We start from the raw sequence: 115,343 nt of genomic DNA on the forward strand, positions 1-115,343 counted from the left end.
TCACCGTTACTGTCGGTAATAACAATGTTTATAACCGTGCCTGCAGGCTCTGTTGAGGTACCACTAATCACTGGAGTGCTGTCGTTACCTAAGCCCAGTGCATCAACGGTGACAACCGGTGTAATGGTGTCTACGTTACCACTGCTGCTCGCGGTGGTGTCGTTGCCTGCAGCATCAGTAATGCTGGCAACAACGCTAAACTCACCTTGTGCAAGGGCTGTCGAGACTTCGATTGCCCAGTGACCATCGCTGCCTACAACGGTGCTAAGGGTTTGATTGATGCCTTCACTGTCGGTGATAGTTAATGTAACGGTGCCACCAATTTCATTACTGGTGCCTTGCAGCTCTGGTGTTAAATCACTTATATCGCCCACGTTTTGAATGGTGAGTGTTGGCGCTTGCGTGTCGATGGTGGTGGTGTCACTCCCGGTGGTTTCGTTGCCGACACTGTCGCGCACACTTACTTCAATGGTCGTTTCACCTTCGCTTAGCGGTGTGGTTGGTGTGGCGCTCCAATCACCATTTGCATCCACAAGGGCGGTGATAGTTTGTGGGTTGCCTGCGCTATCAGTAACCACTATAGTCACTTGTGCCCCCTCGCCCGCATCACTTGTGCCGCTTATGATTGGCGTGTTGCTGTCGCTTTGTGCTGCAACATCAACAGTGAGTGTCGGCGGTGTATTATCAAAGTCATCTGAGCTAATTGTACGGGTATTACCTGCGGCATCGGTCGCTGTTGCGATCACTGAGCCTAAGTTCAGTAATGAGATATCAATACCAGTCAGTGACCAGTTACCATTGGCGTCAGTGGTTGTGGTGTAACTTACGCCCACACCGCCGCCAACAAGTTGCTCAGTAATAGTAATTTCACTGCCAGCCGGTAAATCAGATGTACCGTTTAATAACACCAATGAACCTAATAAGAAGGTAGGTGTAAATGCTAAGTCTGGCGGTGTTATATCGACTTCGCCACTGTCCGTGCCGGTGCCTGTGTTGCCTGCAGCATCGGTGATGCTGGCGCTGACGCTGTAATTACCTTCCGCTAAATCGCCGCTTGGCGTTGCACTCCAGTCACCACTTGCATCGGTTTGTACATCAATGCTTTGAGTGGCATTCGCTGCATCTGTAAACGTAACTGTGATAGTGCTATTAGGTGCATCACTGGTGCCAGTCACTGTGGGTGTGGTGTCATTGGTGAGTACTGGCGCATTTACACTCACACTCGGTGCGGTCGTATCAATGGTGCCGTTGCCTATAATATCGGTGCTGTTACCTGCCACATCGCTGATGTTAGCTTCAATACTATATGGTCCTTCTGCTATCGCTGTTGGCACTTCGACTGAGAAGTTGCCATCTTCATCAACCGTGGTGGTGAACGTTTGTGTATTGCCTAAATCGTCCACCACGGTGAAGTTAATAACGGTGCCTTCAACGGCATCGCTTGTGCCGCTAAGTGTCGGGGTGATGTCGCTACTTGAGCCTGGACTGGTAAGTACAAGTGTCGGTGCAATGGTGTCTATTTCACCAGCGCCAGTAGCGGTGGTGTCATTGCCTGCTGCATCGCTCACGCTTGCGCTGATGGTGTATCCACCTTCTGCAATGGCTGCCGGTACAGGAATTGACCACGTACCATTAGCAAGTACGGTGGCGCTCATTGTTTGTGGTGTGCCACTGCTATCTGTCACTATAACCGTTACCGTACTGCCTTGCGGTGCATCACTACTGCCTGCAATCGTTGGCGTGGTGTCGTTGCCTGCACCGTTGTTGGTAATAACAAGGCTCGGACCTGTTAGATCTATCTGACCTGTCTCTGTGGCGCTGCCAATATTACCCAGTCCATCATCTACCTGTGCGGTAACAATGTATTCGCCTTCGGCTAAATCAGTTGGTGCATCGACACTCCATACACCACCCGTTACGGTCGTATCAACAGTCGTAATATTCCCTGCACTGTCTTCAAACGTTAAGCTAATGGTTGTGCCATCAGCTGCATCACTTGTCCCGCGAATTTCTGGCGTGGTGTCATTGGTGTCAACCAGTGCATTAATACTGATGCTTGGCGCAGTGGTATTGAGTGTCGCGGTTTCACTTAACGTGGTGGTGTTGCCTGCGCTATCACTAACGCTAGCTTCAATGGTGAGCTCACCATCGCTCAGTGCATTCGGTACATCTGCTGACCAACTGCCATCGGCTTGTACTGTCGCGGTGAACGTTTCTGTGTTATCTGCATCCCTGACGTTAATCGTTATAACCGTGCCTGCTGGCGCGTTTGATGTCCCGCTAATTGTTGGTGTGCTGTTATTCGTGGCGCCCACGGTATCCAGTGTTAATGTCGGTGCTAAGGTATCAAGAGTGCCTGATTGAACTGCGCCACCGGTGTTGCCTGCATCATCGGTGATACTGGCTTGTACGGTGTAGCTGCCATCTGGTAATTCAGGGCTGGTTGCTTGCCAATTACCGCTGGCATCAACTGTGGCAGTGATTGGGTGCTCATCACCGTTACTGTCGGTAATAATAATGTTGATAACCGTGCCTTCAGGCTCTGTTGAGGTACCACTAACAACTGGGGTGCTGTCGTTACCTAGACCCAATGCGTCAACAGTGACGATTGGTGTAACCGTATCAACATTGCCACTGCTATTCGCTGTGCTCTCATTGCCTGCGGCATCGGTAATGCTCGCAACAACTGTGAAGTCACCTTGGGCAAGCGCGTTTGATACTTCAATAACCCAGTGGCCATCGCTGTCAACTATTGTATCAATGGTTTGCACAGCACCTGCGCTATCCGTGATAGTGAGTGTGACAGTGCCACCAATTTCATTACTGGTGCCCTGCAGCTCAGGTGTTAAATCGCTAACATCGCCTACGTTTTGAATGGTGAGCGTTGGCGCTTGCGTGTCGATAGTCGTGGTGTCACTCACGGTGGTTTCATTGCCAACACTGTCGCGTACACTTACTTCAATGGTGCTTTGACCTTCACTTAATGGTGTCGCTGGTGTGGCGCTCCAATCACCGTTTGCATCCACAAGCGCGGTGATGGTTTGTGGGTTGCCGTTGCTGTCGGTAACCACAATCGTCACTTGTGCACCCTCACCTGCATCGCTTGTGCCGCTTATGATTGGCGTGTTGCTGTCGCTTTGTGCTGCAACATCAACAGTGAGTGTCGGTGGCGTATTATCAAAGTCGTCTGAGCTAATTGTACGGGTATTACCTGCTGCATCGGTCGCTGTTGCGATCACTGAGCCTAAGTTCAGTAATGAGATATCAATACCAGTCAGTGACCAGTTACCATTGGCGTCAGTGGTTGTGGTGTAACTTACGCCCACACCGCCGCCAACAAGTTGCTCAGTAATGGTAATTTCACTGCCAGCCGGTAAATCAGAGGTGCCGTTTAATAACACCAATGAGCCTAATAAGAAGGTAGGTGTAAATGCTAAGTCTGGCGGTGTTATATCGACTTCGCCACTGTCTGTACCTGTGCCTGTGTTGCCTGCAGCATCGGTGATGCTGGCGCTGACGCTGTAATTACCTTCCGCTAAATCGCCGCTTGGCGTTGCACTCCAGTTACCACTTGCATCGGTTTGTACATCAATGCTTTGAGTGGCATTCGCTGCATCTGTAAACGTAACTGTGATAGTGCTATTAGGTGCATCACTGGTACCAGTCACTGTGGGTGTGGTGTCATTGGTGAGTACTGGCGCATCCACGGTAATGCTTGGCGCGGTCGTGTCTATTGTGCCGTTACCTGTAATACCGGTGCTGTTACCTGCTGCATCGCTGATGCTGGCGGTGATCGTGTACGGCCCTTCTGCCAAGGCAGTCGGTACTTCTATAAAGAAGTTGCCATCGGCATCCACAGTGGTCGTAAAGGTTTGTGTATTGCCTTGATCGTCCACCACGGTGAAGTTAATAACGGTGCCTTCAACGGCATCGCTTGTGCCGCTAAGTGTCGGGGTGATGTCGCTACTTGAGCCTGGACTGGTAAGTACAAGTGTCGGTGCAATGGTATCTATTTCACCAGTGCCTGTGGCAGTGGCTTCGTTGCCTGCGGCATCGCTCACACTGGCGCTCACTGTAAAGGTGCCTTCAGCCAGTACTTGCGTGGCTGCTACGCTCCATGTGCCATTAACCCCTAATGTGGTCGTTACGGTATGAGTAATATTATTACTGTCGGTGATTTCAACGCTCACGGTGCTGCCTTGTGGCGCATTCGCTGTGCCAGTGATCGTAGGTGTTGTGTCATCAGTCACGGTTACATCATTTACGGCAATATTAGGAATGGTCGTATCCACTACACCATTTTCTGTTGCTGTACTTGTATTGCCGCTTCCATCTGTAACACTCGCTTCAACTTCATAACTGCCTTCAGCTAAGTCAAAAGGGGCTTCAACACTCCAGATACCGTCTGTAACGGTTGTTTGTACCGTGTTTGTTATGTCATTACTGTCCGTGATACTGACGGTGATAATAGTGCCATTTGCTGCACTGCTGGTACCGCTCACATTCGGCGTTGTATCATTTGTATCCATTAATGCATCAATATTAATACTTGGTGCATTGGTACCCAATGTTGCGCCTTCACTTAATGTGGTGGTGTTGCCTGCACTGTCACTGACGCTTGCTTCTATGGTGAGTGGACCATCAGTCAGTGCGTTCGGTACATCCGCTGACCAACTGCCATCGGTTTGTACTGTCGCGATGAACGTTTCTGTATTATCTGCATCCGTGACGTTAATCGTTATAACCGTGCCTACTGGCGCGTTCGATGTCCCGCTAATTGTTGGTGTGCTGTTATTCGTGGCACCTACTGTGTCTAACGTCAGTGTCGGCGCTAAAGTATCTAAGCTGCCTGTTTGTGTGGCGCCGCCGGTGTTGCCTGCATCATCGGTGATACTGGCTTGTACGTTGTAGCTTCCATCTGGTAATTCAGGGCTGGTTGCTTGCCAATTACCGTTTGCATCCACAGTAGCGGTGATTGGGTGCTCATCACCGTTACTGTCGGTAATAACAATGTTTATAACCGTGCCTGCAGGCTCTGTTGAGGTACCACTAATCACTGGAGTGCTGTCGTTACCCAAACCCAGTGCATCAACGGTGACAACCGGTGTGATGGTGTCTACGTTACCACTGCTGCTCGCGGTGGTGTCGTTGCCTGCAGCATCAGTAATGCTGGCAACAACGCTAAACTCACCTTGTGCAAGGGCTGTCGAGACTTCGATTGCCCAGTGACCATCGCTGCCTACAACGGTGCTAAGGGTTTGATTGATGCCTTCACTGTCGGTGATAGTTAATGTAACGGTGCCACCAATTTCATTACTGGTGCCCTGAAGCTCTGGTGTTAAGTCGCTGACATCGCCTACGTTTTGAATGGTGAGTAGTGGCGCTTGCGTGTCGATAGTGGTGGTGTCACTCACGGTGGTTTCATTGCCAACACTGTCGCGTACACTTACTTCAATGGTGCTTTGACCTTCACTTAATGGTGTCGCTGGTGTGGCGCTCCAATCACCGTTTGCATCCACAAGGGCGGTGATAGTTTGCGGGTTGCCTGCGCTGTCGGTCACTACAATAGTGACTTGCGCGCCTTCACCCGCATCGCTTGTGCCGCTAATAACCGGTGTATTGCTGTCGCTTTGTGCTGCAACATCAACAGTGAGTGTCGGCGGTGTATTATCAAAGTCATCTGAACTAATTGTACGGGTATTACCTGCGGCATCGGTCGCTGTTGCGATCACTGAGCCAACATCAAGTAAAGATACATCCAACCCGACTAATGACCAGTTGCCATCCGCATCCGTTGTAGTGGTATATGTTGCACCAATACCACCGTTAACAAGTTGCTCGGTAATAGTAATTTCACTGCCAATGGGCAAGTCAGACGTACCGCTTAGGGTAATTAATAAACCAAGTTCAAACGTTGGTGTAAAGGCAAGTGCTGGCGGGGTTACGTCTACTTCGCCACTGTCCGTGCCGGTGCCTGTGTTGCCTGCAGCATCAGTGATGCTGGCGCTGACGCTGTAGTCACCTTCAGCTAATGTACCTGTTGGTGTCGCACTCCAGTTACCATTAGCATCGGTTTGTACATCAATGCTTTGAGTGGTATTCGCTGCATCTGTAAACGTAACTGTGATAGTGCTATTAGGTGCATCACTGGTACCAGTCACTGTGGGTGTGGTGTCGTTGGTGAGTACTGGCGCATCCACACTCACACTTGGTGCTGTGGTATCAATGGTGCCATCGCTCGCAATATCGGTGCTGTTGCCTGCCGCATCGCTAATACTTGCTTCGATGCTGTATGGCCCTTCTGCCAGTGCAGTCGGTACTTCCACTGAGAAGTTGCCATCAGCATCCACAGTGGTGGTGAACGTTTGTGAGCTACCAAAATCATCCACTACGGTGAAGTTAATAACCGTGCCTTCAACCGCATCGCTTGTGCCGCTAAATGTCGGGGTGATGTCATTACTTGAACCAGGGCTGGTAAGTACAAGGGTCGGTGCAATTGTATCCACCTCTCCTGCGCCTGTGCCGTTGGCTTCGTTGCCAGCGGCATCGCTCACGCTTGCGCTTACGGTGAAGTTACCTTCTGCAAGGGCTGTCGTAACAGGGGCTGACCACGCGCCACTTCCGCCAACTGTCGCGGTAATGGTTTGCTGTGCACCGGCACTGTCTGTCACAATAATAGTGACTTCACTGCCTTGTGGCGCATCGCTTGTACCCGAGATGGTCGGTGTCGTGTCATTGCTAACACCATTGTCTACAATAACAAGGCTTGGTGCGGTTAAGTCAATCTCGCCTGTTTCGGTGGCGCTGCCGATATTACCTAGGCCATCGTCTACCTGTGCGGTAACAGTATATTCGCCTTCGGCTAAATCAGTTGGTGCATCGATGCTCCATACACCACCCGTTACCGTCGTATCAACAGTCGTAATATTCCCTGCACTGTCTTCAAACGTTAAACTAATCGTGGTGCCATCTGCCGCATCGCTTGTACCATTAATGGTTGGGGTGGTGTCGTTGGTATCAACCAATGCATTAATACTAATGCTTGGGGCCGTGGTGTTGAGTGTTGCGGTTTCACTTAATGTAGTGGTATTACCGGCGTTATCACTAACGCTAGCTTCAATGGTGAGCTCACCATCGCTCAGTGCATTCGGTACATCCGCTGACCAGCTGCCATCAGCTTGTACTGTTGCGGTGAACGTTTCTGTATTATTTGCATCCGTGACGTTAATCGTTATAACCGTGCCTGCTGGCGCGTTCGATGTCCCGCTAATTGTTGGTGTGCTATTATTCGTGGCACCGACTGTGTCTAACGTCAATGTCGGCGCTAAGGTATCTAGGTTGCCTGTTTGTGTGGCGCCGCCGGTGTTGCCTGCATCATCGGTGATACTGGCTTGCACACTGTAGCTGCCCTCTGGTAATTCAGGGCTGATTGCTTGCCAGTTGCCGTTCGCATCGACTGTGGCTGTAATTGGTGTTTCATCGCCGTTACTGTCTGTGATAACAATATTCACAACGGTGCCTTCAGGCTCTGTTGAGGTACCACTAACAACAGGGGTGCTGTCGTTGCCTAAACCCAGTGCATCAACGGTGATAACCGGTGTAATGGTATCTACATTACCACTACTGTTGGCCGTGGTGTCGTTGCCTGCGGCATCGGTAATGCTGGCAACAACGCTAAAGTCACCTTGTGCAAGGGCACCTGGAATTTCAATATTCCAGTGGCCATCACTTTCAACGGTGGTGGTGAAGGTTTGCTCAGCGCCTTGGCTGTCGGTGATGGTCAGTGTTACGGTGCCGCCAATTTCATTACTAGTGCCCTGCAGCTCAGGTGTTAAATCGCTGACATCGCCTACGTTTTGAATGGTGAGTATTGGCGCTTGTGTGTCTAACGTAATTGTATCTGTAACTGTTGTCGTATTTCCTGCTTCGTCAGATACACTCACTTCGATGGTGTTATCACCTTCATTTAAATCTGTTTGTGGAGTTACTTCCCAGTTACCATTTGCATCTACTGTGGTGCTAAGTGTTTGTTCAACTCCATTTTCATCTGTAATAACAACCGTGATACTGGTACCAACGTCTGCATCACTAGTGCCTGAAATAGTAGGCGTTGAGTCGTTGGTTACAGCTTCAAAGTCAACGGTTAAGCTAGGTCCTGATGTGTCTATATTACCGGTAGCCGTAGTTGAAGCGCTATTTCCTGCAGCATCAGATACTTCAGCTTCTACAGAATAATCGCCCGAGGCCAACTCTTGAGAAAGTTCAACACTCCAATTACCATCGGCATCCGTTGTTGTGCTAAATGTACGAACAACCCCTTGAGAATCAGTAACCGTTAAATTTATAACTGTGCCTGAAGCTACGTCTGTTGTGCTACCTGAAATAATTGGAGTAGTGTCATTACTAGTTTCTAGTTCATTAACTTGTATTGTTGGAGGCGTAATATCAATTACAGCATCAAGCTCTGCATTAGCCGTTCCACCACCTATGTCTGTTACTGTTGCAATAATTAAAATGGTGCCCTCAGCTAAATTTGCAGGCGGAGTAACACTCCAAAGACCGTTTTCATCAACAACTGTGGTTAAAGTAATTACTGCACCCGCTGAGTCAGTGATCTGAACTTCCACTTGAGAGCCAACTTGTGCATTAAAAGTATCACCATTTATTTGAGGTGTTTGATCGTTAGTTTCGCCAATAATATCAATGGTAATGGTCAATGCGCTTGTATCAATTGTGCCTGAAGCACTTGCTGTGCCTTCATTACCAGCGCTATCACTAATACTTGCATCTACAGAGTAGCTTCCTTCAGCTAAAGCCGCGGATACTTCTGCAGTCCAACTTCCATCAGCAATTACTTGTGCTGTAATTGTTTGTAATTCACCGTTAGCATCGGTCACGGTTAAAGTTACGGTTGAACCAGCTGGCTCACCGCTAGCTGTGCCTGAAATAGTTGGTGTTGTATCACTCGTATCGCCTAGCGCATTAATAGTAACTATTGGCGCTGTGGTATCAACTTCTCCCGTTGTTGTGGCTGTGGTTTCATTACCCGCGGTATCAGTAACCGATACTTCAACAGTAAATTCGCCTTCACTTAATTCGTTCGGCACATCTACACTGAAGGTGCCATCGGCTTGTACTTCAGTAGTAATTATTTGTGGATTACCTGCTTCATCAGTCACGGTAATAGTAACAACCGTGCCTTCTGGCTCACCCGTCGCGGTGCCTGAAATAGTTGGTGTGGTGTCGTTAGTATCACCTACAGGGTCTATTATTACTGATGGTGCAGCCGTATCAACTTCTCCAGTCGTAGTTGCTGTGGTTTCATTACCTGAAGTGTCAGTAACGGATACCTCAACTGTAAATTCGCCTTCACTTAATTCGTTTGGTACATCAACACTGAAGGTGCCATCGGCTTGTACTTCAGTGGTAATGATTTGTGGGTTACCTGCTTCATCAGTAACTGTAATAGTAACAACCGTGCCCTCTGGCTCCCCCGTTGCGGTGCCTGAAATAGTTGGGGTGGTGTCGTTACTATCAGCCAGTGCATCTATCGTGATCACCGGTGCTAAAGTATCAACCTCGCCAGTCGTAGTTGCTGTGGTTTCATTGCCCGCAGTATCTGTAGCCGATACCTCAACAGTAAATTCACCTTCACTTAATTCGTTCGGCACATCAACACTAAAGGTGCCATCAGCGAGTACTTCTGTAGTGATAGTTTGTGGGTTACCGGCTTCATCAGTCACGGTAATAGTAACAACCGTGCCTTCTGGCTCACCTGTTGCGGTGCCTGAAATAGTTGGGGTGGTGTCGTTACTATCAGCCAGTGCATCTATCGTAATCACCGGTGCTGAGGTATCAATAGTACCCGTTGTTACTTCTGTACTTTCGTTACCCGCAGTATCAGTGATTGATACGTCTACACTGTATTCGCCTTCGCTTAATTCATCTGATACATCAACAGTGAAAGTGCCGTCAGCGAGTACTTCTGTGGTGATGGTTTGTGGGTTACCTGCTTCATCAGTCACGGTAATAGTAACAACGGTGCCTTCTGGCTCGCCCGTTACAGTGCCAGAAATTGTCGGTGTTGTATCGTTACTATCAGCGAGTGCATCAATCGTAATAGTTGGTGCGGTATTATCGATAGTTCCTTGTGCTGAAGTTTCACTTTGGTTACCTGCTTCATCGCTAACGATGGCATTAACGCTAAAGTCACCTTCAACTAACTCATTAATAGCATCAGCTGTCCAGCTACCATCAGCTAGCGTTTGTGTTGTAATTGTTTGTGTATTACCACCAGCGTCCGTCAATGTTAACGTAACCGTTGTTCCAGCTGGCACATTTTGTACGGAACCTGAAATTGTTGGAGTAGTATCGGCGCTATCTGGGATTGCATTAATTGCTATAATTGGAGCTGATAAATCAATTGTTCCAGTACCGGTATCGCTTGCTTCATTACCTGCAGCGTCTGTTACTGTTGCCGTAATTGTAAAGTCGCCTTCAGCAACAGCTTGAGTTGCACCTACTTGCCAAGTTCCATCTTCTGACACAACCGCCGTCAATGTTTGAGACTCACCATTTGCATCAGTAACTAAAACACTAACAAGGCTACCCGGAGCTACATCACTCGTTGTTCCGCTAAATGTAGGTGTTGTATCGTTTGAATCAGCAAAGTCATTTATTGCAACTAAAGGAGGGGTGGTATCAACTGAGCCTAATTGTGAATCTTGAGCTGCGTTACCCGCATTATCAGATACATTAGCAGTTACGGTAAAATCCCCCTCGCTTAAAGCAGTTGGAACCTCAATACTCCAAGTACCATCCGCACTTATAGTAGTAACTAACTGTTGCTCAGCCCCTAGACTATCGGTAACAATTAAAGTTACTTCACTGCCCGATGCTAATCCTTGGGTAGAGCCTGTAAGAGTAGGTGTTGTATCGTTTGTATCTGCAATATTGTTAATAGTGACACTTGGTGCGGTTAAATCAACCGTACCTGTAACAGTTGCAGTACTGCTATTGCCTGCAGTGTCGCTAACACTTGCTGTTACTGTGAAATCACCTTCACTGAGATCTGCAATAATATCCGCTGTATATGTACCATCGGCATTTGTAAGTGTTGTGAGTGTTTGTTCATTGCCTTCACTGTCAGTTATTACTAATGTAACTTCGGTCCCTGCAGGTACATCAATTACGTTACCACTTACTGATGGGGTTACATCATTCGTATCCTCAATAGGATTAATCGTGATTGCAGGATCGGTTAAATCAATCTCTCCAGTTTCACTTGCAGAAGCTGTATTACCTGCAGCATCAGTCACTGTTGCAATTACACTAAACTGACCTTCAACCAATTCATTACTTGCCTCAACAGACCAACTTCCGTCAGCACCAGTAACTACTTGCACGGTTTCTGTTACGCCATCGCTTCCTGTAAATGTAACGGTTACTAATGCACCAGGCTCTACGTCTTGGGTAGAGCCGCTAACTGTTGGTGTTGTATCGTTAGTATCAATAATAAAATTAATGCTTACCGTTAAATCAACATTACCTACTGCACTTGCTTGCGCCTCATTACCCGAGTCATCTATAACAGCAGCAACTACGGTAAAGTCGCCCTCAGGTAGAGGGGTTGTTACTTGTGCAGTCCACGAACCATCTGCTTGCGTCACTGCAAGTAATGTAAACGTACTCCCATCGCTTGCCGTAATAGTTAAAGTAATGGTAGTACCTGCAGGCACATTACCGGTGTTACCACTTAAAAATGGAGTGGTATCGTTAGTATTAGCAATTGCATCGATTTGAATTGAAATAGGAGCAAACGTTATTTCGCCGTTTGTTTGCGCAGTAGCCTCATTACCTGCTGGATCGGTTACTGACGCAGTTGCTGTAAACTCACCACCTGGCAAGATTTCATTAGCATCAACACTCCATGTACCATCTTCATTTAATAAAGTAGTTAAAGTTTGTACGCTACCGTTTATATCGGTTACTAATACTGTAATTACAGAGCCTGCTGGAGCGTCTTCTACCCTACCTACAAATGTTGGTGTAGTATCGTTAGTATCAGCAATTGCAGTAACGGTAATATCTGGATTTGTTAAATCAACAACACCTTGGTTATTTGCTTGGGCTTGATTACCTGCAGCATCGCTTACACTTGCATCAACCTCAAACTGCCCTTCAGCCAATGGCGTAGTTACGTCAATAGACCAATCACCATCAGCGTTAGTTTGGGTTAATAATGTTTGAGTTTGACCATTAAAATCGGTAATAACCACACTAATAATAGAGCCAGCAGGTACATCTTGCGCATTACCTGTAATAGTTGGCGTGGTGTCTTGAGTATCGTTAATATTATTAATTTGTACCGTAGGCGCCGTTAAATCAACTACTCCTGAATCACTTGCTAATGCTAAGTTTCCTACACTGTCGCTTACTTGTGCATCAACAGTAAAATCACCTTCGGGTAAAGGAGTCCCAACTTCTACACTCCAGCTTCCATCGGCTTGAGTAACCGCAGTTAATGTTTGTATTTGTCCTGCACTATCTGTAACAGTAATTGTTACTTGCGTGCCTTCAGGAACCCCATTTGTTGTTCCAAAAAGTGGTGGTGTTGCGTTATTTGTTTCATCAGTTACATTTACTGTGATTACCGGAGCAGTTAAATCTACATTAGCTAAAGCTTGGTCTACAGCTTGATTTCCAGCTGCATCAATCGCAACAGCGCTTACGTTAAACTCCCCTTCAGATAAAGGTGAGGTGGTAGTAATTACCCAATTTCCTTGAGCATCAACCTGAGTAACTATTGTTTGTACCGTACCTGCACTATCCGTTAACGTGACCGACACATTATCACCAGTGTTCAACCCAGATACAGTCCCTGTTACTGTCACTGTTTGCGAAGCAGAATCGGCAACAGGATCAATAGCAATAAGCGGAGGTGTTGTATCAATTTCTATAGAAATAGTGTCGTTTATAGGGTTGCCAACAGGATCTGTTGCTTCAACAACAACGGTCACAGGGCCATCCGCAACTGGAGTTGGTAGGGTTATTTCAAAGGTACCATCAGGGCCAATCACAACACTAACTACTTGAGAATTTCCATCAACATCAGTTACCGTCACATTAACCGTTTCGCCAATTAAGTTTTCACTCGTACCGGTAATTGTTGGTTGTGATGAATTAGTAACGCCCAGCTCATTAAGTGAAATAGAAGCCGAAGTTACGTCAGGCACAATACCATCAGAGGTATCTCTTAAATTAAAAGCTTCAGTAGCGCTTTGATCAAAAGAAGAATCAAAAGTAACACTACTAGGATCAACACTTTCAGAAATTCGGGTTAACTGTACAAACGAACTACCTCCATCTGCACCAGCTGCATTACCGCCACCAGCGGCTGTTGCCTCTAAATTATCTAAAATGTCCCCATCACCCTCTAATGCATCTAAAAAATCTGTTACATCTGAATTAGCCGCCGTTGATGAGTCTTGCTCTGTACCTAAGTCTAAGCTTGCGATTGCTTCATCTAAACTTTCATCAAAAACAGTTGTTTCGCTAGAGTCTCTTGCTTCTTTCGCTAATAGGCCTGGTGTTATTTTTACCTTTTGATTTGCGGGTATAGATAAGGTTTCACCTTGCACATCTATTTGTAACGACGACTTAATAGCAGTAACAACTAAATCACCTACGGTAATAATGTCACCAACGTTTAACGCTCTTATTGATCCATCATCCAACACAACACCCGCCGAACCCTGAATATCAATAACTACAAGTTGATTTGCTTCCATTTAGGTACCCTCAAACTTTTTAAAATAACAATCTAATAAATTAAAGGTAGAACAAAAAAAGCACATAGATACTGGACTCAAGTACAGGTTTAGAAGAAAAATTCAAAAATAAAAAATCAACAAAAAAGTGGTAGAAATTTTTTTTCATGCTACCCGAAAAGATTACTTGCAAAATTAGCACTCCTTTACTAAATATTTAAAAGAGTATTTTCGGTCTTAACAGGATCTAAGAGGAAGAAATGATTATAAAAAACACTTTTAAAAAGCATCAAGGGACTATGTTAATCGGATTAGCGATTACAGCCGTAACTTTATCAAACTACGTGCATGCAAACGAACAATCAGCAATGCCACTTACATACGTCTCAAGTAAAGCGATTGAAAACAATCCTGAAGTACAAGAAGCATGGCATGCTTTTAAATCTTCTATTTATGGAGTGGATGCTGCCCGTTCAGGTTATTTACCAAGTGTTGATGTATCAGCAAGTGCAGGATATGAAAGAAGAAATTACGGTATTGAAGAAGAATATAACCGTAATACAGCCGAATTAAGCGTTACTCAAATGCTTTATGACGGTTTTAGAACATCTAATACAGTTGACCGTTTTAAACGTATTCAACTTATTAGGTACTTTGAGCTTATTTCTCAAACAGAACAAACAGCACTTGAAGCCTCGATTGCACTACTTGACGTACAAAAATTCAAAGAGTTAGTACAACTTGCAGAAGCTAATTTACAAGAGCACGAGTCTGTATACCAACAAATAGAGCAAAGCGTAGGCGCCGGTGTAGCGCGCGCAGCAGACCTAGAACAAATTAGTGGTCGTTTATCTCTAGCGCAATCTAATGTATTAACGGAGTACTCAAATTTACATGATGTAAGCGCTCGCTACCTAAGAGTTGTAGGTGAGCTACCTATGAACGATATAAAGCAAGCTGACCTTGATGAAAACAATATACCAATTTCGGTTAACCAAGCGCTAGACGTCGCCTACAAAAACAGCCCTTCATTTTATGCCTCTTTGTATAATATTGAAGCGCAAAAGGCGAACGCCAAAGCACAAAAAGCGGCCTTTCATCCTAACGTAGATTTATCTGCCCGCTACGGTAGCCAAGATAGAGATGAGCTTGGTCAAAATGAAACCAGAACAGAAGCGCGAGTCGGCATAGATATTAGTTATAACTTGTATAACGGTGGTCTTGATAGCGCTAATTTAGAACAAGCTTATCAAGATATAAACATTGCAAAATATCAACGAGATCAAGCCTGTATTGATATTCGTCAAAGTCTGCAAATTGCCTACTACAACGTCACTATACTAGAGCAAAAGTTGCCAGCGCTTAATCAACACCGCGAATCATCAACTAAAGTTAAAATTGCATATAAAGATCAATTTGATATAGGCCAACGAACTCTACTAGACGTACTTGATGCCGAAAACGAATCGTTCCAATCAACACGTTCATACATAGTTGCGCTTTACGACCGCCAATCGGCTATTTTAACTATGCTAAAAGAAATGGGGAAATTATTGCCAGCACTTGACGTAATGTCAGGTAAATACCCTACATTAAAAGAGCTAACTGACGATCCTATTGTGCATAACGCACAAAATATTTGTCCGAGTTACGATGTAGCAACCACCTTTAGCCGAAAGGCATTTCTACAAAAAAAAGCGAAGCAAGATAATGCCTACATGAGTGTAACCGCTATGCCAAGGTACTTAGATATACCGTTGGAAACCGACACTACACAAAGTAGCTTTTTAGATGATGATGGTGACGGCGTACCAAACGAGCAAGACACTTGTCCGAGTACGCCGCTGTCAACTAATGTTGATTTATCTGGCTGTACAATTTATAGCGCATCAACCTCGAATATAGAGATTGGTATCCCTTTTTCTGCTGACTCAAGCGATGTAAGGTCTCAATATATTCAAGAAATTAGTCGGCTTGCAGATTTTTTAAAAGAAAATCCAAATAAGCAGGTTGAAATACAAGGTCATGCTTCTCTAGATGGAGATCGAACATATAACCGCAAACTATCTGAAAAACGTGCGTTTGCTGTTGCTGAAATTCTAATTAAACAATTCGATATAAAACCAAAACGTGTTAAATCGTTCGGGTACGGTATTGATCAACCTCGAGTAAACGAAATATCAGTAAGAGCAAATGCTGCGAATCGACGTATCGAAGCTGTAATTACTGATAGCTAAGTCAATTAACGTTATGTAAATAACTAGGGTCTGTTGATCTTTGCGGATTAAAATTTGTTCAAACTAGGGGCTGTTTAATCGCGGCGCGAGATTTGTAACCTAGTGGGCTAAGTAAAAACCGAGCAACAAAGAGTAAATAGCCCCTAGGAAGAACCCTTTGGGCAGCGCCTGTTTGGCATTAATGCTACGTTATCGCCCATTTATGGGGAATAACCACATTGCATAGGCTCTGCCTTGCCTAAATACCAAACAGACTGCTGAAAATTTAACCTTGAAAGATCAACAGACCCTAAACTCGGCTTGAAATATTTAAGCTAAATTTATTTCTCGAGTTTAGGTTTAGTAGTAACAACCGCATGCAGTTCTACATAACATTGGATGGTTTATGGAATTAAACGATGTACTTGATCATGGTGGCATACTCGTTGACTGCCTAGCAGTTTTATGTCGCCATCATGATAAAGAGTTTTCAAGAGAAGCACTATTAAATGGACTTCCTCTAACTGATGGAAATCTTACTCCATCAGGTTTTTCGCGCGCAGCTAAGCGCATTGGCTTTAAATCGAAAGTAGTTAATAAGCCACTACAAAAAATTAATACAGCACTGCTACCTGCCATCTTAATTTTAAAAGACAATCAAGCCTGTGTTATTAATTCTATTGATTACGATAAGCAGTTGGTGAGTGTAATTTACCCAGAGCTTACCGAATCAGTTATCGAACAAAGCATTGATGAATTAGCAGGCAACAGTGTTGGTTTAATTATTTATGCACAACCAGAATTTGCATTTGATGAGCGAACACCCGTACTTGAAAAACTATCAAAAGACGGATGGTTTTGGGGAGTAATTAAAGAGTGCCGCTCACTTTATAAAGACGTAATCATTTCAGCTATTGCGTTGGGCTTTTTGTCGGTTGCTATGCCTTTATTTGTAATGAACGTATACGACCGCGTAGTGCCCAATCATGCAACAGAAACCCTATGGGTACTTGCCATTGGCATTTTAATAGCACTCACTGCTGACTTTGTTTTGCGCTTAGTAAGAGGCTACTTTGTAGAGCTTGCTGCCAGTAGAATAGATGTAAAAGTATCTGCTGTAATTATGGAGCGAGTACTGGGGATGAAACTAAAAAACCGCCCATCATCCGCAGGCTCCTTTGCTAGCAACATTCAATCATTTGAAGCTGTGCGTAACTTTTTTAGCTCCATAACGCTTGTCGCATTAGTCGACTTACCATTCGTTGTTTTATATTTAATTGTTATTGCCATTATTGGCGTACCTCTAAGTTTACCTATTATAGCGGGCGCACTTATATTATTAGCTTACGCTATTGCTGCACATCGCAAACTCGAAGCCCTTTCAGAACAAACAATGAAAGCAAGCTCAATGCGAAACGCAGTACTTGTTGAAAGCTTAACCAATATTGAAGATGTAAAAAGCTTTCACTCAGAGTGTAAAACACAATCTGTATGGGAAAAGTCGACCATTTACATTGCGCAAGTAAACGCACAAAGTCGATTCGTTTCTAGCTCTATATCAAATACAGCATCGTGGATACAGCAATGTGTAGGCGTGATAATAATGATAATAGGCGTACACCTCGTTATTGAAGGTGAGCTAACTCAAGGCGGATTAATTGCAGCCTACTTATTATCATCTCGTGCTATGGGCCCTATTGGGCAGTCAGCCGCTGTTTTAGCGCAATATCATCATGCGGCAATAGCAATGCAATCACTAAACGAAATTATGGAAAAAGAGGTCGAGCGCCCACCGGGTAAACATTGGTTAAGCCACCCTATTTTAAAGGGCGATATAGAATTTAAAGATGTATGTTTTAAATACTCTGACGAATCTCATAATGCACTTAACGGTGTTAGCTTTAAAATTAAAGCGGGTGAAAAAGTTGCAATTTTAGGGCGCAATGGCTCAGGTAAAAGTACATTAGAAAAGCTTATTTTAGGGCTATATGAACCCTGTTCAGGATCAATTTTGATGGACAATAACGATATACATCAAATTGACCCTGCAGAGCTTCGTCATAATATTGGCTACGTTCCGCAAAACGTCGCCCTGTTTTATGGATCCTTAAAAGACAACCTTACGATAAGCGCTTGGCATGCCAAAGACGAGCAAATTATTGAAGCTTGTGAGCGAAGCCAATTATTTGATTTAATTAATTCGCACCCCGACGGATTTGATTTACAAGTGGGCGAACAAGGTCGTCAATTATCAGGTGGGCAACGCCAAGCAGTTGGGATGGCTAGAGCATTAATAAACGATCCTCCTATTTTATTATTAGATGAACCAACCTCATCGCTAGATCACAACAGTGAAAGTAAAATTATTAGTAACTTAAAAAAATGCTCTATCGATAAAACTCTCATTGTGGTGACTCACCGCTCATCATTACTTGAGCTTGTTGATCGAATTATAGTTTTAGATAACGGAAAAGTAGTTGCTGATGGACCAAAACAAAAAGTAATTGCGGCGTTAAATAATAAAACCGTGGAGCAAGCCTCATGAGTGATAACAAAAAACCACTTGAACAACGCTCTTTTGAATCTGTTAGTAAAGCTATAGAGGCCAGAAAACAAGGTAAGCCATCTGTATTTAATACACTTTTTAAAGGATGGCTTTCTCCACCAAACACTCAAGACTGGGTAGTAGATGCACAGTGGGAAAAAATGCAGCAGGAGCCAGCAAGCGCGAGATTACTACTTTATTTAATTTGTTTAACGTTTATATGCCTTATTGTGTGGTCTGGCTTTGCTAATTTGGATGAAGTTGCTCGTGGCGAGGGCCGTGTTATTCCTTCTAATAAATTACAGCTTATTCAATCTTATGATGGCGGTATGGTCGAAACAATCAATGTAAAAGAAGGACAAATAGTAAACGAGGGTGATGTGCTTATTAAAATAGACCCTACCCGCTTTATTTCTAGCTTTAGAGAAAATCAGTCAAAGGTTGAATCGTTAAGCGCAAAAGTAGCAAGACTCAGAGCGCTTACTCAAAAAAAGGAGCTGGTATTTAGCGACGATATTATAAAAAACGCACCTCAAGTAATACAACATGAGCGCTCACTTTATTTAAGTAACAGTCAAGAATTAGAGCAGCAGGTAAGCATTCATAAACGCCAACTAGAGCAACGACACCAAGATTATATTGAAGCTAAAGCAGCACTTCAGCAACATACAAGCGCGCTGCGCTTAACAAACCGAGAACTCTCTGTTACTCGCCCATTATTACGCACCGGTGCTATTTCAGATATAGATATTATTCGTTTAGAGCGTCAAATAGTGGATCTAACCGGCGAGATAAACCGCACTAAGGCAGTTATAAACAGAAGTCTTTCGGCTATTAACGAAGCTAAAAACAAAGTAACCGAAGTTGAGCTCGTTATGATCAACCGCTGGAACAACGAACTCTCCGAAGCGCTACTTCGACTCGACTCAATTAAAGAAACCGAATCTGGCTTAGCCGATAAAGTAACTCAAACTGAAATACGCTCTCCTGTTAAAGGCACTGTACAGCGATTATTAGTTAATACTGTTGGCGGTATTTTGCAGCCTGGTAGTGATGTTATGGAAATTGTCCCGCTTGACGATCAACTTGTAGTAGAGGCAAAAATTCCGCCTAAAGACATTGCGTTTTTACGTCCTGGGCAATCTGCAATGATAAAGTTTAGTGCCTACGACTTTGCCGTATATGGTGGCCTTGAAGCAGAGGTATTACATATAAGCGCCGATACAATTACAGATGACCGCGAAAACACCTTTTATTTGGTACAACTAAAAACCACCAAAAATAATTTTTCAAAAGAGCTGACTATTATTCCAGGGATGACCACTCAAGTGGATATTATTACCGGTAAAAAAACCGTACTTGAGTATCTTTTAAAACCAGTTCTTAGAGCTACATCGCAAGCAATGACAGAGCGTTAAGCATTTTATAAATGGAGAAGTAATGCGCCAAAGTATTTTTATCACACAGCCTGAATTTGAATCGAAACACTGGCATACGGCGTTTCCTGATTGTTTGATATGCACAAAAGAACCAAACAGGGTCACGTCATCAAATATTATTTGGGTTTTGGCCGGCACACCTAACTGGCTTGAGCTCGTTAAAAAGTATTCGCAACAACGTTTACTCGTTATTGTTATGACCAACGAACTAGAAATAAACCAACTAAGAGCTGCGCTTGAAGCAGGAGCTAGGGGGTACGTAGAAGCACTCGCTACTAAAGTAATTATTGAACAAGTACTTGAAACAATTTGTGCTGGCGGAATATGGTTACCAGGGCAATTACTATCTAACTTAGTAGGAGCTTTATCAAATACACAGTTTAAATATGCGAGCACATGCGAGCTTGATGTACTCACAAAGCGAGAACGTCAAGTAGTTGATATTGTTGTAACAGGCGCGACTAACAAGCAAGCCGCAGAATCTTTAAATATTACAGAGCGCACGATTAAAGAGCATATGAGCTCTATATTTAATAAGCTAAAAGTTCGCGACCGCATTCAATTAATGTTAGTTGTAAAAGGGCATTAACCGCACAGTTAATGCTTATTACTTACTCTTTAATAACCCCATCAAAGCCTAAGTTAATAAGTGTATCGAGGTCATCTTGACTTGTTACACCTTGGGCAACAACCTTAATACCAATAGAGTGCGCCAACGTACATACACCTCGCAGGAATGTTTGGTTGTCTTGGCTGTAGCTAATATTGTGCCCATACACGCTATCAACCTTAATCATTTCAAGCCCAAACTCCTGAATTTTTTCAATTTTAGTAAATTCAGGGCCCACACGTTTTAATGCTACTTTAGCGCCCATACATCGAGCCTGCTCACAAAAATCTTTAAATATCTCAATTTCGCTAACGGCAATACTTTCACGAATATCAAAACAAATTTTAGAGGCTAAATCAGGAAACGCCGAAAGGTACGTAAGAATCGAAGCAAGTGCAGCATCATCAAGTAACGTTTGAGCAGATAATTCAACCGAAATCAGTTCACTTGGTGGCTCAATACTATAATGAGCCACCAACGCCTTAATTAAACCCCAATCTAAACGCGCTAATAACTTTAATCGGTTAGCCCACTGGTAGTAGTAACTAGCACGGTATACTTGCCCACCAAGCTTTAGGCTCAACCCTAATTGATTTTGCATTACCTGCCCTGTAAAGCTCGTTACTGGGTAAGTATTTATTTCTAAATTATTATTGTTGAGTGCCTCTTCTATGGCATTTTTCCAGCTAGTTGCATTATCAAACAGCTCACTTTCTTGCTTGATTTGAGCTACTTTTGCTTGTACATCAGATCGTTTACCCGATGATTTTAAAAGTTCATCCGCACGCTTTAATACATCAAATCGCGTGTCGTCTTTTTGAATATAAGTACAGCTGTGAGGTATCGCTAGCTTAACGTTTTTATACTCTTCAACAAACGATTGATGCATCAATAAAATACGTTCACTGATTGCTTGAATATCATCAATATCACTAAATAAAACGGTAAAATCGCTGTGAGAAATACGTGCAATGTAATTTTCAGAAAAGTGTTCTTGGTTGCTCTCTAAGAAGCTAACCAACATCTGTGAAAATCGACGTAGAAAGTTAACCATTTCTACTCGTCCCACTTCCTCACTTACGCGATCGAGGTTTACAACCCTAAATAAAAACAAAGCACCATGGGCATGATCTTTCGATTTTTGTAAGTGAGCCTCAAGCGTTGCACCAAAGTACTCTCTATTTGCTAAACCAGTTAGCTCATCGTGTTGCGATTTAAATCTAAGCTCTTCTAAACGTTTATTATCTTCTTTAATAATACGGCTAAAACGGGTAGATAACTGGTTCATTGATTGCACTAAACGTGCAAACTCAAAAGTGCGCGGAACGCTCGATTTAATAAAACGTTTTTCACCAAATGCATTAGCCTGATACACAACATCATCTAGTGGTTTTAATATCCTACTTAAAAAGTAAGCACTAACTATACAAGCAAAAAAAGCGACAATTAAAAAACTAAAAAATAGTTTAAGCGCACTTTCCCATAAGGCTTGCTCAGCATATTGACTATGGCTTTCTATAAACAAAGTACCAAACTGCTGCCAACCATTATTTACTTGCCCAACCCCTGGCTGTACATTTAATCCATACATTGATCTAAACCACTGCGGAGCCGCCGCTTTAAGTTCATCGGTAAACGTGCGTTTAACAATCACCTCACCATTAGGGTTTTGTAGTTCTATTCGCTTATAGTGACCGGTATCAAATGTGGCCGATACTAATAACTCAAGCTCAACGGGGTCTTTGTCTAATTGGCTGATCATTAACGCGAGTGAACTGGCGTTATCTACATTTTTTAAGTACAGCTGGGTCGAAAAATAACTTTTAGCCGAATTAGTGCTAATTAAAACACTACTTATAAAGCCTACAAAAATAACAATTAATAATGCAATCCACAGCTCTTGCCTGAGTGTTATTTTTCGTTTTTTAAGATACTTAGATAAGGAAAATGATGCCATTACCACATAACTCCTTCTTTGGTTGTCTGCTCCAAAATTTTACGCCAGCGTGAAAGTCTTGCTGTTGGGCTGGCTACACTTTTGGTTGAATTATTAGCCCATAAACCTTGGCTGTTAAAGCTAAAAACAGGGCTTAAATCTACACGTTTTGCAGCAGGTAAAACCTTTGTTATTAAACTGTCTAAAATAAGTGGCTGAGCGTTTGGTGTAGCAAAATAACCTAACACCATATGTGCTTGCGTTTTGTTAGTGCCCGCAATTTTTGCTTTTACATAAATAAGGCGTAACTTGTCGTCGCTCACCCCTAGGGCTCTCAAGCTTATATACTTTGCTATTGCGTAATCTTCACAATCACCTAAGCCTCTGCCTAACGTTTCTAAAGGGGTTGCCCAATAATCGTTTTGTTTCCATAGCAAAATATCAGTTTGGTAGCGTAAATTACGCGCAAAAAAATCATTAACAATAAGAATTTGTTGTTGCTCTGGTTTGTTTTGAGTTTGTACCAACATACTTTGCCAGTTACGTGCAACAGCCGCTCGCGCAGGTCCATATTTTTGACCCATCAGCTCAATAAAGGTATTAAATTGAATAGTTAGTCGGCTTGCAAGCACACCACTAGAGAGTACAAAAAACAGTAATAGGTAGCGCAAATTGGCTTTGCACCATATAAATAATTTAGGATTTAAATAAGTTGGCTTAAACGCCATTTACAGAGCCACTGTTAATATAAGTGGCAATAAAATACATCTGTTGAGCACTACGCAATCTGCTTAAAAATTAATCCTAACAACAGCATAGCACTCAATATAAGAGGATGAGATATTTTGAATAACTTTTTTAATGATTAGTAATAAGTTACTTTTTTAACTTCGCGTGGTTTTACTTCACCTATGTATAAATCGTGCACACGCTTCATATTAAGCTCAAGCTCGGTCACGTAAGTGTCATCTACTGCGTAAGTTTTAATTATTTGTGCACCTTTAATAAGCCCCTGCACTTTACTTTCTAGGTAATCGTCTTGAGCAATTGAACCTTCCACCGTTGTTCCTGCGGTAATTTTTTGCCCATATACTTGCTCAGTAAGCTCGCGATAAGCCTCAAGCTTAGAAGCCTTAATTGCCATAAGTTGCTTTTGCGACAGGTTAGCGCCTTTTTGCAAGCTAATAGGTGCATACCCTATCGCTTTTAAAACAGGGTAATTATTTGGCTCTACATATTTATATTCAACATGCTTATCAAAAACGCTGCTACAACCACCTAAGGTTAAACACCCAAGTGTAATAAGTAATGAAATTGCTCGCATAGCATTTAGCCCTTGTATAGTAATTAGCAGTACATATGCACGTTTAATGCCATTTATAGCATTACTAATAATTACCAAATAACATTGGTACAGTCCTTGCTCTACCTAGTTAATAGCTAACGTTTAATTGGAGTAAAAGTATGAAGTCGTTTTTATTATTGGCATTTGCAGGGTTAAGTGCAACGGCATTATTAACGTTCTCCCCTTTTACTAAAGCGCAGTGGTATGAATCAACAGGCCATGCGAACGTTCAAAATGGTGATACGAGCGCAGCTAAATCTGCCGCTATAAAAGATGCGATTACACAAGCGTTAGTGTTCTCTGGCGCACGGGTTAGCTCTGTACAAACCCTGGTAGATGGCGTGTTAATGCAAGATCAGCTAAAAATTAGCAGCCACGGCGAAATTCAAAAAATTGAACTAGTCAGCGAAAATAAATACGACAATAAATTTGCCGTTACATTACGACTCGATATTTTTTCTCAAACAGAGCAATGCCCACAAAATAGTTTTAATAAGTTTGTGGCCGTTACACAAAGCCAACTAGTGCATCGTGAACACGCCAAAATGGGTCAAATATTTGACGTAAGCAAAGCGATTAGCAAAAATATTTTTACTTCCCTGCAAAAATCAAAAATGAGCGCAGTACCTATTGCTTACTATAATAATGCAATAAGCGTTGATAAATACTTTTCGCAGCAGCACGACTATTCAAATGCCCAATTAGAAGAAATATCTTCGCGTAGTAATGCTCAATATGTCCTACTTAGCCAAATAACGAGCCTTTCAACGAGCGACAAACTCAATAACGATTATGCATTTTGGCAAGACGAGGCTTATGAGCGCAGTTACAACATTGAGTTTGCACTGTTTGATGGCACTACCTATGAGCAACTTTGGCAAAATAGTTACCATACTCAAGCAATTTGGCCATTTGAAAAAACAACCATAGTTGATGTTAATAGTGATAGGTTTTGGCAATCACCTTATGGGCAAAGCATAACCGATATCAACCAATCAGTAAGTTATGACATTCAAGCAGCCATGGCGTGTTTACCTACTCAAGGTAAAATAATGCATATGGAAAATAGCAAAATCGTTATTAACTTAGGTAAAGCTCATGGGTTAAAAAAAGGCCAAATGCTAAGCATTGCGCACCATAACTATTTAACCGACGCGGCAGGTAATGTTATGCCGCACACCATCACCACGCTTAATAAAATTCGCGTAGAGCAGCTTTATCAGCAAACTGCAGTAGCTGTCAGTATTGATGACAAACCACTACCTGGCGTGCAAATTAACGATGTTGTAGAAATAATCAGCCAAGATCTTTAATTAATCTTTTTAGTTAATTTAGCTTTTAAATTAGGGTGAGCCGATAACCACTCGCCCAATTGTTCTACACCAGATAAATGCGGATAATGCTTTCTGCATGCAAACACCACATTACGCTGCTGATTAGGGAATATAGGCAAGTAATCAATCCCTACACGGTCGGTACATGCCAACTTTGGTACAAATGTAATACCGTCATCCATAGCCACTAACGCTAATAATGTTTCTAAACTATTACCTTTATACTGGTTAGATACATCAACTCCCGCAGAAAAACAAAACTTTTGGGCTTGATCTTTAAAGCAATGGCCATCACTTAACATTAATAGGCTGCATCCTTGAAGATCGCTCAGCGCTACTTTTTTATGCTTAGACAGCGCGTTATCGTGTGATACCGCCACTAAAAAATCTTCTTTGTATAAAGCAACCGTATGGTAATTAATAAGCTCTGGCACATCGGCTAAAATAGCAAAGTCGAGTTCACCCTTGTTTAAAGCTTCTAAAATTGTTGCTGTTTGCATCTCAATAAACGAAAACTGGCTGTCAATAAATGCCGCTTTCATCGATGTTAGTAACGCAGGCAACAAGTAAGGTGCAATGGTAGGAATAATACCAATAGTTAATTTACCTTGTAGAGGCTCGTTAGAAGTAGCAGCAAGTTCTTTGAGTATTTGCGTTTGCTCTAAAATAATCTCTATTTGCGTCAACAAACGTTCACCTTTTGCTGTTAAGGTAACTTGCTTGGTTGAGCGATCAAACAAAGTAACGCCAAGCTCATTTTCGAGTTTTTTTACTTGACCACTTAATGTAGGCTGGCTTACAAAACATGCATCGGCAGCTTTGCGAAAATGTTTATATTGCGCTATTGCTTTTACATATTCAAAATCTTTTAAGTTCATATTCAGCTCTACGTGATAGTTTATAACTATCAGTTTAATACAAACAAACGATTGGAACTATATTTAATTATTCACCATAATGGCTATCAACAAATCAAGAGGAACAAAAATTATGTTAAACAATATCGAAGGTCAAACAATCCCAAGTGTTACATTTGCAACTCGTCAAAATAACGATTGGAAATCAGTAACAACAGATGACATTTTTAAAGGTAAAACTGTTGTAGTGTTTTCACTACCAGGTGCATTCACACCAACATGTTCATCAACTCACTTACCACGTTACAACGAATTAGCAGGCGTACTTAAGCAAAACGGCGTTGACGAAATTGTATGTTTATCAGTAAACGATACCTTTGTAATGAACGCATGGGCTGAGCATCAAGAAGCGCAAAACATTACTTTATTACCAGACGGCAACGGCGAATTTACTGACGGCATGGGCATGTTAGTAGACAAGAACGACCTAGGCTTTGGTAAGCGCAGCTGGAGATACTCTATGCTTGTTAAAGATGGCGTGATTGACAAAATGTTTATCGAACCAGATTTACCAGGTGACCCGTTTGAAGTATCAGACGCAGACACAATGCTTGATTACATCAACCCTAAGCAAGCTAAACCAGAACCAGTAAGCATCTTTACTAAACCTGGCTGTCCTTTCTGTAAAAAAGCAAAAGAGCTTCTTGCAGAAAAAGGCTTCGCATATGAAGAGATTGTTATGGGTGCAGGCGCATCACTAACAAGTCTAAAAGCTGTATCTGGTCGTGACACTGTTCCACAAATATTCATTGGTGGTAAACACATCGGTGGTTCAGACGACTTAGAAAAATACTTTGCTTAATTAATAAGTAAATTAAATACCTAACGTTAGTAGGTAAAAAATAGGGGCTTTTATGCCCCTATTTATTAGAGGAAAAAATACTATGAAAGAATTGCAAACCGATGTTGTTGTTATAGGCGCAGGCACTGCTGGTTTAAGTGCTTATCGTAATGCTAAACAGTTCACACAAAATGTATTAATGATCGAATCAGGCCCATACGGCACCACATGTGCACGTGTTGGTTGTATGCCAAGCAAGTTATTGATTGCAGCCGCAGAAGCTGCACACGCAATTGAAATGGCTCCTGCATTTGGTGTTCATAGCTCAAAGCCAGTCATTGATGGCAAAGCAGTTATGGCACGCGTTAAAAGTGAACGAGATCGTTTTGCAGGATTCGTAGTAGAAGCCGTAGATGAATTACCAGATGGTGATAAAATTCGTGGTTACGCTAAATTTTTAGACACAAACCGCATACAAATAGACGACCACACAATTATTACAGCAAAACGCTTTGTAATTGCCACCGGTTCACGCCCTTCGTACCCTGGCGTATTTAATAACTTTGGCGACAAACTTATTATAAACGACGACGTATTTGATTGGGATGACCTACCAGAATCAGTCGCTGTATTTGGCCCTGGTGTAATAGGTCTTGAAATTGGCCAAGCACTTAGCCGACTAGGCGTAAATGTAAAACTATTTGGTGTAGGCGGCGCAATTGGCCCACTTACAGATCCAGTCGTAAAAGACTATGCAAATACTGTTTTTGCTGAAGAATTTTTTGTAGATACCGACTCAAACGTATCTGACATGATGCAAGTTGGCGACAAAGCACAGCTAACTTACACCGACAAACAAGGTGAAAAACACACCGAACAGTTTGACTACGTACTTGCAGCCACAGGCCGAGTACCTAACGTAGATAAACTAGGCCTTGAAAACACAGGCATTGAACTTGATGAACGCGGCGTACCGCACGCAGACACACATACAATGCAGTGTGGTGAGTCAAACATATTTATAGCAGGCGATGCGAGTAACATGCTCCCATTGTTACACGAAGCATCAGACCAAGGTGCTATTGCAGGTCAAAATGCAGGGCGCTTCCCAGATGTACGTATAGGTCTGCGCAGAGCTAAAATTGCAGCTGTATTTAGCGACCCACAAATAGCAATGGTAGGCGAAAGCTACAAGCAAATTACTGACCGATTAGGCCCATGCGGTTGTTTTGAAGTAGGCGAAGTCAGCTTTGAAAACCAAGGTCGTAGCCGAGTAATGCTTAAAAACAAAGGTCATATGCGAGTATACGCAGAGCAAGGTACAGGTTTATTTTTAGGTGCAGAATTTATTGGCCCACAAGCCGAACACATCGCTCACTTACTAGCATGGGCTGTACAAAACAAAATGACCGTACCAGAAATGCTTGATATGCCATTTTACCACCCAGTAATTGAAGAAGGGTTACGTACCGCCCTTCGCGACTTAAATGCCAAACTTAAATTTGGCCCAGACATTGTAAATTCATGTATGGAATGTGGCCCAGGCGCATAACCTATTTACTACACATACAAACTTGCTAAGTAAAAGCCAAAACTAACGTTTTGGCTTTTTTTTATAATTTTTTTAAGCTGATCTCTCAAAAAAAAATTTAACTGTTACACTTAATTGATAATTCAATTAAAAAGATGGAATAGCTATGCCCAATAATAAATTTAGACTAGTCACTCGCAGCGATTTTGATGGCTTAGTGTGTGCCGTATTGCTTAAAGACTTAGACCTAATTGACGATATTTTATTTGTTCATCCAAAAGACATGCAAGACGGCAAAATAGGCATTACCGAAAATGACATTACGACCAACCTCCCCTACGTTGCAGGCTGTCATATAGCATTTGATCATCACCTTAGCGAAACCGTTCGTAACTCAAGCGACATAAAAAATCATATTATTGACCCAGAAGCCCCATCAGCTGCTCGCGTAGTTTATGACTATTATGGCGGCGCTGAAAAACTTCCAAATATTTCTGTTGAAATGATGGACGCGGTAGATAAAGGCGATGCTGCTCAGTTTTCAAAAGACGAAATATTAAACCCAACCGATTGGGTATTAATGAACTTTATTATGGATGCGCGTACAGGACTTGGCCGTTTTCGCGAGTTTAAAATTTCAAATTACCAATTAATGATGAAACTGATTGATGCGTGTAAAGATCAGAGCATACAAGACATTCTAAAAATGGAAGATGTAGCCGAGCGTGTTGCTTTATATAACGAGCATAACGAAAAAGCAAAAGAGCAAATTTCTCAATGCGCTACCGTGCATAAAAACTTAGTGATCCTTGATTTAACCCAAGAAGAAACTATTTACGCCACAAATCGATTTGTTATTTATGCAATGTACCCCGACTGCAATATCTCGATTCATAAAATGTGGGGCCTTAAAAAGCAAAACGTAGTGTATGCCGTTGGTAAATCTATCACTAACCGCAGTTCGAACACCAATGTTGGCGAGCTGTGCTTAAAATATAATGGTGGTGGCCACTTAAATGCCGGTACTTGCCAAGTAGAAACAAGTAAGGCCGAAGCGGTACTGAGTGAGTTAATCGATACGATTACAAGTGATGGCTAATATTAACTTACAATAACCAGAGTAGTAGCTCTGGTTATTTTATTTTTTGCAGGGTGAGTTTTAATCACTCTCTTTTTCATATAAATTTCTGTAATCATAAAAGAAATAATGACCTCATGTTAGATACTAAAAACTTCGAAAAAACACTTTATCAAGATACCAAAAAAGCATTTAAAGACATCATTCAAAAATATGGTAACGATCTTTATGTAATGGGTTATTACCACACAGGTAGCTACTCATTACTGCCAATGTTTAATACTTTATCAGATTTAAAAGAAGTATTTGAAACAGAGTACAACAACGATGTAAGTAGCTTTTACATGGCTAAATGGAACCCTGAGGACTACCCGACGCTTGAATATTATTCAGAATACTTTGATGAAACAACGCTAGAATGCCAAAAACTAGAAAACAGCATTGATTTGTTTCAATCAGATATAGAGGCGATGGATAATTGGCACCAATGGCTTACAGCAATGGAAAAAGTACTTATGCAATTAGATGCAGAAGGATTATTTTCAAATGGTATTGAACGCGAAAAAATCACTTTAGCCATACTCGCCTATGATGAAGAAGAAAGCATTCAATTTAAAAGAATCAAACGACTTAATCCACCAGCCGTTCTAACGCAAATTCAAGCTGACTTTGAAGCAATGATTACAGAGCGTGAAAAATGTGAGCAAGAAGTGTTAAACGCCTTCAATTAAAAAGTGCAACACTACTACATATACGCTATACACAAAGTATAAGGGAGGGAGGTTAAAATATAACTCATTGATTTAATTGGTAGCCCCTGCAAGAATCGAACTTGCAACTGCCCCTTAGGAGTGCATTTTATTAATGTATCCCTACAAACAACAATGAACAACAAGAAACAAAACATACAAGTAACCCATTGTTTTAAAATAACTAAAAATCAATATAAAAATACACCATTGTTCTCCTTTGTTCTTTGCGGCACAATACACCTGCTACATATGTGCTACACAGGAAAAGCCGCATGCCAATCAAAGCAAAAATAACATTGTCGAGTATTAAAGGCTTAACGCCAGCAGATAAACGATTAAATGATACAGAAGTCACAGGTTTCCATGCGCGCATTTCTAGTATTGGAGCAATCTCCTACTTCTTGTTTTATAGGCACAAGGGTAAACAAGTAAATTATCACTTAGGTTATGATGGGCAAATTACTCCCGCACAAGCTAGAGACCTAGCCAAAAATAAAATCGCCGAAGTAACCCAAGGGATTAATGTTCACGAAGTAAAAAAGCAAGACCGCATTAAAACTAAAGAATCAAAGCTATCTACCTTGCAACACTTTTTAGATGAAAAGTACTTTCCTTGGCTGCAATCTCGTAACCCCAAAACAGCAGATAAAACAAAAAAAGCATTCCTGTCAGCATTTAGCAAATTTATGGATTTTCAGTTATCGGCTATTACAGCATGGGAAGTTGAAAAGTGGCGTAATAAACGTTTGGCCGATGGAATAAAACCAGCAACTACAAACCGCCAAATAAATTTAATTAAAGGCTGCTTGAGTCGCGCGGTCGAATGGGAAGTTATCGATAGCCACGATTTACAAAAGGTTAAAGCTCAGACCGTAGATAACGCAAAAGTGCGCTATTTATCAAAAGATGAAGAATACCGCTTGCGTGAAAGCCTTGCTAAGTTCGATATTAAGCATCTAACGACTATCGTTATTCTTGCTATCAATACAGGTATGCGTAAAGGCGAAATTTTATCGCTTAATTGGAATGACGTTAACCTAGAAAATAAAGTGCTGACTGTAGATTTCCAAAATGCTAAATCGGGTAATACTCGTCACATACCTTTAAATACTCAAGCATTTAATGTTTTGAGTGATTGGCAAAAGCTATCGGGGAATATTGGCTATGTGTTTAAAGATAATAATCAGCAACGAATACTAGATTTTAGATACGATTGGGCGGCTTTGTTGGAAGATGCAAACATTACCGATTTTAGGTTTCATGATTTACGCCACCACTTTGCAAGTAAGTTAGTAATGGCAAGTGTGGATTTGAATACAGTTCGTGAGCTTTTAGGTCACAGTGATTTAAAAATGACGCTAAGGTACGCACATTTAGCGCCAGAACATAAAGCAGCGGCGGTTAATTTGATAGGTTAAGATTAATTTGCCAAAAGCAATAGCTTCCACTAGATTGTGTTTTTTCTTACATGTATATTTAAGGTACAGGAAAAATAAATTAAAGGACTAGTATGTTGAAAGTAATAAAAGAAAAAAGAATTTGGCTTATATATGTTGGTGGCAACAAGGCAATTTTACCGAATTATACATTAGGTATGGAAAGTGGGATTTGGGGTTTTGATTCGATACCAAAAAATGACAAACGATTTAATGAAATACAGCTAGGAGACACCGTTTTATTTGCCCATAAAATGTCTTGGCCGAAAGATGAGGGTGAGAGACCGGGTTGGTTCCCAAAATTCTGCTCCGATGTTAACCAATTTAAATGTAACTTGGATGAGTTAGTTGTTACAGAAGTAACGAAAGAACCATATGAAGCAACTACCTATCACTGGCAAGATAAGCTATATCCCCACAGATTCAATTTTAAAATAATAGATAAACAAGAGAACATTAAAATCCGACCTGACACATATGATGTTGGCTATTCTAATGCAATTATCCTTTCTATAGGTGCAAGTGGCAAAGTGGTACCTCTTGATACTAAATTAAAAGAGCCTAAAGATAAGGTAAAAATTAAAACAGAAAAAAACACCTTAAAAGAACAAGAAGAGCCTTATAGCAATGAAGGAAAAGTTTATTACAGTTTACACAAAAAAAGAGAGCGAGATTCGTTAGCCCCTCAAGAAAAGAAACGATTAACTTTTGAAAAAACAGGCGATTTATGCTGTGAAGTATGTGACTTTTCCTTTTCTGAAGCTTATGGTGAAAGAGGTTTTATGTATGCTGAATGTCATCATAAAAACCCTTTAGCTGATTTATCCAAGGACAGTGTAGTAAACACAAGCTTAGATGACCTTGCGATTGTATGTGCAAACTGCCACAGAATGATTCATAGAAACAGACCTTGGTTAACACTTGATGCTGTTAGAGAACTATATGAAAAGCAACGAAATAGAAAAGTTAATAAACAGGCTTAGAAATTTTTCACGAGAAAGAGATTGGGAGCAATTTCACTCTCCGAAAAATTTAGTTATGGCACTTTCTAGTGAAGCTGGGGAGTTAATTGAGCATTTCCAATGGCTATCTGAAAGTGAGTCATACCTAGAGAATAATGAAGAAACTTTAACATCTGTGAAAGAAGAGCTAGCTGATGTATTCCTTTACTTAATACAAATTAGTGACAAGTTGGGGATTGATATTCTTGAATGTGCAACTAAAAAAATTGACTTAAACGCTCAAAAATACCCTGTTTCCTTGAGTAAAGGTAAAGCTACAAAATACAATAAGCTATAGTTGTTTTAACTTGCCTTATATTTGAGTCAACGCAAAAGATTAAACGGAATTCATTAATGATTGAAAAAGAATATTACCGATTAGATGAACTAGAAAAACGGTTCGATTTATCTTTTAGTGATGTGCTTTATTTAGTTGAAAACTCAAAACTCGATTTAGCTTTTAGACTCACCGATAATAAATTCATTATCGGTGGCTGGGTGAAGGGTAATGGCTTTATTGGATATGCCTCTGTCAAATATAGTGGTTTTGCAAGTATCACTCAGAAGGATCAGCTAACACTCCTCTCAAAGCATAAAACTAACTGTAAATACTTTTGGTTACTGAACAAAGATAAGATAGTTAGCGCAAATTATGACTATCCTTTTGAATCAAAAACACCTAATGCCTTTTTGCATACATGGCAACCAAAACAGCCAAGCGATATTAGCTGGGACAAAATTCCTGCAAAGCTGTTTCCAAAAGAGCAAGAACACACACTTCATTCGTTTAAAAATGCGATGACTAATACTTTTAAAGCATTAGGTGCAGAACAATCTAAACCAAACGAATATGAAAAAGAATTTGATGCCAGAATACCAAAGGTACAATTTTACTCAGAGGGGATTAATTTTGGGTTAACTGATATTTGTATTTTACATACCGATTTAGTTAAAGCAGGTATTACTAACAAACTAGAAGTCGTAATCCCACCAATTCCAACTAGCTCTCAACTTAATCAAACACCTAAAACACGCACTGATGATTTTCACGACTTATTAATCAGGCTTGTTGACGCAGAGCCAGAATTAACAGCTAAAGAATACTGGCGATTACTTGAAAATGAAGCCGAGGATATAGAAGGTTTCAGAGTGTTTGATAAGTATAACTTATTGATTGAAGTTTCTGGCAACCACATAAAATGGCAAGATAGAAACAAGAAAATAAGAAAATCAATTAGCTTTAGCTCATTCTCAAATAGACTAACTAAAGTCAGAAAAAGCTCTTAACACTAATTTCAGAGCTAACATTTCAACAAGGTTAGCTCTGCATTAAAAATTATTTAAACCTTATTGCAAGTAAATATAATTCCATCAGATTCAGTTCGAGCTTTAAAAAATGTGTTTGTTATTTGAAGAACTTCTGATGATTCGCTACTATTTTGAGGAAACATGCTTTGAAGATCTAGCAAATTATCATACTCAGGGTTTTTTATGTTTTTAATTATAACTTCATTAGTTGTTTCAATTAAATAGCCATTTTTATATTCCCAGCTACCACTTGTGCTTACCCAATATTCCAGCTTTGGTACGTCCAATATATCTATAATTAGCTTTCCAGCACTACTGTATTTTCCGTTGCGAACATAAGATACATCCATATCTAAGATGATATCTGCCCCCTCTACTCCCATTGAATTAATACAATTCCAGCCACCATAAAATCTAGCCTCTGGTTTAAATTGCGTAGTGTAATCATCTGAAGAACTGCAACCAGCAATAAAATTTAAACCTATAAATAATGGTAATACTTTTAAAATTTTCATATACATCCTTATATTTGGAGGGAGTTTTAGAGGGCTGCTGACTGCAACCTTATTCAGAAATATAATTTAAACAAAATTAATAGAATTACGCCACTCATATATTTTATGAATCTAAAATTCCCGTATAAGCTCATTCAATTCCTGAATTAGCTCATTTAAAAAAATCCGCATTGTAAAACACCTCCTGAAACGTTAATAACTCAGGAGGCACTTATGCCAACCACCACAAACAAACGCGCACTATCAGAAATAGAAACAGCCGAATATATCGGTATGAGTCGCTCTTTCTTACGTCAATCACGTATGGAAGGCAATCGCACTAATAGAACCCCTGCCCCACCATTTATTAAAATTGGTCGTACTGTACGTTATTTAAAAGATGATTTAGATAACTGGTTAAATAACTTTTGTCGCTTAGAGCATTTAGGTCAAAACCCTAACGGGGGTGATCATGCCTAAGTTAACTAAAGAGCAAACTCGCCTGTTAATTTGGTTATCGTTAGAAAGTACGTATTTCGAAATTTGCCGTGAAATTGGTTATTCATATCGACAAATGAACGGACTACATACCTATGTTAGTAAGCATGGGCAACCATTTAAATTTGATACGCGAACACTTGGTAAACTAGTTAACGAAGCACTCGTAACAAGTGAAATAATTTATCATTTTGGCGTTAAATATGAACATTACTTTTTGACCAAAAAAGGTCGTGGTTTTGTGTTTGCTTACGCTAACCCTAAATAGCCAATGAGTACTTTTAGAGAAACATTAATTGCAAAAGCGATTAATGAACAAGACGATATTTTAACGCCGTATTTAGCATTAGTTGATGGGTACGATGCGGCGTTTTTAACTAAAAGATTAGCGCCATTTTCCAATAAAATTAAAAGTACAATTTTAGCTGATGCTTTTAATAAATCTAATAACTTTGAGCGCAACCGTCATGTTTTAGATACCACGAATAAGCTTTATAAACTCTTACCTAAAAAACTCGCTCACCTATTTTTTTGCTTTGATGATGATATTAATAACATAGCGAAAGAGTGTGCAAAATATTGCCGCCAAATTGCTATAAACCCCGAAAAAGTTAACTTTCTTTACTATCAAGCTAAAAACAAACAGCGAAATGATAGCGAACTAGAGCGAACCGTTTCGCATGAGTTTCGTAGTAATGAAATGATTGATAGCGAAACTAATAGCGTAAATTCCGCTGTGTTTCGCTCTACCAATACCGAGATTAATAGCGAATTCGCTGATGCCAAGCAAAAAGCCCTTTTTGATTTTTTATCAAACTACGCAGTTAAGTTTGGTGTTTCGCCTATAGAGCCTAAAAACAACATAAAAATATCAGGCTGTATAAAACGCTATATCGATAACCGTTGGTGGCTTCGAAAATTTCGTAAACTCATTACTCAAGCAAACGAAAAAGCAGCCCTGCATTTAAATTTTGTGAACAGAAAAAGAGAAATCTATGCGAGCAATATAACAACTCAAAATCGCATTACTCAGCGCCAGCGAAATGACGAGCTGCTTAATTCAACTTACATACTTAATGAGCAAGGCCAGCGCTACTCGTTAAAAGAAATATCAGACCTTAATGTATCAAACCCTAAGATACGAAAAGATGAATTGCTATGTAGAGCAAGAGGCTTTGAAGATCTAGCGAAAGAGCTAGGCCATGAAGCACTTTTTATTACTATTACATGCCCTTCTAAATACCATCGTGCTTTTTCAAAATCGGGAGCTGCTAACCCCAAGTGGGAAGGTTTTATGCCTGATGAAGCCAATAGCTATTTAAACCACCAATGGCAAAAAGCCCGCGCAGAGTTTAAACGTCAAAATATTGCGCCTTATGGTTTTCGTGTAGCAGAGCCACAACATGATGGTACACCGCATTGGCATATGCTGTTTTTTATTGAGAGCGAAAAGCTAGACGCATTAAAAGCAATTATTCGCCATTATGCGTTAGAAGTTGATGGTGACGAAAAAGGCGCAGCGGAAAACCGTTGTGACTTTAAACAAATTGACCCGAATAAAGGTTCTGCAACTGGTTATATTTTAAAATACATAGCAAAAAATATAGATGGTGAAGGTGTCGGCGAAGATAAATTCGGTAACGATTCGCTCCTTGTAGCCCAGCGTATTGATGCGTGGGCATCGTGTTGGTGCATTCGTCAGTTTCAACAAATTGGCGGCGCTAGCGTTTCTGTATGGCGTGAATTAAGACGTTTACGCTCTATGTTCAATGACAAAAAAGACAGTCTATTAGAACAAGCCCGCTTTGCTGCTGATAACAGCGATTGGAAAGGCTACATACTTGCTATGGGCGGTTTACACAAAAAGCTAAATGATAGACCTATCAGATTACATTACGATTTAAACATCGTTGAGGAAACTGGCGAGTGCTTACAAAGCTATTACGATGGTGAACTCATACTCAAAGTAAAAGGGTTATGGTTCGCTGGTAAAGCTATTATCACTAGACATTACTCATGGAAGGTAGAAAAGGCATAACCTAAAGCTAGAACGAGTTAGCTAAAGCTCCCTATTATCTAAAAAAGCTAAAGCTATTATTCTCAAATAAAATTGCAGTTAAATTTAGCATTTCAAATAGCTAAAGCTCTTAACTAAGCTTTAGCTCATATCACACAGCAGTACAAACCCAAAAATTATCTTTAGCTTACCATTTGCCAGAATGGCAAAAAGGCTCTTACTTGGAGTTCTGTAAATAACTGTACTGAATAATCCCAAGTCCAAACTTATCCAAACAATTCTTTCAATTGACTAAATTTTTGGATACTTAAAGATGGTTGGCTTTGATCAAAAGCTTTTTTCAACGATTCTTCTCTTTCGATATCGTCTACTGTCCAATGAGTTATACTTACAAGAGTAGACCAATACAGAGGATTATATTGCTTTCCATATTCAGCCCAGACAGATGTAATTCCTGCATCATTAGCCATTGAAATATCTTTGACAATTGAATCTCCAATATATACTGCATCTTCAATTCGTACACCTTCTCGATTACAAATATCTAAAAGAAGCTTGGGGTTTGGCTTTAATTCTTCTTTAGAAAGTAATTTCAAGAAATTTTTATGCTCTGCGAGCCAATCAAGTGATCTTTTATCTAAATCATCATGATATTTATCTTTAGGCGCATACAAATTGTTAAAGTACTTTTTTATCCCTAACTTTTCCAATCGATAAAGTGAGTTCCTCACAGGAGCTTCTGTATGAGCAACAATAAGAACATTTTTATTTTGTAAGTATTCTAGTGTATCTAAAACTCCTTCATAACAGCTCAACGATTTTTTCCTCATCGAATTGAAAGAATGTAAAGCTTCATCGAGGTGTACTTTTAACAAGGCATTATCTTTTGTTTTAAAATGCTTATGTAAACATTCAAGTTCTAATACTGAAAAAGGATGCTCTGTATTACCATGGTACTGATGCACTTTTTTAAAATCAGAAATTAATATTTCTTTTGATATACCAGTAATCTCATTTGTTTTTTCAAGCATTGCTAAAAAAGACTGAGAGAAATATGCAACCCAATCATAAAGTGTATTATCTAAATCTGTTATGAGTAATTTTTTCATATGTTAATCCAAAATCAAGGGGTCGCCATCCACCTCAATTGTATTATGTAAAATTTTAAAAAACTGTATAGAAATATATTCTTTTGAAAAGTCTAGTTCAGCAAGCTGGTTCAAATGAGAGTGAACCAAGTGGGACTGGTGCACTCCTGTACTACCTAACCCAACTAGCCATATTCCTTTTGAATCTTTAACAAGCTTATCTTGGATCTTAATAGCTGACCTCTGGTGAGTATGACCGTGTAAAATAACATCTACTTGGTGCTCATAGCACCATTTAAGTGTTGCTTGAGAATCATATACAACGCTACCCATCTGCGCTCCCAAATAAGGTACTTTGCTATATTCAACAGGTAACAGATTATGGTGAAGTACAACCACTCTGAGTGCACCATATGCTTTAGGCTGTTTCCAACCCATTTTCGACAATGCATCAGTTCTTTGGTTTTCACCAATAAAACCTGTACCTTGGAACAAACTTTTGTATTGTTCTAATGTATTTGAATTCAGAAAACATATATCTAAAGCTCGCTGTCCATTTACTAATAGCTTTTTCCCCATTGATAAAAAGCTATTAGGTTTTACTGAAGTTACCTGTTCAAAATGTATTTTATAATTTTCATTATTAATCGAAGAAGTCTCAATAGCTTTTAAACTCGACTTCTCTTCATATGATAAGATAACAGGCTCTGTAGAACCTCTTTGTATCTTATGAAATTTGTCTAAAGCGCCTGTTTGCAAATCATCCAATTGTCCATCAAAAGCAATATCATGATTGCCTGGGCAGAAACCAATTTTATCAAAGCTCAACCCTGTGTTTGAACACAAATAACCATAAAATTCTTTTGTTTTATCAAATTCAGTGTTTGTAGCGCTCCAAGTCATATCTCCGGAAACAATTAATGAATGCAATTCGTCTTTGAATTTATCTTCAATTAAATATGTTAGTGGCTTTGCCTCAAGCTCATCATCGAAAGCATGCCTGTTGGGACTATCAGAGAAATGTAAATCAGATACCCAGTGAACTTTAGAAGAGTATAGCTTTGAATAATTTTTTGGAAAAACAGATGGGTCAACATTGCTGCTATTATACAAAACTATCTCGTGAGTTTCGTGCTTATCAGCATCAAATGACTTTAAAAACCAAATAGTTCTATCTTGGTGTCTTAACTCTTCGAGACTACTAACTTGTTTATCGAAAAAATCCTGAAATGGTTCACTTTCTTTGAATAGACCAAAGTTATCACTTTCATAACTAAAAGAATTAAGTTGAGAATTAATGCTATCTTGAGTAATTTCTATAATTTGAGTGAATTTAAACCATGCTTTGAAAGTTCTTGCCCTATAGTAATCAGGAGTAGCATCTATAGAAGGACAATTCATACCATATTTACTGTTATTATAAGCTACATCTACAATCGTCGCTTTATAGAGCTTACTTTGGCCACTATCAAATAAGAAGACATCTTGATCTCCATCACTCAATTGCTCTTGCAACTCATTAAATTTCGATGGACATTTCTCACCAGCTTTAGCCCACCACCCCCAATATACATAGCCTATTTTATTTATAATTTCTTGGTGCAGCTCAATAGTACCATCAGGTGGTGTAACAAGATCTCGAAACCTCAACGCAAGAGAAACCATTATTTACTTCCTTATAAAACTAAATTATTAATATATCTAAACACCAATACTACTCTGACATCTGCATTTAGTGAATTAGCAGAGTAAATTAATTATTTTACTCAGTCTTTAAAGTTAAAAAACAAAGTGCTACACATGTGCTACATGGAACTAAAATAAAAACGGGGGTTTAGTATAAGTCTTTGATTTTATTGGTAGCCCCTGCAAGAATCGAACTTGCAACTGCCCCTTAGGAGGGGGCCGTTATATCCATTTAACTAAGAGGCCACAAACAAGCTGTGTGCTTAGAGGTGTGAATTATAACGGCATCTGGTTTTTTATATCAAGTGACAACTGAACTTAATTGCTTGATAAGTATATATCTTCTTTATTTAGTACATAAATTGGGATTAGTTTTCGACTACTCGCGACGATTTTTTTTGTATGCGCGTTAATTACACGTGTATTTACAACAACAGCATCACTGCGATAAATTAATGTACCCGCTAATACATGGCTCGCCATTTGATCTTCACTAAGCTTTTCAATATCGCGCGAAAAAGCAAAATCACCACGACTATTTACATCTATTGTTTGAGTGGTTTTAAAATCAACCACGCCATAACCAAACTTTTGTAACTGATGAATTAACGTTTCAGAAATTTGATTACCTAATTGATTACTTTTAGTAAGCGATGAATCAAGATCGACCAAGGTAGTAACGGCAATATTAATATTGGCGTCGGTATCACTTTCAAACTCAAGCGTATCAACCAAATCAAGTGCCATTTGCTCTACATAGTTAGCAAGTGTTTTATGGTGCTGAAGTGGTGTAAATTGATTGCCGTTAGCATCATCTTGAGTTGATTTTTGCTCGGCTGTTTTAAGCATGCTTGCTAAGTCATAATTTACTTGTGTGGTTGAAGATGCATTCATTTCAGCACTTTCATTATTTTGAGTAAAGGCACAACCAGTTAAATTAGCTAAAGCAAAAAAAACGATAAAGCGGTTAAATAATTTACTATACATAATTATCTCACTTGCTTGCTTGTTTTAACATTATGCCATCAGTGCGATAGCTACTATTAAGCGCATCAACAACTGACTGTGGAATAAACCCTTGTGCAGAACCGACTACGGCCTTACTTTCTAGCCCAACAATACGTGCATTAACAAGTACACCACCTTGATGGTTTACAAGCGTACCGGCTAGTACATACTTAAAGTTTTGATCTTGATTTAGCTCTAAATAGTCGCGACTAAATACAAAGTCGCCTGTTGAGGTAACACGCATATAATCAGTTGTTTTAAAATCAATAACGGGTACACCAAAGCTGTGTAATTCATGCATGAAGCTTTCTGCAATTTGGTTTCCTAGTAAGCTACCATCGTTGTAGTCTTCATCTAAAAAAATAAAACTCGAAACAGCTAACGGTGTTTGTTCACTTACGTACTGTAAGTTTTCAACCATGTCTTGCATTATGCCGCGCACATAATGGTTAATATTTTTGCGCATTGGCGGTGTTGCTTTTGTGTAGTTATCTTGTGGAGCCATTCCTGACTGAAATAAGTTATCGTCAGAAACAGGTGCTGCAACGTCGCGTTGGTTACTCACCAGTTGGTTGCTTTGCTCACTTTGTGGTGTTGCGGTGTCTGTATTCATTGTGCCTAGTATTTGAGAGCAACCAAAGCCCAGTGGTAAGCATAATGTAATTAATAGGTTTTTCATTTTGTGCTCCAAATTAGTATTCGCTTCGGTATAAAAGTCCGTCACGCTGCTGAATTTTCTCATTGCCCCACATTACATTAATTGGGATCTCGGTACTTCCCGCAGAGAGCACCTGTTTATTTTCTATATTCACAAGCCGTGCATTAACTATGTATGCATGCTGCTGGCGAGTCACTGTTCCTGTGATAACTAAGTCAATATTTTGGCGATTACGTAATTTACTTAAATCGCGACTTAAAATACTGTCTGAGTTTTCTGATAAAGAGAGGTTATTCCCAAGTCTGTACTCAACGATGTGATAACCCAGTTGAGTAAATTGTGTAAGCAGACTTTCTTGGATCTGCTGACTTAAGCCTGAGGCTTGCCCTGTCACTAATTTTGTATCTAGTGCATCTGCATAAAAGAAGCTACTAACGCCAACACGTGCATTAGCATTTAATGCTCCGTTTAGGTGGTTAAGTTGCGACGTTAAATTAACTACATAGTCATTAACCGTAAAAGGAGCCATGGCTGCTTTAGGTGCATCTGTAGGCACACTTGGTTCTGGCGGCGGCACCAAGTTACAAGCAGCTAAATTTAAAAATAATAAAGGCAGTAAAAGGCGCATAATTGCCATCCTCTTCAAAACATACTGAGGATGAAGCAATTTGTATGCCGACTTAGCTATTGTGCGGTAAAGGGCTGATCTACGTAATAACTAACTAAACAATTTATATTTTGGCTCTTTAATTTTTGACAGTCACCCATAGCGTTTTTTTTGTCTATGTATGCGCCTAGCTTTAAGCGGTTATACATAACTCCTTTTACATTTATTGTTTCAACATTCATCACAAAATTATCGCCTAGTAAGCTAGGAAGCTTTTTTTGAAGTTGCCTAAAAGCTAAAGAGAGTTGTTCTTTTTGCGTTATTGAAAGCACTTGTAAAGCAAATTTAGGATCAACTGGTTTTGTTACTTGTAAATTGGATCGATTAATTGTGTTGCTATTAACTATTTCTGCTTTTATTACTGGTGCGTTTTTCTGCTCATTTTCTTTTGCAATTGTATTGAGTTGCAATATTAGTAAGCTTAAGTCTTCTTCAATAAGTAATAAACGCGCAAGTTCTGGCTTCATATTTTGCCACTGCTGGGAGCTTATTTTTAAAGTTTCAAGTTCTTGCTTTGTTATTTTTACGTAGCTTTTTTCGTCAGTTACGTTGGTCTGAGTAGCACTACCATCAATTGCTTTATTATTCGCACAACCATAACTTAGCAACATTGCACTGATTATAAATATACATTGAACTCTTTTCATCCTAATTCCTTTAATGGAGTATTTTATGTGTTTCAACAACACACTTTAATCCTTGCGCTTTTACTGAGTCGCATACAGAAATAAGCTCTGGCGAACTGTTTTTTGCGTACGCTAAGGCTAAAATAAATTTATTTTTAGCTTTATCATGCATATAAAAAGCTTCTTGCTGCTCTATTCGTGGTGCTATTAAACGGTAATAAATTTTTAAGATATTTAACGAATTAAAACTTCCTGCATTGGCAATGCTTCCAGTTGTTGCACTGAGCGCCTTTAACGTTAAATCAACGCCCATTACTACATCTCCTTGAGGCGATAAATTAACTGTTATATTTTGAGTGTTTTTTAGCTGCTTGCGTTGTTTATATTCATCATCAATTACTGCTTTATACTGCCCCGGTTTAAGGTCTGTAAATAAATAATAGCCATCATATGCTGCTTGAGTTTGTGCAACTTGATCCCCTTTCTCATTCAACAGCGCTATATTTGCAAAGGGTTGGATCTGTGTTGTATCACCTTTTTGTTGATAAACAACTCCCTCTACTTCACTGGCATTATTTAATGCGAAGTCCATATACTCTACAAAACCAGCCCTTGGTGTAATAGAAAAACCCTCATTAGCTGGTATTAAAAACGGATCTTCAAAACTATTTCTATCAAGTATTATATCTGTTGTACGATTTGCTGGCATTGAAGTTAATAGCGCAACGCCGTGTTCGTCTGTAATTGCTTGACGATAATTGTGAACGCCTTTTACTTTTACGCCGGCAACGCCGTGCTCATCATCATCCATAATACCGTTATTATTTTGATCTAAAAATACGCGTAACATTAAGCTACCTGTGTTAGTTAAGCTGCGCTTAGAGACAAAATATGTATTGTGTTCAACATCAAACCCTAAGCTAAAACGGCTATAAATGCCGAGCCGCCAATCATCGTTACTGTTGTAGTTTAAGTTACTCGTTAAACTAAACTTGTCGCTTTGCCAATTGAGCCCTAATTCGGCCGATTGAATATTATTACGAAGTGAATCAGTTAAAGTAAGTTCCGCTTGTAAATCTCGGCCCAAGTTGCGGCTAAACTCAGCCTCGTAACTAACAAGCTCACTTACTGGCGATATACTATAATCTATACCAAACCTTGTGTAGGTTCTCCCAAAGCGCTTTTGAAAACGTGTTGTTCCAAAAGTACTCTTAGAGCTATCGTCTTGTTGCCACAGCAATTGGTTACTTAGTGCAAATCCTGAGTATGAGTAGTTGAACTGGTTGCGTACTTGTTTAAAGCGCCCTCTAGTATCACTATCGTCATATAGGATGTTATTTTGATAAGAAAGGCGTCCATAGGTATTATTCATTAGCCCACCAGCTAAATTTATTTGGTAGCTGTTAAAATATTGCTGCTGTTCGTCGGTACGATTTGTAGCGCTAAAAAGTAGTGATTGTTCGGCAATTTGAGTTCGGGCTGTAAATTCAAATTCTTGTTCATTGTTATTATTTCTTTCAACATTCGCATTTAATAATAATCGGTCAAATAAGCTTATGTTGGTACCAAATGCATACTTAAGTAAATCGTCATCTGTGTTTTTTTGACCTGATGTAGCAGTGTATACAGATATATTATCTGTAAGCCCTTGCTCATATCTACCCGCAATTTGCCAACCCTGCCCCTGCGAGCTTGAAACATTGTTATTTAGTAATTGCTTGCCTTGTTCAGTAACCGACAATTCATAGTTACCTTGTCCCTGCTTAAGTTGATTTCCGTCCACAAAGTAATAATCACTTTTACGCTCAACTTGACCTTGAGGCCCATAAAAAATAAGCTCAAAATTATTAGCTCCGAATAATAGGTTTATATTATCAAAAATATAACGCCCATCTGCGAGGCTAAGCTGCTGGTCTATTAATATTTCATTACGATACAGCTCTACATCCCAACCTGGCTGTATAGCACCGCTTAAGTTAATTTGATTATTGACTATTTTTCTATTGGTTACATTATTAGAAACTTTAACACCTCGGGCATACTGACTACTGTAGCTATTACCAACTTGCGTGGCGATAACATCACCAAAAGATATTTCAGTAGGCATAAAGCTGTTTTTTATTTCTTTGTCTAAGTTTTGCTTTGTAAACGTTAACCTAGAGTTGGTAAGTAAGTCAGTACTTCGTCCCGACAAAAAATACTCTGCAGATAAATACGCAAAGTCTTGAGTGCCTAAAAGTGAATAGTTCGTAGAATGTCTATCATCGCTCGCGGTAAAATTTAGTTGTAAGTCGGCAACCGGAGAAGATAGCGCTTTATATGGGCTAGCTTTCCATGGCAGCGTAGGTGGCGATCTTTTGTTAGGTGATTTAAGGTTGCGCGACTGTCTGTATCTTTGTTGTTCAACCGGTAAGGGGCTCTCTGAGCTTATAAGTAATTCTAAATCTGGGTAATCAATATTAAACTCTAGATTTAAAGCATTATGTAAACTTTGAATATCTACATAAATATCATCTTCAATGGTAATTTGATTTTTTGCTAATAAGTAGCTCTGTGTAGGACTAGTAAATACAGCGGGTGTAACCGCTGCATTTAGAGAAAGAGGTTGTTGATTTGCTCCAACACCTTGAGCAATTCGATTGCTAGCATCAACATTCATTGCAAATTGTAGAATATCAAATAAGTCGCTTAAACTAACTTGTACACTTTGCTCGCTTTTAATTGCTGCAACTTCACCTAAGTAGTATGAGTTTAAATAAAGCGAAAGTATTAATAACTCGCCTGTGGCGATTCGCTGTTGCTGATTTTCTTTGTTTTTATAATCAATTACTTCAACGGGCTTAGTTAGCTTTAGTTCAATTGCGCGTAGTGTTGTTAAAGCATCCCCTACGGAAGAATTAGGATTAGCGATTACACTATTACTAAGCAAACTACTTATGCTTAGTAATAGTGCATACAATAAATTATTTAGCGTCATTCACTGTTAAAACATTAAGTGATTGTGAAGTTAAAGGCAGAGTGTATTGTGCAAATGTAAGGTCTTTATATTCTTGACTGCCTTCATATTTAAAAATGACTTTTCCTGCTTTATCTAAATTTTTGTCACTAAATAAACTAAGGGTTACAAACGCATTATCCACTTCTGGATAAATACTTAAATTACCAATTTCTGCAATTTTAACTTGCTCGTTATTACTATCAACAAAGTAAGCACTTAATTTACCGTAGCTACTAAACTTACCTTCTCGTTTTATATTCAATAAAAACTGAGGACGTTGATTGCTTTCATTTAGCACTAGCTTAGCTTGTTCTATGGCAACTACTGGCTGTTTAATGTCTTTACGTAACAAAATAGGTATACTGTAGCTCATAATCATATTAACTTTTATTGAGCTTGTTTTATTAGTATTTTCACCAGGCAATGCTTGAAATAGAAGATGAGAGCGGTACTCACCAGAAGCTAGGCCTTTAGGTTTACGTATTGCTATTTTTACTGTTTGTTTTTCACCTGGTGCTAAACGCATTTGTTTTGGTGACAAACGTGCCATTGAACTTAAACTTTCGCTTGTAGCCTCTGCCAACTGTATGTAGCCACCGCTAGGTTGCGCTTGCTTCTCACTCCATAAAACACGATATGTTTGATATTCATCCCCCGTATTAATTACGGTAACTTTAGCGGTTCGTTGACGTTCATCAAAACTAATACGGGTTGGAGAGATAAGTAAATTTGCGTATGCATTTTTTCCTAAAATACATACACTCAGTGCGAGCAGCATTACAACTTTATAAAGCATGTTTTTCCTTTAGTAATCAATCGTAATTTCTAATTGGGTGTCAGTAATAAAACGACCATCTAAGTAACTTTGGCTAGTCCCTGTCGTTATTAAACGGCCACCTACTTTGAGTAAAAGCTCTCCAAATTCATCGCTAGTTTGCGTTCTTGGTAAATCCACTAATACAACCGAAAACTTGGCACTATTAGCTCCTAGCGCTTCACTTTGCAATGTAGAGTCACTCGTTTTGTTAAACGATATTTGAGTAAGGGGAGGTAAATCAGTAAATAAAAGTTCTGCGGGATTACCCTCAGTTAATACGTAAATACTACCAAATGTGATTATTTCACCTTCATGGCTAATGGTTATAGAGCTTAAAGTATTATTTTGAGGGATAACTAAAGTGCCAAAATTAAGCGCTTCTTGTTGTATGCTTGCGCTATAGGCTTGCTCGCTAAACATTAACGAAAGCCAAGCAGAAACATACAAAAAGCGCATTGTTTGTTTAAACACTAATTAATATGACACTTCAATATTAAAGCTACCAGAATACTCACCATCAGGGTAATCCACACTTGATGCGTTTGATGAAGTAGAAAGAGTCGCGCCTATATTAAATGATACAGCGCCATCAACGCCAGCTTGTAGGTTGGGCGTAGCACTTGTATATAATCCACCAGCATTAGTGCCGCTCGTTATAAAGTAAGTCCAAGCACCTACAGTAAAATCAGGTTCATTCAACCCTTGACCAGCTAAAGGTTGTACTAAAGTATTTAATGGGTCGCTAATGGTTAAAATAGAATTTGGTACTACATCTGACACACTAAAAGCGCCCGCTTCACCACCTTCAATTATTGAGATACTCGCAGCGTTACCAGTTGGATTATCTTGTGAAGTAACATTGCTAGCAGCTGGATCAGGATTAACTGTCAGCGTTGCTTGTTCGGCGCCTAATGGATCTGAAATAGCACGAATAGTACCAAAATTTAAATCGTTATCTTTTGTGAGTACTACAGCATTTTGTACTGTTACTTTCGCTTCAAATGACTCTGTAGCAGCATAAGTGCTAAACGAGCTGACCACGGTGGCTACAGCTAATGCAGATAAATAAAACTTCATGCTAAATCCTTATAAGAAAATGGGCTTTATCAAATATTTGCCCAACTATAGTTAGTATCGACTATTAGTACAAATACTTTAATACTATATAAGTTTAAAAGGCCTAATTTATTAATTATATTGGTTTTCCGACAAAAGCAGCAATATTACATACTTGATCAAGCTGATTAGCTAAATAACAAAACGCACTTACTTGAGCATCGTTTTTAAATGGACCTACACGTAATCCATACAAAGTCATATTATTATTTTTACGTTCAAACATAGTAAAATTAAATTGAGTAAATGCACTGGGGTATAATTGCTTAAGCCTTTCGACTCTTGCTTTAACAAGCTCTGGCTTTAAATACCAACCAAGCTGTGCTCCAATTTTAGTTTCATCTGTTAAGGTGAGTTCTGAATTTTGTAAGTTTGGTGTTTTTACTTCGGGAGTGTTATTTAGTGCCGTCGGTTCCAAATTCTGTGAAGGCTGATTACCATAGGTGATATCGGTTTTACTTTGCATGAGTAAAGGAGGGTTTTCAGTTAATTCACTTCGAGACGATAACGCCATAATTAACAGCTGTAAATCATCTTCCATAGCAGTTAAACGACCAATGCTTTCTTGCTGTAAGTGCCACTGCGAAACATACTCTTTTACTTGTTTATCAGTAATTAAAGAATGCTGCACGCTCTCGTTATTTACAGTTGCGCTGCTACATCCATATAAATAAAAAGATAAGAATAAAACTGATATTAAATGACAAGACTTAAAATACCGCATTGCAAAATGCACTCTACTAACCAAGATAATAAATCAAAGCAAATTTTGCGCCACTTTATAGCAACTTTTTAATTAAGTAGTTTATTTTGAGGTAAGAAAAGCCATATCGATAACAAGGCAAAATTTCATCATTTAGTTGGTATCACTAATTGTTGCTGCATTGCTCTAACTCCGGCATACATGCCGTCGTATATCAAAAATTATTAGCGAAGTTAGCGTCAGGTCTAATCCTTCAAATTGATTAGGTATTATTGTAGATTGATATTACATGCTGTGCGCTAAAGCTTTACTGGCTTATCAGTGTAGTTACTTACTATGCAATCGAGTTTATATAACTTGAATACGTCACAGTCTGCTTTTGCATTTTTAAAGTTTTGGTAAGAGCCAAGTTTCAGCCTGTAAAACATTTTGTCGTTTATTTTGGCGGTTTCTACGTTAGTCAATATTTTGTCTCTAAACAACGGTGCTGCTTTAGTATTTAGCTCTTGCCATGCTTTAGCCACACCTTGCTCTGAGTCAACCGAAGCTACCTGTAAAGCAAATACATGTTTAGGTTTATTTAATTTTACAGTTTGTTTTTTATTACTGTAATTTTGTTTAACTTGTTGGCGTGATTTAACATTACGTGTGTTTCGTGGTGAGCGTACAGACTTGCTGCTATACCCTTGATTAGACTGCGCAATAGCTTTGCTGTTTATAATATCGATATGATTTACGAGGTAAGTTATTTCTTTTTCTAATCTTAAAATTCGCTCTATGCCTTCACGAGCTTGTTGCCACTGCATTGCGGCATCTTTTAGCTGTGCAAGTTCAAGGGCTGTAATTGATACGTAGTCAGGCGAGTTACTTTGAGGTTGTTCATCAATGGTTTTTATTTCAGGCGAGACGCTGCATGCTGTACCAAATAAAAGCATTAGCAAGCTAAGTAAAAGCCCAATATTATTTTTTTTATATATAAACATGTATTAGTTGTCCTGAAAGCAGTGTTTTTACACTACATTTCAGTTAAACATTCTCACAAGAAAGCGTTTAACTTTATTTAAGCTGTGAGCTATAAAACTTAGCTCTTCGCATGCTTGTCAGTATTTCGTAAAACACAACGCTGCATACTCCACCCCTTCCTTGAGAGCATTATTTAATACAAATTCAATGCCAATTAACACAAACTTTACAACATAAATAACAATATGTCTGTAATGACTTAAAAACTTTTATTTTAGAGCTATTCCTTTTCTTATTTTATTCTAGGGCCTGTTGACCTTTCAGGATTAAAATTTGTTCAATCTAGGGGCCATTTAATCGCGGCGCGAGGTTTGTAACCTAGTGGGCTCGATAACTGCTCCTGCGTTATTCTACTGGCTTACATCCATGTAAGAATAAGTAAAAACCGAGTAAAGCTTCCGCGTCCTGCTCACGCCCCTTACCTACATCCATGTAGGCAACAAAGAGTAAATTGCCCCGAGGCAGAACCCTTCGGGCAGCGCATGTTTGGCATTTATGCTACGTTATCGCCTATTTATGGGGAATAACCACACTACATAGGCTCTGCCTTGCTTAAATACCAAACAGCCTGCTGCAAATTTAACCTCGAAAGATAAACAGGCCCTGATAAAACTCATAAAAAAAGGCGCCGATATAGGCGCCTTTCATGTTTTACGTTAACTGTTAAATCAGTTTTTTGATAAATGATTTTAATTCATCGGCAAATTCGTCGCGACGAAGTGCAAATTCAATCGTTGCTTTTAAGTAACCAATTTTACTTCCACAATCGTGGCTACGGCCTTTTATAGCGTATGCATCTACTTTTTCGTGTTCCATTAACATCGCAATTGCGTCAGTTAATTGAATTTCGTCGCCTGCACCTTGCGGAGTTTTTGCAAGTAACGGCCAGATATTTTCGCTTAATACGTATCGACCCACTACAGCTAAGTTTGATGGAGCTTCATCTACTGGCGGCTTTTCTACCATATTAAGAATTGGCGAGCTTTCACCTTGCTTTAAGTCAACATCACCTAAATCAACCACACCAAACTGGTTCACTTGTGCCATTGGTACTGGTTCTACCATAATTTGGCTGTGCTTGGTTTTCTCAAAATTAGCGATCATTTCTGCTAAGTTATCTTTTTTAAGATCGCTCTCTACATCATCAATAATTACATCTGGTAAAATAACTACAAACGGTTCGTTACCAATAATAGGCGCTGCACAACTAATAGCATGGCCTAAGCCTTTTGCTTCACCTTGGCGTACGTGAATAATGGTTACGTCTTTAGGGCAGATTGCTTGCACTTCGGCAAGTAGTTGCCGCTTAACACGCTTTTCTAAAGTAGCTTCTAGTTCAAAACTTGTATCGAAGTGATTTTCGATTGAATTTTTACTTGAGTGCGTTACTAACACTATTTCTTTAATTCCTGCAGCAACGGCTTCGTTTACTACATATTGAATTAAAGGACGGTCTACCACTGGAAGCATTTCTTTAGGAATTGCTTTAGTGGCTGGTAACATACGAGTACCAAGGCCCGCTACTGGGATCACTGCTTTCATTTTATGTTTTCCTTAATCTTTTATTATACTGAAAATGGATATTGAATCGCTTCATGGCATTGATAGCCTATTACTTCAAAGTCGTCTCGTGTTACCCACGTTTCTATGTCTTCTAATGATTTAATTTTTGGATTAATTTTTAACTGAGGTGATTCAAATGGCTCACGCGTTAACTGCACGTCTCGCATCAGTTCAAGTTGGTTTTCGTAAATGTGTGCATTAGCAATTTTATGATACGCCTTACCCGCTTTGTGGCCGGTAATTTGAGCCACTAACGCAAGCAACACAAAACACTGAATTTGATTGAAATTAAGGCCGAGCGGTACATCACAGCTTCGCTGGTATGACGTTAAATATAGCGTATCGCCAAGTAGCGAAAAAGTGTGCGTATGCATACACGGCCGCAAACAACCAAGCTCAAACTCACCTGGATTATAAAACGTGATTATTTCACCACGGTCATCAATGCCATTTTTTAAGTTATTAATAACTTTGGAAAGCTGATCAAGCGTTGAGCCATCTGGACGTTGCCAACCACGGCCTTGTACGCCATAAACACGGCCCATATCGTCCTCGCCTTTACGGTGAGGATTATTAAGCCATGCGTTGTTATCGTTTGCGTTAGCATCCCACGTTTTACAGCCAATCTCACGAAACTGCTCAGCGCTGTCGTACCCGCGTAAATATCCTAGTAACTCAGCAATCGCTGCTTTGTAGTAACTTTTGCGCGTCGTGATCATTGGAAACTTATTATTAGCCACATCGTATTCTAAATCGGCATTAATAACGGTTAAACAACGCGTACCGGTACGTTTGTTTTCGACCCACTGACCTTCGTCAACAATACGCTGACATAATTTTAAATATTGTTTCATGCTTTTCTAATTATGCCTTAGCTGTTTTAACGCGTTGTGGTTGCTTGTATGCCCAAATTAATAAACCTAAACCACCCACTATCATAGGAAGTGACAATATTTGTCCCATTGAAATAAAGTCGGCAAATAAACCTAGTTGTGCATCGGGTTGGCGGAAATATTCAATACAGAATCTAAACACGCCGTAACCTAATAAAAACACACCGGCTACACTCCCTGCTGGACGTGGTTTTTTAATAAACCATTGCAGGATTAAAAACAGCACTAAGCCTTCAAAAAATGCTTCGTATAACTGCGATGGGTGACGCGCAAGCGGACCGCCCGTTGGAAATACCATTGCCCATGGCACGTCAGTAACTCGGCCCCATAACTCACCGTTTATAAAGTTACCAATACGCCCTGCTAAAAGCCCTACAGGAACAAGTGGTGCAACAAAGTCGCCTACTTGAAGCAGTGACTTTTTACGCGTCCACGAAAAAATTGCGACGGCGGTTATAACGCCAAGTGTTCCACCATGGAACGACATACCGCCCTGATCTATCCTAAATAAATACAGTGGGTTTTCTATAAAATAACTAAACTGGTAAAACAATACGTAGCCAATACGCCCACCTAGTATTACCCCTAACATGCCGTAAAACAGTAAATCGCTTACTTGGTCTTTAGTCCAACCCGAATTTGGCTTTGACGCTTGACGATTAGCAAACCACATCGCAAATGCAAAACCTATTAAGTACATTAAGCCATACCAACGTACGCTTAGCGGTCCAACAGAAAAAATAATTGGATCAATTTGAGGAAACTCAAGTGCCATAAAAAATAAACCTTTAGCTAAAAACCATTTTAATTGCGATAACTACAAGCAGTACCGCGAAAACTTTCTTAATTGTATTAACAGGTAAATAGTGAGTTGCTTTGGCGCCAATGGGCGCAACAAACCACGAGGTAATAACAATCCCAAATAATGCAGGTAAATAAACAAACCCGGCAAAACCATGCTCTAAATCGGTAACATGCCAGCCTGCGCTGATGTAACCAATAGAGCCAAATAATGCAATAACAATTCCGCACGCTGCCGCGCAGCCAATTGCTTTTTTTATATCAACCGAAAAATAATTAAGCATCGGTACTATTAAAGCTCCGCCGCCAATCCCTATTAAACCTGATAACCCGCCCATTATTGCAGAAACGCCCCCTAAAATAGGACCAGCCGGCAACGGTTTTTCTGACATCGGTTTATTACGCGCGGAGAGCACCATTCTTGCTGCAATAAATACAACACTTATAGCAAACACTGTACGTAATATTTGTTCAGGGATTAAACTTGCTGCAAAGCCACTAATAAGTGCACCTAAAGCAACACCCGACATAACCCACGGGGCGATTGCCCAAGGCACATTATCATTTTTATGATGAGCCAGCGCTGAAGACGTTGAAGTAAATAAAATAGAAGCGAGTGAGGTTGCAATAGCAATTACTAATACATGATCAGCCGACGTTACATTAAATGAGAGTAGCAGAGTGCTTAGTACTGGAACGATAATTAAACCGCCGCCAATGCCTAGTAACCCAGCTAAAAACCCAACAATACAGCCTAGTAGTGCGCAGCTTGCGACTAACAAACCTAAGTCATACATAGTAATCTCAAATACCCTTTTAAGGTTTATATATTAAAGGATTATAAAACTAATAGCATCTGTGTATTGCAATTAATTAGGTGTACAAGCTTATTTTGGGGTGTAAAACAAATCACCTAATTTATGCTCTAGCATAAAGCTTCGCGTTAAACGTAGTACTTGTTTGGCTGTGGATTGCGCTAAACATTCACTTAGTAGTTGTTCCATGTCACTGACATTTAAACGCCTAAGTACCCACTTCACTTTATTAAGCGATGATAAATTCATACTCAGGCGTCTGTACCCCATGGCAATAAGTAAAATAGCTCCTTCAGGATCGCCGCCTAGTTCACCACACAAACTAAATGGCAGTTCATATTGCTCACATTCGTGCGCCACTTTATTTAGTACTCTTAGTACACCTGGGTGATAAGGGTTAAAAAGTTCGGCTACACGTGCGTTAGCCCTGTCTACTGCTAATAAATACTGTGTTAAATCGTTACTGCCTACTGAGCAAAAATCAACTTTTTTTGACCACTCTGGAAGCATAAATACACTTGAAGGTACTTCCAGCATTATTCCTATGTCGGGTCTTTCTATGGTTTGCTCTGGGTATTTTTCACTTAACTCAAAATAAGCCTGTTCAAATAACGCAAGTGACTCATCAACTTCTTCAGTGCCACTGATCATAGGGAGCATTATTTTTAAATTACCCAAACCAATATTTGCTTTAAGCATCGCTTTTAGTTGATCTAAAAATAACTCTGGATGATCAAGGCTTATACGAATACCACGCCAACCTAAAAATGGGTTTTCTTCGGTAATATTAAAGTAATCAAGTACCTTATCGCCCCCAATATCCAATGTACGCATAACCACAGGATTAGGATGATAGCTAGTTAGTACTTCTCGGTACCAATTTTCTTGCTCTGATTGCGAAGGAAACTGACCCTTTTGCATAAACCACGCTTCGGTTCGATAAAGCCCCACACCGTCACAAATATGAGCGCTACTTTGCTCAGTATTAAGCTCAAGGCCTGCGTTTAATAATAAGCTAACATGTTCACCGTCAAGCGTAATTGATTCTGAGTCTTGCTCAGCTAAAAAGCGGTTATTAAGTAGGTTATCTTGATGCTGTAACTCTGTGTATTCGTCCATCAGCATTTGTGAAGGCGATATATATAAACGCCCAGCAAATGCATCTAAAATCATCGGTTTGCCATTAAACTGCAGTAGAGGTAAATCCTCTATACCCCAAATGGCAGGAATGCCCATCGCACGCGTTAATATAGAAGCATGGCTATTTGCAGAGCCATTTACGCTTACAACGCCTATTAAATGACCTTTTGGCACTTCAGCAAGCATGGCGGGTGTTAAGGTATTAGCAATTAAAATAGTGTTGGCCGGATAATTTTTAACAGCGTGCTCGGTATTTACAAGGTGGTGTAATACGCGAAGACCAATGTCTTTAACGTCAATAGCACGCTCTTTTATATAAGGGTCTTGCATGGCATTAAATTGAGATATTAAACGCTCTATTACAATTTTTAGGGCGCTTTTAGCACACCACCCTTCTTGTAATTGCATTTCAACATTATGCCCTAAACTTTTAGCATCAAGCAGTTGTTGATACACATCAAATACCGCAAGAGCTTCGTGCGGAATAGAATCGCTTAGCGTCATCGATAGGGTATTAAATTCTTTGCGCGTTGCAGCTACAGCTTGAGTAAACAAACGACGCTGCTCAGTGACGTCACTGTCTTTTAAAAGCTCAATAGATTTAAAATCAAGTTTTGGTAATACAACAAATGCTTGTCCTATACCTATTCCTGGCGCGCTCGATACACCTTTTAAAACAGACGTTTGATGAGATGATTCATCTTGGCGTAGTATTTCTTTAATTTCAGCATGCGCTAACTGTGACGCAAGTTGGGCAGAAAGCGTTATTAAAAACGACTCTTCGTCTTGGCTAAATACACGTGCCATCTTTTGTTGGACAACAATAACGCCCAGTACTTTTTTTTGATGAACAACGGGTACAGATAAAAAAGCGTTGTAGCCTTCTTCATTTACTTCGGGGGAGAGCTTAAAACGAGGATGCGATTTAGCAAATGCAATATTAATAGGTTCTTCACGTTGCGCTACTAGGCCAACTAAACCTTCGGTAAAACCAATTCTAAACTTACCTACCGCATCGGGGTTTAGCCCTTCGGTTGCCATAAGTACAAAATTGTCCTGGCTGTAATCTGCAAAATAAATGGAGCAGCACTGGGTTTTCATGGCATCTTTAACCATTTGCACAAAGCACACTAATGCGCTGTCTAAATTCGCTTGTCGCGATACAGACTCCGCAATAGATCTCAGTGTAGCCAGCATGTCCTGCTCCTTTATTTTATTCTGAATTAACTACCTTTTACTTCGCCAATGATCTTTATGTTGTTCTCTCTTATTAAAAGGCATGGCGAAAGGAGCAAACTCTTTCATTACACGTCGATAAACATCCCGTTTAAACGATACAACCTGTCTTACAGGATACCAATAACTTACCCAGCGCCAATCATCAAATTCAGGATGATGGGTTTTAAGTAAATTTACATCTTCGTCTTTACAGCGTAATTTTAGTAAAAACCATTTTTGTTTTTGCCCAATACACACCGGACTAGAGTCTCGGCGGATTAATCGTTTGGGTAATTTATAGCGTAACCAATGTTTTGAGCTTGCGACTATTTCTACATCTTCTGGTCGCAACCCTACTTCTTCGTGTAATTCACGGTACATGGTTTGTTCTGCAGTTTCGCCATCATCAACACCACCTTGGGGAAATTGCCAAGAGTGTTGACCATAACGTCTGGCCCAAAAAACCTGTCCCTGATTATTGCAAATCACAATTCCGACATTGGCACGAAAACCTTCGGCATCAATCACCTTAGTGCCTCATTTGTAAGTCGATTTTTAATGATTGTTCCACATTAGCCGCAATACGGCAAATACTATTATACCCAACCCGATTAGTAAGCTAAGTTTGAGCTTTTAGTACATTGATAAATTATGGAGAGTGGGTAAATATTTGGAAAATAACTTAACAAGGCTATTGCGGTTCTTGTTTTCCTCTAGTTACTCACAGTTTGTGCATAACTTTTGTAAAACACGCTCATTTTGCAAACAAATCCACAATATTAGATCTAAAAACTTGGCTTCTCCACAGATTCTGTGGATAAACATGTTCATATAGTTGTATTTATCCTTACAACTTTTAAATTGCTTAATCAAAACTGAATGTACAACATTAAAAAAACCAACTGAGTCAGTAACTTAAAGTAAAGCAGCTTAATTTCGATATGTTCAAAATTAACTCAAACAACAAGCGAGCAAAAAACACACAAATCTAGTGATATCCACGGCTTAGCCTATTTGCTATCATGGCTATGATATTTATACAACCGAAATTAAGAATACTAATTACGTTGAATTGATATTTATAATCGCAATAAAAAGTAGCTCAATAACAAAAAACTATCATATGCAGTTTCTCCGCATAAGTAATTTCAACGTAGTTAGTGAGTTGTTAAACCACTATAATATTCATATTTTAATAAAATTGGCATGACATGCGACCTACAAAACCACACTCAATAAACGATTTAATGCAACGCGTTAATAATATTGCCGGATTAACTCTAGGGCAGCTTGCTAACAAGTATAATTTTAAAACGCCAGATGATTTACTGCGCGAAAAAGGTTGGACTGGTCAGTTAATTGAATATGTACTAGGTGCTACTGCGGGCTCAAAACCACTTCCTGATTTTGAAGATTTAGGAATTGAGCTAAAAACACTCCCTATTTCCTATAAAGGTAGGCCACTAGAAACGACCTTTGTATCGGTTACACCCTTAATGAACGTTACAGGAATGACGTGGCATACCAGCTCTGTACGTAAAAAACTAAATCATGTTTTATGGCTGCCAATTTTAAGCGAACGTGATATTGCCCCATTTGATAGAACCATTGGCAGCGGCTTTTTGTGGCAACCCTCACCTGAACAGGACGCTTTATTACAGCGCGACTGGGAAGAGCAAATGGAGCTAATTGCGCTAGGTAGAGTCGACGAAATATCAGGCCATTTAGGCGATGCGATGCAAATACGCCCTAAAGCAGCTCATAGCAAAATAGTGACTGATGCTATTGGTCCAAATGGGCAAATAATTAAAACCCTACCCCGTGGCTTTTACTTAAAAACCAGTTTTACAGGTGATATTTTAAAGCAGCAGTTTCAGCTTTAACTGTGTTATAAAATATTAAAACTTAAGTAACCTTTAATATTATTGCCGCCACCCTCTTTCGCTCTGTGCGCGCGCCAGCAAGCTTAACCCTACAACTTATTCTCATATCTTTGAAAAAGTATCAGGCATAAAAAATCCCCGCTTATGCGAGGATTTTATCATCTAAAATTAAAAATTAGATTCTATATAAAATAGAATTACTGACCTTTAACTTCTTTAAGACCGTTGTACGGTGCTTTATCACCTAATTGCTCTTCAATACGTAGTAATTGATTGTACTTTGCAACACGGTCAGAACGGCTCAATGAACCTGTTTTAATTTGACCTGCAGCAGTACCAACCGCTAAATCAGCAATTGTTGAATCTTCAGTTTCACCAGAACGGTGAGAAATAACAACAGTAAAACCAGCATCTTTAGCCATTTTGATTGCAGCTAAAGTTTCAGTTAAAGAACCGATTTGGTTAAACTTAATTAAGATTGAGTTAGCAATACCGTTGTCGATACCACGTTTTAAAATCTTAGTATTTGTTACAAATAAATCATCACCTACTAATTGGATTTTATCACCCATTAGTTTAGTTTGATGTGCAAAGCCATCCCAATCAGACTCATCAAGACCATCTTCAATAGAAACGATTGGGTACTGATTAGTAAGATCTTGTAAGAAGAAGTTAAATTCTTCAGAAGTGAATTTTTTGCCTTCACCCTTAAGGTCGTAGATGTTTGCTTCTTTGTCGTAGAACTCAGATGCAGCACAATCCATCGCTAAAGTAATATCTTTACCTAGCTCGTAACCTGCGTTTGCTACAGCTACTTTAATTGCAGCAAGAGCCGCTTCGTTAGATGCAAGGTTTGGTGCAAAACCACCTTCATCGCCAACCGCTGTTGAATGACCATCAGCTTTAAGTACTTTAGCAAGGCTATGGAATACTTCAGCACCCATGCGTAGGCCTTCGCGGAAGTTTTTAGCGCCAACAGGTTGGATCATGAATTCTTGAATATCTACAGAGTTATCTGCATGCTCACCACCATTGATGATGTTCATCATTGGAAGTGGCATAGAGTAAACACCTGGCGTGCCGTTTAAGTCAGCGATATGTTCATAAAGCTCAACTTTTTTAGACTGTGCAGCTGCTTTCGCGGTTGCTAGTGATACAGCTAAGATTGCGTTTGCACCTAATTTTTCTTTATTTTCGGTACCGTCTAAATCTAGCATCACTTTATCTACAGCGCTTTGATCTAATGCACTTTGGCCTTTTAAAGCATCAGCAATTTCGTTATTGATATAACCAACTGCTTTTAATACACCTTTACCTAAGTAACGTGATTTATCACCGTCGCGTAACTCTAATGCTTCACGAGTACCAGTAGATGCGCCTGAAGGTGCTGCTGCACGACCCCAAGAGCCATCTGCTAAATGTACGTCTGCTTCAACAGTTGGGTTACCACGCGAGTCCATAATTTCGCGACCGATTACTTTTACGATTTCTGACATCTTGATTCCTCTATATTCCCAAAATGGTGAGTTCAGCTAACTTTACTACGTTTTATATAGCTTAGTCAGCCCTTAAAACAAAAAAGCCGTGCAATATGCACGGCTTTTAAAATTACGAATTCGCTTTTTGGTGGATATGCGCGGCTGCTACAAACCCTTCAAACAACGGATGACCATCACGTGGAGTTGACGTGAATTCCGGGTGGAACTGCGCGGCAATAAACCATGGGTGATCTTTATTTTCGATAATTTCTACCAGTTTTTTATCTTCTGATAAACCAGTAAAGCTTAAGCCTGCTTTTTCAAGTATTTCTACAAAGTTATTATTTACTTCGTAGCGATGACGATGACGTTCAACAATTTCGTCGCTGCCATATACTTCGCGTACTTTAGAACCTGGTGTTAAATGACATTTTTGTGCGCCTAAACGCATAGTGCCACCTAAATCAGATTTTTCGCTACGTGTTTCAACATTACCTTCAGCATCTAGCCATTCAGTAATTAAGCCAACTACTGGCGCTTCTGAATTTGCATTAAACTCTGTAGAGTTTGCATCCGTTAAGCCTGCAACATTACGTGCATATTCAATTAATGCTACTTGCATACCTAAACAAATACCTAGGTATGGTACTTTATTTTCACGTGCGTATTTAGCCGCTAAGATTTTACCCTCAACACCACGTCCGCCAAATCCACCTGGTACTAAAATAGCATCTAAGTGTGAAAGTAATTCAACACCTTTGTTTTCTAAATCTTGTGAATCTACGTATTGAATATTAATTGTTAAACGGTTTTTAAGGCCCGCATGCTTTAATGCTTCATTAACCGATTTGTACGCATCTGGTAATTCAGTGTATTTACCAACCATACCAATTGTCACTTCACCCGTTGGGTTAGACTCTTGATAAAGTACTTGTTCCCACTCAGCTAAATCAGCTTCTGGTGGATCTAAGTGAAAACGACGACATACGAAGTTATCTAATTCTTGCGTTTTTAATAGCGCTGGAATTTTATAAATGCTGTCTACGTCAGGTAATGAAATAACCGCTTTTTCTTCTACGTTTGTGAATAATGAGATTTTTGCACGCTCATTATTAGGTAGTTTACGGTCTGAACGACAAATAAGAATATCTGGCTGAATACCTACTGAGCGTAACTCTTTAACAGAGTGCTGAGTTGGTTTTGTTTTAACTTCACCTGCAGGGCCTAAAAATGGCACTAACGTTAAGTGAATAAATAGCGCGCGTTCGCGGCCAATTTCAGTTCCCATCTGACGAATTGCTTCAATAAACGGTTGTGATTCTATATCACCTACAGTGCCGCCAATTTCTACAATAGCAATATCATAACCTTCAGCACCGTCGTATACACGTTGCTTAATATCGTTAGTGATATGTGGAATAACCTGAATAGTAGCGCCTAAGTATTCACCACGGCGCTCACGACGTAATACGTCTTCATATACACGGCCTTGTGTGAAGTTATTACGACTAGTCATTTTGGTACGAATAAAACGCTCGTAGTGACCTAAATCAAGGTCAGTTTCTGCGCCGTCTTCTGTAACGTAAACTTCACCGTGTTGAATTGGGCTCATTGTGCCTGGGTCAACGTTGATGTAAGGATCCAGCTTTAAAATGGTAACATTTAAACCACGGGCTTCTAAAATAGCGGCCAGTGAAGCTGCGGCAATACCTTTACCCAACGAAGAAACAACTCCGCCAGTAACGAAGATAAATTTTGTACTCATGCGAACCCTAGAATATCAGGAATTAAAAGGAATATAACACCCAAAGAAGAGCCTAAGGGTATATCATCAAGACGGGGCGAAATTGTACCAAAACACTGCTTATCAATCCAGCTAAAATTAGCTAATGCGCGCACAAAAAATGTGCACTATTTAACATTAAGCCTATTTTACTTTTTTAATCGCATCCCATGCGCTGTCCATTTCTTCAAAGGTGGCTGTATCTAAGCTTTTACCTTGCGCATGCAAATAGGCGTTTACCTTTTCAAAACGCGCTGAAAACTTATCATTAGCGCTACGAAGCAGTTGTTCGGGATCTCGTTTAACATGGCGTACAACATTAACAGTGGCAAAAAGTAAGTCGCCGAGCTCTTCCGCTGTATGATCAGATAACGGGTCTTGCTCAATCGCTTCTTTTACTTCAAGCACTTCTTCGCTCACTTTATCAAGTGCACCATGATACGTTGGCCAATCGAAACCAAGTGAGGCAACCCGTTGTTGAATTTTTTTGGCTTTACTTAAGCTTGGCATATTGGCAGGAATATCTTGCCAAAAAGAAGGTGATTCTGTTTGCGCTTTAGCACTGCGCTCTTGTGCTTTGATTGTTTGCCACTGGTGCGATAGCTGCTTATCTGTTAGCTCTTTTTTATCGCCAAATACATGCGGGTGACGACGTGTAAGCTTATCGTTTAATTGCTCCACTACATCATTAAAATCAAATAGATTTTGCTCTTGTGCAAGCTGCGCATAAAAAATAATTTGAAATAACAAATCACCCAATTCACCTTTAAGCTCATCTAAGTTGCCTGACTCAATACAGTCGGCAACTTCGTATGCTTCTTCTAGTGTATGCGGCACAATAGATTTAAAATCTTGTTTGAGATCCCACGGGCAACCGCCCTTGGGATCTCGCAGTGTTTTCATTATGCTAAGAAGTTGTGTAAGCGCTGCATTATCATTCATGATTAATGACCACGCTTGGCATCGTGTACACCTTCAATTTGGTGTAACTTAGAAAGAACACGGTTAGTACCCGATAAGTCATGTACTTCTATTTGCATCGTAAATATAGCTAACTGATTATCTTCAACCGTATTTACGTTCATATTTAAAACATTTACTTTTTCGTTAGCAAGTACTGAGCTTATATCGCGTATGAGGCCTGAACGATCGGTTGCTTCTATTTTAATACTTAGTGCGTACGAGCCGTTGATATCATCAGACCAACTTACCGAAATAACACGCTCTGGATGCTGATTTTTTAAGTTATTAAACGAATCACAGTCTTCCTTATGAACACCTATTCCTCGACCTTGCGTTATATAACCTATTATCTCATCGCCAGGGACAGGACGACAGCATTTGGCTACATGGCTCATTAAGCTACCAACGCCATCAACCACTATGCCGTTTTTGTCACCGGTTACTTTGCTAGGCGCTTTAATACGAATAACCGGTTCATCTTCTGTCCGATCACTTACAAAGTTAAGCATTTGATTGAGGCGTACATCGCCCGCACCAATTGCAACCATTAAGTCATCAAGTTCTTTAAAGTTAAAACGCTTGATGGCTGGCTCTAAATCTTTGTATGTTAAATTAAGCTTTTGTAATTCACTGTCGAGAATTTCTTTCCCCGCACTTAAGTTTTTGTCGCGGTCGAGCTGTTTAAACCAGTGATGAATTTTGGCTCTAGCGCGCGATGACTTAATGTATCCTAATGACGGGTTTAACCAATCACGACTTGGATTTGGTTGTTTTTGGGTCAGTATTTCTACCTGATCCCCAGTTGTAAGTTGATGCGTGAACGGCACTATTTTGCCGAAAATTTTTGCGCCAATACAACGATGCCCTACATTTGAGTGAATGTAGTAAGCAAAATCAAGTGGTGTAGCGCCAAGTGGTAAATCGATAATATCGCCGCTTGGGGTAAATATGTATACGCGGTCTTCTACTACTTGGTTTTTAAGCTCTTCTGCTAAATCGCCACCATCGACTACTTCTTCTTGCCATTGAAGTAACTTACGCAACCAGCTAATTTTTTGCTCATAACCCGAGCCGCGTCCCGGTAATGCACCTTCTTTGTACATCCAGTGTGCAGCCACACCCAACTCAGCATCTTGATGCATATCGCTGGTACGAATTTGTATTTCTACTGTTTTACCTTCAGGCCCAAATACTACGGTATGGATTGACTGATAGCCGTTTTGTTTTGGGGTTGCTACATAGTCGTCAAACTCTTTATTAAGATGACGCCAATTGGTGTGCACAATACCCAGCGCTCCATAACAATCTTGTAGGCGTTCAACAACGATACGCATTGCACGAATATCAAAAAGCTGATCAAACTCGTAGTTTTTTTGCTGCATTTTTTTATAAATGCTGTAAATGTGCTTGGGGCGGCCATAAACTTGGGCCTCTATGCCCGCTTCACTTAAACGGTTTTTTACTTGCTCAACCATATCTTCCATATAGGCTTCGCGCGTAAGACGTTTGTCGTCAAGTTGTTTGGCTATGCTTTTATAGGTGCCTGGGTGCAAATATCTAAACGATAAATCTTCCAGTTCCCACTTTAATTGCCCTATTCCTAATCTGTTTGCCAATGGTGCAAAAATATCAGCCGTTTCTTTAGCGGCAATGACGCGGTCTTCTTCATCCGCATTTTTTACATTACGTAAATGACATACCTGCTCGGCAAGCTTAATGACCACGGCGCGCACATCTTCAACCATGGTTAATAACATTTTTCGAATATTATCAACTTGCATAGTTCCTTTACCTTGATGCGATAAAGTACTAATAGTGGCCATTTGTGCAACCCCAGTTAACAGCATGGCTATATTACTACCAAGCTGCTCTTCTATGGTTTCTAGTGATATTAAATCGTTTAAAAAATACGGGGTTAAATACGCAGTAGCTAACGATTCGGGGTCGAGATTTAGCTCAGCTAAAATTTCAACCATTTCGATTGCAGTAGTTTGCCTGCTTTCATTATCACATTTTACGCAGAGCGCTTGCGCTTTAGTAAGTAGCTCTGTTTTTTCTTCAGACAAGGCAAGAAATGAAAGCCGAGTGCTAAAATCTGTTGTCTCATCTTGTTGATGTGATTGTCGTGTAGCTACCATAATGCGTTCTACCTCCGTTGAAATAACGCCATAGTTTCAATATGCCCTGTATGAGGGAACATATTCATTAGCCCAATTTTATTAAGATCAAAGCCAGCTTGTGAAATAATTGCGCTGTCACGGGCTAAAGTAACAGGGTCACAAGAGACATATAAAATAGTTTTAAACTGCTTTAAAGGTAATTGCTCTAATACAGCCATTGCACCCGCCCTAGAAGGATCGAGTACAAGCACATCTAAGTTTTTACTAAACCATGGGGCGCTCTGTATGCTTTGCGTTAAATCAAAGCAATGAAACTGCGCATTGGTAATAGAGTTAGTTTGCGCATTTTGAGCAGCCATTGCAACCGCTGAAGTTACACCTTCTACGCCAATTACAGATTTTGCTTGTTTTGCCAGCACTAATGAGAAATTACCAATGCCACAAAATAAATCCAATAAATTTTCATCACCTTTTAAATCAAGCCAATTTGCTGCTTGCTTTAACATAGCTTCGTTAACTTGCGCATTTACCTGAATAAAATTACCTAAACCAAATTCAAATTTTAGATCAAATTCTTTAAGATAATAAAACGGCATGGCTAAGTGTAAATGCTCAATTACATCGCTCTCGCTTTGCCATACAATTTGATATTGCTGACTTTGTGAGGCTTGTTCCACTATTGCTTTAAATTCATCGTTGATCGCTTTAGTGTGGCGAATAACAACAAAGTTTTTCTCATCACTTTGGCATAACTGTAAATGGCTTATACTGTGCAGCGCTTTGTGTTGATTAATTAAACCATCGAAAAGTGTAAAAACATCCGCAAATACTTCATCAAGTACTGCACATTTATTAATACTCACAATATTTTTTGAACCACTGGCTCTGTAACCCACACGCATTTTTTTTGCTGCTTTATCAAACATAACGGCTATGCGAGCGCTGCGCCTGTAATGCACAGACTTACTTAATAATGGAGTTTGCCAGTTTAAGCTGTTTAATTTAGCAAACTTACTAAATAGCTGAGTAACTGCAGCTTGTTTTTCTACAACTTGTTGGCTTACTTCTAAATGCTGTAATTGGCAGCCACCACACTGATTATAGTGCTCACAAAAAGCGTCTACTCTTGATTCACTCGCTTTAATAACTTTAATTACTTTTGCACTGCTGTATTTAGCTTTATCTTCGACGAGCATTGCTTTAACTGTTTCATTTGGTAATGCACCGCTTACAAAGCATACTTTATTATTATGCTTAGCAATGCCACGCCCTTGATGATCCATTCCCGTTATATTTAATTCTAATGTTTGTTGCTTAAGCGGTTTTTTTTTCGCTTTAAAAATTTGCGCCATTAGGCATTACCTTCAGTTTATTTATGAAGCACCTATATTTAGATGCTTTAGAATGCGTGTTGAACCGTATATACTCAAATCATACTAATAACGATAAAACGCTCCCATTATGACCAAATTAGGCTTACGCGATTCTGTTTTAACACTGACCCTGATCCCAACGGTGATCATAGGATTACTACTTGGTGGCTATTTTACAATAAATCGTTACATTGAGCTTGATGAAATTTTATATCAGCAAGGTACTACTATTTCTGAGCCACTTGCTATTGCGCTTGAGCAACCCATGCTCGAAAAAAACAAACAGCTATTGAATCGCCTTATAAGCTACACACATAACAAGCACTCCCCTACAATTAAGTCGATTGCAATTTTTGATAAAAATAATACGCTATTAATGACGAGTAATTATCACCGCTCATTTGAAAAGTTAATTAATCAAAAGACGCTCATAAATTTAAAAACGACCCACGTGCAAAAGTCAGATGAGCTTGTTACATTCTTCACGCCCATTATTAACCATACAAGTCACGACTCTAAATGGGATCCATCTGCTTTTCAGTCATCTCTGGGCACCGTTATTATACAGCTAAACAAAGACCAAGCGGTTATAGGGCAGCAACGTGCTTTATTAATTAGCGGTATTGTAATTATTTTATCATTGGTGTTTGCAGCAATTTTAGCTTTAAGGTTAAGCCGCATGTTTATGACGCCGCTTAATAAGTTAGTACTTGCAACCGACAAGTTAGTCGAAGGTAAAAGAAGTACTGGCCTTAACGACAACATGATAGGTGAATTTGAGCTATTGCGAGAAGGCTTAAATACCATTGCTCACACTATGGTGATGCAAAAAGATGAAATGCAAAAAAATATTGACCAAGCAACTAGCGACTACCGCGAAACACTAGAGCAATACGAAACTTCAAATATAGAGCTCTCATTCGCAAAAAAAGAAGCTCAAGATGCTAACCGCGTAAAATCAGACTTTTTAGCTAAAATGAGTCACGAACTTCGTACTCCGCTAAATGGTGTTATTGGATTTACACGCCAGCTTTATAAAACACCGCTGAATAAACATCAAAAAGATTATCTCGATACTATTATGCTATCAGCAAATAGTTTAATGACTATTATTAGCGACATTCTAGATTTCTCCAAACTAGAAGCGGGTGCAATGGAACTTGAGTCGATTCAGTTTCAACTTCGTGATGCTGTAAATGAAGTGATGACACTACTCGCTCCTAGCGCACACGATAAGCAATTAGAGCTATCCATTTACATTAACCAACAAGTACCAGATGACTTAACGGGCGATCCCACTCGCTTTAAACAAGTGCTGATAAACCTATTAAGTAATGCGATTAAATTTACTGAAAAAGGCTCCATTAAGGTCGACATAAGCCATCGGTTACTCGATGACGAACGTACTTCTTTACTTGTGTCAGTAACAGATACTGGCGTGGGTATACCTATGGATAAGCAAGACTCTTTATTTACTCCATTTGGGCAAGCAGACTCAAGCATTACACGTAAGTTTGGTGGTACAGGTCTTGGCCTCATTATTACCAAGCATATTGTTGAAGCGATGAATGGCCGCATAACATTAAACTCTGCACCAGGTAACGGTACCTGTTTTACATTCAATAGTGTGTTTAGTTTGCCCAATCATGTATTTACTAACGACTTACCGACTAAATCGCTCATTGGTAAACGTATTTTGTATTTAGAGCCACACGAGCATACACATCACGCTGTACTTTCGTTATTGACTCAGTGGGAATCAAGCGTAACGGCATGTTTTAATGAGACTAGCTTTTTAGACGCTATAAAAAATACTGAACATAAATATGATGTTTGCTTAATTGGCCATATGGCATCAGTTGATGATATGCAGCAACTAAAAAGCTATGTAAAAGCCGTGCGTGAATCTACAGACTACTTATACTTAATGCTTAATACAGTATCGCACAATATGCGAGAAGCCTTTATAGGCAGCGGTGCTGATGCGTGTTTAAGTAAACCACTTAATCACCGTAAGTTATGTGAAGTACTTGCCGCACCTTACAGGCTTGACCACCCTACTCATAATATTGAACAAAACGATCAAGCTTTGCTGCCGTTAAAAGTATTAGTTGTTGATGATAACGATGCCAACTTAAAACTTCTCCATACTTTATTAAGTGAACAGATTGAAGTAATAGAAACGGCACATAATGGTTCACAAGCATACAGCTTAAGTAAAAGTCATAAATACGACATAATTTTTATGGATATTCAGATGCCAATTATGGACGGTATAACCGCATGCAAGCTTATACAAGAATCATCACTTAATGAAGATACACCCATTATCGCTGTAACGGCACACGCCCTTCAAAGCGAAAAAGAGCAACTACTAAAAGATGGCTTTAAAGGCTATTTAACTAAGCCTATTGATGAAGATATGCTTAAACAAATTATTAGCGACCATAGTCCACAGACCCCGGTTAATCGCGATAAAGCTAAAACAGATACACCACAAAGCCCGGCTCCATTTCAAAGTAGTCGAATTGATTGGGCACAAGCCCTGCAGCGTGCTGGAGGAAAGAGCGAGTTAGCGCTAGAGATGCTTAATATGCTACTTCTAAGCGTCCCTGAAACTCTTACATTGCTTGCTAAAGCGATAGAGAGTAATGATTGTCAGCAAGTCTTAAGTATTGTCCACAAGTTTCATGGTGCATGTTGCTACACTGGTGTACCAAAACTTAAATCACTCGCAGAAACAATTGAAACATCACTTAAAAATAAATGCTTGTTAGAGAATATTGAACCTGAATTATTTGAGCTACAGGACGAGCTTGAAAACTTACTTGCTGATGCAAGCGTAACTGAGTTACAAAGATAAGCTTTGAATTTTAGATACAAAAAAACGCGGCATTAACCGCGTTTTTTTAATTAAGCTTTTTAAATACTTATGTAGAATCGTATTACATTCTTGCTTCAATCATTAATCGTTTCATATCGCGTACGGCTTTATCGAGTCCATCTATCGCTGCACGAGCAATAATAGCGTGGCCAATATTTAGCTCATAAATCTCAGGCATCGCGGCAATAGGTTTAACGTTATGGTAATGAAGACCATGGCCAGCGTTAACAATCAAACCTAAGCTTGCTGCGTATTTAACACCTTCACGAATATGCTCTAACTCTTTGTGTAAATCAGTATCATTTGTTGCATCAGCATACGCGCCTGTGTGTATTTCTACATAAGGAGCACCACATTCTTTGGCTGCATCTAGTTGTGCTTTATCTGCATCAATAAATAGCGATACTTTAATACCCGCGTCGGTAAGCGTTTTTGTTGCGGCTTTAATTTTATCTATATTACCCGCTACATCTAAGCCGCCCTCGGTGGTTAACTCTTCGCGCTTTTCAGGTACTAAACACACGTACTCGGGTTTTACTTCAAGCGCTATTTGTATCATTTCATCGGTAACAGCGGTTTCAAGATTCATGCGAGTTTGGATAGTTTTAGCCATCACATAAACGTCGCGATCTTGAATATGGCGTCTGTCTTCACGTAAGTGAATCGTAATACCGTCTGCGCCTGCATGCTCTGCTACACTGGCTGCATGGGCTGGATCTGGGTAACTTGTTCCACGCGCTTGACGAAGTGTTGCAATATGATCTACGTTTACACCCAAAAGAATATCTTTCATTTTCTTACCTGTAAAATTACGTTTATTGAGAGGCCATAAATAGCTCACGGCTTTTTAATGGTTTACTACCTAATAAGGGTTTTAATAAATAGCGACTTAATTGCTTTGCCATATATAGCACATCACTTTGGCTAAAGTCATGATTTGCTATGGCGTTGAGTTGTTTGCCACTAAATCCAGAACGCGTATCTTCTTGTATTAAAAAACCAAGTTCGGGGAAATAACTATACGTCTGCTTTTCATCTATTGGTTCACCACTGGCATCAAAACTAAAATCCACGCCATAACCGAGTAATTCCAATAATTGAAATTCGTACGAGCGAAGCACTTCTTGTAAATTGGCTCCGCTGTTTAGGTTTCCTAGGTGGGATTTATATAGCTCAAATACTTGTTCAATTGGCTCATTAACAGGAACGATGCGATTAGTTAGCTCATTCAAATAAAAACCACAATAAAGCTCATCACCTTTTAAAAAGTGCGGGTTACCATGCAGTTCAAACTTATTGATATATTTTAAATCGTACTTGCCACTGTAATTAACAAGGAGTGCCTGGAACGGCTGAAGTTGTGCTTTATGTTTAGTGGCCTGGCGACCACTAATTCGGGCCAGCATTCTTAACTGACCAACGCCTTCTACAAGCATATCTAACATTACCTGGGAGTCACTATAAGGACGCCGATGTAATAAATACGCGGTGTAGAAGTCGCTATCCATTCACTAAGCTACTGCTTGGTTTAGTCTTCACTGTAACCTAAGCTTCTTAGTGCACGTTCATCATCAGCCCAACCCGACTTAACTTTAACCCAAAGCTCTAAAAATACTTTGTTATCAAGCATTTCTTCTATGTCTTTACGGGCTTCACGGCCAATGGTTTTTAGCTTTTCGCCTTTATTACCAATAACCATGCGTTTTTGTGTTTCGCGCTCAACAAGAATCAACCCATTGATGTGCCAAATACCGTTGTCTTGCCATTTAAACTGCTCAATTTCAACAGTCACAGAATACGGTAGTTCTTCACCCATAAAACGCATTAGCTTTTCACGAATAACTTCAGCTGCCATAAAGCGCATCGAACGGTCAGTTACATAATCTTCAGGAAAGTAAAATTCGCAAGGAGGTAAGCGTTTAGTTACTTCTGCTTTGATTAAATCAACGTTTTTACCTTGCGTTGCTGATACTGGCATAATTCCAACAAAATCAAACTTGTCACTTAACCACTTCATATGAGGCAATACAAGATCACGGTCTTTAACTTGGTCAATTTTATTAATAACCAATAATACAGGCTTACCACTTTGCGATACTTTATTAAGTACCATATCGTCATCTGCATTCCAATGAGTGCCTTCAACGACAAAAATAATAAGCTCTACATCGCCGATAGAACTAGACGCTGCTCGATTCATTAGACGGTTAATAGCACGCTTTTCTTCAACGTGTAGACCCGGTGTATCTATGTATACCGCTTGGTGTTTATCTACGGTATGAATACCCATAATACGATGACGTGTAGTTTGTGGTTTACGTGAGGTAATACTCACTTTTTGCTCAATGATTTCATTAAGCAAAGTCGATTTACCTACGTTTGGTCGACCGACAATCGCCACCATTCCACAAAATGTATCTACATCACGTTCATGAGGCTGTATTAAGGTATCAAGGTTCATTTTTAAGTATCTTCAATGCTTTTTCGGCAGCTTTTTGTTCGGCCTTACGGCGCGAGCTACCAACAGAAATTATGCTATCCATTCCATCAACAATACATTCAACCGTGAATGTTTGATTGTGTGCTTGGCCTTGTGTATCAACTACTGTGTAGCCCGGTAACGATAATTTACGGGCTTGTAAATACTCTTGCAGCAGGGTTTTAGGATCTTTCTGGTTAAGCCCTGGTGAAATAGCATCCAAACGTGATTGGTACCACGCCAATATAAGATCGCCACAACTGTCGATACCTGAATCTAAAAATGCAGCGCCTATAATAGCTTCTACTGCATCAGCAAGCGTTGACTCGCGACGAAAACCGCCACTTTTAAGCTCGCCCGGCCCTAAGCGTAAATAATCGCCTAGACCAAATTCAAGACCAAACTCAGCAAGTGTTTGACCACGCACAAGTGTTGAACGCATGCGGCTTAAATCGCCTTCACGCGCTTTAGGAAATTTGGCATAAAGTGCATTGGCAATCACAAAGCTTAAAATCGAGTCGCCTAAAAATTCTAGTCGCTCATTATGTTGACCTTTGTGGCTGCGGTGCGTCATTGCTTGTTCAAGTAAACCTTGATCAGCGAATTCATAGCCAATTTTTTTATATAATTCTGTTACATTTTTTTTCATCGTTACTGAATATTACCTAGGCGTTCAAAGCGAACACCAGTTGGAACCCATCCTGGTAAAATATCATCAGGGCCATTCTCAAATTCAAAACTCATCCATATAAAGACAGCTTTACCCACCAAGTTTTCTTTTGGTACAAAGCCCCAAAAGCGACCATCTTGGCTGTTGTCGCGGTTATCACCCATCATAAAATAATGATCAGCAGGAACAGTCCATTCATCAGAAGGCGTGCCCGGTTGCTGATAGTAACGCCCTTTTCTTTCAGGCGCTTGTGGGTTGATTAATATATCATGCGTAACTGTTGTTAAATTTTCATTCACACGAGCTAGAGGCATTGGGCCTTGTTTAAATTCGTTATCATTAATTAGTTTAAAATCAATTTTATTGAATTCATTACATAAAAGCTCACCCTGTTGGGTTTCGCCTTCTTTACAGTTTGGCTGAATATATAAACGTTTATCACGATAAACAATTTTATCGCCAGGTAAACCAATCGTACGTTTAATATAGTCAACACTTTCATCTAAAGGGTATTTAAAAACAACAATATCACCACGTTCAGGCTCACCGACATCAACTAACTGAGTGCGCCAAACTGGGTCTTTTATTCCATATGAATACTTTTGTACTAAAATAAAGTCACCCACTAACAGTGTAGGCATCATTGAACCAGATGGAATTTGAAACGGTTCAAAAATAAATGATCTAAAAATAGTAATTGCTGCAATCATCGGGAAAATCGACTTTGCTGTTTCTGTTAGTACTGGTTCTGGTGCAATTAATGCCGCAGTTTCTTCATCTAACGGAGCTCCAGCAGACGTTTGCGCTATCGCTAAGCGCTCCTGTCTTTTAGGTGCATACATTAAGTGATCTATTAACCATATTAAGCCTGAGCCTAAGGTTAATAGCACCAATAAAACTGAAAAATAACCAGCCATTTATAATCCTTTGTTTTTATTTACCAACTTTTAAAATAGCTAAAAACGCTTCTTGAGGCACTTCAACATTACCTACTTGCTTCATACGTTTTTTACCATCTTTTTGCTTTTTAAGTAGCTTTTTCTTACGACTCACATCGCCACCGTAACACTTAGCAATTACGTTTTTACGTAACTGTTTTACCGTAGTACGTGCAATAACGTGTTGTCCAATAGCTGCTTGAATCGCAATATCAAACATTTGACGAGGAATAAGCTCTTTTAATGCATCAGCTAATTGACGACCACGAGACTGTGCACCGTCTCTGTGAACAATAATCGCAAGTGCGTCAACACGCTCACTATTGATTAAAATATCAACACGCACCATATCTGATGTTTGAAAGTGTTTAAAGTTATAATCAAGCGATGCAAAACCACGGCTTGTTGATTTTAATTTATCAAAAAAGTCCATTACCACTTCAGCCATAGGTAGCTCATACGTAACAGCTACTTGCTTTCCGTGATAGGTCATTTTTGTTTGGCTACCGCGTTTTTCAATACACAAAGTAATAACATTACCTAAGTATTCTTGTGGTACCAAAATATTAGCTTCAACAATCGGCTCACGAATTTCTAAAATATCGTTTACTGCAGGTAAATCAGACGGGTTATCAATCTGGAATGTACCTTCTTTAGTAACTATCTCATAGATTACCGTAGGTGCCGTTGTAATTAAATCAATATCGTATTCACGCTCTAAACGCTCTTGAATGATTTCCATGTGTAGCATACCTAAAAAGCCACAGCGGAAACCAAAACCTAATGCAGTTGAATTCTCTGGTTCAAAGAATAACGACGCATCGTTTAAGCTTAATTTATTAAGCGCATCACGGAATGATTCATACTCATCTGATGCAATTGGGAACATACCTGCATAAACCTGAGGCTTAATTTTTTGAAAACCAGGTAAACGAAGTGGAGCCGCATTTTTTTGATGAGTTATAGTATCGCCTACTGGCGCACCATGTATCTCTTTGATGCCAGCAATAACAAACCCTACTTCACCGGTTCTTAAAATACCGGTGTTAGTTTGCTTAGGTGTAAACACACCCACTTGGTCGGCAGTATGTATATGCTCATTCGACATTATTTTTATTTTGTCGCCAGTGCGTAATTCACCGTGCTTAATACGCACTAATGATACAACGCCTTGGTATGGGTCAAACCAAGAATCGATAATAAGTGCTTGTAGAGGTCCATCTGTATCGCCTACTGGCGGCGGAACATCTCTAACAATCATTTCAAGAACTTCGGCAATACCTACACCCGTTTTAGCGCTACATTGCACTGCATCAAGGGCATCAATACCAATAATTTCTTCAATTTCTTCTGCAACGCGCAAAGGATCCGCTTGCGGTAAATCGATTTTGTTAAGTACTGGAATTACTTCTAATTCCATTTCAATAGCGGTGTAACAGTTAGCTAATGTTTGTGCTTCAACGCCTTGGCCTGCATCAACAACGAGTAGTGCACCTTCACATGCAGCTAAAGAACGCGATACTTCATATGTAAAATCAACGTGTCCTGGAGTATCAATGAAATTAAGTTGATAAGTTTCGCCATCGTTCGCTTTGTAATTCAACGTTACACTTTGCGCTTTAATGGTAATACCACGTTCGCGCTCAATATCCATTGAATCCAAAACTTGTTTTTGCATTTCACGGTCGGTTAAACCGCCACAAACTTGGATCAAACGATCTGAAAGGGTCGATTTACCATGGTCAATATGGGCGATGATCGAAAAATTACGGATATGCTTCATAAACTGGATTCTATACTTCTATTTTAATGGACTAAATATGAATACCTAAGTGACTTGAAAATACTTGCTGTAGGATGCCATAAGCTCAGTTTGTAAATTACAAACATCACGAATGCTTTTTAATATTGATTAAAACCATTTTATTTATTGAATAACAATAAGTTAAATTTATTTAACTTACATAATTCAGCTAGATAAAATAATTTAAAAAACCACTATTCCCTGTATTTCCAAGTTACTTTGGTATAAAACGGCAATTTTACATTTAATTGGCGTCAATCACCATCTATTTGAGTTAAAGGGATACTAATTGGGTGAATTTTTATAACTTTTATATCGTGCTTTAGCGATTTCACGCGAGTTTTAGCTATAAAGAAACCAGCAACACCACCTAAAGCTGCAGCTAAAATTTGCCAACCTTCGGAAGACATAAATAATTGCGCTGCAATCAGTGCAAAAACCAGACTTAAAAGCAGTGGTAGCATGTATACCGCAAATGCATGCTTAACGACGTGACTATCATCAAGTGACAAGGTTACCTTTTGTCCTACTTCAACAGAGGATTCAAATTTATAAGGGAAGGTTTTTTTTGCAGTGCCAAACAGCTTACCAAACACTTGTGAGCCGCAACGACCATTGCAGCCTTCACAAGCTTGTTTTTGTTGTGCTTCTAAATGAGCAATGTGGCCATCGAGGGCCACAACAGTGAGGGTTTGTTCAATCATAACAATCCTTACGAATCGTTTATAATGCGCGGGTAACTGACTCAGCAATCGCTTTTGCGGTCATACTCGGTACATTACCAACAACCGATACATCAAAATTACCGCCATTATGCACATATACTGTCGTTGCACCAGAGGTTAGTGCACCACTTAAACGCTTACCCGGTAATGGACGCTGAATAAATACCGAAATTTCAACAAAACCATCAGTGAACAAGTAATAGTCTGTTAATTCGTTATTTAAATCGAGCTTATGTCTGTCTGATTTTAGTAATTCAAAGCCATCCGGTAACCAACTAATTTGCCAGTTAGTAGCTGTACTGTCTTCGTTTATAAGTGCATCGTTTGGTAAAGGCGTTGGAAAGTTTCGATTGAGCACTTCAAGTAACATACCTGCTGGCTGCTCTGTCACACTAATGTGAGTAAGCTGTAACTGCTCTAAGGCCTCACCTTCATGGTTAACGTACGCGGCTTTTAGTAACAACGACGACTCCATATCCAGCCAAATCCAATAATTATATTTATACTCGTCTTTAGATTCTATGCGAACTAGTTGTGCAGCACGCCCTGCAATACGACCTTTCCCGCCTAGTACAAAATCATAGTGCGCGCTTAAGCGATCTATATCTTTAAAAAGTACTTCAGGGATTGGACCCGCTATTGAATCTGTTTTTAGGGAGTATGGTTCAGACTGAGGTTCAAAATAAGTAACTTGGTTGTCAATACGGACCATTTCAAGCCCAGCACCGTTAAGTAAACTTAAATGCTCAAGTTCTGTGTCACCTTGTAAAGCATGCACCCATCGGTAGGGCTCCATTGTTTTACCTTTGACAACCACAAACGAAGCGTCAAAATTACGGGTGTGAACGGCATTAGCCATTTTTAGTAATAAATCTTTGGCAGGATTTGTGTCGTTGGCAAATGCATTAAAGCTTACTACCAACGACAGAACAAAAGTGATTACTTTCATTTAATTAGTTTTTTTCCTCAGACGCTTTGGTATTAGTTTGCGCTGTTTCTAAAGAATTCGCAACTCGTGCTTGGCGTTGATGCTCAAGAACTAATGCACCAATACGTTGTTGCTGTAATTCACGTAAACCTTGCTCTGCATTTTCAAGCGCAGGCTCAGATGAGTAACTTACTGGCGATGCCATACCTGTCAGCGGTGTGGTTTGTAGTAATGGGATTTCGCTTTGTTGCTCGTTGTTACTTTGAGGAAGCGTATTAACTCCCACAATAGCAAACATTGCCACACTGGCTGCAATTGCTAGTTGTGCAACTGGTTTGCGCCAATTAAAAGCCACTACTTTATTATCTTGTACTGTTTCAGTGATTGCTTGGGGCTGTGTTTTTGACTGACTAAAGTCAGCATAAACAGGCTCGCTTTCTAGTGCTAATGCAACGCGATCGCTAATATCAATATGTATGTCGTTATTATTTTTTTGAGCACGCATCGCATCACCAATTAACGCATAACGGCCAAACGTAGTTACATCTTGCTCTGCAATTTTTGCATCAGTAAGATGTTGCTCGCCATCAAGTAATGCCGATAACGCTTCGTTATCTAACTTGTTAAGGTGTGCTTTTATCATACTAAGACTCGCCTATTAATGGGTTTAATTTGTTATCTATTGCTTCACGGGCACGAAATATACGCGAACGCACAGTCCCGACCGGGCAATCCATTACCACTGCTATTTCTTCATAGCTCATCCCTTCGATTTCTCTAAGGGTGATTGCGGTTTTAAGATCTTCAGGCAAACTATCAATCGTATTAAAAATAACAGCGCGTACTTCTTCGCTTAAAAGTAGGTTTTCAGGAGATGCATTAGATCGCATTGAATCTGCACAATCATAAAACTCGGCATCTTCAGCGTCTATATCATTTGCTGGCGGCTTACGCCCCTGGGCTACTAAGTAATTTTTAGCACAATTAACGGCAATACGGTATAACCACGTGTAAAAGGCGCTGTCACCTCTAAAGTTTGGAAGTGCACGGTAAGCTTTAATAAAAGCCTCTTGTGCTACATCAGCAATATCGCCTTGGTTTGATACATAACGTGAGATCAAACCTGCAATTTTGTTTTGATACTTCTTTACTAATAGGTTGAAGGCGTTTTTATCTCCTTGCTGGACCCTTTTTACTAGCACTAAATCTAATTCCTGCTCGCTCATTCGAGCCGGTACTCCTATGTCTGATTTTTGCTTGTTATTCATATTGTCGTCATTGTTCACAAATACTCTGACCTCTTTATGAATAAAAAGTTCTGCTTAATATTATTTTTTTATAAAATAGATGATAAATAACGGCGCTAAGCCTTTAAAATCACTACGTAGTAGTATGACAAATATGGTACAACTACAGATATTAAAAACAAATATTGCTCTATACGAGCATTGTAACCGCAAAGTACCTCTGACATGAACCAAAATAAACATCACATTGCAGATGTCGCTATTATAGGTAGCGGCGCAGCAGGCTTATCACTTGCATTATCTCTAGCTAATTATTGTAACGTTACCGTGATCAGTAAAGGAGCGCTTACAGAAGGTTCTACTTTATATGCTCAAGGTGGTATAGCAGCTGTATTTGATAAACAAAACGACAGCATAGAATCTCATGTTGAAGATACACTCGATGCGGGCGGCGGTTTATGCGATAGAGACGCTGTTCATTATACTGCCAGCAATGCTCACGATTGCCTACAGTGGTTAATCGACCAAGGTGTTCCCTTTGATATGGAGTTTGATAGCAAAGGAAAAGAGCGTTTTCATTTAACACGTGAAGGCGGTCACAGCCATCGTCGTATTTTGCATGCAGCCGATGCTACTGGCAAAGCTGTGCAAACCACGCTTATTAGCCAAGTTAAAATTCATAAGAATATAACGCTCTTAGAGCAATACAATGCCATTGATTTAATTACAGATAAAAGCGCCGGAAAAACAGGCTCACACATTGAAGGTATGTATGTGTGGAACAAAAAAGCTAAAAAGGTAGAAACCATTTCAGCTAAATTTGTTGCTCTTGCCACTGGTGGCGCAAGCAAAGTGTATTTGTATACTTCTAATCCAGATGTATCAAGTGGTGATGGCATTGCAATGGCATGGCGCGCAGGCTGTAAAGTTGCCAATATGGAATTTAATCAATTTCATCCAACAAGTCTTTATCATCCAGAGCTACAAAACTTTTTAATTACAGAAGCCATGCGCGGTGAAGGGGCTTATTTAAAACGACCTGATGGCACTCGTTTTATGAAAGACTTTGACAGCCGTGAAGAACTCGCTCCACGCGATATAGTGGCACGCGCAATCGATTTTGAAATGAAGCGTTTAGGTGCTAATTGTGTTTATTTAGATATTAGCCACAAAGATAAAGACTTTATTATTGAGCACTTTCCTACTATTTACGCAAAATGCCTAAGTGTAGGGCTTGATATCACAAAAGAAGCAATCCCAGTTGTACCTGCTGCGCATTACACTTGTGGTGGCGTAATGACCGACTTTAACGGTAAAACAGATCTCGATAACTTGTATGCTGTTGGCGAAGTCGCTTACACAGGCCTGCATGGTGCAAACCGTATGGCAAGTAATTCATTATTAGAATGTATTGTCTTTGCCCACGCTGCAGCTAAAGATATTTTAAGTAAAATTGAACATGCACCAGAGCCAATGGCTCTACCTCATTGGGATGAAAGCCGTGTTAGTAACTCTGATGAAGAAATTGTTATTACCCATAACTGGCATGAACTACGTTTATTTATGTGGGATTATGTAGGTATTGTACGCTCTACTAAACGCTTAGAACGTGCACTGCATAGGGTTGAGTTGCTGCAGCAAGAAATACATGATTATTATGCAAACTTTAGAGTAAGTAATAACTTGCTTGAGCTTCGTAACTTAGTACAAGTGTCAGAACTCATTATTAGAAGTGCAATGGAGCGAAAAGAAAGCAGAGGCCTACATTATACTATTGATTACCCCGAACAAAATGAAAATCCAACACCGACTATTTTGACTCCAAAACGCAATTAATCGCGCTTAAAGTAGCACGTTTTAGACGCGCATAGCTTTGTTCATTAACACCATTGGCTGAAATTATAAGCCAATGGTTGTTACTAAAACCTTTAATATGTAGCCATATATTATTGCCATAAAAACGGCTTTTTTTACTAATTTCACCCTGAATTTTTAAACCTTCACCCTCGAACCTAAATAGCTTGGGTTCTAGAATTATAACGCCATGGTTTGGATGAATTGCCAACACTTTTTGCCACACTAAAAAGCCAGCTAATATATTAATTATCAAACAAAAAAGCATAGCTAGTAGCGAATCTAAAAATAAACATAATATTAAACTGAGCATGCAAAAAAAGACCACAATAGGTTTGTGGTCAGCGTTATTATTAGTAACTGTAAACCTATACACGAACTCGGTCTAAGATCAGCGAAACCATACCGTTTAACTGCTCATCTTTACATTCTTGATGACCCATAAACCATGCAAATAAGTCAGGGTCTTCTTCTGTTAGCAAACGCTGAAAAATAGCCTGTTGCTCTGCGCTTAAAGAGTCGTATGCTTCTTCAACAAACGGCATAAACAAAACATCAAGCTCTAACATGCCACGACGGCAAGCCCAACGAATACGTGCTTTACTATGAATTTCAACCATTTTAAACCTCATACTTAATTGACTCGAGTTTAACAAACACAAGCCTATTTAGCAGCTATTAATCTCTCATTAAAGAATAAACCCGCACCAATAAGCGCTTGTCTGTACCATACGTAACAACTGCGTTATTATGTCACTTCATTTATATTGCAAAGAAGGTTTTTATGTCGAGCGTTTATGCATGTCCGTTATCTCATCAACTTATTAGCCTCTGCGGTGCTGATAAATTATCTTATTTACACGGGCAAATCACTCAAGATCTAAATAAATTAACCAGCAGTAATTATTTGTGGGCTGGCCATTGCAGCGCTAAAGGTAAACTTTGGGGCATATTTAAATTATTTTCTTATCAAGACAGCTACTACCTTACAGGCAGCGAAAACGAAGTAGAAAAATCGTTAGCTGAGCTAAAAAAGTATGCCGTATTTGCAAAAGTTGACATTAGTGCATGTTCAAAGCGATTAATTGGTCTCATTGGTGATGATTTATCGGGTGTACTCGCACAACTTGATATTAACTTTGAAGGTGATGCGAGCGCGTGTGACTTTGAAAGCGGTAAAGCACTAAAATTAGCTGATAACCGTGTTTTATTGATGGTCGATAGCCAGTTTAGTATGCCTGATGACGTATCTACACTTGATAACGAAGCTCCTTGGCAACAAGCATCTATGCTTGCAGGTGAACCTCAGTTAAGTGCAGATGCAATTGGCGAGTATGTTCCTCAAATGGTAAACCTACATGCTATTGGCGGTATAAGCTTTAAAAAAGGGTGTTATACCGGTCAAGAAACTGTGGCTCGCATGAAGTACCTAGGTAAAAATAAGCGTGCAATGTATATAGTTTCAGGTCAAAGCGAAGGGATACTTTCAGAGCCCGATTTAGAAACCCAATTAGGCGAAAATTGGCGCCGTGCGGGTAAACTTATTGCACAAAGCTTTAATGAACAAACAAATAAATTAACAGGCCTCGTTGTGTTGCCAAACGATACTGATGTAACTCAGGTACTTCGTGCAAAACACACACCTCAGGTGGAGCTAAGCATTCTGCCTCTACCCTACTCTCTTGAAGATGAATAAATAGGAATGACTATGATCGTTGCGGCAAACAAAGTGGTAAAAATGCATTATTCGGTAATGGATAATGATGGCAATAGCATTGATAACTCGTTCGGTGGTGAGCCACTACACTTTATCATTGGCACAGGCTACTTAATTTCAGGCCTAGAAAATGCTTTGCAAGGCAAACAACCAGGCGACACACTTAGCGTAAAAGTTGAACCTGATGAAGGTTATGGCGAACGCCACGATAACCTAATGCAAGCTGTACCTAAGTCGATGTTTGAAGGTATGGAAATTGAAGTCGGCATGCAATTTCGTGCATCAACAGATGATGGTGACCAATCAGTAATGATCATCGATATCCAAGATGAAGAAGTTATTGTAGATGGTAATAACCCACTTGCAGGCATAACACTTAACTTTGATGTAGAGATACTAGAAGTACGTGATGCAACCGAAGAAGAACTCACTCATGGTCATGTACATGGTGAAGGTGGGTGTGGTCACGACCACTAATACACTGTTAAACCAAGAAAAAAGCGCCTAGGGCGCTTTTTTTATATCATATTGTTGCGCTTAACCGTTTCAGTTTTTGCCTTACTAGGCAGCGCGATTGATACATTCTTTTCTTTTAGAGCGGCTAGTAAACCTTTTTGATCGTTTGTGCCAACTCGATACAAAGTGCCATCTTTAAGCGTTAGCTGTATTGCACTAAAGCCAGATACTGTATACACCCAACCATCGTGAGTAATTCGCATACCAATACCGTGTCTGTAAGAGTTTTGAACTGCCTTAGCTTCTACTACTTCGCCAAGCTCAATGCTTTGCCCTGCAACGCCTGGGCCAAACGCCCAGCTAATTTTTTTATCATCTACTTTTACTGTTAGACCATGGAACAAAAAGCCCACCAGCACTAAAATCCCAGCAAATATCATTAAAGGTCCATCAGCGCCTAACAAGTTCCATGCAAGCGCTACAAAACCGCCTATCCACGCTAATACAAAAAAGATAAACACCGCATACTGTTTATGCTGATACATAATATTCTCTAAATTAAATAAATACTTAAAAGCTGTACACCAATGTAGCACTCAGCTCTGAGTCAAACTTGAGTTTATCATCTTCGGGTTTTGAATTATAACGATACATGTAGGTAAATTTGAGTGATACCGCACCAATCACTTGGCTTATTAGTGCGGTTTCCGATTTTAAGCGAGAATTAAGACCTGAGAGCGACTGCTCTATACTCACATCTTGATTAAAACGAGTACGCTTAGAAACCAAACGTTCCCACTGCATTGCAACACGTACTAAATAACCGGTTTTATTAATTTCATCTTCGCTCACATCCGAATCTTCATCCGCTACTGAACGGTATAAACCAGGTCCTATATCAATATCTACTTTGTTTTTAGAGCCTTGATATACACGTGCACCATAGCCTGTCGCCACCGTACTTTTAAAATCAAGTCCACTAAACTCATCTTCTTCGTAATCACCGTAAATAAAAAATGAGGAGTTTTTAACACCTACTTTATAGTTACCTTGCGCTGATACAAAAACACGATTAGCTGTAACATCAGTGCCACCGCTTTCATCGTTCTCATCACGCTTATAAAGAGAGTCTATTTTAAATTGGTTACGCCACTTTTCAAAGTCTTGGTATAAATTACCTTTGAGCTTAAAACTGGTCGAATTGGTGTTACCTTTACTTAGAATAAAGCCAAATTCAGTATCACCATAGAACATGTCACCTTTGTGTAACTCATGAATTTCTTCATCAGAGAGCTTGCCATATTCATGAAAATCTTCAAATGGATCAACGGCCCAACTTGGGCTGCTAATTATTAAAAAAATTAAAAATAAATACTTACGCACAATACTCTCTCTGCACACAATTATAAAAATAAGCAGTATTGCTTATTCAGTTTCTTTCCATAAAATATGACAAAACGGAGCATCTTTATCACGACTAATCAAAATTTTAGCAAACAAAACATCATCATTTTCAAATTCTAAACCAACCAACACCTGAATAAAGTGCTCTGGCTCTATTTCAAGGGCTACAAAGTCTTGCCACTGGTCATCTGGCTCGTCTTCTTCAATAAAGCCTAGGTCTTCTCTAAACTCATTAAAGTCTTCAACATCTTTTTCACTCAAGTTATTTGGCGCTAACTCTAAAAAAATATCATAAGCTTGGTGAGTAGCTTCTTCTACCGTATATAAACGTGGACCCGACATATGTGCTTACCTTAAGCTTTTAAGTTGCGCTATATTATCAAATCTCATCATCATTTTGATAAAAAAAAACGTAAAACACTGACTTTTTTGTAACCGAGTCATGCTTTATTCAGCATACAACTAAATCGACAAATAACAATTCACCTAAACTATTGAATATAAAGATTACTTTTATTATTTTAGTTAAAATAACAACGTAAAATATTTTTATTATCTTAGGTTCGAATTGTTTAGCTTTTTCTCATCTAAAACCAATCCTTTAAGACTACGGCTTTAGCAATAAATTCCATTTATTTAAAAAATACCGTCACTTTACTTAATTCCTATAACAACATAAGCTCAAGCAACAGGTCAGAGGAGTGTGTAATGATAAAACTAGAAAAACAAAATGGCATTGCAACCGTCACGCTTAGCAGAGCAAAAAAACAAAATGCATTAAGCTTTGAAATGTTTGTAGAGCTAAACAAAGCCATTAAAAATATAAAAAGAGATCGTAGTATTCGTGCTGTGGTAATAAAAGGTGATGGCGAGCATTTTTGTGCAGGCCTTGATATATCTGCAGTAATGGCTACACCAATGAACATAGTGAAATTATTGCTTAAATGGTTACCAGGCAATCAAAATTTAGCGCAAAAAGTAGTATTAGGCTGGCAGTCACTTAGTGTGCCCGTTATTGCACAAATTGATGGCAACTGTTTAGGGGGTGGTTTGCAAATAGCTTTGGGGGCAGATTACAGAGTTGTTCATATTGATGCCAAACTTGCCATTATGGAAGCGCGTTGGGGATTGTGCCCCGATATGGGCGCAAATGTAATGATGAGCGGTTTAGTTAAGCGCGACCAAGCACTTTGGCTTGCAAGCCACGCAAACCCAATCACTGCACAACAAGCAAATGAGCTAGGTTTGGTTACTAAACTTACCGATGATACTCAGCAAGCAACGCAAAACATGCTCGATACATTACTTGAGCGTTCACCCGATACGCTTGCTGCTATTAAACGTGTTACACAACTTAGCTATAAACCAAACCAACGAAAAATACTCGCTAAAGAAACCTTAAGCCAAATTCGCTTACTGCTAAACCCAAACACTAAAAAAGCAATTGCTAAAGCTAAAGGAAAAGCAGATATAACCTACGCAAATACAAAGCACTGGTAGACTATTGCACAATGCATAAAAGAGTTTGATTTGTTAAAGTTAAGCTCTTATCTTTTCTGTGAGCCACTTTGATGAAATATCTGCTCAGTAGCGCTATTATTTTACTATGTTTAGCCTGTGCTAAACTCATTATGCACTTTATTGGTGGAAGCTTTCCTGCACCGTTACTCGCTATGGTTATTTTATTAGTTTTACTCTTATCGGGTATTGTAAAAGAGCAACATGTAAAACCATGCGCCTCCCCTATTTTAAATATTATGCCTATATTTTTCATTCCTGCGGGTGTGGGATTTATTGAACATCTCGACCTTATAAAGTCGCACTGGGCATTTTTAGCCTCAGTTATGGTGCTAGTCCCTATAACTACCTTGTTGCTTGTTAGCAGTGTAATTGCGTATTTTAAGGGAAAAGAAAATAATGACTAATTTAACTTTTTCCGCTATTTCAGAGCTACAGCCTAATTTATGGTGGCTAAGTATCCCTTTTATTATTGTATTGTTTTTAGCATTAAGAGCCGTAAATCAAAGTATAAAAAACAGCGTATTTAAATCGCTCACTAACCCCGTATTTTTAAGTATTAGTATTATCGCTTTATTGCTAGTTAATCTAAATTTGCCTTATACGCAATTTACCTCGCACAGCAAATTACTAAGCTGGTTATTAGAGCCCGCGATTGTGGCTTTAGCGCTTCCTTTATATCAGCAGTTTACACACGTACGAAAAAATCTATTACTCATAGTCGCATCATGTAGCTTGGGGATTGTTAATGCAACCGTTGTAGCATTTTTACTAAGCATACTATTTAATGCGCCAGCGCAGCTAAGTGCATCTGTTGCTGCTCTTAGTGTTACTACGCCCATTTCTTTAATTGTTACAGACTCATTAGGCGGGATTAGCTCTCTTGCTGCGGCTTTAGTTATTTTTATTGGTTTACTAGGCGCTTTATTTGGTTTTATGCTTTTTAAACTCATTAATATTTTTAATCACGAATCTCAAGGTGTTGCAATGGGCACAGCTTGTCATGCAATTGGGACTGCTGCTGCTATTGCTGAACATCCAAAAGTAGGCGCTTACTCCTCAGTTGCAATGGCGCTAAGTGCTTTATTAACAGCAATTATAGTGCCGCTGTTATATCCATTTTTAGTCAACATTTTGCTATAGTTGGAAAAATACAACATAGCCCTAACATAGAGCGCTTTATGATCAGTTCTGAAATCGAACAGTTTGAAAAATATTACACCATGCTTACTGAGTATATGGTTACCTACAGTATGCAAATTGTTGGCGCTATTTTTATCGTCCTCATTGGTTTGTGGATAGCACAAAAGCTTGCCAAATTTGTAGCCGCGTTAATGACCCGTCATAACGTTGACATTACGCTTACTAACTTTGTCAGTAGCGTGGTAAAAGTACTGCTAATTGTAATGGTTATAATTATTGCACTTGGCAAAATAGGTATCAGCGTTACGCCATTTGTAGCAGCCATTGGTGCTGCATCTTTAGGTGCTGGTTTAGCGCTGCAAGGAATGCTCTCTAACTATGGTGCGGGCCTTGCCATTATAGCCACTCGACCTTTTGTTGTTGGTGATACTATTGAAGTTAAAAATGTAAGCGGCCAAGTTAAAACAATTGAGCTTGGCTACACTATTTTAATCAATGAAGAAAAAGTAGAAATCACCATTCCAAATAAGCATATAGTAGGTGAAATACTTCATAACTCATTTAGTTACTCATTGGTCAAAGGTGAAATAGATATAGCCTATAGTGCTTGCTCTGATAATGCGATTAGCCTTATTGAAGACGTACTTAAAGCACACGAATTAGTCGCACAAAATCCGTTATCACAAGTGGGTATTGAACGCTTTGCCGATAGCGGTGTTACAATAAGCTACCGATATTGGGTACCTACCACTAAAATTATTGAAACCAAGCTGGCTATTAATGGCGGTGTTTATAAAGCAATTAATAACGCTGATATTGAAATCCCATTCCCTCAACGCGTAGTTACTATAAATAAAAGCGATATATAGTCATAAAATCCAGTGGGTAATTCAATATTGAATTACCCACATCAATAAACCTCTTTTACTGCGTAAAAACTCCTTATCTGTTTGTTATTTTATCTGTAATATAAAGACTTGGTTAAAAAAGTCGGCTAATCACTCGCTTTAATTACATAATAACAATAATGAGCAATTATGAATCGCAGCCCTTTTTATTTAGGTGATTGGCAAGTCAATCCCCAGTCAAATACTCTTCAGCGTGCAGAAAAAACTAAACAGTTAGAACCAAAAGCCATGGATGTGTTAGTTCATCTTTGCTTCCAAAAAGGCGAAATTGTTACTAGTGACAAGCTATTAGATCAATGCTGGAAAAATGTTGAGGTAGGCGATAACCCGCTGCATAAAACAATTACCCAGTTACGAAAAGCCCTCGGTGATAAAGCAAGTGAACCCACCTACATAGAAACTATTCGAAAGCGTGGTTACCGCGTTATTGCAAAACTTGAGTTTCCTCTAGCTGAAGACATAAAAACAACTGAAAACACATGGCAAGGTGGCTCACCTTTTTTAGGATTAAGCGCCTACAACCCAAGCGATACACACCTATTTTTTGGCCGCAATCAATCTATAGAAACGTTACTCAATAGAATATCGAGCCAAGTTAAATTTGGTCGTGCTTTTTGCTTAATACTCGGTCCAAGTGGCACGGGTAAGTCATCACTTGTTAATGCGGGTATATTGCCTAAATTACTTGATGAGCGAGGTTATAATGGCATTGGGGTGGTTTCCTACGCTCAGCTCGACTTTGCAGACGTCCATCAAAATAGGCTTTTTCTAGATTTAGCTTCCGCACTGCTTGATTGGGATATAAACAACCTACCTGTGTTTGAAGGATTAAGCGCGCAAACACTTGCAGAACAACTAGAGTTGGCAATAGATGACGTAATTAACGCCATACAAGCTGCACTAAGCAAAACCTCTACACAACTTAAAACACCGCAGTTATTTTTATTTATTGACCGCTTAGAAGTACTGCTTTCTTCTCCTTTATTTAGTAGCGAAACACGCAGCCATTTTTTATCGGTTATTGAGCGCTTAGCAACCTCTAAAACAGTGATTCTATTTAGTGCATGTCGTAACGACTTTTATCCTTTAGTGGTTGAACAACCCAGCCTAATGGCAGGTAAAGCTCATGGTGCGCATTACGATTTAACACCACCAAACAGGCACGAACTACAACAAATTATTCGCCTGCCAGCGTTAACCGCTAATTTAACATTTTCACTCGACCCGCAAACCCAAACGCCACTGGATGAAATTCTGTGCGCCGATACAGCTAATAACCCCGACGCACTGCCCATGCTGCAATACACACTGCAAGAACTGTATTTACAACGCAGTGATGATAACGAACTACTGCACAGTGTTTACACAAAAATTGGTGGTATTGAGGGCGCCATAGGTAAAAAAGCAGAAGATATATTTATTGACCTTAGTAATGATCAACAGCAGCAACTTAATAGCGTGTTATCGCAATTAGTTACCCTAAACCCTGATGGTAAAACCATTACTAGCCGCGCAGCCCGCTGGCAAGCATTAACCAACACAAGCCAAAAAGAGCTTGTGCAAGCCATGATCGACAGTCGATTATTTGTATCGCACTTACAAAACCAAGAAGCCTGTTTTAGCCTTGCTCACGAAGCATTATTACGTCAATGGCCGCGCGCAAAACAGTGGATAAGCGATCACAAAGATGCTTTAGCAATAAAAAGCCGCTTACAGCATCAAGCGCAAAATTGGGTAGATGAAGGTAAAAGTAGTGCTTACCTCCTAGCGCCAGGTAAACCTCTACAAGAAGCGCAGCTATTACTTAGCGACAAACTGTTTAAATTAGATGATAACGAGCACGCTCTTATCAAAAGCTCTGTAAAAAAAACAAAAGCAAAAATAAGAGTAAAACGAGTGACCGTTGCTTTATTGTGTTTGCTTACATTTACCGCGTTATTAATGAGCTTTACTAGTTTTAAGGCCCAGCAAAACGCACAAAAAAAGCAGCTTGAGGCAGAAAGCCTGCTTGGTTTTATGGTCGGCGATTTTGCCGACAAATTACGTAGTGTAAAACGCATGGATTTACTGGATGGTATAAGTAATAAAGCGCTCGAGTATTTTACCAATCAAGCAGACGAATCAGGTTCACTTTTTAGCTTTAACGATGAGAAAACGCAATTTAAAAACCGTTTTCAATACGCGCAAACCCTTGAGGCAATGGGGGAAGTGGCCTATTCGCGCGGTAAAACCATTGAGGCCTTCACCGCCTTTGAAAACGCCCGCACCCGCCTTGAGGCATTATTAAAAATCCAGCCAAACGACTTAGAGCTACTCACGCTTGCGGGTGCCAATGCCTTTTGGTTAGGCCAGCTTCATTATGATAAAAGTGATTACGCTGCCACTAAGCCATTATTTAAAAAGTACCATACTTATAGCGAAACCATGTACTCATTAGCACCCAATGATTTTAACTCGATTATGGAGCTGTCGTATTCACATAATTCACTGGGTTCTTTATATACAGAGAAATTTGACTATATAGCCGCGAAAAAAAGCTTTACAGAGTCACTTTTACTTAAAAATAGGGCCATTGAACTAAAACCGAATAATAAAAATTTATTACGTGATAAAGCGGATACGATCAGTTGGCTTGCAAAAACTGAAGGTAACTTAGGTAACTTTAATGTCGCAATCGATATGTTAGAAAAGGCAGTAACTGTAGTCAAAAAAATGACTGCTAACCACCCCAATGACGCTAGCCTTCTTTACATGGATGCAAATATACACATGCAACAAAGTTTCTTACTGAGTTATTTAACCGATAAACGAATTGCTTATCAAAAAGCACTTTTTGCTAACAAAATTATAAGCAAGGCTTTAGAGCAAGACCCCAAAGACAATAAATTTCAGCTTATGTACTACAGCTCTTTAGCGCACTTATTAATGCTGTCTAATGATAAAAATATTAGTCTAAGAATAGAAGAAACAATTAAATTTTTAAAATCGCAAGGCTTTAATAATATCAGACCTATCAATATACAAATTAGTTTGATTCACTATTTCATTGACAGAAACCTCCCTCTCAAAGCGCAAGAGTTATTAACGACCCTTGAGGGTGATGTCGAATATAAACGTTACATAACTAATAAAATGAAAAATATAGATAACTTAGCTCCCATAAATATAAACCTGCTCAAAGCTAAATTAGCTGCGACCAGCGAACAACGAGAGCAATTTTGTGCAAGTGCGCTTAAAGCAGTTACTCAAACAGTAAAAATAAACCAAAGCATTCACGTAAAATACCCTCTGGTACAAGCGTATACTTGCTTAGATAGAGCAAACGAGATACCTGTAATAACAGCAAGCCTGATAAAACTAGGCATTACAGACTTTAAACTATAAATACAAAGGAAATAACATGAATACCACCTTAGAAAAAGTCGATTTTCAAGTGCATATTGAGTTTAACGATAAAAAAGAGGCCGTTTTTAGCTATACAGAAAATGGTAAAGCCGTTGGCGGCGGCGGTACAGTAAGAACCGAAACTGCGGGTACTTACACTCTAGCTCCTACAGCAGTTGGGCTAGGCTTTTTTTTCACGGGGGTTACAATTACTGATAAAATAGGAACATGTGCCCAAGACTTCAGTTATACACTTAGTGATAACCGCCAAGCAATCATCATTACCGATACAGCAAAAAACTCAGGCACTGCCTGTTTAGTATTTAACGTTGAGTGCAATGATAAATCTTATTCAAGCCCTGACCCACAAGTTATAAATGAAAAAAAGTTAATCAACAACGATTAATTATTGATTTTAAATTGCACAGGGCTAATTTACCCCTGTGCAATTTATTTATAGACTTACCACCTTTTCGCCTACTACTCTTCAAAATTATAGAAACTAAACCCCAGTACTTTCCCAATTAAAAACATAATAAAATAAGCAACTTAAACCAGAAGGTTACCGAAAGGTTTAAAAATCATAAATTAAATAAACTACTAGACATAAAGTTTCATTAACAATAAAAATGAGCAACACAATGTCTAAAAATAATGAAAATAGCAGAGCAAACAACGCCGACAATGCTGTATCTGCATTAATGAGCAGCATTTCTAACACCGTTAACAATGAAAAAATAAGCGCTATTATTAATGTCACGAATGTCATGGCCGATGCTATTTTTATTGTTAATGCAGATGGAGTGTTTGAATCAGTAAATCCCGTTGCAGCTCGTTTTTTTAATGTTACGTCTGACTCATTAATAGGTAAAAAATGGCAAGATTGTTTACAAGAACAGTATCGCGATGACTATCAATACATGTTTGAAAGTTGGAAAAACAACTATCAAACACCACTCAATCATGGCCCGAAAGAAGTTAAAATAATAAAAAACAATGGTAACTGTTTAGATATAGAGCTCTCAATTTCTTGTATACCCGCATCAACCACAAACAATATCCCTCTATTTATTTGTATTATGCATGATATTTCTAGGCATGTTAAAAAGTATAAAGTACTCGAAAATATAGCCAAAATAGATCACCTTACAGGCGTCGCTAATCGCTGCACTTTAGAGAAGGCGATTATTAAAAATTGGCAAGAATGCATAGTAGACAAACAGCCTTTGAGTTTTATCTTGATCGATATTGATTTTTTTAAACTGTTTAATGATAATTTTGGCCATGTAAAGGGTGATAAATGTTTGCAAAAAGTAGCTCAAACAATTGAAGACTGCCTCCCCTCAAAAGATAGTTTAGTAGCACGCTATGGTGGTGAGGAGTTTGCTGTTGTATTACCCCGCTCACATGTCTCAAATGCAGAAATGATCGCAAAACGTATTCAAGAAAAAATACTCAACATTAATTTTAGAGATATTGGTTTGCCAGCGAATGTAAAGATAAGTGTAAGCCAGGGTTTAGCGTGTGAATACGATAATCAGTACAGAACATCTGAGGCATTAATATGCGCGGCTGATACGGCTTTATATAGAGCGAAGTCGGAAGGTCGTAATAAATTATGTATAAGGTGATGTACTAACTATTTGGTATAGCCTTTATCTACTAAAATAAAAAACCGCAATTGCGGTTTTTTATTACTTGAGAAAAGCTTAAATGTCGATTAGCAGCCCTTCGTCTTTTTTAATCTTTTCGATCACCATATAAGTATGATGAGTGCCCACGCCGGGAATATCGACTAAGTCGCCAAGAACTTGTCTATATTCTTCCATATTAGAAACGCGGATTTTTAATAAATAATCATAACCGCCTGCCACCATGTCGCATTCAACGACTTGTTGTATTCTTAGTATATGCTCTCTAAATACCTTAAATACTGCTGTATTTGAAGCAACAAGCGACACTTGAACATGTGCTACTAAGCTTTGATTAAGCTTTGCTTCGCTAAGCTTAGCGTAGTAGCCTTCGATATAGCCTTCTTGCTCTAATCGTTTTACACGATCAAGACACGGGCTTGCACTCAAATTAACCTGTTTTGCGAGGTTAACATTTGAAATTCTGCCGTTCTTTTGTAGAACGTCTAGTATGGCTAAATCAATACGATCTAGCATGCGTAATCTATTTGGAATTGTCATAACAGAATTTTATGCGGATAAGTTAAATTTATGCCCTGTAAATTATCGTAAAACGCGAAATTTAACCAGCATATTCTGCTGAAATTTAATTAGAATGCACTCACAATATCACTGGTAATTTATTGGTAATTAATTTTACTTTAATTCTTAACACTCCTGAGGGTTGCTTATGTTATTCAACGGCGATTTAACAACGATTTGTCCTATTAGACAAAGAATCCGTGACTTCTACCGCATAGATGAAAATGCGGTTATTGATCATATTTTACCGCTTGCAGAAGTAGGCGTAAAAGCACGAAGTCGTGCCTGGGAAAGAGCCCGCCAGATTGTTTTAAACATTCGTAAAGAGCAAGATGGGCAAGGCGGTGTTGATGCGCTTTTAAATGAATTTTCACTCTCTAGTGAAGAAGGCGTTGTATTAATGTGTTTGGCCGAAGCGCTGCTTCGCGTACCAGACAAAGCAACTCAAGATGTACTTATTCGTGACAAGTTAGCGAAAGGTGATTGGAGCTCTCATTTAGGCAGCAGCGATTCTTTATTCGTAAACGCGTCTTCTTGGGGGTTATTAGTTACCGGTAAAATGGTTAACTACACAGACAAAACGAAAGAACAACAGTTCGGCATGCTTAAAAAGACCATTGGTCGTTTAGGTGAGCCAGTTATTCGTAAGTCTGTAAATTTTGCTATGAAAATTATGGGTAAGCAATTCGTTATGGGTCGTACCATTGACGAAGCAATTGAACGTGCTGCCGATACAGAGCAAAAAGGTTATGTATATTCTTACGATATGCTAGGCGAAGGCGCGCGCACAATGAAAGATGCGAAGCGTTACTTTGACAGCTACATGAATGCTATACACTCGATTGGTAAAGCGGCAAATGGTCGTGGTCCAATTAAGAGCCCTGGTATTTCAGTTAAGCTTTCTGCTATTCATCCGCGCTATGAGTTCACTCATAAAGACCGTGTGATGGAAGAAATAGTCCCTAAATTAAAAGAACTTGCGCTTGCTGCTAAGAAATACGATATCGGCTTTACCGTTGATGCTGAAGAAGCTGACCGTTTAGATATTTCATTAGATGTCATTGAAGCGGTATTTAGTGATGAAGATCTTGGTGATTGGCAAGGATTTGGCTTAGCGGTTCAAGCGTATCAAAAACGCGCTATTTTTGTAATTGAATGGCTAACTGACCTTGCAAGCCGTGTTGGTCGTAAAATGATGGTACGTTTAGTTAAGGGCGCGTACTGGGATACTGAAATCAAAACCACACAACAAGATGGTTTAGAGCATTTCCCTGTATTTACTCGTAAAGCAACAACCGATGTTTCTTACAAAGCATGTGCAATTAAAATGCTTGAAGCGCGCGACGTACTTTATCCACAATTTGCAACGCACAACGCTTACACTGCCGCGACTATTTTAGAAGTAGCGAAAGGCGACAACACCGGTTTTGAATTTCAACGTTTGCACGGTATGGGTGAATCATTATTCGACCAAATCGTAAACGAGGAAAAAATCCAGTGCCGTGTATATGCCCCTGTTGGTCAACACGAAGACCTACTTGCTTACCTTGTTCGTCGTTTATTAGAAAATGGCGCTAACTCATCATTTGTAAACGCGATTGTAGATACAACAAAACCTGTTGAATCATTACTACCAGACCCTGTAGAAACACTGCAAGGCCTGCGTAACAAGTACAATACGCAAATCAAAATGCCCATTGATTTATACGGTGAAGAACGTGCTAACTCTAAAGGCATGGATTTAACCGATATTAACGTTATTACCCCTTTCAAAGAGAATCTTGAAACATGGTTTAACGAGCACCTAATTGAGCAAAGCCAAGTACCAGAGGGCTCATTGGCTGTTAAAAACCCAGCGAACCACAAAGAAATCATCGGCCACGTTAAGTTACAAACTGGCGAAGAGATGAAAGTATTACTGGCCAACGCTGAAGCCGCACTTGAATCATGGTCACAAACACCAGTAAAAGAGCGCGCTAATTTACTGCGTCGCGTTGCTGACATTTTAGAGCGTCATCATGATGAACTAGTCGCTATCTGTATTAAAGAAGCAGGTAAAGTAGCGCAAGATGGTATTGATGAAGTGCGTGAAGCGGTTGATTTTTGTCGTTACTACGCAGCGCGCGCTGAAGAGTTATCTAAAGATGAGCGTTTTGAAGCCCGTGGCGTTATTTTATGTATTAGCCCGTGGAACTTCCCGCTTGCAATATTTTTAGGTCAAGTTGCTGCTGCGATTGTTACAGGTAACACTGTAATTGCTAAGCCTGCTGAGCAAACAAGTTTAATCGCCCTTCGTGCCATTGAACTAATGCTATCTGTTGGTTTACCTGAGCACGTTGTTCAACCGGTTATCGCTCGCGGCTCTGAAGTAGGTAAAACAATTGTTCCTGATGAGCGCATTCAAGCGGTTATGTTTACAGGTTCTACTGAAACAGGCACATTAATTTCTCAAACACTTGCTGCACGTAACGATATTCAAGTACCGTTAATTGCAGAAACAGGTGGCCAAAACTGTATGATTGTTGACTCAACGGCGCTTCCTGAGCAAGTAGTTGACGATGTGATCAGTTCTGGTTTTCAAAGTGCTGGCCAACGTTGTTCTGCTCTTCGTGTTTTATTCATTCAAGATGACGTAGCTGATGGCATTATCGAAATGCTTAAAGGCGCTCTAGCTGAGTTACACATTGGCGATCCATCGTTACTATCAACTGATGTTGGCCCTGTAATTGATGAAAAAGCACTTAAAAACTTAAATGAACACGTTGAGTACTTAAAAGGTAATTCTATACTTCATTACGAATGTAAAATTCCTGATAATACTCAAAATGGCGCATACTTTTTTGCTCCTCGTTTATACGAAATTAAAGACTTATCAGTACTTAAACGTGAAGTATTTGGCCCATGTGTTCATATTGTTCGCTTTAAATCGAATGAACTTGATGATGTGATGGATCAAATAAATAACACGGGCTATGGTCTGACAATGGGTGTTCACTCACGTATTGAAGAGCGCTGTGAGTACCTTGCTAAAATGTCACGTGCGGGTAATGTTTACATTAACCGAAACATGATTGGTGCCATTGTTGGTGTGCAACCGTTTGGTGGCCGTGGTTTATCAGGTACTGGCCCTAAAGCCGGTGGCCCTAACTACCTACAACGTTTAGTAAAAGAAAAAGCATCACCAGATAACGTACAAATGACTAACCTAACGCCTGACGAACTTGATTTACACCACTACAGCGGTGCGAATGAACAAGTTAAAAAGCTAATGGCTAACTCAATGCGCGATGAAAAAATCTGGCGTGCAACACCACTAAACGACCGTGTTTCGGCTGTACGTCAGTTGCTTGCTAAAATCGCGACGGTAGAAATTATCGACGATTTAGCAGACGACTTAGCATTAACATTATCAGAAGCACGTGCACAGCTTAACCGCCTTGAAAAGCACATGCGTAAGTTTACTACCCTGCCTGGGCCAACGGGTGAGTCTAATACACTTCATCTAGAAGCACGTGGTTGTGTAGTGTGTTATGCAGATAAGAGCACATCATTTAACTTCTGGGCATTGTCTATCATCACTGCTATTGCCGCAGGTAATACGGTAATTACTGTAGCGTCTGAGCTGTTTTATGATGAAGCAGTTGCCTTTAAAGATAAATTTATCTCTACAGGTGTTGCAGAAGGTGTTTTCCAAGTAGCTAAACCTAACCAGTTACAAGCTATTTTGGCGCACCCTCATTTAGCCGGTGCGGTAGTTGCTGCTCGCTCGTCTCGCTTGGGCTACTTTAGCCAACAGCTTGCACAGCGTAAAGGTGCTATTTTACCAGTAATTAGCTCTGAGTATTACGATACATTAATCAAACGTCTTATTACTGAAAAAACAATCAGTATTGATACAACAGCATCAGGTGGTAACACATCACTAATGACGCTTGTTGAAGATGATGAATAATTAAGCTAATGCTTTTTAACTAAAAAATAAAAAAGGCACTGAAAAGTGCCTTTTTTATTAGGTAGTAACGTATATATTTGTTAGCTTAATGAAAGATTAATAATAGAAGTAATAAATTTGAAAATAATTCCTGTTGGTCAGTTACTGCCTGGTATGTTTGTGCAAAGCGTTACTAGACAAACTGGCAGTATTAAAATTAAAAATCAAGGCTGGGTTAAAACTCAGGCTGGTATTAATAACCTAATAAAAGCAGGTATTTTAGAAGTAGAAATCGACCCTGATAAAACCCTCATTGAATCAGTCCCTGAAAAAGCTCCTATTGCTGTACCTGCAACAAAAATAAAGCGTGACCCTTGGCAAAAAACACACAGTGCCGAACAAGAAATGGGAAAGGCAAAAAAACTGTATGACGAAGCTAAAACACTGCAAATAAAAGCATTTAAAGATATTAAAGCAGGCCGCGATATAGATATTGCACCATTCAAAGAGCTGGCAAGTGGCTTTATGGACTCTGTTTTTAGAAACCAAGATGCCCTAGCCTGCCTTACCCAAATGCGCCAAAAAGATGCTTACCTACTTGAGCACTCTATTAATGTATCGATATTAATGGGGATTTTCGCTAAACATTTAGGTATAGAAAAAAACATTATTGTTGAACTGACTACCGGCGCACTTTTACACGACATTGGTAAGATAAAAATCCCTGATGAAATACTCAATAAGCCGGGCCGCTTTACCGATGATGAATTTAAAATAATGAAAATGCACTCGCTTTTCAGTAAAGAAATATTAGAAGAGTCTGGCTTAACGGGTATCGCGGTTGATATTGCAGGTATGCATCATGAAAGGCTTGATGGTAAAGGCTACCCGTTTGGTAAAAAGGGCGACGAAATAAGTCAGTACGTACGTATGGCATCAATTGTAGATGTGTATGATGCACTTACCGCAGAACGTGTTTACAAAGCAGGCATGGAGCCAATAAAAGCCTTTAAAATACTAAAAGACGGATGCCCAGATAGCTTCGATCCCGTGCTGCTTAATAAGTTTATTCAATGTATTGGTATTCATCCGGTAGGAACGCTCGTTAGATTATCGAGTCAAAAAGTGGGTTTAGTGACCGAGAGTAACCCCAGTACACCACTAAAGCCTATCGTTAAAACATTTTACAGCGCCAAACATAGTCGCTATACAGAGATAAAAGATATCGATTTATCTAATAAAAAAACCTTAGACACCCTTGAATCAGCGGTGAAACCTAAAGAATATAATATTGATTTAGAACGCTTTTATAAAAACTCAATATTACCCTAAGCAATATTGAGAGCTCAACATTCTACCGAGCTCTCAATATAATAGCTAAACGTTTACTGCGGCCAGTCTTGCAAAGCCTTTAAGCTAAACTCATAACCATCAAAATCAAGTACACTTTGCTCAGGTGTAATCTCTCTTACAGTTAAAGCGCCTATGCTCTCTCCTTCATGTAACTCTCGGCCATTTAGCTTGATCCAACGTTTGTCAGCACTCGATGAATAAATATGCGCTTGATATTTAATACTAGGCAACATTGATTGCAAACCATCTGGTAGTAATTCTACAGGCTCAACACGTGATGACGTTTTTGATGCATGGGTAACTTCATAATCCTGATTTTTTTCGACGTCTTGTATAGCTTGCGCAAACGCATTTTTAAGTGTTGTAGGCACCTCATCAAGCTCAGGATCGCTCATCTGTTGAGATTGGTTGTTACCATTAATTGGCTTACCTAGTACTTTATATTTACTCATATCTAGTTGAGCTGATGCTGTATTTTGACTTTGCCCAAATACCGAAGCGTTCTGTGTATTATTTGGATTGTAATTATTTTGTGGATTAAATACTGGCTGATTATAATTTTGAACTGGCATTACTTGTTGCACGTTCTGCTGATTATAACCCATTGCGCTCGTGACCGGACTCGATGGCATAGGAATATATTGCCCATTAGGCGTTAATAACATTTGCTGTACACCATTAGGTGTTTGCACATGTACAAGTTGCCCTTCAATCGTTGCAGTATTATTTGGAGCTATTTTAGCGGGTTCTAACTTAGCTATTTGCTGCTTTTCAACTGCGGCATCTACTTCTTTAACTTGTTCTTTAACTTGTTCTTTAGGTGACGATTTTTCGCTTTCAACCACCTTAATTACAGCGGGTTCCGATGTGTTTAATAAAGTAGTACCTTGAAACCACTTACCAGTAGTAAACCCACCAGCTACAGCAATAAAAGCAGCTAAGCTTGTACCAAATACTAACGCTAATCGTCTATAACGCTTTAGTGCTTGCTGTTGCTTTAACTGCTCTGATTGTAAGTCGTATTGCTCAGCACTCATATCTGATTGCTGCGACTGCTTTAGCGCATCTAATAAATAAGACATAACTTACCTAACTATAAAATAAATGAAAGCCCAATGCCTACGGCAAATAAAGCAACGAATGCAAGGCTATATGGTACAAATGACGTTGCTTTGTTGGCCTCATTAACTGGCGCTACAAAATCCATGGGTAATGACTCATGTGCTGATTTTTTTATTATATCGCTATCAACTATCAACTGCTGCTTTGCAAAAGTGCCTACCAAAGCTCGCTCACATACCAAGTTCATTAATCGTGGCACACCACCAGTTAATTGATGAACAGCTTGCATGGCATCCATCGAAAAAATTCCTTTATCACATCCTGCAACATGTAACCGATGCTTTATGTAAGCAACTGTTTGGCCTTGCGTAAGTGGTAATAAATGGTAACGAGCTGTTATTCTCTGGGCGAGTTGCCTTAATTCATTGCGCTTTAAAAGCTCTTGTAGCTCAGGTTGACCAACCAATACTATTTGTAATAATTTTTTATGATCGGTTTCTATATTTGTCAGCAAGCGTAATTGTTCAAGCACATTAGGGGCAAGTAACTGCGCTTCATCAATTATAAGTATGGTGTGCCCACCCGATTTATTATTGGTCTCTAAGTGCTTTTTTATAATATCGGTAAGACTTTTAAGCGTCGCATTATTAGCATCGTAACTAATGTTGAGCTCATCACAAATACTAGCCAATAACTCCAGCTCTGATAGTGCTGGGTTATGGATCATCGCTACTTGCGTGTTTTCAGGTAACTGCTCTAACATACTGCGGGTAATTGTAGTTTTACCAGTACCCACTTCGCCTGTTAATAATACAAAACCACCGTCTTCACCTAATCCGTAGGTAAGGTGTGCTAAGGCTTCTTTATGTCGTTCACTTAAAAATAAGTAATGAGGGTTGGGCGAAATTGAAAAAGGTTTTTCATTCAGGCCAAAATAGCTTAAATACACCGTGATGTTCCTTCGTAATTAAATCACGGCCTATAATGGCAAAAAAACGCACTAAGTGACAACGTTGTAAGCGCTTTATTATTGAAATAACGTAAATTTATGTAAAACAAAAAAATGCAGCGGTTTTAAGGCTGCACTTTCATCTGTCTAATCTTAATATGTAATTTACTCTTCGTAGCGAACTAACCGTAAATACACATTACTAGTTTTGGCATGCAAGCTATTCAACCCACTATCAAATTGATAAACCCATGCAGAGCTCATCGTGCTCACACCCGATGTATTTGACCAATAGTTTTGAAGCTTAGTACCAAAAAACACCTCTTCATTAATGCTCGGCTCGGTGCAACTGTGCTCTAAAATACTCGCCAACTCTTTAATGTTAGGCATTTGCCAATCATCGTAATCTGCGGTTGTATCATTTTTAGCACCGCGTAGTGCCTCTTGCCAAGTAAGAGAAGGTGTAGAGCCTTCGCAAAGTTTTGTATCTGTATTATAAATTTGCCCATAACTACAGCGTTGCCACATAAGACCTGTTTCGGTATCAGACACTGTGCCATCTGTATTTATGGTAAATCTATCTGTCGGCGTTGTGGTATCTGCACCGTCGTAGCACGTTTGCGCCGCTGCAATATTAAAGCTCAAGCTTATAGTTGCTAGTGCATAGAGTAATTTTAATCTCATTATTTTCTCCTAACGGCTTCTAACTAAACGAACATACGCAGTATTTTCTTTTGGATAAGCAAGATCGTTACCATCACTCATATCAATAATGTACGCTTGCGATAAACTTGTACCATCGGCTGCGGTTTGTGAAGTCCAATAACGTAAGTGACTTAATGCACTTTCACTTGGCATATTGGGGAAAAACACCTCATCAATTAATATGCTTTGCCCTTGTTTACCATAATCAATTAAACCTAAAAGCTCTGTATAAGTAGGTAACCGCCAATTTGTACCACCACAAAAATCTAAGTTATTCACTTCGTTTATATAACTTTGTACTCCACAACTCGTATCATCCGGACAAGTTGAATTGGCTGTACTAGTATCGGTAAAAGTAGTGTCGCCTAAATCCCAAAAGTAATGATTTTGCCCCTCACGCAAGCTTGTATTTGGCAATACTCCTGAGGATTCACTTTTTACTTCCCATACAAGTCCAGTAACATTATCGCGTATACAGGTAAAGTCACTACTATCATCACCAACTTCATCAGCAAACTGATTAAGTTTAGTGTAATCAAACGCTAAATTACCTTTACCAACCTTATCTAAGCGGTTTGCATAGCTATCGCGTCCAAGTTCAGCATCTTGCGCTGGAAAGTCATCGCTTTCACAGTTAATGCGTTGGGTGTTGTTATAGCACTCACCAACACCACTATCGTTTATAAGCCCAAGCGCTTTTGGTGATACATCAACAAATAAAGAATCTGTATCGGTGCGTCCTTTTGAGTCGGTTACCGTTACTTCAAAGCTCAACGTGGATTCAGTATCTACATCAGAGGCAAAAAATGTCGTTGTACATTGGTCGCTATTACTTAATGTTTCGCTATTACCGGTAAGTTGTTGCCACTTACACTGATAGGTATCGGTGACAGTTTCGCTATTCGTTGCATCAAGCGTTACTTCTTCAAACTCTTCGACATTTTGATCAGCGCCTGCATTTGCATCCACTAGTTCATTTGTTTTATTAAGCGTCATTGAATATTGAGTACTCGCCTCACCGCCTTCATCATCAGTGACTGTTAGCTGCCAAGATAAATTTACGTTACTTTCTAGTAATGGATGAGAGAAGCTAAGAGTTGACTCATTAAAGCTCGCAATATCTAAGTCAGGACCTGATAGCAGTTGCCACAAATAACTATCAATTTGGCCATTATCATCAGGATCGCTCGACTCAAGGGCGCTCAAAGTCACTGTATCTTTGTATACAGAAGGAAGTGTTTCAGGAGATGTTTGGGTAACAACAGCAAGAGGGAGTTGATTATTAGAGCTCACTGAAATAGAAATGTCGTCACTAACAGCGCTACTACCCGTACTTTGATAGCTCACTCTTAAGATTATTTCACTATCAGTTTTTACGTCAGGGGCTGTCAATGTTTGCTCAGCGCCTTCAAGCGGAAAACCTTCTAAGCTTGGGCCGCTAACTTGTTGCCATGAAAACGTACCATCAGCGGGAGAACCTTGTGCTGTGATGGTAAATTCAGTTTTTTCGATAATTTGTAAATCGGTTCCAGCATTAACAGATATTTCTACAACTGTATTATCGCTATCACCGCCACCTCCTCCACACGCACTCAGCAAACCGCAAGAAATGAGGGGGATTAAAGCAAACGCTTTCATACGCAGCACCTTATTATGTCAAATAATTACTATAGTGTAATTACTAGCAATAAAGATGCCATTAAAGTACTACATATATGTATCTTGATGAATGCGTACAAACAACTTCGTACCGATTTTACTGTAATCTACTTTGTATTCACGCCCATCTAAAGCTTGAATAAATAGTAATTGTTTTTCTTCGCCAAATACATCAGGGCTTCCAACATAGACTATTTCTAAATAGCGATCTTTTGCATCACGGCGGTTTTTAGGTAACTCTTCTTTAAATGGCTCTAAGCCATGTTGAGTCACTTTAATTTTAGGATGAATTTCAGAGTTTACAATCACTAAATCATGCTTTTTATCTTTATGTATTATGGTGTTTCGACCACTTTTTAAAAAGGCTCTCTCTTGACTCATTTTTCTTTCCTACAGTCGCAGCTTAATTATTAATTTGCGACGCTATAAACTGACTAGGCTCGCGCTTCCACTTATTTAAGTTAGCACTAAATGCCCAAATATCTCTATCTAACACACTGGCTGGTAATAATAAATCGTAACCGGTTAACAGTTGAAGGTGCTTAGTCCTGTTAGCAAACATAGCTATAAGACCAGTATAGCTTATCCCTTTATGGGATGTGTAATGTGTATCTTCTATTAGCCATTCTGATGGGCAATTGCCATTTTTGCAATGTTTTTGAACAACTTGCATAAATAAATTACGCTGCTCTATTAATAATTTCCCTGCAATTCGAGGCGCTATGCTTGTTAAAAAGTCATCTATGTCGTTTACCTTTATACCAACCGCATTTAATTCTAAGTAATCAAAGCCATCTTCTACTTTGGGTATACCACTGTGATGAAAGTTACTATGAGGCATACACCAAGCTCCGTATTTATGGCAATAAACGAGCTCAGACTCATTTAATATAAGGCTATGATATGGCTCTTGAGTTTTTAAATATCCAATAAAAATAGCGGCAATACACAAGCTCACTAAAAATATTTCAAGTATGCTAATCTCACCCGGCCTCAGTAAATTAAACAACATAATAAAAACTAAACCAATTGCACCTGCAACAAGCACTTCAATTGCGTTTCGCGCACCTTGTGCCCGAAACTTAATGACATTGTTAGGTTTATCCATATTGGTAAAACACCATATAAAAAACAAACATAATAACAGCCCAAATTATGACCTTTCTTGTTGTTATACATAAGTTACAGGTGGTTTTAAATTTCATACATTACCGCTTTTTTCTCAACAAAATAGGAACAATGAATAAATCTTATTTACTTTTACGCTTAACGCACAAATTTATGAGACACATAACCGTCTTTTCCCGGTCTTATTTCGTACAATACTTACAATTCATTTTCAGGTATGAAATCAATGTACTCAAGACAATCAGGTAAAGCACTTTTTCCATTTATTATTACGTTACTTCTAATATTTAGCGTTTATTTATATCTACCCGCTAGCCACGGCGAACAGGCCGATTTATCACAAATGTCTACTCAAGTAACAGCTCATACTGTTACTTCTCAGGAAAACGCAGTGATGATAGAAGCGATCGGTAGCGCGCGTGCAAACCAAGCAATCTATATAAAAAGTGCGCAAAACGATTATGTCACAGATATATATTTTAAAGACGGCGACTTAGTCAGTAAAGGACAAAAGTTAGTACAGTTACAGAGCCAACAAGAACAGCTTGCCGTTAAAGAGCTTGGCATTAACTTACGTGAAGAACAACGCCAGTTAGATCGCCTAACCGAACTTTCACGCTCGCAATCAACGGCAAAGTCGTTACTTGAAGAGCAGTTATCTCGTGTTGATGCAACAGAGGCCCAACTAGAAAGCGCTAAAACTAAATTAAACGAAATGGCTATTAGTGCGCCCTTTTCAGGCCTGTTAGGTAAGCGTGAAATATCAATAGGTGCTTACGTAAGTAATACAACAATAATCACAACACTTGATGATATTAGTATTATTAAAGTTGACTTTAAAGTACCTGAAAAATATTTAGCACAATTAAATATGGGCATGAAAGTGCTTACGCAAAACGATGCCTACCCAGGACAAACATTTAACGGCAAGGTAACGCATATTAGCTCGCGTATTGATTCGGTTACTCGCAGTGTTGAAGTTACAGCAAGTTTTGCCAATAAATCAGGATTACTTCGCCCTGGTATGTTACTAAATACAGCACTTGAGCTAAGCAGCAACCAAGCTTTAATGGTGCCAGAAAAAGCGGTTATACCTTTGCAAGACAAACACTTTGTTTTTCAAATTCAAGATGGGATAGCTAATAAAATTGAAGTGCATGTTGCTAGCAGAAATAATGGCTGGGTTGCTATCGACGAGGGCCTAACTGATGGCGAGCAAATTGTTACTGAGGGGCTAATAAAAATTCGCTCTGGAAGTAAAGTAAGCGTAAAGGGGTAATACGTGAAAATTACAGATACTAGCGTCAAGCGCCCCGTTTTTGCCATTGTAATTAATTTACTGCTTCTTACTTTTGGACTGGTTGCGTTTACTATGCTGCCACTTCGTGAATACCCGGATATTGAAACGCCGATTGTAAATATCAGCACTGAATACACAGGTGCTTCTGCCGAAATTATAGAAACCAAAATAACGCAAATAATAGAAAATCGAATTTCAGGTATTGAAGGCATCAAAAGTATTAACTCTTCGAGCCGTAATGGACGTTCAAACATTACCATTGAGTTTGATATTAACCGCGACATAGATGCTGCATCTAACGATGTACGCGAACGTGTAGCACGTGCACTTGATAGTTTGCCCGATCAGGTACGCCCGCCAGAAGTATCTAAATCAAATAGTGATGAAAGCCCAATCGCCTGGTTTGTATTAAACAGCGAAACAATGGACTCGTTACAGCTCTCTGATTACGCGCAGCGTTTTATTGTTGACCGCTTAGCCGTAGTAGATGGTGTATCTAACGTACGTATTGGTGGTGAGCGCCAATACGCCATGAAAATTTGGCTAAACCGTCAAGCAATGGCTGCACGCGGTATTACTTCAAGCGACATTGAAAATACACTGCGTACAGAAAACGTTGAGTTACCGGCTGGCGAAATAGAATCTATAGACCGTGACTTTACAGTACGTACTGCACGTAGTTATAAAGATCAACGCGATTTTAAAAACCTAGTAATTAAACGCGGCGATGAAGGCTATTTAGTACGTTTAGGTGAAGTTGCCGATGTACAGCTAGAAGCTGCCGACGACGAAAGCTTATTCCGTGGTAACGGCCGCAATATGATTGGTTTAGGTATTGTAAAACAAGCTAAAGCAAACACACTTACTGTAGTAGATAACGCACGTAGTGAGCTTGAAAAAATCAAACGTAATTTACCTGAAGGCACCACAATTCAAGATAGCTACGATTCGTCTGTATTTATTAAAGAATCAATTAGCGAAGTTTACAGCACACTTGCCATCTCTATGGGTTTAGTCGTACTCGTAATATTTTTGTTTTTGGGCAGCATAAGAGCAACGCTGATTCCGGCGGTAACAGTACCGGTCGCACTGGTTGGTAGCTTTATGTTTTTATTAGCAATGGGCTACTCAATTAACTTACTAACATTACTTGCCTTAGTTCTTGCCATTGGTTTAGTAGTAGATGATGCCATTGTAATGCTTGAGAATATTCACCGTCGTATTGAATTGGGTGAACCACCGTTACTCGCTGCATTTAGAGGCGCGCGTGAAGTAGGTTTTGCCATTGTAGCAACCACTCTTGTGCTTATATCTGTATTTGTACCACTGGTGTTTATGGATGGTCGTATAGGCGCATTATTTACCGAGTTTGCTATGGCGGTAAGTGCTGCTGTATTTTTCTCAAGTGTTACCGCACTTACACTCGCACCAGCACTGTGCTCTAAAGTACTTAAAGTATCAGACAAACCAAATAAATTTAGCCAATGGATGGACCGCCAATTTACTAAAATTGAAGTAAGTTACCGTAATTCACTCTCCACCAACATAACCCGTAAATGGGGTTTAATGGTGAGCTTATTATTAGCTGGCTTTGTTAGTTACTCGTTGTTTTTACAAGTTCCTTCTGAGCTAACGCCAAAAGAAGATCGTGGTACGTTCTTTATTATGATGAGCGGCCCTGAGGGCGCAAGTTACGAAAATAACGCCGCTAATATGGCTAAAATTGAAGAGCGCTTAATGCCTTACTCGCAAGCCGGTGAGCTAAGTCGCGTACTTGTTCGAGTGCCTGGCTGGGGTGGCAGCGGCGGTGTTGCGATTGTGGGTATGGCCGATTGGGATAAACGCAAACGCTCAACGTGGGAAGTAATGGATGAAATAAGCGGTAAAATGCAAGAAGTTACCGATGTTCGTGCATTTGCCATTATGCGCCGTGGTATTGGTGGTGGTGGCTCATCTCGCCCAATTGAGTTTGTACTGCAAGGTAATGATTACGCTCAACTAGCCGATTGGCGTGACCGTATAATTAAGCGTGCTGAACAAAACCCAGGTTTAGTAAGAATCGATCATGATTATAAAGAAACCTTCCCGCAGTTTTTAGTCAGCATAGATAAAAACAAAGCTGCCGATTTAGGCGTTTCGGTATCTGATGTAGGCCGTACACTAGAAACAATGCTTGGCCAGCGCCGTGTTACGACCTTTATTGACCGCGGTGAAGAATACGATGTGATTTTAAAAGGAACAAAAGAAGATTTTACCAATCCTACTGATATTTCAAATATATACCTTAAATCACGAAGCGGTGAACTAGTTCCACTTGATAGCCTTATCAGCTTAAAAGAAGAAGCAACAGCATCGCGCTTAAACCGCTACAACCGTATGCGCGCAATTACATTAAGCGCCAACTTAGCCGACGGTTATACACTTGAGCAAGCGCTTAACTTTTTAAACGAAGTAGCCGCGCAAGAAAACGATATAGATGGCGCAGTAGATTACAAAGGTGAATCGCAGCTTTATTACGAAGGCGCATCAGCGATGACCTACGTATTTATACTTGCACTCACCGTTACCTTTTTAGTACTTGCTGCGCAGTTTGAAAGCTTTATGCACCCATTTGTAATTATGCTTACCGTACCGCTTGGTTTAATGGGCGCTATGTTTGGGCTTTGGGCTACAGGACTGACCTTAAATATTTACAGCCAAATAGGTATTGTCATGCTCATAGGCTTAAGTGCTAAAAATGGTATTTTGATTGTGGAATTTACTAACCAATTACGCGATAAAGGCGTTGAGTTTAGTGAAGCAATACTACAGGCAGCTACCCAGCGCCTTCGCCCAATAATAATGACCTCACTTACAACCGTTATGAGCTCTGTTCCCTTGGTTTTTGCTTCAGGCCCCGGCGCCGAAAGCCGTATGGTAATTGGTGTAGTTGTGTTTACAGGGGTTATTGTATCTACCCTGCTGACTCTTTTTGTTGTACCTGCTGCGTATTATGCTCTATCGAAAAATACACAGTCACCTGAGTTTTTACAACAAAAGCTGAATAAACAAGCTGCTGAAAAGCCTTTCGAAGAGATCTAATCTCTTTATTGCGCCGTAACCTTGTTGTTGCGGCGCATACAATTTATGCTCGCCTTTAAACTCCATATACATTTTAGGAATACTTATGAGCTCAACAACGCAAGTAGCAACATTTGGTGGCGGCTGTTTTTGGTGTATAGATGCAGCATTTAGACGTGTAAATGGCGTATTAGATGTGAGTTCTGGCTATACCGGTGGCGAAACCGACACCCCAACCTATAATTCTGTATGCTCTGGCACAACCGGGCACGCTGAGGTTGTTAAAATTGAATTTGATACCACTGTAGTTAGCTTTGAAACACTTTTAGCAATGTTTTTCACTTTGCATGATGCAACACAATTGAATCGTCAAGGTAACGATATAGGCACACAGTATAGAAGCGTTGTTTACTATCACGATGAAGCCCAACTAAAGCAAACCAATGAAATGATAGCTCAACTGCAAAGCCATGTGAGTGAACCAATTGTGACAGAAGTCAGCCCTGCCACTACGTATTATCCAGCAGAGCATTATCATCAAGATTACTATAACGAAAACCCACAGCAGGGTTACTGTAGTATTTTAATAGCACCTAAATTACATAAGTTTGAAACTGTGTTTAAAGAATTCTTAGCTGACTAGCTAATTTGAGCAGTTAAATTGATTAGTTAAACTTAGCTACACATTAAAAAGCCCGACGTAAGTCGGGCTTTTTAATATTAATAAATACCGTTAAAACTGGTAGCTTGCGCCTGCAAAAAAGCGACGCTCTGGCGTGTTGTAGTAATACACTTGACCCGTTGTAAAATCAGTATTTGAATCAACAGCGTTATACTCTTTATCAAATAAGTTTTCTACACGAAGCGAAACTTCAATATGCTCATTTACTTGATAATTACCCGCTAAGTTCCAAAGCGTGTATGATCCTAAACGCGTCACAGCACCTTGTCGGTCACTACGATATTGCATGTCTAAGCTTGCATCAAAAGCACCAAACTGTTTTGCAAGTTCCCAGTTAAAAGTACGTTTAGCAACATTACGTAACTCTGCGCCCGTTTCTTCGTCTTCAGCGCTTAAGTAAGCAAAGTTAAGGTTGCTATCAAAACCAAAAAACTGCTGAGATAAGCTAAATTCAACCCCTTCGTAGCGTGCTTCATTTAAGTTGATAGGAAAGAAGTTAGAATCTAAAGATATCTTATCTTCAATATCATTTCTAAAAATAGCAACGTCAATACTTGCTATATCAAAATCTACATTTAACCCAATCTCTTGATTTAATGATTTCTCAGGCTCTAAATCAGGATTAGATGAAGGTGGAAAACCAGGAAAAGCCGGAAAGTATAAATCGTTAAATGTAGGTGCTTTAAAACCAGTGCTTTGGCTTATGCGGAACGTGGCGTCTTCAGATAAATGATAACCCGCAGCGGCTGTATACGTTGTTTCGTCGCCAAATTGTTCATCATCGTCTTGGCGAATTGTTAAATTAGCTAACACTTTTTCAGCATTGTAATAAGCCCCAACAAATACTGCTAATACATCACGCTCTTGCATATCATACTGCGTTGAACTGTGCGATACATCATCGTTGTACCAGTTAACACCACCGCTAATATTAAGCTCTTCAGATAATATATATTGACCGTTATAATCAAATTGCACACGTTTCGTTATAAAATCATTTACACCAAATGCTGAGGTATCGTGAGAATCATCTGTTGAAATAGCAATATCAATACTGTGCGATTGGTTAGTGTAGTTTTTACTCCAACCTGCAGAAAGCTGATAGTTTTTAAAATCACCTGTTTCCATAGTACTTGTGGCTGGACTAAAGCGACTGTCGTAATCTGCATAGCCTTCACTGTATTGACCTAATAACTTAAAGTCGCCGTAGTGTGCATCAGTATAATTTACTTTAAAACCAAGGTTTTTATTTTCATAGCCATCTTCATCTGGTGCTACGCCTTGCAGTGCATCAAAGTTATCTGTTTTTTCAAAGCCTGCATTAAATGCTGTTGTTATATCGCCTGATTTTACAGAGCCTGCCACTTGATAATTTTGGTAAGAATCAGAACCAAACGTAGCACTCACAGATAAGTTATCTGATTCACGCGTTATAATGTTAATTACGCCAGCAAGTGCATCAGAGCCGTAAACAGCCGCGCGAGAACCCTTAATAATTTCAATGCGTTCAATACTATTTAAAGGGACATTATTTAATGCTTTTTGACCAAGTGTTGCTGAGCCTGTACGTACACCGTCAATCAAAATTAGCGTATCGCCAGAGCCAGTACCACGAAGTGACACACCTGTATTTTGGCCAAAACCACCGTTTGGATTAACCTGAAAACCAACTCGCGTGCTTAATAAGGTTGGTAAATCGCGTACGTTGCTTGCTTCTATTTCTGCACGCTCAATAACATTTACACTTGCTAAAACGTCATTGATTGATTGCTCAAATTTATTAGCTGTAACGGTTATTTTTTCAATTGATTGCTCTGCGCCAGACACAGAAAATGAAAGCGCAGCAGAAATAGCAACGCCTAAAGTTGTTTTGTTTAACATGATGTCCCCTACCTTTGCCCACCGCAAAGATTTAAGTAAGTAAGATTGCATCAAGGCCGGTCTCCGGACTCAGTAAGCACATCAAAATATGCAATACTTTACCGTTGCGGGGGCAGTGTTGGGCTTGTAGTCATCATGAAAACGCACCAACTTCCCGATTATCCTGCTAAAAAAATCATTACATGAAGTGGCTAGCAAGCACCTTGAAAATATGTCGCTATTGTGAGTATTTTGTTTACAAATGTCAATGGACGTCTATACAGCTAAAAACCTTTTTAAAATGCAGTTAGGGCCTAGTATAGTTTGAAGAAACTCCATATTTATCAAGTAGCTTCTTAAGTTGTATTTGTGTAGTAGGTAAGCTTAGTATTTCATCCATTTTATTACTAGTGATCTTATTTGATTTAGAGTTAACTAAAAAGTGCGTTTTATAAACGGCATCTGGTACGTTACTTTTATAGAGTAAATCCATATTAAAAGTATTTTGATTTTTAAAATATTGGTAAGCAATATTATTTAAAACGCCTACTTCCGCGCGCTTTAATAGCAGCATTTTAACCACATTGAATTCATCAATGGTTAAACTTACTTGATGTTCCTCACTTAAAAATTCGGCATCTGTATTAAATCCAGCAAATTGATACGAGTACCCCAGAACCCCAACCTTTGTTAATGACGTAATGTCGTCAAAGTAAGCTTGCTCATTTGTATTTTCTTTAAGCGTATAAAGCTCATTTTTGGTAATGGTATAAAATTCGGTTTTTTTTATATTCTCTTGCGCTGATTGTGGGATCCATTGCAGTGCCATTAAAAATAAAACATCAAAATTATTTTTTTCAACTGACAAAGCAAGCCTTTTTACAGGTAGAGACTTAAGTACGAAGTTAAACTCCTGCTGTGCGCCGTTTAAAATCTTAATAAACTCAGGAGCAAAACCCTGCTTTTTTTGCGCATTAATAATAATGGGAAAGTAGCCATCTTCAACCAGTACATCAATATCAACTGTTTTTGATAAGCTTGGTTTGGTAAATGTAAGCAAAACAAATAACAAAAATAATTGATGAAGTTTCATTTTAATACCTTCTAGTGTGAAGTACTTAATTGCATGTGATTAAATATAATAGCTTAAATATCAAAAAGAAGATTAATACATACGGGAGTATCTAGGCAGCAAAGAGGGATAATAGTGAGATATTTAAAAAGAGTAAGTAGCTTCAATCTGTCTGTAAGTATAAACAGATTAAAGCATGCTTAATTTAAAACTATTTATTAATTAATCGCGGAAATTTTTAAACTGAAAAGGTTGACCTAGCTCAGCACTGCGCACTACTTGCATAGCCTCTTGAAGATCGTCACGTTTTTTACCCGTTACACGTACTTCTTCGCCTTGGATAGCAGCTTGAACTTTAACTTTAGAGTCTTTAATGGCTTTAACTACTTTTTTAGCCATGTCCTTTTCGATACCCTGCTTTAAGCCAACGTTACGAAATACATTTTTACCTGCACGGGTAATATCTTGAAGCTCTAAGCTTGATACATCCATACCACGCTTAGATATTTTGTTAGCTAAAATATCAAATAATTGCATAACCTGAGAGTCTGCTTCAGCTTTAAGCTTAATTGTTTTGTCATTTAGCTCAATAGATGCATCAACGCCTCTAAAGTCAAAGCGAGTCTCTAGCTCACGATTTGCATTATCAACTGCGTTTTTAGCTTCGTTCATTTCTACTTCAGATACAATATCAAATGAAGGCATTGGTTTGCTCCTAACTATTTAATCTTAATTTTATGTGGTAATTATAACGCTAAAATTATAAATCTTTACATTTTTCTGCATCTTGTTCAGGTGCGATATTAAATTAGTTTGATATACTTGCGCCTCTTTTTTAAGCGATTTTAGGATTTGTCGTGACAAGGCGTGTTTATCAAGCAATTTTTTTAATCAGCATAGTAGCTTTTACCTTTTTATTTGCCAAAGAAATAAAAGGTGGCGTTGTAAATTTATTTCCTCATGTTGATAAAGTCGCCCATTTTGGGATTTTTTTTATACTAGCCATAATAATGGATAAAGCGTTTAAGCTTCCTTTATATGCGCAAATACTTTTATTGGCTGGTTATGGCGCCTCTATAGAAATAATGCAAGACGCACTCCCCTATAGGCAAGCATCACTCGGTGATTTTTTTGCTGATTTTGCAGGTGCCGCAAGCTACTTTTTACTTAGAGTAATTTTTACACCTCGAAAAAAGAACCCATATGGCTAATATTTTAATTGTCGGCGATGGTGCTATTGGCTTGTTACTTAGTCATTTTCTAAGTGCGTCGCATAATGTCAGTGTTTTAACTCGCAAAAGCCCAACAAATACCCGCTTTTATAGTCGAGGTAAGGGTGCATCTAAAAAAATTGACGCACACTTTATTGCATTAAATCAGCTAAATAAAGCGGCTGAATTTGATGTTGTTTTATTTACCGTTAAAGCCTTTCAAGTACTTGATGCATTTACGCAAATAAAGCCTCTTCTACCAAGTCATTGCTCTGTTGTACTTTCGCATAACGGAATGGGTAATGTTGATGAGGTAAATAGCCAGCTAAGCACTCACCAAGCACTCTACTTTTTAACGACAAGCATAGCGGGCTTTAAATCAAACCAATACATTGTGCAGCACACTGGTGAGGGACAAAGTGTTATTGGTGCTTGTAATGAATTAGCTTTTCAAAATAGCGCGCCAATAGCTGATATTTTTAAAGTAATACCCAGCCTAAAGTTTACTAATAACATTCAGCAGCTTCGTTTTGAAAAACTACTCGTAAATATTGCCATTAACCCATTAAGCGCTTTAAGTAATGTAAAAAATGGTGAGTTACGCGCACCTAAGTACAACGCTATAATTTTTAATGCACTCACTGAAGCGTGCAACATAGCGAAGGCGCAAGGGCTTAATATCCCATTGATTAAAGCACTTAATACCGCTTATAAAATAATGGAATTAACGTCTGACAATTACTCTTCAATGCAGCAAGACGTCGCGCATTGCAGAGAAACTGAAATATCAGCTATATGTGGCTATATTAGCCAACAAGGCAAACTTCACGGTATTCCTACACCTTACAACGATGAGTTGTTTGTCAAAATTCAGGCAAAAAAAAAGCGTGGTATAAACTACGCTTATATAAATTCTTAACTTTAAGACGACAAACCTTATGGGCGGTAAACTTTTACAGTTTCAAAGCCTTGTTCGTGCAGCATAAGTGCCTGTAGTTGGCTCATTACGCCTCTATCACAATATAAATAGTAGTCGGTGTCTTTTGGTAAATCACCAAACTTAGTCGCCAGGCGGAAAAACGGTAAATGAACCACTTCAACACCGTCGATTGCAAGCGGTGCAGCTTCTTCTTCCTCTGGTGAGCGAATATCAACTACCACAGAGCCTACAGGTAAATCAGCAACCGATTCAGCTTCTTTAAGTTCTTGTTTGGCTTCAACGTCAATATCACGCACGTCCATTATACGTGCGTTATTTACAACGGTATCAAGTACATCAAAGTCAAACTTTTCTTCTTCACCAAGAATAACGTCTATTTTGGCTTTAACCGTTGGCTTTTTAGAAATAACACCACAGTATTCAGGCATTGTTTCTGCCATTTCAGCCGTACCAATTTGGCGAGCAATATTAATAATTTCTTGCTTATCGTGTTGAATAAGCGGGCGTAAAATAAGCGTTTCAGTAACACGGTCAATCACGCTTAAATTCGCTAATGTTTGACTAGATACTTGGCCAATACTTTCGCCAGTAACAAGTGCTTGAATGTTTAACTTTTGCGCAACCACACTCCCTGCGCGCATCATCATACGTTTAAGTACAACACCCATTTGGCTGTTTTCAACGTTTTCTAAAATTTCAGCAACAACAGGTTCAAAATCAACCGTTACAAATTTAACTTTATGTGTAGAGCTGTATTTTTTCCATAAGTAGTAGCTTGCTTGCTTAACGCCAATTTCGTGCGCTGCGCCACCTAGATTAAAGAATAAAAAGTGTGTGCGTGCGCCTTTACGAATCATTTGGTAACTTGCTACGCCAGAGTCAAAACCACCAGACATAAGCGAAAGCACATCTTCTTGAGTTGGCAGAGGAAAACCAGCCATACCAAAATGTGTATGAGAAACAATGTAAGCTTTATCGTCTTTTACTTCTAGGCGTATTGTTACTTCTGGGCGGCTAAGCTTTACGCTTGCGCCTTCAATATGTTGATTTAATCCACCACCAACATAACGCTCTAAATCAGTTGAGGTAAAATCGTGTTGCCCTATGCGCTTAGCACGAACACAAAAGGTTTTACCCACAATAGTATGACCAACTAAAGCGATGGTTTCTTGATAAATATCATCAAGAGTTTCGAATTGTGTTTCGGTTACTTCAATAAATTGAACAATGCCAGGGATGCGTTTAAGGCTATCGATAAAATCAAGGCGAACTTGCGCGTCTTCAAGCTTTGTAACAACTGAAATGTTATCCCAGTTATTTCTTACTTGTACTTTTTCGTCAACACGGCGCAATACAATTTTAATGTTATTTTCTAACACTTTAGTAAAGCGTTTACGGACTGAACGGCTTTTAATGGCTATTTCAGGATGTAGTTTGACGATAAATTTAAGCATAGTTCACTCTTAGACTGCGGGAATTCGCGCTCCCAGGCATTTGGCGCGCGATTATAGCAAAAAATTCAGCGTCTAGGAAACAGCCAAAGAGCAACGGCTAAACGACAGTTGGGGCTTGTTGCGCTAATTCGGTATATTTTTCGCGCAACAAATTCATTTTATCGATACTTTTATCGGTACTGTACGCTCTAAATAACGTGAGCACTTTTAAAATACCATGATAGATATCTTGCTCAGCAAGCGTACCACTTGGCCTACGGGCTTTAATATAAGGCGTCCAAAAACTAACGGTTAGCTTAAGTGTATGTGCTAAATCAATGACATCTTGCTCATCAATAGCAATCATTTCACTATCGCGAAGCCCTAAAATAATTTTACGAACTTGCTCTAATAACTCCAGCTGGAAATCAATGTAAGCTTGTTTTAACTCTGAGTCTCTAGAGAGAATATCGCCTAAGTTGTCGTAAAAAAAATGATAGCGCCACATCAGCTCAAATAACGAATCTAGGTAAGCCGTTAAATGATTAAATGCATCATCATCTTTATTAATAGGTTTAAAGTGAGTATTTAAATGATCGCGATACAGCGCAAAAATATGACGGATAATGTCTTCTTTATTTTTAAAATGATAATAAAGATTACCCGGGCTCATCCCTAAGTTTGATGCAATATGATTTGTCGTTATTGCACGCTCACCATTTTCGTTAAACAACAAAATACTGGTGTGTATTATTTTATCCTTGGTACTCATATGCTAATACTCAAATTATCTATAGGCTACATTACACTCAAAAGAGGTAAACAGTATAAACAAATATGAATCATTAAAACACTCCCACCATGGACTGACCTGTTTAAAGAAAGTAAGTGTTTATATGCTTTTTAGCTAGGCTGCTTTGTGGCATAAACACTGTTAAACTAGCGCTAAAATAATAAATAGTGAACATTATGAAAGTTATTGCAATTTACCCTGGCACCTTTGATCCACTAACTAATGGGCACACAGACCTTATTCAACGTGCAGCTAAAATGTTTGATACTGTATTAGTTGCGGTTGCTAATAACCCAAGTAAAAAACCCTGCTTTAACCTTGAAGAACGTGTTGAGCTTGCAAACACTATTTTAAGCCACATAGATAATGTTAAGGTGATTGGTTTTTCTGGTTTATTGGCTGATCTTGCACGCGAGCACAATGCTAATGTGCTTATTCGCGGTATTAGAGCTGTATCTGATTTTGACTATGAATTTCAATTAGCTAACATGAACCGCCGCCTGAAC

Annotated in this window: 92 protein-coding genes, 1 tRNA gene and 1 riboswitch (1 of these 94 running past the window's edge); of the genes, 36 read left to right on the plus strand and 57 right to left on the minus strand. The window is 39.4% G+C overall.

Annotated features, from left to right (window positions below; all coding sequences use genetic code 11):
* Window positions 1–13,790 (minus strand): Ig-like domain-containing protein (locus GQR52_RS03905; protein WP_165727529.1); only part of this gene is annotated, 13,790 nt, incomplete at its 3' end.
* A 239-nt stretch (window positions 13,791–14,029) separates the two neighbouring features.
* Here GQR52_RS03905 and GQR52_RS03910 point away from each other — a divergent pair.
* The 4 genes from GQR52_RS03910 to GQR52_RS03925 all read left to right on the plus strand — a co-directional run bounded on the left by GQR52_RS03910 (window position 14,030) and on the right by GQR52_RS03925 (window position 20,558).
* Window positions 14,030–16,006: a TolC family outer membrane protein gene (locus tag GQR52_RS03910; RefSeq protein ID WP_165727530.1), complete on the plus strand. Its 1,977-nt coding sequence runs from the start codon at window positions 14,030–14,032 to the stop codon at window positions 16,004–16,006.
* Window positions 16,007–16,391: 385 nt separating this feature from the next.
* On the plus strand, window positions 16,392–18,530 hold the full coding sequence (locus GQR52_RS03915) for a type I secretion system permease/ATPase (protein ID WP_165727531.1): 2,139 nt from the start codon (window positions 16,392–16,394) through the stop codon (window positions 18,528–18,530).
* On the plus strand, window positions 18,527–19,948 hold the full coding sequence (locus GQR52_RS03920; protein ID WP_165727532.1) for an HlyD family type I secretion periplasmic adaptor subunit: 1,422 nt from the start codon (window positions 18,527–18,529) through the stop codon (window positions 19,946–19,948). The genes GQR52_RS03915 and GQR52_RS03920 overlap by 4 nt, the downstream gene beginning before the upstream one ends.
* A gap of 22 nt (window positions 19,949–19,970) precedes the next feature.
* Entirely contained in the window at window positions 19,971–20,558 is a 588-nt protein-coding gene (locus GQR52_RS03925; protein ID WP_165727533.1) for a response regulator transcription factor, read from the plus strand.
* A gap of 22 nt (window positions 20,559–20,580) precedes the next feature.
* On the opposite strand, the gene GQR52_RS03930 is transcribed toward GQR52_RS03925, so the two are convergent.
* From GQR52_RS03930 to GQR52_RS03940, 3 genes are all read right to left on the minus strand, one after another.
* Window positions 20,581–22,536 (minus strand): LapD/MoxY N-terminal periplasmic domain-containing protein, encoded by a 1,956-nt coding sequence (locus GQR52_RS03930; protein ID WP_165727534.1) that lies wholly within the window; start codon window positions 22,534–22,536, stop codon window positions 20,581–20,583.
* Window positions 22,536–23,243 carry a transglutaminase-like cysteine peptidase gene (locus GQR52_RS03935; protein ID WP_007583156.1) on the minus strand — a complete coding sequence of 236 codons (708 nt, stop codon included), beginning with the start codon at window positions 23,241–23,243 and terminating at the stop codon, window positions 22,536–22,538. The genes GQR52_RS03930 and GQR52_RS03935 overlap by 1 nt, the downstream gene beginning before the upstream one ends.
* 137 nt (window positions 23,244–23,380) lie before the next feature.
* Window positions 23,381–23,839 carry an LPP20 family lipoprotein gene (locus GQR52_RS03940; RefSeq protein ID WP_024593173.1) on the minus strand — a complete coding sequence of 153 codons (459 nt, stop codon included), beginning with the start codon at window positions 23,837–23,839 and terminating at the stop codon, window positions 23,381–23,383.
* A gap of 140 nt (window positions 23,840–23,979) precedes the next feature.
* Here GQR52_RS03940 and GQR52_RS03945 point away from each other — a divergent pair, with 140 nt between their 5' ends.
* Window positions 23,980–25,173, plus strand: coding sequence for a flagellar assembly protein FlgT (locus GQR52_RS03945; RefSeq protein ID WP_165727535.1), 1,194 nt, complete (start codon window positions 23,980–23,982; stop codon window positions 25,171–25,173).
* On the opposite strand, the gene GQR52_RS03950 is transcribed toward GQR52_RS03945, so the two are convergent.
* The gene (locus GQR52_RS03950) at window positions 25,170–26,072 is read right to left on the minus strand and encodes a LysR substrate-binding domain-containing protein (protein ID WP_165727536.1); all 903 of its coding nucleotides are present in this window, start codon (window positions 26,070–26,072) and stop codon (window positions 25,170–25,172) included. The genes GQR52_RS03945 and GQR52_RS03950 overlap by 4 nt on opposite strands.
* A 112-nt stretch (window positions 26,073–26,184) precedes the next feature.
* Between GQR52_RS03950 and GQR52_RS03955 the strand changes: the two genes are divergently transcribed.
* The 8 genes from GQR52_RS03955 to GQR52_RS03990 all read left to right on the plus strand — a co-directional run bounded on the left by GQR52_RS03955 (window position 26,185) and on the right by GQR52_RS03990 (window position 33,977).
* Entirely contained in the window at window positions 26,185–26,913 is a 729-nt protein-coding gene (locus GQR52_RS03955; RefSeq protein WP_010553231.1) for a glutathione peroxidase, read from the plus strand.
* Between the two features lie 82 nt (window positions 26,914–26,995).
* Complete coding sequence (locus tag GQR52_RS03960; RefSeq protein WP_007583146.1) at window positions 26,996–28,444, plus strand: dihydrolipoyl dehydrogenase; 1,449 nt, start codon at window positions 26,996–26,998, stop codon at window positions 28,442–28,444.
* A gap of 145 nt (window positions 28,445–28,589) precedes the next feature.
* On the plus strand, window positions 28,590–29,522 hold the full coding sequence (locus tag GQR52_RS03965) for an exopolyphosphatase (protein WP_165727537.1): 933 nt from the start codon (window positions 28,590–28,592) through the stop codon (window positions 29,520–29,522).
* 116 nt (window positions 29,523–29,638) lie between these two features.
* The gene (locus tag GQR52_RS03970) at window positions 29,639–30,232 is read left to right on the plus strand and encodes a DUF4303 domain-containing protein (protein ID WP_165727538.1); all 594 of its coding nucleotides are present in this window, start codon (window positions 29,639–29,641) and stop codon (window positions 30,230–30,232) included.
* A gap of 293 nt (window positions 30,233–30,525) precedes the next feature.
* Window positions 30,526–31,671: a site-specific integrase gene (locus GQR52_RS03975; RefSeq protein ID WP_165727539.1), complete on the plus strand. Its 1,146-nt coding sequence runs from the start codon at window positions 30,526–30,528 to the stop codon at window positions 31,669–31,671.
* A gap of 92 nt (window positions 31,672–31,763) precedes the next feature.
* Window positions 31,764–32,672 carry an HNH endonuclease gene (locus GQR52_RS03980; RefSeq protein ID WP_165727540.1) on the plus strand — a complete coding sequence of 303 codons (909 nt, stop codon included), beginning with the start codon at window positions 31,764–31,766 and terminating at the stop codon, window positions 32,670–32,672.
* Entirely contained in the window at window positions 32,632–32,988 is a 357-nt protein-coding gene (locus tag GQR52_RS03985) for a nucleotide pyrophosphohydrolase (RefSeq protein ID WP_165727541.1), read from the plus strand. The genes GQR52_RS03980 and GQR52_RS03985 overlap by 41 nt, the downstream gene beginning before the upstream one ends.
* A 56-nt stretch (window positions 32,989–33,044) precedes the next feature.
* Entirely contained in the window at window positions 33,045–33,977 is a 933-nt protein-coding gene (locus GQR52_RS03990; RefSeq protein ID WP_165727542.1) for a hypothetical protein, read from the plus strand.
* Between the two features lie 53 nt (window positions 33,978–34,030).
* Here the strand turns inward: GQR52_RS03990 and GQR52_RS03995 are convergent, their stop codons facing one another.
* The gene (locus GQR52_RS03995) at window positions 34,031–34,513 is read right to left on the minus strand and encodes a hypothetical protein (protein WP_165727543.1); all 483 of its coding nucleotides are present in this window, start codon (window positions 34,511–34,513) and stop codon (window positions 34,031–34,033) included.
* A gap of 213 nt (window positions 34,514–34,726) precedes the next feature.
* Here GQR52_RS03995 and GQR52_RS04000 point away from each other — a divergent pair, with 213 nt between their 5' ends.
* Genes GQR52_RS04000 through GQR52_RS04010 form a run of 3 tightly spaced genes read left to right on the plus strand, consistent with a single transcriptional unit; the run spans window position 34,727 to window position 37,028 of the window.
* A complete protein-coding gene (locus GQR52_RS04000) occupies window positions 34,727–34,972 on the plus strand; it encodes a helix-turn-helix domain-containing protein (protein WP_008170945.1) in 246 nt (81 codons plus the stop codon).
* Complete coding sequence (locus GQR52_RS04005; RefSeq protein WP_165727544.1) at window positions 34,965–35,258, plus strand: hypothetical protein; 294 nt, start codon at window positions 34,965–34,967, stop codon at window positions 35,256–35,258. The genes GQR52_RS04000 and GQR52_RS04005 overlap by 8 nt, the downstream gene beginning before the upstream one ends.
* 3 nt (window positions 35,259–35,261) lie before the next feature.
* Window positions 35,262–37,028 carry a replication endonuclease gene (locus GQR52_RS04010; RefSeq protein WP_165727545.1) on the plus strand — a complete coding sequence of 589 codons (1,767 nt, stop codon included), beginning with the start codon at window positions 35,262–35,264 and terminating at the stop codon, window positions 37,026–37,028.
* Window positions 37,029–37,273: 245 nt separating this feature from the next.
* On the opposite strand, the gene GQR52_RS04015 is transcribed toward GQR52_RS04010, so the two are convergent.
* The 19 genes from GQR52_RS04015 to rppH form a co-directional block, all read right to left on the minus strand.
* Window positions 37,274–38,116: an HAD family hydrolase gene (locus GQR52_RS04015; protein WP_165727546.1), complete on the minus strand. Its 843-nt coding sequence runs from the start codon at window positions 38,114–38,116 to the stop codon at window positions 37,274–37,276.
* A 3-nt stretch (window positions 38,117–38,119) separates the two neighbouring features.
* Entirely contained in the window at window positions 38,120–39,760 is a 1,641-nt protein-coding gene (locus GQR52_RS04020; RefSeq protein WP_165727547.1) for a metallophosphoesterase, read from the minus strand.
* A 192-nt stretch (window positions 39,761–39,952) separates the two neighbouring features.
* Window positions 39,953–40,027 (minus strand) — tRNA-Arg (locus tag GQR52_RS04025).
* 72 nt (window positions 40,028–40,099) lie between these two features.
* Window positions 40,100–40,768 (minus strand): FlgO family outer membrane protein, encoded by a 669-nt coding sequence (locus tag GQR52_RS04030; protein ID WP_165727548.1) that lies wholly within the window; start codon window positions 40,766–40,768, stop codon window positions 40,100–40,102.
* Between the two features lie 7 nt (window positions 40,769–40,775).
* Complete coding sequence (locus tag GQR52_RS04035; protein WP_024589981.1) at window positions 40,776–41,468, minus strand: FlgO family outer membrane protein; 693 nt, start codon at window positions 41,466–41,468, stop codon at window positions 40,776–40,778.
* 13 nt (window positions 41,469–41,481) lie between these two features.
* Window positions 41,482–42,075, minus strand: coding sequence for a FlgO family outer membrane protein (locus tag GQR52_RS04040; protein WP_165727549.1), 594 nt, complete (start codon window positions 42,073–42,075; stop codon window positions 41,482–41,484).
* Between the two features lie 56 nt (window positions 42,076–42,131).
* On the minus strand, window positions 42,132–42,797 hold the full coding sequence (locus tag GQR52_RS04045) for an SPOR domain-containing protein (RefSeq protein WP_240914454.1): 666 nt from the start codon (window positions 42,795–42,797) through the stop codon (window positions 42,132–42,134).
* Window positions 42,772–45,669 carry a hypothetical protein gene (locus tag GQR52_RS04050; RefSeq protein ID WP_206017387.1) on the minus strand — a complete coding sequence of 966 codons (2,898 nt, stop codon included), beginning with the start codon at window positions 45,667–45,669 and terminating at the stop codon, window positions 42,772–42,774. Before GQR52_RS04050 ends, GQR52_RS04045 begins: the two co-directional genes overlap by 26 nt.
* Before the next feature lie 34 nt (window positions 45,670–45,703).
* A complete protein-coding gene (locus GQR52_RS04055) occupies window positions 45,704–46,534 on the minus strand; it encodes a fimbria/pilus periplasmic chaperone (protein ID WP_165727550.1) in 831 nt (276 codons plus the stop codon).
* Between the two features lie 9 nt (window positions 46,535–46,543).
* Window positions 46,544–47,026 carry a DUF4402 domain-containing protein gene (locus GQR52_RS04060; RefSeq protein ID WP_165727551.1) on the minus strand — a complete coding sequence of 161 codons (483 nt, stop codon included), beginning with the start codon at window positions 47,024–47,026 and terminating at the stop codon, window positions 46,544–46,546.
* A 3-nt stretch (window positions 47,027–47,029) separates the two neighbouring features.
* Window positions 47,030–47,632 (minus strand): DUF4402 domain-containing protein, encoded by a 603-nt coding sequence (locus GQR52_RS04065; RefSeq protein ID WP_165727552.1) that lies wholly within the window; start codon window positions 47,630–47,632, stop codon window positions 47,030–47,032.
* A 115-nt stretch (window positions 47,633–47,747) separates the two neighbouring features.
* The gene (locus tag GQR52_RS04070) at window positions 47,748–48,302 is read right to left on the minus strand and encodes an SPOR domain-containing protein (protein WP_165721033.1); all 555 of its coding nucleotides are present in this window, start codon (window positions 48,300–48,302) and stop codon (window positions 47,748–47,750) included.
* 371 nt (window positions 48,303–48,673) lie between these two features.
* Window positions 48,674–49,357 (minus strand): SPOR domain-containing protein, encoded by a 684-nt coding sequence (locus tag GQR52_RS04075; protein ID WP_024592961.1) that lies wholly within the window; start codon window positions 49,355–49,357, stop codon window positions 48,674–48,676.
* A gap of 703 nt (window positions 49,358–50,060) precedes the next feature.
* A complete protein-coding gene (gene galU / locus GQR52_RS04080; protein ID WP_007583126.1) occupies window positions 50,061–50,939 on the minus strand; it encodes a UTP--glucose-1-phosphate uridylyltransferase GalU in 879 nt (292 codons plus the stop codon).
* Window positions 50,940–50,962: 23 nt separating this feature from the next.
* On the minus strand, window positions 50,963–51,814 hold the full coding sequence (locus tag GQR52_RS04085) for a thymidylate synthase (protein WP_101217579.1): 852 nt from the start codon (window positions 51,812–51,814) through the stop codon (window positions 50,963–50,965).
* A gap of 10 nt (window positions 51,815–51,824) precedes the next feature.
* On the minus strand, window positions 51,825–52,628 hold the full coding sequence (gene lgt, locus GQR52_RS04090) for a prolipoprotein diacylglyceryl transferase (RefSeq protein WP_165727553.1): 804 nt from the start codon (window positions 52,626–52,628) through the stop codon (window positions 51,825–51,827).
* 13 nt (window positions 52,629–52,641) lie between these two features.
* Window positions 52,642–53,451 carry a sulfite exporter TauE/SafE family protein gene (locus tag GQR52_RS04095; protein WP_024589991.1) on the minus strand — a complete coding sequence of 270 codons (810 nt, stop codon included), beginning with the start codon at window positions 53,449–53,451 and terminating at the stop codon, window positions 52,642–52,644.
* Window positions 53,452–53,541: 90 nt separating this feature from the next.
* Window positions 53,542–55,806, minus strand: coding sequence for a phosphoenolpyruvate--protein phosphotransferase (ptsP, locus tag GQR52_RS04100; protein WP_165727554.1), 2,265 nt, complete (start codon window positions 55,804–55,806; stop codon window positions 53,542–53,544).
* Window positions 55,807–55,836: 30 nt separating this feature from the next.
* Window positions 55,837–56,355 carry an RNA pyrophosphohydrolase gene (gene rppH / locus GQR52_RS04105; RefSeq protein WP_002958704.1) on the minus strand — a complete coding sequence of 173 codons (519 nt, stop codon included), beginning with the start codon at window positions 56,353–56,355 and terminating at the stop codon, window positions 55,837–55,839.
* A gap of 683 nt (window positions 56,356–57,038) precedes the next feature.
* Here rppH and mutH point away from each other — a divergent pair.
* A complete protein-coding gene (gene mutH / locus GQR52_RS04110; RefSeq protein WP_024589993.1) occupies window positions 57,039–57,710 on the plus strand; it encodes a DNA mismatch repair endonuclease MutH in 672 nt (223 codons plus the stop codon).
* Between the two features lie 197 nt (window positions 57,711–57,907).
* On the opposite strand, the gene eno is transcribed toward mutH, so the two are convergent.
* The 5 genes from eno to rlmD form a co-directional block, all read right to left on the minus strand.
* The gene (gene eno / locus GQR52_RS04115; protein WP_024589994.1) at window positions 57,908–59,206 is read right to left on the minus strand and encodes a phosphopyruvate hydratase; all 1,299 of its coding nucleotides are present in this window, start codon (window positions 59,204–59,206) and stop codon (window positions 57,908–57,910) included.
* A 112-nt stretch (window positions 59,207–59,318) separates the two neighbouring features.
* Window positions 59,319–60,953, minus strand: coding sequence for a CTP synthase (locus GQR52_RS04120; RefSeq protein ID WP_010553216.1), 1,635 nt, complete (start codon window positions 60,951–60,953; stop codon window positions 59,319–59,321).
* A 162-nt stretch (window positions 60,954–61,115) separates the two neighbouring features.
* Window positions 61,116–61,913 (minus strand): nucleoside triphosphate pyrophosphohydrolase, encoded by a 798-nt coding sequence (mazG, locus tag GQR52_RS04125; RefSeq protein ID WP_165727555.1) that lies wholly within the window; start codon window positions 61,911–61,913, stop codon window positions 61,116–61,118.
* A 2-nt stretch (window positions 61,914–61,915) separates the two neighbouring features.
* Window positions 61,916–64,072, minus strand: a complete 2,157-nt coding sequence (gene relA / locus GQR52_RS04130; protein ID WP_010553214.1) for a GTP diphosphokinase — start codon at window positions 64,070–64,072, stop codon at window positions 61,916–61,918.
* 8 nt (window positions 64,073–64,080) lie between these two features.
* Window positions 64,081–65,406: a 23S rRNA (uracil(1939)-C(5))-methyltransferase RlmD gene (gene rlmD, locus GQR52_RS04135; RefSeq protein ID WP_165727556.1), complete on the minus strand. Its 1,326-nt coding sequence runs from the start codon at window positions 65,404–65,406 to the stop codon at window positions 64,081–64,083.
* A gap of 109 nt (window positions 65,407–65,515) precedes the next feature.
* Between rlmD and barA the strand changes: the two genes are divergently transcribed.
* Window positions 65,516–68,290, plus strand: a complete 2,775-nt coding sequence (gene barA, locus GQR52_RS04140) for a two-component sensor histidine kinase BarA (protein WP_165727557.1) — start codon at window positions 65,516–65,518, stop codon at window positions 68,288–68,290.
* A gap of 82 nt (window positions 68,291–68,372) precedes the next feature.
* Here barA and pdxJ read toward each other — a convergent pair whose 3' ends face one another.
* The 10 genes from pdxJ to rpoE form a co-directional block, all read right to left on the minus strand.
* Complete coding sequence (gene pdxJ, locus GQR52_RS04145) at window positions 68,373–69,104, minus strand: pyridoxine 5'-phosphate synthase (RefSeq protein WP_007581734.1); 732 nt, start codon at window positions 69,102–69,104, stop codon at window positions 68,373–68,375.
* A gap of 22 nt (window positions 69,105–69,126) precedes the next feature.
* Window positions 69,127–69,819: a DNA repair protein RecO gene (recO, locus tag GQR52_RS04150; protein WP_024592970.1), complete on the minus strand. Its 693-nt coding sequence runs from the start codon at window positions 69,817–69,819 to the stop codon at window positions 69,127–69,129.
* 20 nt (window positions 69,820–69,839) lie between these two features.
* Window positions 69,840–70,772 (minus strand): GTPase Era, encoded by a 933-nt coding sequence (gene era, locus GQR52_RS04155; RefSeq protein ID WP_007581730.1) that lies wholly within the window; start codon window positions 70,770–70,772, stop codon window positions 69,840–69,842.
* Window positions 70,762–71,439 carry a ribonuclease III gene (rnc, locus tag GQR52_RS04160; RefSeq protein WP_007581728.1) on the minus strand — a complete coding sequence of 226 codons (678 nt, stop codon included), beginning with the start codon at window positions 71,437–71,439 and terminating at the stop codon, window positions 70,762–70,764. Before rnc ends, era begins: the two co-directional genes overlap by 11 nt.
* A gap of 2 nt (window positions 71,440–71,441) precedes the next feature.
* Entirely contained in the window at window positions 71,442–72,377 is a 936-nt protein-coding gene (lepB, locus tag GQR52_RS04165; RefSeq protein ID WP_024589998.1) for a signal peptidase I, read from the minus strand.
* A gap of 16 nt (window positions 72,378–72,393) precedes the next feature.
* On the minus strand, window positions 72,394–74,181 hold the full coding sequence (gene lepA / locus GQR52_RS04170) for a translation elongation factor 4 (RefSeq protein ID WP_007581724.1): 1,788 nt from the start codon (window positions 74,179–74,181) through the stop codon (window positions 72,394–72,396).
* A 275-nt stretch (window positions 74,182–74,456) separates the two neighbouring features.
* Window positions 74,457–74,906 (minus strand): SoxR reducing system RseC family protein, encoded by a 450-nt coding sequence (locus GQR52_RS04175; protein ID WP_165727558.1) that lies wholly within the window; start codon window positions 74,904–74,906, stop codon window positions 74,457–74,459.
* A 19-nt stretch (window positions 74,907–74,925) separates the two neighbouring features.
* Window positions 74,926–75,876, minus strand: a complete 951-nt coding sequence (locus tag GQR52_RS04180) for a MucB/RseB C-terminal domain-containing protein (protein WP_165727559.1) — start codon at window positions 75,874–75,876, stop codon at window positions 74,926–74,928.
* Window positions 75,877–75,880: 4 nt separating this feature from the next.
* The gene (locus GQR52_RS04185) at window positions 75,881–76,498 is read right to left on the minus strand and encodes an RseA family anti-sigma factor (protein ID WP_165727560.1); all 618 of its coding nucleotides are present in this window, start codon (window positions 76,496–76,498) and stop codon (window positions 75,881–75,883) included.
* A 1-nt stretch (window position 76,499) separates the two neighbouring features.
* Entirely contained in the window at window positions 76,500–77,081 is a 582-nt protein-coding gene (gene rpoE / locus GQR52_RS04190) for an RNA polymerase sigma factor RpoE (protein WP_002958721.1), read from the minus strand.
* A 246-nt stretch (window positions 77,082–77,327) separates the two neighbouring features.
* Here rpoE and nadB point away from each other — a divergent pair, with 246 nt between their 5' ends.
* Entirely contained in the window at window positions 77,328–78,938 is a 1,611-nt protein-coding gene (gene nadB / locus GQR52_RS04195) for an L-aspartate oxidase (protein WP_007581714.1), read from the plus strand.
* On the opposite strand, the gene GQR52_RS20495 is transcribed toward nadB, so the two are convergent.
* Complete coding sequence (locus tag GQR52_RS20495; RefSeq protein WP_007581712.1) at window positions 78,913–79,269, minus strand: hypothetical protein; 357 nt, start codon at window positions 79,267–79,269, stop codon at window positions 78,913–78,915. The two genes, nadB and GQR52_RS20495, sit on opposite strands and share 26 nt — an antisense overlap.
* 55 nt (window positions 79,270–79,324) lie before the next feature.
* Window positions 79,325–79,576, minus strand: a complete 252-nt coding sequence (locus GQR52_RS04200) for a succinate dehydrogenase assembly factor 2 (RefSeq protein WP_007581709.1) — start codon at window positions 79,574–79,576, stop codon at window positions 79,325–79,327.
* A gap of 164 nt (window positions 79,577–79,740) precedes the next feature.
* On the opposite strand from GQR52_RS04200, the gene GQR52_RS04205 reads away from it, so the two are divergent.
* Together GQR52_RS04205 and GQR52_RS04210 are read left to right on the plus strand one after the other, a co-directional pair.
* Window positions 79,741–80,652 (plus strand): folate-binding protein YgfZ, encoded by a 912-nt coding sequence (locus GQR52_RS04205; RefSeq protein ID WP_165727561.1) that lies wholly within the window; start codon window positions 79,741–79,743, stop codon window positions 80,650–80,652.
* A gap of 12 nt (window positions 80,653–80,664) precedes the next feature.
* A complete protein-coding gene (locus GQR52_RS04210; protein WP_007581704.1) occupies window positions 80,665–81,150 on the plus strand; it encodes a peptidylprolyl isomerase in 486 nt (161 codons plus the stop codon).
* A gap of 41 nt (window positions 81,151–81,191) precedes the next feature.
* Here GQR52_RS04210 and GQR52_RS04215 read toward each other — a convergent pair whose 3' ends face one another.
* From GQR52_RS04215 to GQR52_RS04225, 3 genes are read right to left on the minus strand one after another with little or no spacing between them, the layout of a single operon-like run.
* Window positions 81,192–81,674: a hypothetical protein gene (locus GQR52_RS04215; RefSeq protein WP_008168001.1), complete on the minus strand. Its 483-nt coding sequence runs from the start codon at window positions 81,672–81,674 to the stop codon at window positions 81,192–81,194.
* 25 nt (window positions 81,675–81,699) lie between these two features.
* On the minus strand, window positions 81,700–82,512 hold the full coding sequence (locus GQR52_RS04220) for a DUF481 domain-containing protein (RefSeq protein ID WP_007581700.1): 813 nt from the start codon (window positions 82,510–82,512) through the stop codon (window positions 81,700–81,702).
* Window positions 82,513–82,554: 42 nt separating this feature from the next.
* Window positions 82,555–82,875 (minus strand): HI1450 family dsDNA-mimic protein, encoded by a 321-nt coding sequence (locus GQR52_RS04225; protein ID WP_007581697.1) that lies wholly within the window; start codon window positions 82,873–82,875, stop codon window positions 82,555–82,557.
* A gap of 366 nt (window positions 82,876–83,241) precedes the next feature.
* On the opposite strand from GQR52_RS04225, the gene GQR52_RS04230 reads away from it, so the two are divergent.
* From GQR52_RS04230 to GQR52_RS04260, 7 genes are all read left to right on the plus strand, one after another.
* The gene (locus GQR52_RS04230) at window positions 83,242–84,033 is read left to right on the plus strand and encodes a crotonase/enoyl-CoA hydratase family protein (RefSeq protein ID WP_165727562.1); all 792 of its coding nucleotides are present in this window, start codon (window positions 83,242–83,244) and stop codon (window positions 84,031–84,033) included.
* A gap of 71 nt (window positions 84,034–84,104) precedes the next feature.
* Entirely contained in the window at window positions 84,105–84,458 is a 354-nt protein-coding gene (locus GQR52_RS04235) for a CidA/LrgA family protein (RefSeq protein WP_165727563.1), read from the plus strand.
* Window positions 84,451–85,194 (plus strand): LrgB family protein, encoded by a 744-nt coding sequence (locus tag GQR52_RS04240; RefSeq protein ID WP_165727564.1) that lies wholly within the window; start codon window positions 84,451–84,453, stop codon window positions 85,192–85,194. The genes GQR52_RS04235 and GQR52_RS04240 overlap by 8 nt, the downstream gene beginning before the upstream one ends.
* A 38-nt stretch (window positions 85,195–85,232) precedes the next feature.
* Window positions 85,233–86,063, plus strand: a complete 831-nt coding sequence (locus tag GQR52_RS04245) for a mechanosensitive ion channel family protein (RefSeq protein ID WP_165727565.1) — start codon at window positions 85,233–85,235, stop codon at window positions 86,061–86,063.
* 168 nt (window positions 86,064–86,231) lie between these two features.
* A complete protein-coding gene (locus tag GQR52_RS04250; RefSeq protein WP_165727566.1) occupies window positions 86,232–89,486 on the plus strand; it encodes a winged helix-turn-helix domain-containing protein in 3,255 nt (1,084 codons plus the stop codon).
* Window positions 89,487–89,502: 16 nt separating this feature from the next.
* Entirely contained in the window at window positions 89,503–89,892 is a 390-nt protein-coding gene (locus GQR52_RS04255) for a DP-EP family protein (protein WP_165727567.1), read from the plus strand.
* 235 nt (window positions 89,893–90,127) lie between these two features.
* Complete coding sequence (locus tag GQR52_RS04260; protein ID WP_165727568.1) at window positions 90,128–91,117, plus strand: sensor domain-containing diguanylate cyclase; 990 nt, start codon at window positions 90,128–90,130, stop codon at window positions 91,115–91,117.
* 78 nt (window positions 91,118–91,195) lie between these two features.
* Here GQR52_RS04260 and GQR52_RS04265 read toward each other — a convergent pair whose 3' ends face one another.
* On the minus strand, window positions 91,196–91,678 hold the full coding sequence (locus GQR52_RS04265) for a winged helix-turn-helix transcriptional regulator (RefSeq protein WP_024590009.1): 483 nt from the start codon (window positions 91,676–91,678) through the stop codon (window positions 91,196–91,198).
* A 169-nt stretch (window positions 91,679–91,847) separates the two neighbouring features.
* On the opposite strand from GQR52_RS04265, the gene putA reads away from it, so the two are divergent.
* Complete coding sequence (gene putA / locus GQR52_RS04270) at window positions 91,848–95,651, plus strand: bifunctional proline dehydrogenase/L-glutamate gamma-semialdehyde dehydrogenase PutA (protein ID WP_024592081.1); 3,804 nt, start codon at window positions 91,848–91,850, stop codon at window positions 95,649–95,651.
* A gap of 117 nt (window positions 95,652–95,768) precedes the next feature.
* Window positions 95,769–96,962, plus strand: a complete 1,194-nt coding sequence (locus tag GQR52_RS04275) for an HD-GYP domain-containing protein (RefSeq protein ID WP_007581678.1) — start codon at window positions 95,769–95,771, stop codon at window positions 96,960–96,962.
* Between the two features lie 53 nt (window positions 96,963–97,015).
* Here the strand turns inward: GQR52_RS04275 and GQR52_RS04280 are convergent, their stop codons facing one another.
* The 6 genes from GQR52_RS04280 to GQR52_RS04305 all read right to left on the minus strand — a co-directional run bounded on the left by GQR52_RS04280 (window position 97,016) and on the right by GQR52_RS04305 (window position 102,466).
* The gene (locus tag GQR52_RS04280) at window positions 97,016–98,065 is read right to left on the minus strand and encodes a general secretion pathway protein GspB (protein ID WP_165727569.1); all 1,050 of its coding nucleotides are present in this window, start codon (window positions 98,063–98,065) and stop codon (window positions 97,016–97,018) included.
* 11 nt (window positions 98,066–98,076) lie between these two features.
* Entirely contained in the window at window positions 98,077–98,994 is a 918-nt protein-coding gene (locus GQR52_RS04285; protein ID WP_024592309.1) for an AAA family ATPase, read from the minus strand.
* Window positions 98,995–99,159: 165 nt separating this feature from the next.
* Window positions 99,160–99,678: a DUF1566 domain-containing protein gene (locus tag GQR52_RS04290; protein WP_007581675.1), complete on the minus strand. Its 519-nt coding sequence runs from the start codon at window positions 99,676–99,678 to the stop codon at window positions 99,160–99,162.
* 9 nt (window positions 99,679–99,687) lie between these two features.
* Window positions 99,688–101,337 carry a DUF1566 domain-containing protein gene (locus tag GQR52_RS04295; RefSeq protein ID WP_165727570.1) on the minus strand — a complete coding sequence of 550 codons (1,650 nt, stop codon included), beginning with the start codon at window positions 101,335–101,337 and terminating at the stop codon, window positions 99,688–99,690.
* Window positions 101,338–101,406: 69 nt separating this feature from the next.
* Window positions 101,407–101,739, minus strand: coding sequence for a hypothetical protein (locus GQR52_RS04300; protein ID WP_007581673.1), 333 nt, complete (start codon window positions 101,737–101,739; stop codon window positions 101,407–101,409).
* Between the two features lie 22 nt (window positions 101,740–101,761).
* Window positions 101,762–102,466 (minus strand): DUF2982 domain-containing protein, encoded by a 705-nt coding sequence (locus tag GQR52_RS04305; protein ID WP_165727571.1) that lies wholly within the window; start codon window positions 102,464–102,466, stop codon window positions 101,762–101,764.
* 246 nt (window positions 102,467–102,712) lie between these two features.
* Between GQR52_RS04305 and GQR52_RS04310 the strand changes: the two genes are divergently transcribed.
* From GQR52_RS04310 to msrA, 3 genes are all read left to right on the plus strand, one after another.
* On the plus strand, window positions 102,713–103,765 hold the full coding sequence (locus GQR52_RS04310) for an efflux RND transporter periplasmic adaptor subunit (RefSeq protein ID WP_165727572.1): 1,053 nt from the start codon (window positions 102,713–102,715) through the stop codon (window positions 103,763–103,765).
* 3 nt (window positions 103,766–103,768) lie between these two features.
* Entirely contained in the window at window positions 103,769–106,867 is a 3,099-nt protein-coding gene (locus tag GQR52_RS04315; protein WP_165727573.1) for an efflux RND transporter permease subunit, read from the plus strand.
* A gap of 85 nt (window positions 106,868–106,952) precedes the next feature.
* On the plus strand, window positions 106,953–107,489 hold the full coding sequence (gene msrA, locus GQR52_RS04320; protein ID WP_165721049.1) for a peptide-methionine (S)-S-oxide reductase MsrA: 537 nt from the start codon (window positions 106,953–106,955) through the stop codon (window positions 107,487–107,489).
* Between the two features lie 90 nt (window positions 107,490–107,579).
* Here msrA and GQR52_RS04325 read toward each other — a convergent pair whose 3' ends face one another.
* The 3 genes from GQR52_RS04325 to GQR52_RS04335 form a co-directional block, all read right to left on the minus strand.
* The gene (locus tag GQR52_RS04325) at window positions 107,580–109,409 is read right to left on the minus strand and encodes a TonB-dependent receptor (protein WP_165727574.1); all 1,830 of its coding nucleotides are present in this window, start codon (window positions 109,407–109,409) and stop codon (window positions 107,580–107,582) included.
* 36 nt (window positions 109,410–109,445) lie between these two features.
* Window positions 109,446–109,630: riboswitch (cobalamin riboswitch) on the minus strand.
* A gap of 65 nt (window positions 109,631–109,695) precedes the next feature.
* On the minus strand, window positions 109,696–110,481 hold the full coding sequence (locus GQR52_RS04330) for an ABC transporter substrate-binding protein (protein ID WP_165727575.1): 786 nt from the start codon (window positions 110,479–110,481) through the stop codon (window positions 109,696–109,698).
* Between the two features lie 201 nt (window positions 110,482–110,682).
* Window positions 110,683–111,165: a YajQ family cyclic di-GMP-binding protein gene (locus tag GQR52_RS04335; protein WP_007377833.1), complete on the minus strand. Its 483-nt coding sequence runs from the start codon at window positions 111,163–111,165 to the stop codon at window positions 110,683–110,685.
* A gap of 152 nt (window positions 111,166–111,317) precedes the next feature.
* Between GQR52_RS04335 and GQR52_RS04340 the strand changes: the two genes are divergently transcribed.
* Together GQR52_RS04340 and GQR52_RS04345 are read left to right on the plus strand one after the other, a co-directional pair.
* On the plus strand, window positions 111,318–111,671 hold the full coding sequence (locus GQR52_RS04340; RefSeq protein ID WP_007581666.1) for a VanZ family protein: 354 nt from the start codon (window positions 111,318–111,320) through the stop codon (window positions 111,669–111,671).
* A complete protein-coding gene (locus tag GQR52_RS04345; RefSeq protein WP_165727576.1) occupies window positions 111,664–112,590 on the plus strand; it encodes a 2-dehydropantoate 2-reductase in 927 nt (308 codons plus the stop codon). The genes GQR52_RS04340 and GQR52_RS04345 overlap by 8 nt, the downstream gene beginning before the upstream one ends.
* Window positions 112,591–112,607: 17 nt before the next feature.
* On the opposite strand, the gene thiI is transcribed toward GQR52_RS04345, so the two are convergent.
* Both thiI and GQR52_RS04355 read right to left on the minus strand, forming a co-directional pair.
* Window positions 112,608–114,065, minus strand: a complete 1,458-nt coding sequence (gene thiI, locus GQR52_RS04350; RefSeq protein ID WP_165727577.1) for a tRNA uracil 4-sulfurtransferase ThiI — start codon at window positions 114,063–114,065, stop codon at window positions 112,608–112,610.
* 97 nt (window positions 114,066–114,162) lie between these two features.
* On the minus strand, window positions 114,163–114,816 hold the full coding sequence (locus GQR52_RS04355; protein WP_165727578.1) for a TetR/AcrR family transcriptional regulator: 654 nt from the start codon (window positions 114,814–114,816) through the stop codon (window positions 114,163–114,165).
* A gap of 197 nt (window positions 114,817–115,013) precedes the next feature.
* On the opposite strand from GQR52_RS04355, the gene coaD reads away from it, so the two are divergent.
* A protein-coding gene (gene coaD / locus GQR52_RS04360; protein ID WP_165727579.1) for a pantetheine-phosphate adenylyltransferase crosses the window boundary here: on the plus strand, window positions 115,014–115,343 show its 5' portion. The gene runs 162 nt beyond the window's last position; only the first 330 of its 492 coding nucleotides appear in the window; the start codon lies at window positions 115,014–115,016; its stop codon lies beyond the right edge, outside the window.

Origin of the sequence: Pseudoalteromonas sp. 31A1 (assembly GCF_011378815.1) — a bacterium.
GTDB classification, from domain to species: domain Bacteria; phylum Pseudomonadota; class Gammaproteobacteria; order Enterobacterales; family Alteromonadaceae; genus Pseudoalteromonas; species Pseudoalteromonas arctica.

Excerpts from the sequence above, each read along its gene's own strand:
- GQR52_RS03910 (WP_165727530.1), top strand. The coding sequence starts at position 14,030 with ATGATTATAAAAAACACTTTTAAAAAGCATCAAGGGACTATGTTAATC.
- GQR52_RS03915 (WP_165727531.1), top strand. The coding sequence starts at position 16,392 with ATGGAATTAAACGATGTACTTGATCATGGTGGCATACTCGTTGACTGC.
- GQR52_RS03920 (WP_165727532.1), top strand. The coding sequence starts at position 18,527 with ATGAGTGATAACAAAAAACCACTTGAACAACGCTCTTTTGAATCTGTT.
- GQR52_RS03925 (WP_165727533.1), top strand. The coding sequence starts at position 19,971 with ATGCGCCAAAGTATTTTTATCACACAGCCTGAATTTGAATCGAAACAC.
- GQR52_RS03930 (WP_165727534.1), bottom strand. The coding sequence starts at position 22,536 with ATGGCATCATTTTCCTTATCTAAGTATCTTAAAAAACGAAAAATAACA.
- GQR52_RS03935 (WP_007583156.1), bottom strand. The coding sequence starts at position 23,243 with ATGGCGTTTAAGCCAACTTATTTAAATCCTAAATTATTTATATGGTGC.
- GQR52_RS03940 (WP_024593173.1), bottom strand. The coding sequence starts at position 23,839 with ATGCGAGCAATTTCATTACTTATTACACTTGGGTGTTTAACCTTAGGT.
- GQR52_RS03945 (WP_165727535.1), top strand. The coding sequence starts at position 23,980 with ATGAAGTCGTTTTTATTATTGGCATTTGCAGGGTTAAGTGCAACGGCA.
- GQR52_RS03950 (WP_165727536.1), bottom strand. The coding sequence starts at position 26,072 with ATGAACTTAAAAGATTTTGAATATGTAAAAGCAATAGCGCAATATAAA.
- GQR52_RS03955 (WP_010553231.1), top strand. The coding sequence starts at position 26,185 with ATGTTAAACAATATCGAAGGTCAAACAATCCCAAGTGTTACATTTGCA.
- GQR52_RS03960 (WP_007583146.1), top strand. The coding sequence starts at position 26,996 with ATGAAAGAATTGCAAACCGATGTTGTTGTTATAGGCGCAGGCACTGCT.
- GQR52_RS03965 (WP_165727537.1), top strand. The coding sequence starts at position 28,590 with ATGCCCAATAATAAATTTAGACTAGTCACTCGCAGCGATTTTGATGGC.
- GQR52_RS03970 (WP_165727538.1), top strand. The coding sequence starts at position 29,639 with ATGTTAGATACTAAAAACTTCGAAAAAACACTTTATCAAGATACCAAA.
- GQR52_RS03975 (WP_165727539.1), top strand. The coding sequence starts at position 30,526 with ATGCCAATCAAAGCAAAAATAACATTGTCGAGTATTAAAGGCTTAACG.
- GQR52_RS03980 (WP_165727540.1), top strand. The coding sequence starts at position 31,764 with ATGTTGAAAGTAATAAAAGAAAAAAGAATTTGGCTTATATATGTTGGT.
- GQR52_RS03985 (WP_165727541.1), top strand. The coding sequence starts at position 32,632 with ATGAAAAGCAACGAAATAGAAAAGTTAATAAACAGGCTTAGAAATTTT.
- GQR52_RS03990 (WP_165727542.1), top strand. The coding sequence starts at position 33,045 with ATGATTGAAAAAGAATATTACCGATTAGATGAACTAGAAAAACGGTTC.
- GQR52_RS03995 (WP_165727543.1), bottom strand. The coding sequence starts at position 34,513 with ATGAAAATTTTAAAAGTATTACCATTATTTATAGGTTTAAATTTTATT.
- GQR52_RS04000 (WP_008170945.1), top strand. The coding sequence starts at position 34,727 with ATGCCAACCACCACAAACAAACGCGCACTATCAGAAATAGAAACAGCC.
- GQR52_RS04005 (WP_165727544.1), top strand. The coding sequence starts at position 34,965 with ATGCCTAAGTTAACTAAAGAGCAAACTCGCCTGTTAATTTGGTTATCG.
- GQR52_RS04010 (WP_165727545.1), top strand. The coding sequence starts at position 35,262 with ATGAGTACTTTTAGAGAAACATTAATTGCAAAAGCGATTAATGAACAA.
- GQR52_RS04015 (WP_165727546.1), bottom strand. The coding sequence starts at position 38,116 with ATGAAAAAATTACTCATAACAGATTTAGATAATACACTTTATGATTGG.
- GQR52_RS04020 (WP_165727547.1), bottom strand. The coding sequence starts at position 39,760 with ATGGTTTCTCTTGCGTTGAGGTTTCGAGATCTTGTTACACCACCTGAT.
- GQR52_RS04030 (WP_165727548.1), bottom strand. The coding sequence starts at position 40,768 with ATGTATAGTAAATTATTTAACCGCTTTATCGTTTTTTTTGCTTTAGCT.
- GQR52_RS04035 (WP_024589981.1), bottom strand. The coding sequence starts at position 41,468 with ATGAAAAACCTATTAATTACATTATGCTTACCACTGGGCTTTGGTTGC.
- GQR52_RS04040 (WP_165727549.1), bottom strand. The coding sequence starts at position 42,075 with ATGCGCCTTTTACTGCCTTTATTATTTTTAAATTTAGCTGCTTGTAAC.
- GQR52_RS04055 (WP_165727550.1), bottom strand. The coding sequence starts at position 46,534 with ATGCTTTATAAAGTTGTAATGCTGCTCGCACTGAGTGTATGTATTTTA.
- GQR52_RS04065 (WP_165727552.1), bottom strand. The coding sequence starts at position 47,632 with ATGAAGTTTTATTTATCTGCATTAGCTGTAGCCACCGTGGTCAGCTCG.
- GQR52_RS04075 (WP_024592961.1), bottom strand. The coding sequence starts at position 49,357 with ATGTTTATATATAAAAAAAATAATATTGGGCTTTTACTTAGCTTGCTA.
- galU (WP_007583126.1), bottom strand. The coding sequence starts at position 50,939 with ATGAAAGCAGTGATCCCAGTAGCGGGCCTTGGTACTCGTATGTTACCA.
- GQR52_RS04085 (WP_101217579.1), bottom strand. The coding sequence starts at position 51,814 with ATGAAACAATATTTAAAATTATGTCAGCGTATTGTTGACGAAGGTCAG.
- lgt (WP_165727553.1), bottom strand. The coding sequence starts at position 52,628 with ATGGCACTTGAGTTTCCTCAAATTGATCCAATTATTTTTTCTGTTGGA.
- GQR52_RS04095 (WP_024589991.1), bottom strand. The coding sequence starts at position 53,451 with ATGTATGACTTAGGTTTGTTAGTCGCAAGCTGCGCACTACTAGGCTGT.
- ptsP (WP_165727554.1), bottom strand. The coding sequence starts at position 55,806 with ATGCTGGCTACACTGAGATCTATTGCGGAGTCTGTATCGCGACAAGCG.
- mutH (WP_024589993.1), top strand. The coding sequence starts at position 57,039 with ATGCGACCTACAAAACCACACTCAATAAACGATTTAATGCAACGCGTT.
- eno (WP_024589994.1), bottom strand. The coding sequence starts at position 59,206 with ATGTCAGAAATCGTAAAAGTAATCGGTCGCGAAATTATGGACTCGCGT.
- GQR52_RS04120 (WP_010553216.1), bottom strand. The coding sequence starts at position 60,953 with ATGAGTACAAAATTTATCTTCGTTACTGGCGGAGTTGTTTCTTCGTTG.
- mazG (WP_165727555.1), bottom strand. The coding sequence starts at position 61,913 with ATGAATGATAATGCAGCGCTTACACAACTTCTTAGCATAATGAAAACA.
- relA (WP_010553214.1), bottom strand. The coding sequence starts at position 64,072 with ATGGTAGCTACACGACAATCACATCAACAAGATGAGACAACAGATTTT.
- rlmD (WP_165727556.1), bottom strand. The coding sequence starts at position 65,406 with ATGGCGCAAATTTTTAAAGCGAAAAAAAAACCGCTTAAGCAACAAACA.
- barA (WP_165727557.1), top strand. The coding sequence starts at position 65,516 with ATGACCAAATTAGGCTTACGCGATTCTGTTTTAACACTGACCCTGATC.
- pdxJ (WP_007581734.1), bottom strand. The coding sequence starts at position 69,104 with ATGAAAGATATTCTTTTGGGTGTAAACGTAGATCATATTGCAACACTT.
- recO (WP_024592970.1), bottom strand. The coding sequence starts at position 69,819 with ATGGATAGCGACTTCTACACCGCGTATTTATTACATCGGCGTCCTTAT.
- era (WP_007581730.1), bottom strand. The coding sequence starts at position 70,772 with ATGAACCTTGATACCTTAATACAGCCTCATGAACGTGATGTAGATACA.
- rnc (WP_007581728.1), bottom strand. The coding sequence starts at position 71,439 with ATGAAAAAAAATGTAACAGAATTATATAAAAAAATTGGCTATGAATTC.
- lepB (WP_024589998.1), bottom strand. The coding sequence starts at position 72,377 with ATGGCTGGTTATTTTTCAGTTTTATTGGTGCTATTAACCTTAGGCTCA.
- lepA (WP_007581724.1), bottom strand. The coding sequence starts at position 74,181 with ATGAAGCATATCCGTAATTTTTCGATCATCGCCCATATTGACCATGGT.
- GQR52_RS04175 (WP_165727558.1), bottom strand. The coding sequence starts at position 74,906 with ATGATTGAACAAACCCTCACTGTTGTGGCCCTCGATGGCCACATTGCT.
- GQR52_RS04180 (WP_165727559.1), bottom strand. The coding sequence starts at position 75,876 with ATGAAAGTAATCACTTTTGTTCTGTCGTTGGTAGTAAGCTTTAATGCA.
- GQR52_RS04185 (WP_165727560.1), bottom strand. The coding sequence starts at position 76,498 with ATGATAAAAGCACACCTTAACAAGTTAGATAACGAAGCGTTATCGGCA.
- rpoE (WP_002958721.1), bottom strand. The coding sequence starts at position 77,081 with ATGAGCGAGCAGGAATTAGATTTAGTGCTAGTAAAAAGGGTCCAGCAA.
- nadB (WP_007581714.1), top strand. The coding sequence starts at position 77,328 with ATGAACCAAAATAAACATCACATTGCAGATGTCGCTATTATAGGTAGC.
- GQR52_RS20495 (WP_007581712.1), bottom strand. The coding sequence starts at position 79,269 with ATGCTCAGTTTAATATTATGTTTATTTTTAGATTCGCTACTAGCTATG.
- GQR52_RS04200 (WP_007581709.1), bottom strand. The coding sequence starts at position 79,576 with ATGGTTGAAATTCATAGTAAAGCACGTATTCGTTGGGCTTGCCGTCGT.
- GQR52_RS04205 (WP_165727561.1), top strand. The coding sequence starts at position 79,741 with ATGTCGAGCGTTTATGCATGTCCGTTATCTCATCAACTTATTAGCCTC.
- GQR52_RS04210 (WP_007581704.1), top strand. The coding sequence starts at position 80,665 with ATGATCGTTGCGGCAAACAAAGTGGTAAAAATGCATTATTCGGTAATG.
- GQR52_RS04215 (WP_008168001.1), bottom strand. The coding sequence starts at position 81,674 with ATGTATCAGCATAAACAGTATGCGGTGTTTATCTTTTTTGTATTAGCG.
- GQR52_RS04225 (WP_007581697.1), bottom strand. The coding sequence starts at position 82,875 with ATGTCGGGTCCACGTTTATATACGGTAGAAGAAGCTACTCACCAAGCT.
- GQR52_RS04230 (WP_165727562.1), top strand. The coding sequence starts at position 83,242 with ATGATAAAACTAGAAAAACAAAATGGCATTGCAACCGTCACGCTTAGC.
- GQR52_RS04235 (WP_165727563.1), top strand. The coding sequence starts at position 84,105 with ATGAAATATCTGCTCAGTAGCGCTATTATTTTACTATGTTTAGCCTGT.
- GQR52_RS04240 (WP_165727564.1), top strand. The coding sequence starts at position 84,451 with ATGACTAATTTAACTTTTTCCGCTATTTCAGAGCTACAGCCTAATTTA.
- GQR52_RS04245 (WP_165727565.1), top strand. The coding sequence starts at position 85,233 with ATGATCAGTTCTGAAATCGAACAGTTTGAAAAATATTACACCATGCTT.
- GQR52_RS04250 (WP_165727566.1), top strand. The coding sequence starts at position 86,232 with ATGAATCGCAGCCCTTTTTATTTAGGTGATTGGCAAGTCAATCCCCAG.
- GQR52_RS04255 (WP_165727567.1), top strand. The coding sequence starts at position 89,503 with ATGAATACCACCTTAGAAAAAGTCGATTTTCAAGTGCATATTGAGTTT.
- GQR52_RS04260 (WP_165727568.1), top strand. The coding sequence starts at position 90,128 with ATGTCTAAAAATAATGAAAATAGCAGAGCAAACAACGCCGACAATGCT.
- GQR52_RS04265 (WP_024590009.1), bottom strand. The coding sequence starts at position 91,678 with ATGACAATTCCAAATAGATTACGCATGCTAGATCGTATTGATTTAGCC.
- putA (WP_024592081.1), top strand. The coding sequence starts at position 91,848 with ATGTTATTCAACGGCGATTTAACAACGATTTGTCCTATTAGACAAAGA.
- GQR52_RS04280 (WP_165727569.1), bottom strand. The coding sequence starts at position 98,065 with ATGTCTTATTTATTAGATGCGCTAAAGCAGTCGCAGCAATCAGATATG.
- GQR52_RS04290 (WP_007581675.1), bottom strand. The coding sequence starts at position 99,678 with ATGAGATTAAAATTACTCTATGCACTAGCAACTATAAGCTTGAGCTTT.
- GQR52_RS04295 (WP_165727570.1), bottom strand. The coding sequence starts at position 101,337 with ATGAAAGCGTTTGCTTTAATCCCCCTCATTTCTTGCGGTTTGCTGAGT.
- GQR52_RS04300 (WP_007581673.1), bottom strand. The coding sequence starts at position 101,739 with ATGAGTCAAGAGAGAGCCTTTTTAAAAAGTGGTCGAAACACCATAATA.
- GQR52_RS04305 (WP_165727571.1), bottom strand. The coding sequence starts at position 102,466 with ATGGATAAACCTAACAATGTCATTAAGTTTCGGGCACAAGGTGCGCGA.
- GQR52_RS04310 (WP_165727572.1), top strand. The coding sequence starts at position 102,713 with ATGTACTCAAGACAATCAGGTAAAGCACTTTTTCCATTTATTATTACG.
- msrA (WP_165721049.1), top strand. The coding sequence starts at position 106,953 with ATGAGCTCAACAACGCAAGTAGCAACATTTGGTGGCGGCTGTTTTTGG.
- GQR52_RS04325 (WP_165727574.1), bottom strand. The coding sequence starts at position 109,409 with ATGTTAAACAAAACAACTTTAGGCGTTGCTATTTCTGCTGCGCTTTCA.
- GQR52_RS04330 (WP_165727575.1), bottom strand. The coding sequence starts at position 110,481 with ATGAAACTTCATCAATTATTTTTGTTATTTGTTTTGCTTACATTTACC.
- GQR52_RS04335 (WP_007377833.1), bottom strand. The coding sequence starts at position 111,165 with ATGCCTTCATTTGATATTGTATCTGAAGTAGAAATGAACGAAGCTAAA.
- GQR52_RS04345 (WP_165727576.1), top strand. The coding sequence starts at position 111,664 with ATGGCTAATATTTTAATTGTCGGCGATGGTGCTATTGGCTTGTTACTT.
- thiI (WP_165727577.1), bottom strand. The coding sequence starts at position 114,065 with ATGCTTAAATTTATCGTCAAACTACATCCTGAAATAGCCATTAAAAGC.
- GQR52_RS04355 (WP_165727578.1), bottom strand. The coding sequence starts at position 114,816 with ATGAGTACCAAGGATAAAATAATACACACCAGTATTTTGTTGTTTAAC.